Raw genomic sequence first — 110,247 nt, 5'->3', positions numbered from 1 at the left:
TATCTGGTCCCCGAGCCCGCCCCCTTTGCCATCGGCACGGAAAACGTGGACCCCGAGCTGGCGCAGCTGGCCGGGCCGCAGCTGGTGGTGCCGGTCGGCAATGCCCGTTTCGCGCTGAACGCGGCCAATGCGCGCTGGGGCTCGCTCTATGATGCGCTTTACGGCACCGATGCGCTGCCGGGTCAGGCGGCGCCGGGCGGCTATGACCCCGCGCGAGGCGCGCAGGTGATTGCCTGGGCGCGGGCGCATCTGGACCGGGTGGCGCCGCTGGCGGGGGCGTCCTGGGGTGAGATCACCGGGATTTCGGCACGGGACGGGCGGCTGGTCGCCTCAACCCCCGGGAGCGAGGTCGGGCTGGCCGATTCCGCGCAATTCGCCGGGACCGCGGGCGAGGATGTGTTCCTGCGGGTCAACGGTCTGCTGATCCGGCTGGTGATCGACCGCGCGACCGCCATCGGCCGCGACGATGCCGCCGGGATTTCCGATATCCTGCTGGAATCCGCCCTGACCGCGATCCAGGATTTCGAGGATTCCGTCGCCGCCGTCGATGCCGAGGACAAGGTTGCCAATTACCGCAACTGGCTGGGGTTGATGCGCGGCGATCTGGTGGAGAGCTTCACCAAGAACGGGCGCGAGATGACCCGGCGGCTGGCCGGCGACGTGACCTATACCGACCCGCAGGGTAATCAGGTCACCCACCCCGGCCGCGCCGTGCTGCTGGTGCGCAACGTGGGCCATCTGATGACCACCGATGCGGTGCTGCTGGACGGGCAGGAAACCCCCGAAGGGATCATGGATGCGCTGGTGACCGTCGCCGCGGCCATGCATGACCTGGGCGAAGGCGGCGGGCGCAACTCTCGCACCGGCTCGGTCTATGTGGTCAAGCCCAAGATGCACGGCCCCGAAGAGATCGGGTTTGCCGAGCGGCTTTACGGCATGGTCGAACGGATCCTCGGCCTGCCCGCCAACACGGTGAAACTGGGGGTGATGGACGAGGAACGCCGCACCTCGGCCAACCTCGCCGCCTGTCTGGAACAGGTCAAGGACCGGGTGGTGTTCATCAATACCGGCTTTCTGGACCGCACCGGGGACGAGATCCATACCTCGATGGAGGCCGGGCCGATGGCGCCCAAGGCAAGGATGAAGGACCAGCAATGGCTGGCCGCCTATGAGGCCGGGAACGTCGATGTGGGGCTGGCGCTGGGGCTGGCCGGGCGCGGGCAGATCGGCAAGGGCATGTGGGCCAAGCCCGACGACATGGGTGAGATGCTGGAAGCCAAGATCGGCCACCCGCAGGCCGGGGCGAATACGGCATGGGTGCCGTCGCCCACCGCCGCGACGCTGCACGCGACGCATTACCATCAGGTGGCGGTGGCGGCGGTGCAGGAGAGCCTGCGCAGCCGCGCCCGCGCCAGCCTGGACGCGCTGCTGACGCCGCCGCTGCTGGCCGGCGAGAACCTGTCCGAGGCCGAGATCGCGCATGAGATCGACAATTCCTGCCAGTCGATTCTGGGCTATGTGGTGCGCTGGGTCGATCAGGGCATCGGCTGTTCCAAGGTGCCCGACATCAACGACGTGGCGCTGATGGAGGATCGGGCGACGCTGCGAATCTCGGCCCAGCATCTGGCCAACTGGCTGAAGCACGGGATCATCACCCGGGCGCAGGTCGAGGAATCGCTGGCCCGCATGGCTGCCAAGGTCGATGCGCAGAACGCCGGCGACGCCGCCTATCGGCCGATGGCGCCGGGGCTGGACGGGGCGGCCTTCCGCGCCGCGCGCGACCTGATCCTGACCGGGGCCGAACAGCCCTCGGGCTATACCGAGCCGCTGCTGCACGCGGCGCGGCGGGCGGTGAAGGCGGGCGCGCGATAGGGTTTGGCGTCGGACCGGGGGCTTCGCGCCCCCGAGCCACGGGATATTTGTGCCACGATGAAAGCCGCAGAGCGTGATCGTTGCGGCGGCAACGTGGCGGGCCGCTACAGCAGCCACTCGATCGGCAGGCGGCCCATCAGCCACAGCGTGGCGCGGCTGCGGGCGCGGGCGCCGGGTTCGCGGGCGCGCTCGATCGCGGGGCCGTCGGTGGTCTGTTCGCGCCAGACGATGCGGCCGCTCGCGTCGCGGGCGGGGGCATAGCTGAACGCGGGCAGGGTGTCGTCCAGCATCCGGGTCATTGTCCGTGCTACCTGCGGGCTGTCGATCACTACCCCCATTTCCGTGTTCAGGAACACCGAGCGGGGGTCGAAGTTGAACGAGCCGATAAACAGTTTCTGGTCATCGACCGAGATGGTCTTGGAGTGCAGGCTTTCATGCGAGGCGCTGCTGCCGGTGGTGCGCGGCTCGGGCGGGCGGTCGGGCGAGGCGCGCATCTCGTAAAGCTGGACGCCGCCGTCGATCAGCGCGGGGCGGTATTTCACATAAGCGGAATGGACCACCAGCTGGTTCGTCGCCTCTTGCGAGTTGGTGAACACCCGCACCCGGCAGCCCTCGGCCGCCAGCTGCACCAGCCGCCGGGTGAAGCGGTGGCCCGGCACGAAATAGGGCGAGACGATATCGACCGAGCGGGCGGGGTTGGCCAGCATCTCGGCCAGCCGCGCAATCATCAGGTCCTGTGCGGGCAGCCGGCCCCGCCCCTTGGCGGGATCGTCGCTGATCAGCGTCACCGGCGCCCAGACAAAGCCCGCCCGGCCAGAGGCGATGTCGTGGGTCAGCGGCCGTTCCGCCACCGCCCTGGCATAGGAGACCGCGTCGGGCTGCGCGCAGGCGGCCGTCAGCTCGGCGTCGATCACGCCTTCGGGCGGCGGCGGGGGCAGGATCAGCCGGGCCGGATAGGCCGAGAGTGAGGCCCAGTAGCGGTCGAAATCGGCCCCGGCCTCGTCCGCGACCTGGCCGATGGCCAGCACGTCGGTATCGAGGTTGTGCCGCCCCGGCCCATAAGCGAAATAGACGTCCCCCACGTTGCGCCCGCCCAGGATCGCCGCGGCGCCGTCGGCCACCATCAGCTTGTTGTGCATCCGCCGGTTCAGCCGCACGAAATCGAACAGGAACCCCAGCACCTTGGGCCGGCGCAGGATGAAGGGGTTGAACAGCCGCACCTCGATCCCGGGGAGGGCGTCGAGTTCCGCCAGATGCGGGTCCAGCCCGGGGATGCCGTTGTCGTCCAGCAGCAGCCGGATGCGCACCCCGCGCGCGGCCGCCTGGCGCAGCTCGTTCATCAGCAAGAGCCCGGTCAGGTCGCGCTGCCAGATGTAATATTGGATATCCAGCGCGTGGTCGGCCTCGCGGATCAGGGCGACGCGGGCGGCGAATGCGTCGCGCCCGTCGTCCAGCGCGACCACGCCGCTGTCGTGGGGGTGATGGGGCGCGGCCGACAGCACCAGCCGCCCCAGCCGCGTCTCCGCCGATAGCCGCAGCGCGGAGGAAACCGAGCGCCCGGCCAGCGGCGGCGGGCGATAGACGATGTGCAGCACCAGCACCGCCATCGCCAGCATGACGGAAATCGCCAGCAGTTCCATTCGTCCCCGCGCTGCGTTGCGGCCCGGCGCGCCGGCCGGTCAGGCAAGGGCGCGGGCGATTTCCTCGGCGCTGGCAGAGGTCAGGGTCTTGGGCAGTTCCTTGACCAGCTTCTGTTCCAGCATCTTGTGATAATTCTTGCGCATCACCCCCAGAGTCGAGGGGTCTGCGATCACCGCGAGCTCATCGACCTTGTTTTGCAGCACCATGCGGTTCAGCCGCTCGGTCAGCTGCTTGGCAAAGGTCGCCTCGTCCTCGTCGCGGGGGGTGGTCTCTTCGGGCTGCCTGCCCTGGCTTTCGTCCTGCAGATGCGCGGGGCCGATGCGTTCCTGTTCCTGAAGTTCGATCCCGTATTTGGCGATGTTGCGCAGCAGCACCGCCTGGTGCCCATCGGCGACGACGACAAGCGCATTGTGAGACAGCATGTTTCGATCCTTTCGGCCAGCCTGGGAGAGTCATCCCAAGGAACGCAAGCTGCCCGCCGCGGTTCCTAGCGCAGGCTGCCGCAAAAGCCTCGGATGCGGGCGACGGCATCGGAAAGCTGCGCGTCCGAGGCAGCATAGCTGATGCGGAAATGCGGCGACAGGCCGAAGGCCTCGCCGAACACCACCGCGACGCCGGTGGCGTTCAGCAGCTCCATGGCAAAGGTCCGGTCGTCGGTGATCCGGGTGCCTTCGGGGGTTGCCCGGCCGATCAGCCGCGCGATCGAGGGGTAGACGTAGAACGCCCCCTGCGGCACCGGGCAGTCGATGCCTTCGCACTGGTTCAGCCCGGCCACCACCAGGTCGCGGCGGCGCTGGAACACCGCGCGGCTTTCCGCGATGTAATCCTGCGGCCCGGTCAGCGCGGCCAGCGCCGCATACTGGCTGATCGAGCAGGGGTTCGAGGTCGATTGCGACTGCACGTTCGCCATCGCGCGGATCAGCTCCACCGGACCCGCGCCATAGCCGATGCGCCAGCCGGTCATCGCATAGGCCTTGCTGACCCCGTTCATGGTCAGCGTGCGCTCGATCAGCTGCGGTTCCACCTGCGCCGGGGTGACGAAGCGGACATCGTCGTAGACGAGATGTTCATAGATGTCGTCGGCCAGCACCCAGACATGCGGGTGGCGCAGCAGCACATCGGTCAGCCCGCGCATCTCGGCCTCTCCGTACCCCGCCCCGGTCGGGTTCGAGGGCGAGTTCAGGATCACCCATTTCGTGCGCGGGGTGATCGCGGATTCCAGCTGTTCCGGCGTGATCCGATAGCCGCTTTCGATGCTGCCCGCGATGATCACCGGGGTGCCGCCGCCCAGCGTCACCATGTCGGGATAGCTGACCCAGTAGGGGGCGGGGATGATCACCTCGTCCCCCGGGTTCAGCGTCGCCATCAGCGCGTTATACAGGATCTGCTTGCCGCCGGTGCCGACGGTGACCTGCTGCGGCGCATAGTCCAGCCCGTTTTCGCGGCGGAACTTGTCCGCGACCGCCCGCTTCAGTTCCGGGATGCCGTCCACTGCCGTATAGCGGGTGTGGCCGGCGTCGATCGCGGCCTTGGCGGCCTCGCGGATATGCAGGGGGGTGTCGAAATCCGGCTCTCCGGCCGACAGGCTGACGATGTCGCGGCCTTCTGCCGCAAGCTCGCGCGCCAGATTGGTCATCGCAATGGTGGACGAGGGTTTGACGCGGGCAAGGGTCTGGGACAGAAAGCTCATCGGCGGCCTCGCGGGTTGAAGGGGGCGCGCCGGTGATATGCAGTGCGCCGACAAGTCGCAAGCCGCACGGAGTTTTCGGATGGAGAACCACGACACCCGCCTCAAGCGGCTGACCATGCGCAGCTGGCGCCGCGGCACCCGCGAGATGGACCTGATCCTGGGTCCGTTCGCCGATGCCGAGCTGGCCGGGCTGGGGCCCGAGGCGCTGGACGAATACGAGCGCCTGCTGGATGAAAACGACCAGGAGCTTTACCCCTGGATCACCGCGCGGCTGGCCGGGCGCGCCGCCGGGCCGCAGGCGCTGGGGCCGATCATGGACCGCATCGCGGCCCATGCCCGCGACCGGCTGAAAGAGATTCGCGGCGCTTAACCGAATCTTGGGGTCTTCGTGACAGCTTGGGTCGGGACGACGCCAAGCGGATGACAAGATGACCCGATTCGCCGTGCTGAAAACTGCTGCGCCCGTGCAGTCCGCGCCCGCGCCGCCCGCGGATTACGGGCTGCCGGACGTGCTGGAACCCTATCTGGAAAGCCTGCAGATCCTCGACCGGCTGCACCGGCTGATGCTGGACCTGATCAAGGACGATTTCGAGCGGCTGGGGCTGACCGACCTGACCCCGGTGCAGGCGCTGCTGCTGTACAACCTGGGCACGGCCGAGGTTTCGGCGGGCGAGCTACGCTCGCGCGGCATGTATCAGGGCTCGAACGTCAGCTACAATCTCAAGAAGCTGGTGCAGATGGGCTATGTCCACCACCAGCGCTGCGACCTCGACCGCCGCTCGGTCCGCGTCCGCCTGACCCCGCAGGGCGAAGAGATCCGCGATACCGTCGGCCGGATGTTCGCCCGCCATGCCGAGGGGTTGCAGGCCTCGGGCGTGCTGGACGACCCGCCGATCCGGCTGGTGAACCTGCAATGGCGGCGGGTCGAGCGGTTCTGGGCGGACCAGATCCGCTATATCTACTGACGCCTACCAGTGGCCGGTGTTGCCCATGCTGGTCCAGGGTTCCTGCGGCGGCAGGCTGCCGCCCTTTTGCAGCAGCTCGATCGAGATGTTGTCGGGGCTGCGCACGAACGCCATGCGCCCGTCGCGCGGCGGCCGGATGATGGTGACGCCGTTCGCCTGCAGATGCGCGCAGGTCGCATAGATGTCGTCGACCTCATAGGCCAGATGCCCGAAATGCCGGCTGTCCGAGGGCAGGCCCTCGTCCCCGTCCCAGTTCCAGGTCAACTCGACCGGGGTTTCCGGCTGCCCGGGCGGCGCCATGAACACCAGCGTGAAGCGGCCCTGTTCGTTGTCGATCCGCCGCGTCTCTTCCAGCCCCAGCAGCCGATAGAACGCCATGCTGGCGTCCAGGTCCTTCACCCGGACCATGGTGTGCAGATAACGCATTCTGGGACTCCTTCTGGCAGCAGCAGCAGCTGATGGTGGCACGATGCGCGCCGGGACGCTAGAGACAGGGGGCAGACGAGCAACGAGGACGCCATGCCCCTGACCCCGGAACAACAGGCCGAAATCGACGACGCCCGCGCCAACCCGCGCCCGACCCTGCGCGCGGTGGCCGAGGGGATGGAGCGTCACCTCTACGTCGCCCATCCGGTGCTGGACCACGGGCTGATCCGGGTCATCGACTATATGGGCGACGACAGCGCCATCGTGCAGGCGGCGCGCGTCAGCTACGGGCGCGGCACCAAGGCGGTGTCGAACGACGAGGGGCTGATCCGCTATCTGATGCGGCACTGGCATTCCACGCCGTTCGAGATGTGCGAGGTGAAGTTTCATGTGAAATTGCCGGTCTTCGTCGCCCGCCAGTGGATCCGCCACCGCACCGCCAATGTGAACGAATATTCCGCCCGCTATTCGATCCTCGACCGCGAGTTCTACATTCCCGCGCCCGAGCATTTGGCCGCGCAATCGACGGTGAACAACCAGGGCCGCGGCGAGGTGCTTGCCGGCGCCGAGGCGCAGCGCGTGCTGGACATCCTGCGCGAGGATTCCATGCGCAGCTACGACCATTACGAAGGAATGCTGTCACAGGACGGCCAGCAGGGCCTGGCCCGCGAACTGGCCCGCATGAACCTGCCGGCGAATATCTATACGCAATGGTACTGGAAAACCGACCTGCACAACCTGTTCCACTTCCTGCGCCTGCGCGCTGACGCCCACGCGCAATACGAAATCCGCGCCTATGCGGAAACGATGTGCCGCATCGTGGCGGACTGGGTGCCGCTGGCCTACGCCGCCTTCGAGGACTACCGGCTGGGCGGGGTGCAGCTGTCCGGGAAAGGCGTGGAGGTGCTGAAGCGGCGGCTGGTCGGTGAGACGGTCACGCAGGAAAACAGCGGGATGAACAAGGGAGAATGGCGGGAGTTTGAGGGGGTGTGGGGGTGATAGTGGACCCTGCATCTTAACGTGACCTTAACGTTCCTCCCCTATATGTTGGGACGGACAGCAAGCGAGGCCGCAGGATGTTTGACAAGCTCGCCGGACAACGATTCGGCACGATCATGGCTGATCCGCCGTGGCAGTTCTCCAACAAGACCGGCAAGGTTGCACCGGAGCACAAGCGGCTGAACCGGTATCCCACCATGGCGTTGGCCGATATCTGCGCCATGCCGGTGGTACAACTGGCGGACGACCCGGCGCACCTCTACCTCTGGGTGCCCAATGCCTTGCTGCCCGAGGGGCTGCAGGTGATGAAAGCTTGGGGTTTCGATTACAAATCCAATATCGTATGGGAAAAAATCCGCAAGGATGGTGGCCCGGACGGCCGCGGCGTTGGCTTCTACTTTCGGAACGTCACCGAAATTCTGCTGTTCGGCGTGCGGGGCAAGGCGGCGCGCACGCTGGCGCCGGGGCGCTCGCAGGTCAATTTTATATCAGCCGAAGAGCCCAATGGCGACCTTATCAAGACACGCAAGCGGGAACATTCGCGGAAACCGGACGAGCAGTATCGCATAATTGAATCCTGCTCTCGCGGCCCCTACCTGGAGTTGTTCGCGCGCGGTGAGCGGACGGGCTGGACGGTGTGGGGCAATCAGGCTGACGACAGCTATCAGCCGACCTGGAAGACCTATGCGTTCAACTCATCAGTCACCGCCGCAGAATGAGCGAGGATGACGAACAGGCGATTGAGCGCCTTGATGACGTTTCCTTTGGGCGCAACGCGGATCCTGTCGATCTGGCGAGAGGCTTCCTCCCAGAAACGGTTCTGGACCGGTTCGAGGTCTATTCCTACCGGAACGCGGCGAATATACTCGCTACCGGCTTTCCTTCACAGTTCATGGCAATCATCTCTGCGCTGGACCGGTTCAGCATCACGACCGGGCAGATCCGCACTCCGGGCGGCAGCAAATCGGTGATCGCCAAATATGTGGACACGCTGTTCGACGAAACATGGCGAGAGATGCGGATTTCGGCAGATTTGCATGTGAAGCTGCAACCGCCAAAGGGGAATACGATCTACAGCAGCTACGTCCGCGAAGGGTTTCTGGACGGCCACCGCATCGACTTTGTCAATGGACGAGTTGCGCTGGATCTGGAATGGAACAGCAAGGACCAGACCTACGATCGCGATCTTTATGCTTTTTCAGCCTTTTATGAGGCAGGCGCCATCGACGTCGGGGTGATCATCACCCGCGGAACATCGCTGGACAACAGCTTCTTTCGTAGCCTGGGAAAGGTGCTGAACAAGGACGGCACCGCCGGGGCCGGCGACGTCTACAAGAAATACGGCGCCTCGACGACATGGATGGGCAAACTGCTTTACCGGCTCGATGCCGGAAGGAACGGGGGGTGCCCGGTTCTCGCGTTCGGCATCACTCCGAAATGCGTGTCCGACTATCCCGCACCGCCCCAACCCACGCCCTGATCACCGCCACACTCTCCCCCTCGTCCAGCCACGGGATATGCCCGCGCCCCGGGACCTTGCCGTAGATCATGTCCGGCCGGCGCCGCTGCATCTCGGCCACCGTGTCCTCGCCCAGCAGGTCCGATCCCGCGCCGTGGATCAGCGCCACCGGCAGACCGGCCAGCGCGTCGAACAGCGGCCAGGCGGTGGCGTCGGGGTTCTTGAAGGCGGCGAGGAAGGCTTCGCGCAGCGCCGGGTCGTAGGTCAGCTCCACCCCCTCCGGGCCCTGGCGGTAAAGCCGGGCGGCCTCTTCCTCCCAGCGGCCCTCGGGGACCTCGCCGAAGCCGCGCAGCGTCCGGGGCAGGGCCTGCGCCACCTCGGCCAGGGTCTTGGCGGCGGGGCGGCGGCCGACGTAATCCACGATCGCCTCCAGTCCCTCGCGCTGCAGCGCCGGGCCGACGTCGTTCAGGCAGACGCCCAGCACCCGGTCCTTGGCCACGGCGGCCAGATACATCGCGACCAGCCCCCCGCGCGAGGTGCCGATCATCGCCGCCCGCGCGATTCCCAGATGGTCCAGCAGCGCCAATGCATCCGCGCCCTCTTGCGGCACGGTATAGGTGGCGGCGCCGGTCCGGTCCGACTGGCCGCGGCCGCGGTAATCCATGCGGATCATCCGGCAATCCGCCAGCGTCGGCGCCAGATAGTCGAAATCGTCCATGCTGCGGGTCAGCCCGGCCAGGCACAGGACCGGCAGCCCCTCGCCCTCGTCCTGATAGGCCAGCCGCGCACCATCCGCCGCCGTGAAGAACTGCGTCGCCATTTCACCCTCCATCTTCTGTCCTGAAATATCCCGGGGTCCGGGGCAGCGCCCCGGTTCTGCCTGGATCCCCGGCGTCAGATATTCTCGGGCTGCGGCATCCCCAGCACGTGATAGCCACCGTCGACCATCACCACCTCACCGGTGGTGCAGGCGCCCCAGTCGGAACACAGCCACACCGCCGTGCCGCCGATCGCCTCCAGCGTCGCATTGGCGCGCAGGGGCGCGTTGGCCTCGGTATGGCGATAGGTCTTGCGCGCGCCCCCGATCGCGGCGCCGGCCAAGGTCTTCATCGGGCCGGGGCTGATCGCGTTGACCCGGATCCCCTCGGGGCCCAGGTCGTTGGCCAGATAACGCACCGCCGATTCCAACGCCGCCTTGGCCACGCCCATCACGTTGTAGAACGGCGTCACCCGGTTCGAGCCGCCATAGGTCATGGTCAGCACCGTGCCGCCCGCCTGCATCAACGGCCGCGATCGCCGCGCCACCTCGATCAGCGAATAGCAGGAAATATCCAGCGAGTTCTTGAAGTTCGCGCGGCTCGTATCGACGAAACGCCCGCTCAGCTCCTCCTTGCTGGAAAAGGCGATGGCGTGGACCAGGATGTCCAGCCGCCCCCAGCGTTCCGCCAGCTTGGCGAAGGCTGCGTCCAGCGAGGCGTCGTCGGTCACGTCCACGTCCAGCAGCAGGTCCGAGCCGACCGAGGCCGCCAGCGGCTCGACCCGCTTGCCGAAGGCCTCGCCCTGATAGGTGAATGCCAGTTCCGCCCCCTGCGCGGCCAGCGCGCTGGCGATGCCCCAGGCGATGGACCGATCATTGGCGACACCCATCACCAGCGCGCGCTTGCCCTGCAAAAGCCCCATGCTCATCCCCGGTATTTCGACATCACAAGCGTGGCGTTGGTACCGCCAAAGCCGAAGCTGTTGGACAGGACCGAATCGAAATCCACCCCGTCGATGCGGCTGGTGGCGATTTCGCTGGCCGCGATCTCGGGGTCCAGCTGGGTGACGTTGGCCGAGGCGGCGATGAAGCCGTGCTGCATCATCAGCAGCGAATAGATCGCCTCGTGCACGCCGGTCGCGCCCAGGGAATGCCCGGTCAGCGACTTGGTGGAGCTGATCGGGGGCGTCGCGCCCTCGCCGAAGATGCGGCGGATCGCCTTGACCTCGCCGATGTCGCCCACCGGGGTCGAGGTGCCGTGCGAGTTGATGTAGCTGATCCGGCGTCCCTCGGGCAGGGTGCCCAGCGCCAGCCGCATCGCCCGCTCGCCGCCCTCGCCCGAGGGCGCGACCATGTCGTAGCCGTCCGAGGTGGCGCCGTAGCCGGTGACTTCGGCATAGATTTTCGCCCCCCGCGCCAGCGCGTGGGACAGTTCTTCCAGCACCACCACGCCGCCGCCGCCGGCGATGACGAAGCCGTCGCGGGTGGCGTCATAGGGGCGCGAGGCTGTGGCGGGCGTGTCGTTGTACTTCGACGACATCGCGCCCATGGCGTCGAACAGGCAGGACAGGGTCCAGTCCAGTTCCTCGCCGCCGCCGGCGAACACGATGTCCTGCTTGCCCATCTGGATCAACTCGGTGCCGTTGCCGATGCAATGGGCGCTGGTCGCGCAGGCCGAGGTGATCGAATAGTTCACCCCCTTGATCGCAAACGGCGTGGCCAGGCAGGCCGAGTTGGTCGAGGACATGCAGCGGGTGACCATGAACGGCCCCATCCGCTTGGGCGCGCCCTTTTCGATGACGATCTGGTGGGCGTTGAAGAAGTTCGAGGTCGACGGCCCGCCCGAGCCCATCACCAGTCCGGTGCGCGGGTTCGAGACATCGCCCGGCTCCAGCCCGGAATCGGCCACCGCCTGCTGCATGGCGATGAAGTTCCAGGCCGCGCCCTCGCCCATGAAGCGCAGGTCGCGCTTGTCGACATGGGCGGCGATATCGATGGTCGGGCGCCCCTCGACCTGGCTGCGGAAGCCTTTTTCCGCATATTCGGGCGAGAATACGATGCCCGAGCGGCCCGTGCGCAGGCTCTCGGTGACTTCTTCGGCGTTGTTGCCGATGGGCGAGACGATCCCCAGCCCGGTAATGATGACGCGGCGCATGATGCGGCCCTCCTGGGTTCAGCTCTCGGAAAGAGCGACCTTCATGTCCTTGACCTGATAGATAAGCTCGCCATCGGCCTCGACCGTGCCGTCGGCGACGCCCATGGTCAGCCGGCGGGTCTGCACGGCCTTGGTGAAATCGACGCGATAGGTCAGCAGCTTGCGGTCGGGGCGGACCATCCCGGTCAGCTTGACCTCGCCCACCCCCAGCGCGTAGCCGCGCCCCTGCCAGCCGCGCCAGCCCAGGTTGAAGCCGGTCAGCTGCCACAGCCCGTCCAGGCCAAGGCAGCCCGGCATGATCGGGTTGCCGGGGAAATGGCAGGCAAAGAACCACAGCTCGGGATGGATGTCGAACTCGGCCACCACATGGCCCTTGCCATGGGGGCCGCCGTCGGCCGAGATTTCGGTGATGCGGTCCATCATCAGCATCGGCGGCTCGGGCAGCTGGGCGTTGCCGGGGCCGAACAGCTCGCCCCGCGCACAGGCCAGCAGGTCGTCGCGGTCGAAGCTTGTCTGTTCCATCGCCATCCGGTCGCATCCTTGCCAGTTGTTCCGGCCGTCCCGCCGGGTTCCTGTCGCGTCTATCATCCGGGCCGCAAACCCTGCAAGCAGCGCCCGCCCGCCAGACCTGCCCGGTGCTTGCAATATTGCGCCTTTCGCCCCGGCGCGGGCAGCATCAGGCAAGTTTTTCTGCGATTCACGGCCGAGTCTTGCGCAATTCAGTTGTACCGCGGGGCGGTTTGGGGTTGTTTGCGCGCCGCAACGCCCCATTGGCGAGGAATGACATGACGCGTATCGACGAAAAACTGGAACCCATCCTGACGACGGTGAAAGAGCGCAACGCCGGCGAACCCGAGTTCCATCAGGCCGTTATCGAGGTGATGGAAAGTCTTGGCCGCGTGGTCGCCAAGCATCCGCAGTTCCTCGAGGAAGGCCTGATCGAGCGGATCTGCGAGCCGGAACGGCAGATCATCTTCCGCGTGCCCTGGATCGACGACAACAACCAGGTGCGGATCAACCGCGGCTTCCGGGTGCAATTCAACTCGGCGCTGGGCCCCTACAAGGGGGGGCTGCGCTTTCACCCCTCGGTCAACGTGGGGATCATCAAGTTCCTGGGCTTCGAGCAGACGTTCAAGAACGCGCTGACCACCATGCCGATCGGCGGCGGCAAGGGCGGGTCCGACTTCGATCCCAAGGGCCGCTCGGACCGCGAGATCATGCGGTTCTGCCAGTCCTTCATCACCGAGCTGCACCGCCACCTGGGCGAATACACCGACGTGCCCGCCGGCGATATCGGGGTCGGCGGCCGCGAGATCGGCTACATGTTCGGGCAGTACAAGCGCCTGACCAACCGCTACGAGGCCGGGGTGCTGACCGGCAAGGGCCTGTCCTACGGCGGCTCGCGCGCCCGCCCCGAGGCCACGGGCTTCGGGCTGGTGTTCTTCGTACGCTCGATGCTCGAGGCGCAGGGCGATTCGATCGACGGCAAGACCGCGGTGGTGTCCGGCTCGGGCAACGTCGCCTGCTTTGCCATCAAGAAGCTGCAGGAATACGGCGCCAAGGTCATCGCCTGTTCGGATTCCGGCGGCTATGTGGTCGATGAAAACGGGCTGGACCTGGAGCTGGTGCGCGAGATCAAGGAAAAGCGCCGCGGCCGGATTTCGGAATACCACCGGATCAAGGGCACCGGCACCTATTTCGTCGAGGCCGGCAAGGGCCCGATCTGGGACCTGCCCTGCGAGATCGCGCTGCCCTGCGCCACCCAGAACGAGCTGAACGGCAAGCACGCCGCCACGCTGATCCGCAACGGCGTCCGCGTCGTGGCCGAGGGCGCGAACATGCCCTGCACCCCCGATGCGGTCGACGCGCTGCGCCAGTCGAACGTGCTCTATGCGCCGGGCAAGGCCGCGAATGCGGGCGGCGTCGCCACCTCGGCGCTGGAAATGCAGCAGAACGCCTCGCGCGACAGCTGGACCTTTGACCAGACGGTCGAGCGGCTGGACGAGATCATGACCAACATCCATGACGTCTGCGCCGAAACCGCCGAGGAATACGGCGCCCCCGGCGACTATGTGCTGGGCGCCAACATCGCCGGTTTCGTCCGCGTGGCCGAAGCGATGCGCGCCCTCGGCGTGGTCTGACCCGGACGTACTGCCTGGGCCATAAGGCTTCGGGCGGTCCCAAATATCCTCGGGGGTGAATGGCTGCCCGAAGGGCGGCCAGAGGGGGCAGACAGCCCCCTTTTTCCTGCGACCGTCAGAACCGGTTCAGAACCACTGCCCCGGCTCCATCAGCCCCAGCTCCATCAGCTGCTGCGATTCCCAGCGGAACCGGACCGAGTTCCGCCAGGTGAAGTCGCGGATATGCTCGCGCGAGCCGGGGTTGCGGGCCAGCGCCTTGGCCACCCTGAACGACGCCACCGCCGCGGTCAGGTTGTTGTGCCAGGGGCAGGCATAGGTGTTGTATTCCTCGACCGACAGCCGGTGATCGGGCAGCAGTTGCAGGGTCTTTTCGGTGCGAAACAGCGCGATGCGGTCGATGCGGCGGCGGTCGGGGGGCAGGTGCTCCTCGAACCGCCAGCGCAGCCCGCCATAGAAATCCAGCTGCCGCTCGCGGAACCCGCCCTGCCGGTCGGGCCGCCCCAGCGCGTAATAGCCGGTGCGGTCGAACATCGCCTGCTCCATGCTGACCGCATCGGGATCGCGCGCGAGGTCCGGGGCGTAAAGATCGACCACATAGGTCAGCATCGCGCGGCGGCGTTCCTCGGCGTGAAAACCCAGCATCTCGCCGATGCTGCGGGTCTCGGAAAACGGATAGAACAGGAACTCGGCGTTATAGCCGTAATACAGCCAGCTGTCGGCGGGCGCGGCGGCGATCACCGCATTGACCGCGCGGGGCAGGGCGTCGCGGGCGCGGGTGTCGTGGATCAGGTTCAGCACCCGCCCCTTGGGATCGTCCAGCGGCGCCACCGGGGCCAGCGGCTCGGGCGAGAGCGCAAGGATCTTGCGGAACCCCAGCTTCAGGTGATGGGTAAGGGTCGCGGCGACCTCGGTCTGGTCCTCGACCAGGATCACCGCGATCGGGCCGCGCTTCAGATGCTCGCCCGGGGCGGCCAGGAACCGCTGCAGCGGCGCGGGCGCCGCGACGGCGGCGGGCGTGGGGACCGCAGGCGCCTGCCCCCCGGGAGGAAGGGCGCGCGCCGCGTCCATCACCGCAGCACGGCCCGGACCTGTTCCAGCGCCGCGCGCAGCATCTGCGGGCTGCTGGCGGATGCGGCCACTGCCGCCTTCAGCGAATCGCGCTGCGCGGGGTCCAGGCTGCTTGAATCGATCAGCGCCTCGACCTCGGCGGCGTTGAAGCCCTCGGGGGTCAGCAGCCGGTCGATCTCGACCGCGGTGCGGCTGGCCGAGGCGGCCTCGGCCGCCGCATCCGCGGCCTCGCGCGCGGCGTCGCTGGCGGCTTCGGTGGCAGCGGCGGCGGTGTCGGGGGTGCCGGTCTCGGCCCCGGCTTCCGCCTGGGCGGCCGCGTCAGCGGCGGCGGCGGCGGCCTCGATGGCCGCCTCGGCCGCGGCCTGCGCCTCGCGTGCGGCGTCGTCCAGCACGGGGGCGGGGGCGCTGTCGTCCCCGGTGGTCGCGGTCGCCTCGGCGGCGGCGTCGGCGGCGGTCTCGGCGGCATCGGCGGCGGCATCGGCTGCGCTGCCGGCGGCGTCAGCGGCCTCATCCGCGGCCTGCTGGTCCGCGACCCCGGCATCCGGTTGCGGCTGGCCTTGCTGCGACTGCCAGTAGAACACCCCCGCCAGCAGGATCACGAGCACGAGAATCAGACCGGCCAGACGCGACATGTAACGAACCCTTTTCCGTCAGGAACCCTGCCTGGCAGCGCGGCGCTGCGGGCGCCGACTGTATCGCACAGCTTTCCCGTGGGGAAAAGCCGTCCCCGGCGGCCGCCGCGGGGGTGCAACCACCCCGGGGGCCAGCGATATCCGGTTGAAACACAGGCCGGGGTTGATTATCTGACAAGCGTCATTTTCAGCGATAAAAGGACCACGCCCATAGCTCGCCGCCCGCACAACGCTCCGCCCACCCGTGATACCGGCCCCCGCACCAACGACCGCATCCGGGTCCCCGAAATCCGCCTGATCGGGGCGGATGGTGAAAACATCGGGGTGGTGACCCCGGCCCGCGGCATAGCGCTCGCCGAAGAAGCCGGGCTGGATCTGGTCGAGATTTCGCCCAATGCCGTGCCGCCGGTCTGCAAGATCATGGACCTCGGCAAGTTCAAGTACGAACAGCAGAAGCGCGAGGCCGAGGCCCGCAAGAAGCAGAAGACCGTCGACGTCAAGGAGGTCAAGTTCCGCCCCGGGACCGACGACCACGACTATGACGTCAAGATGCGGTCGGTGAAGCGGTTCCTGGACGACGGCGACAAGGTCAAGGTCACCCTGCGCTTCCGCGGCCGCGAGATGGCGCACCAGAGCCTGGGGATGGAACTGCTGAACCGGGTCCGCGACGATGTGGGCGACGCCGGCAAGGTCGAATCCATGCCCAAGCTGGAAGGCCGGCAGATGGTGATGATGATCGCGCCGCGCTAAGGCGCCGGTCCTTGTGGTTTCAGCGGCCCGCCCCCTTGGCGGGCCGTTTTCGTATCGGGAAGGGCATATGGAGCGGGTCGGCTGCATCGTGATCGGCGCGGGCGTCGTCGGGCTGGCGATCGCCCGGTCGCTGGCCCTGCGCGGGGTCGAGGTGGTGGTGGTCGAGCGTGAGGGCGCCATCGGCACCCACACCAGTTCGCGCAATTCCGAGGTAATCCACGCAGGGATCTATTATCCGCAGGGCAGTCTCAAGGCGCGGCTCTGCACGCGCGGGCGGGCGCTGCTTTACGATTATGCCGCTGCCCGCGGGCTGCCACATCGCCGCTGCGGCAAGCTGATCGTGGCGACCGCGGCCGCGCAGCTGGCCGATCTGGAACGTATTTCCGCGCAGGCCGCGGCCAGCGGCGTGGCGCTGCAACCGCTGAGCGCCGCGCAGGCGCAGGCGCTGGAGCCGGCGCTGGCCTGCCATGGGGCGCTGCTGTCGCCCGACACCGGCATCGTCGACAGCCACGCGCTGATGGCGGCGCTGCTGGCTGATGCGGAAGCGGCGGGGGCGCTGCTGGCACTGGGCACAGCGGTGACCGCGGTCGAGCCGGGCGCCACGGGTTTTGTCGTCCACACCGAATCCGCGGGCGAGCCATTCGTGCTGGCCGCCGACCATGTGGTGAACGCGGCCGGGCTGTGGGCCAGCGATATCGCCCGCGCCACGCAGGGGCTGGACCCCGCGCATATCCCCGCCACGCGCTATGCCCGCGGCAGCTATTTCGCCGCCCCCGGCCGTGCGGCGTTTTCGCGGCTGGTCTATCCGGTCCCCAAACCCGGCGGGCTGGGGGTGCATCTGACGCTGGACCTGGGCGGCGCCATGCGCTTTGGCCCGGATGTGGAATGGATCGACACGGTGGATTACCGGGTGAACCCCGCCCGGCTTGCGCATTTCGAGACCGAGATCCGCCGCTATTGGCCCGGCCTGCCCACGGGCGCGCTGGCGCCCATCTATTGCGGCATCCGCCCCAAGCTTTCCGGCCCGGATCAGCCGGCCGCGGATTTCCGCATCGACGGGCCCGGGGTCCACGGCCTGCCCGGGCTGGTCAACCTGTTCGGGATCGAAAGCCCCGGGCTGACGGCCTCATTGGCGATCGCCGAGACGGTGGCGACGCTGCTGGACTAGATCCCGGCCTCGGCCGCGATCTGCGCGGCGGATTTGCGGCCGCGTTCGGTTGCGGATTTCAGCTGCCCGCAGGCGGCCATGATGTCCTCGCCCCGCGGGGTGCGGATCGGGCTGGCGTAGCCGGCCTTGTAGATGATGTCGGCGAAGGACTCGATCCGCTCCCAGCTCGAGCGCCGATAGGGCGCGCCGGGCCATTCGTTGAAGGGGATCAGGTTGATCTTGGCCGGGATGCCGCGGATCAGCCGCACCAGCCGACGCGCATCCTCGTCGCTGTCGTTCACCCCGTCCAGCATCACGTATTCGAAGGTGATGCGCTCGCTGTTCGACAGCCGCGGATAGTCGCGCAGCGCCTCCAGCAGCGCCTGGATGTTCCAGCGCCTGTTGATCGGCACCAGCACGTCGCGCACCGCGTCGGTGGTGGCGTGGAAGCTGACGGCCAGCAGGCAGCCGATTTCCTCGGCGGTGCGGGCGATTTCCGGCACCACGCCGCTGGTGGACAGGGTGATGCGGCGGCGCGACAGGCTCAGCCCCTCGCCGTCCATCACCACCCGCATGGCGTCGCGCACGCTGTCGAAGTTGTACAGCGGCTCGCCCATGCCCATCAGCACCAGGTTGGACACCAGCCGGGTTTCGTCCTTGGGCGCGCCGGGTTCGGGCCATTCGCCCAGATCGTCGCGGGCCACCATCAGCTGGCCGACGATCTCGGCCGCGGTCAGGTTGCGCACCAGTTTCTGCGTGCCGGTGTGGCAGAAGGAACAGGTCAGCGTGCAGCCGACCTGAGACGACACGCATAGCGTGCCGCGCCCGTCCTCGGGGATGTAGACGGTCTCGACCTCGTGCCCGCCGTTGATGCGCAGCAGGTATTTGCGGGTGCCGTCCTCGGAGACCTGCCGCGTCACCACCTCGGGCAGGGCGATCTCGAACCGCTCGGCCAGCAGGACGCGGTAATCCTTGGCGAGATTGGTCATCTGCGCGAAATCGCGCACGCCCCAGTGATAGACCCACTGCCAGATCTGGCCGACGCGCATCCTGGCCTGCCGGTCCGGGGTGCCGGCGGCGATCAGCGCCTCGCGCAGGGCCTCGCGGGTCAGCCCGACGATGTTCTGCCGCCCGCCCTCGGGCGCCTTGCGGGGCAGCGTCAGCAGATCCTGCACCACCGGCGCGGCCGGGGTCGGGGTCAGGGGGGCGGCGGCGGGCGAGGTCATCGGGCTATCCATGGGCGGCTTTGGGTCGGGCGGGAAAACGGGACGGGGCCGCCCACAGATGGGGCGGCCCCGAGGTCGAAACAACCCATAGCACGGGCGGGGCTGCGGCGCAGCCCGGGAATCACTTGCAGTTGTCGCGGGCCATGTTGCTCATCGCGGTCAGGCCCATCAGCGAAAACGTGTCGGTGGTGCGGGTGCCGCGGGTCGAGCGGCCCTTGACCACCGCCTCGCTGCCGCCGCGCAGCGCCGCGATCAGCTTGGCATCCTCGTCGGGCGAGCCGGTCCAGGCGTTCTCGCCCTCGGTGAACAGCTTGAAGGTCTGCCCGCCGACGGTGACATCCACGGTCGAATCGGGGGCGAAGGGATAGCCGCCCTGGAACGAGACCTCGCCCCCCTGGCCGGGGCGATAGGCGATATACAGGCGGATGTCGCTGCGCGTCACCTCGCGCGGGTTGCCCTCGGCGTCGGTGTTGCGGGTCGATTTCGGCGGCGAGACGGTCCAGCATTCCTTGGGGCTGTCGCCGATGAAGGCGGTCCAGTCGTTCTGGCTGCCCAACACCCGGGGCTCGGCCGCGAACGCCGGCGAGGCAAGCGCCGTCAGCGTGGCGGCCACAAGGCCGAGGTTGAAGATGGAATTCGTCATGCTCGAGCCCTCTTGCTGGCCCCGGTTAAGGCCGGGTTGTCACAAAGGTGGCCTTGCCACCGTCCGGGTCATAGATAACCGTAAACCCCGGGCGGGCAAAAGCCCCGCAGGCAGGAAATCGCGCATTTGTCAAAGGTCTGACCCCATGGCAGCCGTCGAAATGGTGGAATTGTGGCGGGGCGGGCTGAAGGAAAGCGTCCATCGCGGCCACGCGGTGGCCTGGGACCGCGGCGGCATGGTCGCGGCTTGGGGCGATCCGGCGGCGGTGATCTTTCCGCGCTCGTCCTGCAAGATGATCCAGGCGCTGCCGCTGGTGGAAAGCGGCGCGGCCGATGCGGCGGGGCTGGGGCCGCGGCAGCTGGCCCTGGCCTGCGCCTCGCACAACGGGGCGGCGCTGCATGTGGGCGCGGTGGGCGACTGGCTGCACGGGCTGGGGCTGGCAGAGCCCGACCTGCGCTGCGGCGCGCATATGCCGCAGGACCCGGCCGAGCATCGGCGGCTGCTGTGTTCGGACCAGCCGCCCTGCCAGCTGCACAACAACTGCTCGGGCAAGCACGCGGGGTTCCTGACCTGGAACCGCCACCACCGGGGCGAACCCGACTACCACCTGCCCGAGCACCCGCTGCAACAGGCCATCGCCGCCGCCACCGCCGAGGTCTGCGACGAGACCCCGGCCGGTTTCGGCATCGACGGCTGTTCGGCCCCGAACTTTGCAGTCTCGATCGCCGGGCTGGCGCGGGCGATGGCGGGGTTCGCCGCGGCGAGTGAGGGCGTGGGGCAGGGCGCGCGGGGGCAGGCGCAGCGGCGGCTGGTGCAGGCGATGCTGGCGCACCCGGAACTGGTCGCGGGCGAGGGCCGCGCCTGCACGGAACTGATGCGCGCCATGGGCGGTCGCGTCGCGGTCAAGACCGGGGCCGAGGCGGTGTTCGTCGCCATCGCGCCCGAGCGCGGGCTGGGCATCGCGCTGAAGATCGAGGACGGCGCCACCCGCGGCTCCGAGGCCGCGATCACCGCGCTGCTGGTCCATTACGGGCTGCTGGACCCGGCGCATCCGGTGGTGGGGAAATACCTGCGCCGGCCGCTGCGCAACTGGCGCGGGGTGGATGTGGCCGAGCGCCGGCTGGCCGCGTCATTCCCGGGACGGGGTTAAAGCATCTGCCACAGCAGCCGCGCCGCCAGCGCGGTCGAGGTGACCACCAGCAGCGGCTTGATGATCCGCGCGCCGATCCGCAGCGCCAGCCGCGCCCCCAGCGCGGCGCCGAGGATCTGCCCGGCGCCCATCAGCAGCCCGACCAGCCAGAGCGGATGCCCGCTCAGCGCGAACACCGCCAGCCCGCCCAGGTTCGAGGAAAAGTTCAGCAGCTTGGTATGCGCGGTCGCGCGCAGCACCCCGTGCCCGGCCAGCATCACGAAACCCAGCATGTAGAACGCCCCGGCGCCCGGCCCGATCAGCCCGTCATAGAAGCCGATCACCGGCACCAGCGTCAGCCCGAAGATCGCGGGCGACAGCCGCGCCGCGCGGTCGAGATCGTTCAGCCCCGGCTTCAGCGCAAAGAACAGTGCGATCCCGATCAGCACCACCGGCAGCGCCAGCCGCAGCACCTCGGTCGGCAGCGCCGTCACCAGCGCCGCGCCCGCACCGCCCGCGGCAAAGGCCAGCGCCGCGGTGGGCAGCTGCCGGCGCAGGTCGACCAGCCCGCTGCGGGCATAGCTGACCGCCGCGGTCGCAGCGCCGAAACTGCCCTGCAGCTTGTTGGTCGCCAGCGCCTGCTCGGGCGTCATACCCGCCAGCATCAGCACCGGCACGGTGATCAGCCCGCCGCCGCCGGCGATCGAATCGACGAATCCCGCCGCGGTGGCGGCCGCCACCAGCCCGGCGATCAGCGACAGATCCATGAAGCGCCTAGTTCAGCCCGTATTGCAGCGGATAGCGCCCGTCCTCGAATTCTCCGAAACGGGCGGTCAGCTCGGGGTGTTCCAGCGGCTCGCCCGAGGCGTCGGGGACGAGGTTCTGTTCGGACACATAGGCGACGTAATAGGTGGCCTCGGTCTCGGCATACAGGTGGTAATAGGGCTGGTTCTTGGACGGGCGGCAGTCCTCGGGGATGGACTGATACCATTCCTCGGTGTTGGCAAAGACCGGGTCCACGTCGAAGATCACCCCGCGAAACGGGTGGTCCCGGTGGCGCACCACTTGTCCGATATTGTATTTCGCCGTGCGCATTCCCGGCCGTCCCGCAGTCGATTCCAAAGGAACTATTAACCCGCAAGTGCCTGCGAGTAAATCGCTCGGCGGGCACGAAGCTGACAGAATGACGACAATTTGGCCGATTCAGCCCGGCTCGGCGGGGTGCAGAGGCTGCGGTCCGTCCCCGGTCAGCAGCCAGGCGCCGCCTCCGTCCAGCCGTATCGCCGACAGCGGCCCGCCGCGCCCGGCGCCGCTGTCGATGTTGATACGGTTGCCGTAGTGGGTGGCGCGCCGGATCGGGGTATGGCCGTGCACCACCAGCACCCCGTGGTCGCGAGGATCGTCCAGGAACGGGCGGCGGATCCACATCAGCTCGCCCGGGTCCTGCGCCGCAAGCGCGACGCCGGGGCGGATGCCGGCATGGACGAACAGCGCGCCCGCCTGCCGGTGCCACAGCGGCAGCGCCCCCAGCCAGCGCGCATGGGCGGCGGGAACCGCGGCCAGCGCCTCGGCATGAACCTCGGCGAGGGGACGGTGCGCCGCATCCGCCACCCCGTAAGAGGCCAGCGTGGTGTCCGCGCCCACGTCGCGGGCGATCCAGTTGGCGGGCATCGCGGCGCGCGGGTCCACCCAATGCGGGTCGCGCAGGAACTCGGGCAGGGCGGGGTCGTGGTTGCCGCGCAGCACGATCCAGTCGCGCCCCGCAGCCTGGCCCTGCATCAGATGCGCGACCACCCCGCGCGAATCGGGGCCGCGGTCGATCAGGTCGCCCAGATGCACGATCCGCGCATCCGTGCCGCCGTCGCGGGCGATCCGCTCATGCGCCTGCAGCAGCAGGTCCAGATGGCCGTGGATGTCGCCGATGGCATAGATGGGCATGGCCGCCCCCCAAAGCGGCCCCGGCCGGCGGACCGGCCGGGGAATGGGTTCAGACCTCGAAGCGCAGCGCGCGGACCTGCTCGAACTTGCCGGTGGCCAGCAGCGCCTCGCGCACGTCCTCGCGCAGCGGCGCGTCCAGATAGGTGATGGCGATGGCATCGCCCCCGTCCACCGCCCGGCCCAGCGAGAAATTGGCCATGTTCACGCCCAGCCCGCCCAGCGTCATCCCCAGCGTGCCGATCACGCCCGGAACGTCGCGGTTGCGGGTGTACATCATGTGCTCGCCGATCTCGGCATCGACGTTGATGCCGCGGATCTGGATGAAGCGGGGCTTGCCGTCGCTGAACACGGTCCCGGCGATCGAACGCTCGCGGTCGGCCGTCACCATGGTGACCTTGATATAGCCGTCATAGACGCCCGACTTGTCCTGGGTGGTGGTGGCGATATGGGTGCCGCGTTCCTTGGCGACGACCGGGGCCGAGACCATGTTCACATCCGGGTTCGACGCCTTCATCACCCCCGCGATCACCGCCGCGTTCAGCGCGTTCAGGTTCATCTCGGCTGCAACCCCGTCATAGAGGATGTTGACCGCCAGCACCGGCTCGTCGGTCATCTGCCCGACGAACGTGCCCAGATGCCCGGCCAGCTTGATCCACGGGCCCATGACCGCGGCTTCCTCGGCGGTGACGCTGGGCATGTTCAGCGCGTTCTGCACGGCGCCGGTCAGCAGATAGTCCGACATCTGCTCGGCCACCTGCAGCGCCACGTTTTCCTGCGCCTCGGTGGTCGAGGCGCCCAGATGCGGGGTCACCACCACGTTCGGCAGGCCGAACAGCGGGCTGTCGGTGGCGGGCTCGGTCGCGAACACGTCCAGCGCGGCGCCGGCGACATGGCCGGATTTCAGCAGCTCGGCCAGCGCGGCCTCGTCCACCAGACCGCCGCGGGCGGCGTTGATGATGCGCACGCCCTTTTTCGTCTTGGCCAGATTCTCGGCCGACAGGATGTTGCGGGTCTTGTCGGTCAGCGGCACGTGCATGGTGATGAAGTCGGCCTTGGCCAGCAGCTCGTCCAGCTCGACCTTGGTCGCGCCCAGCTCCTTGGCGCGCTCGTCCGACAGGAAGGGGTCATAGGCCAGCACCTTCATGTGCAGCCCGCGGGCGCGGTCGATCACGATGCCGCCGATATTGCCGGCACCGATCACCCCCAGGGTCTTGTTGAACAGCTCGACGCCCATGAAGCGGTTCTTTTCCCACTTGCCGGCATGGGTCGACACGCTGGCCTCGGGCAGCTGCCGCGCCACTGCGAACATCAGCGCGATGGCGTGTTCGGCGGTGGTGACGCTGTTGCCGAAGGGCGTGTTCATCACGATCACGCCCTTTTTCGACGCGGCCGGAATATCGACGTTGTCGACCCCGATGCCGGCGCGGCCGATCACCTTCAGCTTCGTGGCCTTTTCCAACAGCTTGTCGGTGACCTTGGTGGCCGAGCGGATCGCCAGCCCATCATAGTCGCCGATGATCTCGGCCAGCTTTTCCTTGTCCTTGCCAAGGGCGGGCAGATAGTCGACCTCGATCCCGCGGTCGCGGAAGATCTGGACGGCGGTTTCGCTCAGCGCGTCGGAAACCAGAACCTTGGGTGCCATGTGGATTCGTCCCATGTGAGATGTGGGGAAATGGTGCGTGCCGAGCACACACCCTACGGGAAGGGGTAGGGTGCGTGGTTCCCACGCACCGTCTGGCGTCAGCCCTGCGCGGACAGTTCCGTGCGATACGCCCATTCGATCCAGGGCGTCAGCGCCGCGACATCCGCGGCCTCGACGGTCGAGCCGCACCAGATCCGCAGCCCGGCAGGCGCGTCGCGATAGGCGCCGGCGTCCAGCGCCACGCCCTCGGCCTCCAGCCGCTTGGCGACGGCCTTGGCGAATGCGGCGCCGTCCCTGATCGCCGGGTCGGTGAACTTGAGGCACACCGAGGTGGTCGATTCCGTCGCCGGATCCTCGGCCAGATTGGCGATCCAGTCGTTGGCGGCGCAGAACTCGCGCAGGACCGCGGCATTGGCCTCGGCCCGCGCGGCCAGCGCCTTTTGCCCACCAAGCGCCTTGGCCCATTTCAGCGCGACGATGTAATCCTCGACGCACAGCATCGACGGCGTGTTGATGGTCTCGCCCTTGAAGATGCCTTCGATCAGCTTGCCGCCCTTGGTCATGCGGAAGATCTTGGGCAGCGGCCAGGCGGGGGTGTAGGTCTCCAGCCGCTCGACGGCGCGCGGGGACAGGATCAGCACGCCATGCGCGCCCTCGCCGCCCAGAACCTTCTGCCAGCTGAAGGTGACCACATCGAGTTTGCTCCAGTCCATCTCCATCGCGAATGCAGACGAGGTCGCGTCGCAGATGGTCAGCCCGGCGCGGTCGGCAGGGATCACGTCGGCCGAGGGCAGCCGCACGCCCGAGGTGGTGCCGTTCCAGGTGAACACCACGTCATTGTCGAAATCGACCTGCGCGAAATCGACGATCTGGCCATAGGGCGCCTTGCGCACCTCGGCCTCGATCTTCAGCTGCTTGACGACATCGGTCACCCAGCCTTCGCCAAAGCTTTCCCAGGCCAGCATCTCGACCTTGCGCGGGCCCAGCAGCGACCACAGCGCCATTTCCATCGCGCCGGTGTCCGAGGCGGGAACGATGCCGATCCGGTAGTCGGCGGGAATCTCAAGAACCTCGCGGGTCAGCGCGATCGCCTCGGCCAGCTTGGCCTTGCCCACCGCCGAGCGGTGCGAGCGCCCCAGCGGCGCGTCGGCAAGCATGTCCAGGGAAAAGCCGGGGAGCTTGGCGCAGGGCCCCGAGGAAAAGCGCGGATTGGCCGGCCGCGCGGACGGTTTCGTCATGTCAAGCATGGTTAGCCTTCCAGCTAAAAAGCCCTTCGTTGGGGAAGGGTGTCCCGCTGCCGGACCTACGCCTCGCATCCCTTTTGCGCAAGAGCGAAATTGCCCCGGCGCCGCCGCTGGCGCGGGGGCGGGAAACTTCGTAAGCGAGGGGTCGCAAGCCGCCGAAGGGGTCCCACATGTATACCGTCAGCATCCTCGCCTCGCCCGTGCGCGCCGATCTGGACGACGACACCATCATCGCCCTGCAGCGGCGCTGGGGCGGCGGGCGCGCGCTGTGGCTGGACCACGGCACCGCGGCCGAGTTTCCGGTGGAGACCCCGCCCGAGGATTTCGACGCCGCCTGGGCGGAACTCGACGCGCGCGGCTTCGACCTGGCCGTGCAGACGACCGCCGGGCGACGCAAGGCGGTGCTGCTGGCCGACATGGATTCGACGATGATCGGGCAGGAATGCATCGACGAGCTGGCCGACATGGCCGGCGTCGGCCCCCGCGTCGCCGCCATCACCGCGCGGGCGATGAACGGCGAGCTCGACTTCCACGAATCGCTGATCGCGCGGGTGGCGCTGCTGGAAGGTCTGCCCGATTCGGTGATCGCTCAGGTGCTGGACAGCCGCATCACCCTGGCCGCCGGGGGGCCGACGCTGGTCGCGACCATGCGCGCCAACGGGGCGTGGACCGCGCTGGTGTCGGGCGGGTTCACCGATTTCACCGGCCCGGTCGCCCGGAGGATCGGCTTTGACGAGCAGCGCGCCAACGTGCTGCTGTCCGACGATTCGGGGCAGCTGAGCGGGCGCGTCGCCCTGCCGATCCTCGGCCGCGAGGCCAAGGTCGAGGCCCTGCGCGACATCACCGCCGCCCGCGGCCTGACCCCCGCCGACGCCATCGCGGTGGGCGACGGCGCCAACGATCTCGGCATGCTGCAACTCGCCGGAACCGGCGTCGCCCTGCACGCCAAGCCGGTGGTGGCCGCCCAGGCCCCGATCCGCATCAACCACGGCGACCTGACCGCGCTGCTCTACCTGCAAGGCTACGGCCGCGACGAGTTCGTGACGGGGGCGGCGGGGTGATGGGGGTTGGCGGGGAGGGCCTGGCCGGTTGAGGTCCTTTGGCCGGAGCCGGTGTTGCGTTGCGCGCCAAGCCGGTGGGCGCCGCTCAGGCTCTGATTTGCATCACTATGGCGGTCTGACCGCGCTGCTTTACTGCAAGGCTACGGCCGCGATGTGTTCGTGACGGTGCGGTAGAGTGATGGAGATTTCGGCGGAGGCGGTGCATTAGGGGCCGGCCCAACTGTTGTCAATTGGCCGGAAGCGGTGTTGCGTTGCATGCCAAGCTGATGGTCGTCGCCCAACCCTTGTCCGCATCAACAACCGCAATCTGACCGCGCTGCTATACCTGCAAGGCTACGGCCGCGGCGAGTTTGTGGCGGAGCGTAGAGTGATGGAGGTTTTGGCGGAGGTGGTGGGTTATGAGTCCTGGCAGACTACTGTCCCTTGGCCGGAGCTGGTGTCGCGTTGCATGCCAAGCCGATGGTCGTCGCTCAACCCATATCCGCATCAACTACTGCGACCTGACCGCGCTGCTCTACCTGTAATGCGACGGCCGCGACGAGTTCGTGACAGAGCCGACGAGGTGAAGGAGGGTGGGTGGCGGCGAGAGTTATTGATCTGGGCAACTGCTGTCCTTTTTCGGAACCGGTGTCGGGGGGGCCTTCGCGCAAGCCGTAGGCCGCTCGCGGGGCGGCTGGACCTGCAAGCTGCACGGGCTGGCCGATGCTCTCGGCCGGCCAAGGGTTCTGCTGCTTTCCCCGAGCAATACCAATGACATCGCCCTCGCGCGGGCTCTGGTGGAGGCCGCCGGACCAGCGCATCGCCTCATCGCCGACCGGGGCTATGACGCCAACCATCTGCGCCGCCTGCTCGCCGAGCGCGGAACCGAGGCCGTGATCCCCTCCACCACCTCCCGCAAGACGCCGATACCCTACGACGCCCAGGCCTACAGGGCCCGAAACCTGGTCGAGCGCATGTGGTGCAGGCTCAAGGACTGGCGCAGGGTCGCGACCCGCTATGACAAACTCGCCCGCAACTTCCTCGCCTCAGCACAGATCGCCGCCCTCTTCACATGGGGGCTCAATTGAGTCTGGAGCCTAGCCGACTGCTGTCCTTACAGCGCCACGGGCGCGAAGGATTCGCTACCAGTTAGACTGGCTTGAAACATCGCGTGCTCGGTCGAGGCCGCATTTCCCTGGCCTCCCCGCCCTCCTGTGCCGGCAACCTGCGGCAGGACATTTTTGCGATCAGTGGAGTCCTGAGCGCGGTTCTCGTGCCGGCCTTGGTATCAACCAAAATAGACCTCACATTGCTCTATCCGAAGCACGGGCTAGGACGACGTTGTGGCGAGCCGGCAAGCTGCGCGTATCTCCTGAGTCCGAGTCTTGCCGCAGAAAGGGGGACGCCCTCAGCGGGCCGCTGTATCTGCAAGGCCGGCGTGTCGAACCGCCACCGCGCCGCCGCCTTCGGCCTCTTTCCGGATCAGCCCCAAGCCCCTTCGGGCGGTCGCAAATATCCTCCGGGGGTGCGGGGGTGGAAAACCCCCGCTCCGGCGGCGCGGGCAGGCGGGGCGGTGACAGTCGCGCAGCCGCGCCGTCGCCGCAGCGGCGGTTAAGGTGCCAGTGCCGCCACGGTCTCCGCCGCCGGGCGGGCCACGGCGCGGGCGCAGCCGGTGCCCGCCCATTGCGCGCCATAGCTGGTGACGCCCCTGGCCAGGGCTGCCGCATTGAGTGCCTTGCCCGCGGCGTAGGTGACCGGATAGCCGGGGCTCTCCCGGTCCGGGATGGCGGTGAAGTCGTTGGTGCAGGACCGGGCCGGGCGGCCCGAGATTGCGCGTGTCATGGCGGTGTCGCCCCGCGCCAGCGCGGCGCGATGGGCCGGCGTGGTGGCAGCCTCGGGCGCCAGCAGGAACGCGGTGCCGCATTGCACCGCCGCCGCCCCTGCCTCAAGTGCGCGGCGGCTGTCGTCCGCGTCCATGATCGCGCCCGCCGCGACCACCGGCAGGCCCAGCGGCAGCAGTTGCTGCAGCAGCCCCAGCGTGTCCAGCCGCTCGTCCGGGCCGTCGGGGTCGAAGATGCCGCGGTGGCCGCCGGCCTGCCAGCCCTGGGCCACGATCAGATCGAGCCCGGCGTCGCGGATGCGATCGCCCTCGGCGAGGCTGGTGGCGGTGGCGCCCAGCAGGCAGCCGCGGGCGCGCAGCGCGGCGATCTGGTCGGGGCGCGGCAGGCCGAAGTGGAAGGTCACCAGCGCCGGCGCTGCCGCCAGCACCTGGTCCAGCAGCGCGTCGCTTTCCAGGGTGCTCGGATAGGCATCCGCCAGCGCCGCGGGCGGTGTCGCGCCAAAGCGGGCGAAATGTGGGGCGAGCCGGTCCAGCCAGCGCGCCTCGGCGGCCGGGTCGCGACGCAGCGGCTGGTGGCAGAACAGGTTCACCCCGTAGCTGCGCGCGGTCAGCCGCCGCGTCTCGGCCATGGCCGCGGCGGCCTGTTCGGGGGTCATCGCCGCAAGCCCGAGGCTGCCCAGCCCGCCCGCATTGCTGACCGCCGCCGCCAGCGCCGGCGTCGACACCCCCGCCATCGGCGCCTGGATCACCGGCACCTGCATCCCCAGCCGCGCGATGATGTCCATGGGTCCCTCCGGTCCTGGCTGCGCTGCCATCTTGCGCCCCGATGCGGCGCTGTCCAGCCTCGCCCCGGAAATTCCGGCTATAGAAGCCCGGCGCCGCGGAAGCTCAGCTCGCGGCTCTTGCCGATGATGATGTGGTCGTGGACGGTGATGCCCATGGTCCCGGTCGCGGCCACGATCTGCCGGGTCATGTCGATATCGGCCTGGCTGGGGGTCGGGTCGCCCGAGGGATGATTGTGGACGAGGATCATCGCGCTGGCGTTCAGTTCCAGCGCGCGGCGGACGATCTCGCGCGGATAGACCGGGACGTGATCCACGGTGCCGCGCGCCTGCTGGTCGTCGGCGATCAGCACGTTCTTGCGGTCCAGATACAGCACCCGGAACTGTTCCACCGCGCCATGTGCCATAGCGGTGTGGCAATAATCCAGCAGCGCGTCCCAGCTGGTCAGCACCGGCCGGTTCATCACCCGCGAGCGCGCCAGCCGCTGCGCCGAGGCCTCGACGATCTTCAGCTCGGCGACGATGGCCTGGCCGACGCCCTCGACCTGCAGCAGCTGCCCGGGATCAGCCGAGAGCACGCGGTTGAAGTCGCCGAAACGGTCGAGCAGCCGCCGCGCCAAGGGCTTCATGTCCTGCCGCGGCACGGCGCGGAACAGGATCAACTCCAGCAGCTCGTAATCCGGCATCGCGGCGGCCCCGCCCTGCATGAAGCGGTCGCGCAGCCGGGCGCGGTGATCGGCGATGTAGCTGGGCGGCCGGTCCCGCGCCCCCCGCGGGCGGACGGCGATGCAGTCATCCTCGGCCGCGGTAAGACCGAAGAGCGGGATCGGGGCTTCCTGAAAGGCATGATTCGCTGTCATGCCCCCATCCTGCCGCAGGGCAGGTTAAGGTCCGGTTAACGCGGCCCTGCCATGGCGTCCTCGCGCCGGATGGCGGCGTTGCAGGGGTATTTGGACCAGAAAGAAGTCCCCGGAGCTGCTTCTTTCTGGCTCAAATACCCATACCGCAGCGACGCCGGAACAGGGCTGCCGGTCAGGCGCCCAAGCCGTCCCAGAAGGTCTTGATCTTCGAGAAGAAACTGGCCGTTTGCGGGTGGTTGTCGGCGGCGATGCCGTCGAACTCGCGCAGCAGTTCCTTTTGGCGCGCGGTCAGGTTCACCGGGGTCTCGACCACCAGCTCGATCACCATGTCGCCGAAATCGCCGGTCAGCCCGGCGCCGTGGCGCAGCGGCGGCATCCCCTTGCCGCGCAGGCGCATCTGCCGCCCGGTCTGGCTGCCCGCGGGCACCTTGACCCGCGAGCGGCCGCCCTCGATCGTCGGCACCTCGACCTCGCCGCCAAGCGCGGCCGTGGTCATCCCCACCGGCACCTGGCAGGCCAGGGTGCGGCCGTCGCGCATGAAGATCGGGTGCTCGCGGACCTCGACGAAGATATAGAGATCGCCGGCCGGGCCGCCGCGCATTCCGGCCTCGCCCTCGCCGGCGAGCCGGATGCGGGTGCCGGATTCCACGCCCGCGGGGATCACCACCGACAGGCTGCGGTCCTGGGCCACGCGGCCGGCGCCGGCGCAGGATTTGCAGGGGTTCTTGACGATATGGCCATTGCCGCCGCAGGTCGGGCAGCTGCGTTCGACGGTGAAGAAGCCCTGGCTGGCGCGGACCTTGCCCATGCCCGCGCAGGTGGGGCAGGTGGTGGGTTCCACCGCGCCCTCGGCGCCGGTGCCGTTGCAGGCCGAACAGGCGGTGGCGCCCGGCACGGTGATGGTCTTTTCGACCCCGCGCCAGGCTTCTTCCAGCGTGACGCGCAGGTCGTAGCGCAGGTCCTGGCCGCGGGTGGCGCGGCTGCGCCCGCCGGCGCGGGCGCCGGTGAACTCGCCGAACAGATCCTCGAACACATCGGCGAAGGCGGCGCCGAAATCGCCGTGGCCGCCGCGACCGCCAAAGCCGTTGAACCCGGCCCCGCCGCCCTCGAACGCCGCATGGCCGAAGCGGTCATAGGCGGCCTTGCGCTGCGGGTCCTTGAGGCATTCATATGCCTCGTTCACTTCCTTGAACTCGGTTTCCGAGACCTTGCAGTCGGGGTTCAGGTCGGGGTGCAGGGACTTGGCCTTGCCACGGTAGGCCCGCTTGATCTCGTCGCTTGACGCGCCGCGAGCAACACCCAGAACGTCGTAATAGTCACGTTTTGCCATGGTCGTCCGTGTCGGTCCTTAGACGCCGCGAGGGCCTTGACGCCGCGGGTTTCGCAGCTTCGGCGCCGCCTGAGCGGTGGCGAAAGGCCCGGCCCGCGGGAGGGCGCGGGCCGGGCCGGGATCGGGGCGCGCTTACTTGCGCTTGTCTTCGCCGAGATCCTCGAAATCGGCGTCCACGATGTCGTCGTCCACGTCGCGCGGCGCGTCGGCGTCGCGCTCGGCGCCGTCGCCCTCGGACTGGCCGGCCTTGTAGATGGCCTCGCCCAGCTTCATCGAGGCGTCCATCAGGTTCTGGATACCGCCCTTGATCTTGCCGGCGTCCTCGGACTTGATCGCCTCTTCCAGCGCGCCCGCGGCCAGCTCGATCGCCTCGACGGTCGAGCTGTCGACCTTGTCGCCGTGCTCTTCCAGCGACTTGCGGGTCGAATGCAGCAGGCTTTCGGCCTGGTTGCGGGTCTCGACCAGCTCGCGGCGGGCCTTGTCGGCCTCGGCATTGGCCTCGGCGTCGCGAACCATCTTGTCGATATCCTCATCCGACAGCCCGCCCGAGGCCTGGATGGTGATGTTCTGCGACTTGCCGGTGCCCTTGTCCTTGGCCGAAACCGACACGATGCCGTTGGCGTCGATGTCGAAGGTCACCTCGATCTGCGGCATCCCGCGCGGGGCTGGGGGAATGTCCTCGAGGTTGAACTGGCCCAGCAGCTTGTTGTCCGCGGCCATTTCGCGTTCGCCCTGGAAGACCCGGATGGTCACCGCGTTCTGGTTGTCCTCGGCGGTCGAGAAGGTCTGCGACTTCTTGGTCGGGATGGTAGTGTTGCGGTCGATCAGCCGGGTGAACACGCCGCCCAGCGTCTCGATCCCCAGCGACAGGGGGGTCACGTCCAGCAGCACCACGTCCTTGACGTCGCCCTGCAGCACCCCGGCCTGGATCGCCGCACCCAGCGCCACCACCTCGTCGGGGTTGACGCCCTTGTGGGGTTCCTTGCCAAAGAAGCCCTGCACCTCTTCGATGACCTTGGGCATCCGGGTCATGCCGCCGACCAGCACCACCTCGTCGATGTCGCCCTTGGCCAGCCCGGCGTCCTTGAGCGCGGCCTGGCAGGGTTTCAGCGTCGCCTTGATCAGGTCGCCGACCAGCGATTCCAGCTTGGCGCGGGTCAGCTTGACGACCATGTGCAGCGGCGTGCCGCTGTTCTTGTCCATCGAGATGAAGGGCTGGTTGATCTCGGTCTGGGACGAGGACGACAGCTCGATCTTGGCCTTTTCGGCGGCTTCCTTCAGCCGCTGCAGCGCCATCTTGTCCTTGGTCAGGTCGACGCCGTGCTCTTTCTTGAACTCGTCCGCCAGGTAGTTGACGATCCGCATGTCGAAATCCTCGCCGCCGAGGAACGTGTCCCCGTTGGTCGATTTCACCTCGAACAGCCCGTCGTCGATTTCCAGGATGGTGATGTCGAAGGTGCCGCCGCCAAGGTCATAGACCGCGATGGTCCGGCTTTCCTTCTTGTCCAGACCGTAGGCCAGCGCGGCCGCGGTCGGTTCGTTGATGATGCGCAGCACCTCGAGCCCGGCGATCTTGCCGGCGTCCTTGGTGGCCTGGCGCTGGGCATCGTTGAAATAGGCCGGGACGGTGATCACCGCCTGCTCGACCTTTTCGCCCAGATAGGATTCTGCAGTTTCCTTCATCTTCTGAAGGATCATCGCGCTGATCTGCGCGGGGGAATATTTCTCGCCCCGGACCTCGACCCAGGCGTCGCCGTTGCCGCCGTCCACGATCTTGTAGGGGACGAGGTTCCTGTCCTTTTCAACCTCGGCATCGCCCACGCGGCGGCCGATCAGGCGCTTGACGGCAAAGACGGTGTTTTCAGGGTTGGTCACGGCCTGGCGCTTGGCCGGCTGCCCGACAAGGCGTTCGCTTTCGGTGAAGGCGACGATCGAGGGGGTGGTGCGCGCACCCTCGGCGTTCTCGATCACCCGCGGCTGGCTGCCGTCCATGATCGCAACGCAGCTGTTGGTGGTCCCGAGGTCGATCCCGATGACTTTGGCCATGGAAATACCTTTCTTGCGGCGATGGTCAGGCCGCGGGTCCGTTCGCGGCCCCCGCGCCAAAATCCCGATTGGTTGACTAGGTCCGAAGCGCTGCTTCGGGGGTTCGATGGCTATATAAGAAGGCGTTTGCGGCGTGCAAGCGCCGCTGCTCGCGGAATCCTGCATTGAATGCGCGGCGTTAGACAGGCCCCCGCCGGCAGCGCCCGCCATGGAGGGAGCCGGGCGGGGGATTCAGGCAGGAACCCCCGGCAAATCCCCGTGCGGAATCGCGGCCGCCGCCCGTCATCGCCCGGCCATGTAGCTCAGCGACATCATGTTGCGGGTCACGAACTCGGCCATCAGCCCGATCATCAGCAGGGTCAGCGTCAGGTAGAACGGATAGGTCAGGTTCGAGTTGTGCGGCGTGTAGTTGATGAACACGAAGCCGCGGTTCTGGTCGATCAGGTGCAACAGCGGGTTCCAGTCGAACGCCCGCAGCAGGAACCCGGGCAGCATGTTGGCCACGAACATCTTGCCCGAGGCGATCATGTTCACCCGCCGCACGATCCTGGTCAGCATCGGCCCGATTTCCGGCAGCCACGAGGTGATGGACAGCAGGATCAGCCCCACCGTGCAGCCGGAAAACCAGGAAAACAGCATCATCGCCAGCGCGCCGCGCCAGTTTTCCAGGTCCAGCGGCATCCACAGCGCATGATACATCCCCAGCAGCACCAGCGCGGACAGCATGTTGTTGTAAAGCGCCCCCAGCGCGGCCGCGCACATCGAGATCGCGGTGTTCAGCGGCCCGTGCTTGAGCATGGCGCTGGTGGATTTCCCCGCCCCGGCCACCGCGCCGACCGACATGTTGAAGATCATGAACAGCAGGATCCCGCTCATGATGAACAGCAGGAAATCGCCGCGGATCGGGGAATGGCGCACGCCAAAGACCCAGTACATCACCACGAAGGCCAGGATCATCACCGAGGATTGCGCGATGGTCAGCAGCAGCCCGATCACCGCGTTGCGGTGCTTGCCGCGCAGGCTGTGGACGGTCTGGTGATAGATCAGCGCCAGCGTGGTGAAGGCGGCGCCGACCATGGTCCGGGGTCTGCTCTGGACGAACATGCTGCGCGCTACACCCTTTTCGGACCGGCAGCGCCTGCGCGCTTGCCCATTGCCTGCGGGGCGATCATAAATCCGCAAACTGCCGCGTTCAACCGCCCCGCAGCAGGCAATATCCCGGAACCCCGTCGGATCAAAAGGAAAATCCATGCAATTCGACAGATTGATCTTCGAGATGCGGCGTCTGGCGCTTGAGGCCGGGGAGGTGATCCTCGACATCTACCGGCGCCCCGACTTCGAGGTGCGGGCCAAGGACGACGCCTCGCCGGTGACCCAGGCCGACGAGGCCGCCGATGCGCTGATCTCCTCCGGGCTGCGCGCGGCGTTCCCCGACATCCCGCTGGTGACCGAGGAACAGCAGGCCACCCACGGGCAGCGCCTGTCCAGCTTCCTGATCGTCGATCCGCTGGACGGCACCAAGGAGTTCGTCCAGCGCCGCGGCGATTTCACCGTCAACATCGCCTATGTGCAGGACGGGGTGCCGCTGCACGGGGTGGTCTATGCCCCGGCCCGCGGACGGCTGTTCTATACGCTGGCCGTAGGTGGCGCGGTCGAGGAAACCGGCCCCTTCCGCCCCACGCCCGGCACCGTCCATCCCATCGGGGTCAACCCCACCCCCGACAACCGGGCGCTGATGGTGGTGGCGTCGAAATCCCACCGCGACCAGGCGACCGACGACTATATCGCCCGCTATGCGGTGCGCGACATGACCAGCGCCGGCTCGTCGCTGAAGTTCTGCCTGGTGGCGACCGGAGAGGCGGATCTCTACCCGCGGCTGGGCCGTACCATGGAATGGGACACCGCCGCGGGCGATGCGGTGCTGCGCGGCGCCGGGGGCGAAATGGTGCGCTTTGACGACCACAGCCCGCTGACCTATGGCAAGCCGGGGTTCGAGAACCCGTTCTTCATCGCACACGCGCCGGGCGTGCTGCTGCAACCGGGGGTCTAGGAATGTCCGTCGTCATCGTCATCCCGGCGCGCTTTGCGTCCAGCCGCTATCCCGGCAAGCCGCTGGTCGAGCTGCGCGGCGCCGATGGCACCAAGCGCAGCCTGATCCGGCGCAGCTGGGACGCGGCGCGGCAGGTCGCGGGCGTGGACAGGGTGATCGTCGCCACCGACGATTCGCGCATCGCTGACCATGCCGCGGGCTTCGGGGCCGAGGTGGCGATGACGTCGACCACCTGCCGCAACGGCACCGAGCGCTGCGCCGAGGTGCTGGCCAACCTGCCCGAGACCCCCGAAATCCTGGTCAACCTGCAGGGCGACGCGCCGCTGACGCCCTCGTGGTTCGTCGAGGATCTGGTCGCCGGGCTGCGCGCTGCCCCGGGGGCCGAGGTGGCGACGCCGGTGCTGAACTGCTCGGGCGCGATGCGCGCCGATTTGCTGGCCGACCGTGCCGCCGGGCGGGTGGGCGGCACCACCGCGGTGTTTGGCACCGACGGGCGGGCGCTGTATTTTTCCAAGGAAGTGATTCCCTTCGTCCCCCATGATGTGGCGCCCGACGCCGCCAGCCCGGTGTTCCACCATGTCGGCGTCTATGCCTATCGCCCGCAGGCGCTGGCCGCCTATGCCGGCTGGCCCGAGGGGCGGCTGGAAAAGCTCGAGGGGCTCGAGCAGCTGCGCTTTCTGGAACACGGCCGCCCGGTGCTCTGCGTCGAGGTCGAGGCCCGCGGCCGCGAGTTCTGGGAGCTGAACAACCCCTCGGACGTCGAGCGGATCGAATCGATGATGCGGCGCATGGGCATGGGCTGAGCCGTCCCGGCCGCCCGCGCCACCCGCCTCCGGGCGGCAGGAATGCGCGAAAACCCGCTAGGCGGGCGGTCGGGATGTGGGAAAGTGGCCGGAATGCGTCCAATCCCTTGCCGTCCCTTCGCGACAGGGACATAGGATGGATCTGTCGGCACGCAGACATACGATGTAATTGTAACAGGTAAGAAGCTGGGGTTCAGATGACGCGCAAGGTTACGAAGGCCATCTTTCCTGTGGCCGGTCTGGGAACGCGTTTCCTGCCGGCGACGAAGTCGATCCCGAAAGAGATCATGACGCTCGTCGACCGGCCGCTGATCCAATACGCCATCGACGAGGCGCGGGCGGCGGGAATCACCGAGTTCATCTTTGTCACCTCGCGCGGCAAGGGCGCGCTCGAGGATTACTTCGATCACTCGCACGAGCTGGAAAACCACCTGCGCAAGACCGGCAAGAAGGACCTGCTCGAGGTCCTGCGCCAGACCAACATGGAATCGGGCGCCATCGCCTATATCCGCCAGCACAAGGCGATGGGGCTGGGCCATGCGGTCTGGTGCGCCCGCCGCCTGATCCACGACGAACCCTTTGCCGTGGTGCTGACCGACGACGTGGTGATGGGCGAGCCGCCCTGCCTGCAGCAGATGATCGAGGCCCATGCCGAGACCGGCGGCAGCATGGTCGCCACCATGGAAGTGCCGCTTGAAAAGACCAAATCCTACGGGATTCTCGACGTGGCCGAGGACATGGGCGCCATCGTCCGCGCCCGTGGCATGGTGGAAAAGCCCAAGGAAAACCCGCCGTCGAACCTGGCGGTGATCGGGCGCTACGTGCTGGCGCCGACGGTGCTGCAGAACCTCAACAAGCTGAAAGAGGGCGCGGGCGGGGAAATCCAGCTGACCGACGCCATCGCCGACGAGATCGCTGAGGGGCGCGACGTGTTCGGCCTGCGCTTCCGCGGCCAGCGCTACGACTGCGGCTCCAAGGCCGGGTTCCTGCAGGCGACGGTGGCGTTCGGGCTGGCGCGCGACGATCTCAAGGACGAGTTCGCGGAATATCTTCACGACATCATGGCGATGCGCAAGGCGGCGGAATAGCCCATGCCGCCGAAGATCCTGGTCACGGGCGGGGCGGGCTATATCGGCTCGCACGCCTGCAAGGTGCTGGCCGCGGCGGGCTATGTCCCCGTCACCTATGACAATCTCTGCTCCGGCTGGCGCGATGCGGTCCGGTTTGGCCCGTTTGAGCGTGGCGATCTGTCCGACCGCGCCCGGCTGGACCAGGTGTTCGCCGACCACCAGCCGGTCGCGGTGATGCATTTCGCTGCGCTCAGCCAGGTGGGTGAGGCGATGCAGGACCCCGGCAGATACTGGCGCGGCAATGTCTGCGCCTCGCTGACGCTGATCGAGGCGATGCTGGCCGCCGGCGTGCGCGACATGGTATTCAGCTCGACCTGCGCCACCTATGGCGACCAGGACGGGGTGGTGCTGGACGAAACCACCGCGCAGGCGCCGCTGAACGCCTATGGCGGCTCGAAACGCGCGATCGAGGACATGCTGCGCGACTTTGGCGCCTCGCACGGGCTGCGCTCGGTGATCTTTCGCTATTTCAACGTGGCCGGCGCCGACCCCGAGGCCGAGGTCGGAGAGTTCCACCAGCCCGAGACCCATCTGATCCCGCTGATCCTGGACGCGCTTGACGGGCGGCGCCCGGCGCTGACCATCCACGGCACCGACTATCCCACCCCCGACGGCACCTGCATCCGCGACTATGTGCATGTCATGGATCTGGTCGAGGCGCATCTGCTGGGGCTGAACTGGCTGCGCGCGCCCGGCCACCAGCCGCAGGGCGGCACCGAGCTGTTCTGCCTGGGCACCGGCCGCGGCTTTTCCGTGCGCGAGGTGCTGGACCAGGCCGGCCAGATCACCAACCGCCCCGTCCCGGTGACCGAAGGGCCGCGCCGCCCCGGCGATGCGGTCAAGCTGGTGTCGGGCAGCGAAAAGGCCGGGCGGGTGCTGGGCTGGCAGCCGCAGCGCTCAACGTTGTCCTGCATGATCTCGGACGCCTGGCGCTGGCACCAGACCGGCCATTACGCCGGCTGATCCCGGTGGCCGCCTTGCCGGACCGGCCGACCCTGCGACAGCGGCTGCGGGTGCAATGGCTGCGCGCCCGGCTGCTGGCGCGGGCGTTGCGCAGCCGCCGCGACCTGCGGCTGGTCTCGGCCCGGGGCGGCCGTGCCGGGCGCGGCGACATCCTCGCGTTTGCCGTGGTGCGCAACGAATCCGAGCGGCTGGCGCATTGGCTGGACCACCACCGCCGCCTGGGGGTGGCGCGGTTCCATGTCGTGGACAACGGCAGCGACGACGGCAGCGCCGAGTTCCTGGCAGCGCAGCCCGATGTCTGGCTGTGGACGACGCAGGCCAGCTATCGCGAATCCCGCTTCGGGCGCGACTGGACCAACTGGCTGCTGACCCGCTACGGCGCCGGGCGCTGGTGCCTGACGCTGGATGCCGACGAGCTGCTGAGCTTTCCCCACGACGACCGCGCCGGCCTGCATGATCTGGTGGCCGAGTTGGACCGGCGGCGGGTGCCGGCGCTGGGGGCGCTGATGCTGGATCTTTACCCGCGCGGCCCGCTGTGTCCCGACCCGCGCCCCAGGGGCGAACAGGCGCTGCGGCGGCTGGAATGGTTCGACGCCGGCAACTATCGCTGCCGCATCATGGCCCCGATGCGCAACCGCTGGGTGCAGGGCGGTGTCCGCGACCGGGTGTTCTTCGCCGACCGCCCCCGGCGCGCGCCCACGCTGAACAAGCTGCCGCTGGTGCGCTGGCGCCGCGGCTTCGCCTATGTCAACTCGACCCACTCGGCGCTGCCCTCGCGGCTGAACGACGCCTGGGACGGGCCCGGCGATACGCGGCTGTCCGGGGCGCTGCTGCACACCAAGTTCCTGCCCACAATCATCGAGAAATCCCGCAGCGAGCGCCGCCGCGAACAGCATTTCAGCGACCCCGCCGCCTATCGGCATTATTACGACGCGGTGATCGCCAACCCCGATCTGTGGCACGAGGGCGCGCGGCGGCTGGCGGGCTGGGAAAGCCTTGTCGCGGCGGGGATCATGTCGGCGGGCGACTGGCGGGGGCCAGGCTGAGGCCGGGCTGACCGCTGCGCGCCCGGGGGTGCGACGCCCTGTCGCATCTGAGGGCTGGATGCAGCGGATTTTCGCTATCCTGTTGATTAACGTTTGGTAATAAAATAATCCCGCCTTAAAATAATTTAGTCAAAATTCGACAGCCGCTGAAGCCGGCAAGAGAAGCGTCGTGCGAAGAACCCGTTTGGCAATGCTGGTCCGGCTGCGGGCGCTGAGGCAGTATTTCCTGCTGCGGGCGCTGGCGCGGAGCTTCCGGCTGGCCTCGGTCAGCGACCGCACGGGCCGCATCGGGCGGCGCGATATCCTCGTCTTTGTCACCTTGCGCAACGAACACGTCCGGCTGCCGTGGTTTCTCGACTATTACCGGCGCCTGGGGGCCGGGCATTTCCTGGTGGTGGACAACGCCAGCACCGACGGCAGCCGCGAGTTCCTGGAAGCGCAGCCGGATGTCTCGCTGTGGACCACCGCTGACAGCTATCGCGAATCGCGCTTCGGCATGGACTGGATCAACCATCTGCTGCGGCTTTACGGCAGCGGCCACTGGTGCCTGACCGTCGACCCCGACGAGTTCCTGGTCTACCCGCATTGCGACAGCCGCCCGCTGCCGGCGCTGACCGACTGGCTGGACGCCTCGGGGCGCCGGTCATTTCCCGCGATGCTGCTGGACATGTATCCCCGCGGCCCCGTCGGCGCCCAGCCCTATCGCGAGGGGCAGGACCCGTTCGAGATCGCCGCATGGTTCGACCCGGCGAACTACGCGATCCGCAAGAATCGTTTCTATCGCAACCTCTGGATCCAGGGCGGCCCGCGGGCGCGCATGTTCTTTGCCGATGATCCGCAAAGCGCGCCGGCGCTGAACAAGGTGCCGCTGGTCCGCTGGCAGCCGCAATACGCCTATGTCAGCTCGACCCACATGGCGCTGCCGCGCGCGCTGAACGTGGTCTACGACGAAAACGGCGGCGAGATGGCCTCGGGGGTGCTGCTGCACGCCAAGTTCCTGCCCGGGCTGGCCGAGAAATCCGCCGAGGAGCTGTCGCGCCGCCAGCATTACGCCGACAGTCAGGAATACCGCGCCTATCACCAGGGGCTGCAGGATCGCGTTGATTTCTGGTGCGAGCAGTCGCGCCGCTTCAACGGCTGGCAACAGCTCGAGCGGCTGGGGCTGATCTCGCGGGGGAATTGGGCATGAACCTTCCGGCTGCGGGGGCATTTGCGCTGTCGCCCGGCACCGGGACCAGCCTGCTGCCGCTGCCCGAGGTGCGGCTGGGCATCGTCATGCTGTGCCACGACAACCTGGACCTGGCCGCGCGGATGGTGCGGATCTGGACCGATGGCGGCGCGGTCGTCTCGATCCACGTCGACCGCAGCGCACCCGCCGACGAGCTGGCGCGGATGCAGGCGGCGCTGGCCGATTGCCCGGCGGTGTTCGCGCCCCGCCGGACGTGCGAGTGGGGCACGTTCAGCCTGGTGGCGGCCACGCAGGCGGCGGCGGAGCGGCTGCTGGCAAGCTGGCCCGAGGTCTCGCATGTGATGCTGGTCTCGGGCGCCTGCCTGCCGCTGCGGCCGGTGGCCGAGCTGCGGCAGTATCTTGCGCACCACCCCGACACCGATTTCATCGAAAGCGTCAGCGTGCGCGAGGTCGGCTGGACCATCGGCGGCCTGAACGAGGAACGCTTTACCCTGCGCTTTCCCTTTGCCTATCGGCGGAATCGCAAGCTGTTCGACCGCTGCGTGCGGCTGCAGCGGCGGCTGGGGCTGACCCGCCTGCCGCCCGAGGGGGTGTCGCCGCATATCGGCTCGCAATGGTGGTGCCTGACGCGGCGGACCTTGCAGGCGATTCTGGACGACCCCCGGCGGCGCGAGTTCGACCGCTATTTCCGGCAGGTGTGGATTCCCGACGAAAGCTATTTCCAGACGCTGGTGCGCCGCCATTCGGTGCGGATCGAAAGCCGCTCGCTGACGCTGGCCAAGTTCGACGGGCAGGGGCGGCCGCATATCTTCTACGACGACCACCTGGGGCTGCTCGGCCGCTCGCGGGTGTTCGTGGCGCGCAAGATCTGGCCGGGGGCTCGGGCGCTTTACGATGCGTTTCCCCGGCCCTCGCCCCCCGGGCTGCAGCTGGCCGAACCCGATGCCGAACGGGTCGAGGCGGTGCTGGACCGCGCCGCTGCCCGCCACCGGCAAGGGCGGCCGGGGCTGTACATGCAAAGCCGCTTTCCGCGCAAGGATGCCGAGGGCAGCAAGACCTCGCAGCCCTATGTCGTGCTTTACGGGGTCGCGGACCTGTTCCGGGACCTGCCCCTGGTCGCCGCGCAGGCCACGGGGCGGGTGGTGCATGGCCATGTGCTGGCCCGGGACGAGGTCGAGTTCGCCGGCGGCGCCCGCATCGGCCCCGGGGCGCTGTCCAGCAACGCCGGGCTGCGTGATCTCGACCCGCGCGGGTTTCTGGCGGCGCTGATCCGCTCGTCCGACTCGATGCCCGTTTTTCTGCATTCGCCGCGCGACCGGCAGCATCTGGACTGGTTCATCGCCACCGACCCCAATGCGCGGCTGCTGGTGGTGACCGGGGCATGGATGGTGCCGCTGCTGGGCTGCGACATGCCCTTTGACGACATCCGCCGCATCGCCGCCCGGCTGCATCGGTCCGAGCGGCGGTTTCTGGACGTGCTCGGCTCGGTCTGGGTCAAGGCGCAGGTCCGCCGCTGGACCCTGGACGAGGCGCTGTCGCAGCCCGAGACCGTGTGGCAGGCGCTGTGCTCGGCCTGCGGCCGGACGAGGGCATCACCGGCGTGCCGCCCCCGCCGCCGCTGCGCGACACCAGCGGGCTGCGGCCGCTGACCCGGCGCCTGCGCAACGCCGGGCTGAAACCGGGCTGAGCCTGCGCCCACCCATATCCACACCGACCGGGCCGCGCGACGGCCGCGCCCAAGGGGACCTGCCGATGACCGTGTTTCGCAGCTTCGTGATCTTCGCCGGGATGCGCACCGGCTCGAACCTGCTCGAGGCGACGCTGAACGCCCATGACATCGCCTGTTTCGGCGAGGCGTATAACCCCTATTTCATCGGCTGGCCCGATCAGGACACCCTGTACGACATGACGCTGGCCGATCGCGACGCGGACCCGGTGGCGCTGTGGCAGCACATGGTGAATGCGCGCAAGGTCAAGGGCTTCCGCTATTTCCACGACCACGACCCGCGCATGTTCCAGCCGCTGATGGACGACCCGACCTGTGCCAAGATCGTGCTGACCCGTAACCCGCTCGACAGCTGGGTCTCGACCCAGCTCGCCTATGCGACCAACCAGTGGAAGCTGAACGAGACCGAGACCCCGATCCCCGCGCAGGTCCGGTTCGACGCCGCCGGTTTTCGCGACAGCCTGGCGGCAACGCAAGCGTTCCTGGACCGCATCCAGCACGCGCTGCAGATCCGCGGGCAGACCGCGTTCTGGCTGAACTACGACGATCTGCGCGACGCGCAGGTGATGACCGGGCTGCTGCACTGGCTGGGCTGCACCGATCTGGAACGGGTGGAGCCCGCGCAGGACCAGGTGCCGCAGAACCCGCGCGAGATGTCCGAAAAGATCAGCAATTTCGACGCGATGCAGCAAGAGCTGGTCGCTACCGACCCGTTCCAGCTGCACCGCATCCCGGGGTTCGAGCCGCGGCGGGGCCCGGCGGTGCCGTCCTTCCTGACGGCCGAGGCGGGGCAGGGGCTGCTGTTCATGCCGGTGCGCGGCGGCCCGACCGGGACGGTCCGGCGCTGGCTGGAAGATCTGGGCCGGGTCGAGGGCGAGCTGACCCGCAACGCCCTGCGCCAGTGGAAACGCGCCCACCCCGGCCACCGCAGCCTGACGGTGCTGCGCCACCCGCTGCCGCGCGCCTGGGACGCATTCAACGCCATGCTGTTCGCCCGCGCGCCGGAACTGCGCGACCTGCTGCGCCGGGTCCACCGGGTCGACCTGCCGGCGGACGAGGTGCTGCCCGCCCTGACCGAGGCCGGGAAACTGCCGCTGTTCGCGGCGTTCCTCGATTTCTTGCGCCGCAACCTGAACGGGCAGACCGGGCTGCCCACCCATCCCGGCTGGGCCACGCAGGCGCAGGTGCTGGCGGGGTTTTCCGAGTTCGGCGCCCCCGACCTGATCGCGCGCGAGGATCGGATGGCGGCCGAGCTGGGATTTCTGGCGCGCGCGACAGGAATCGACCGCGACGGCCCTGCGCCCGAACCGCTGCCGGACTGCCTGGACGACCCGGCGCTGCGCCGCGCCGCCAAGGCCGCCTATCTGCGCGACTACGTTGCCTTCGGCTTTCCTGACCGGCCGTGACGGGCCCTAACGCGGCGTCTCGGCCCGGCGGGCGCGGTTGATGCCCAGCTGCCGCTCGCGCAGGATGATCGCCACACCCGCGGCGATGATGACCGCCGCCCCGGCCAGCATCCGTCCCGAGGTCGGCTCGGCGAACACGAACCAGCCGATCGCCATCGCCAGCAGCATCGAGGCGTAATCGAACGGCGCCACCAGCGAGGCATCGGCAAAGCGATAGGACGAGGTCAGCATGATCTGCGCCGCCCCGCCCATCACGCCGGCCGCGATCAGCAGCGCCGCGGTCCCCGCATCCGGTACCCGCCAGCCAAAGGGCAGCGTGACCAGCGACAGCACCGTCGAGGTGGCCAGGAACCAGAACACCACCGCCGAGGGTTTTTCGGTCAGCACCATCCGGCTGATGAAGATCTGCGCCAGCGCGCCGAAGCTCGCCCCGGTCAGCGCCAGCACCGCGCCGAGGCTTTGCGAGGCCGAGACGTCCCCCACCCCCACCGACAGCCGCGGCGACAGCACGATCAGCACCCCCGCCAGCCCCAGCGCCACCATGCTCAGCCGAAACACGCCCACGCGCTCGTTCAGGAACATCGCGGCGAAGATCACGATCATCAGCGGCATGGCATAGCCAAGGGCGGTGGCCTCGGGGAAGGGCAGCAGCCCCAGCCCGGCAAAGGTGCAGCCCATCGAGATCGAGCCGACGATGCCGCGATAGGCGTGGCTCATCGGATTGGCGGTGTGCAGCCCGGTGGCCAGCTCGCCCCGCAACGCCAGCCAGACCAGGATCACCGGAAGCCCGAACAGCGAGCGAAAGAACATCTGCTCGCCCGCGGGCACCGCCGCCGCCGTGCCCTTGAGGATCGCGGCCATCGCGGTGAACAGCGCCACGCTGCCCAGCTTCAGCAGGATCCCCGTGGTGGGGTTTCTCATGGCAGCCGCCCCAGCGCCCAGGCAGCGGCATCGGCGACCGCAGGGTCGGGGTCGCCCAAGCGCGCCGCGGCCAGCGGGCGCAGCGCCGGGTCGCCGCTGTTGCCGATCGCATAAAGCACGTTGCGCACCATGCGGTCGCGCCCGATGCGCTTGATCGGGCTGCCGGAAAACCGGGCGCGGAATGCGGCATCGTCCAGCACCGCCAGCTCGGCCAAGGGCGGCGCGCGATGGGGGCCGTGATAGCGCATCTCGCGCGCCTCGGCCGCGAACTTGTTCCAGGGGCAGGCGGCCAGGCAGTCGTCGCAGCCATAGATGCGGTTGCCCAGCAGGGGGCGCAATTCCTCGTCCACCGGTCCCTTGTGCTCGATGGTCAGATAGGAAATGCAGCGCCGCGCATCCAGTTGGAACGGCGCCGGAAAGGCGTTGGTCGGACAGGCGTCCAGACAGGCGCGGCAGGACCCGCAGCGGTCGGGTTCCGGCGGATCGGGGGGCAGCGGCAGGGTGGTGAAGATGGCGCCCAGAAAGAACCAGCTGCCCAGCTCGCGGCTGACCAGATTGGTGTGCTTGCCCTGCCAGCCCAGCCCCGCGGCCTGCGCCAACGGCTTTTCCATCACCGGGGCGGTGTCCACGAACACCTTGATCTCGCCGCCCGCCTGCTCGATCAGCCAGCGGCCCACGCGCTTCAGCCGCGCTTTCACGATGTCGTGGTAATCCTTGCCCTGCGCATAGACGCTGACCGCGCCACGATCGCGGCGGGCCAGATCCTCGCGCGGGTCATGCGGGGGCGTATAGGTCTCGGCCAGCATCACCACCGCGCGGGCCTCGGGCCACAGCGCGTCCGGCGCGCCGCGCCAGTGCATCCGCTCTTCCATCCAGCCCATCTGCCCGTGGCGGCCCTGCGCCACATATTCCGCCAGCCTTGCCGCCGCCTGCGGGATCGCGTCGGGGGTGGTCACGCGCACCGCCGAAAACCCCTCGTCCAGCGCGCGCGCGACCAGCGCCTTCTTCATCACCCAAATATCCCGGGGGGAGGCCGAAGGCCGGGGGGCAGCGCCCCCCTTCTCAGAAATCAAGCTCGGCATAATGCGGCGCCGGCGCCAGCCCCGACACCTGATCGGCCAGCACGCTACGGAAGGCCGGGCGCGATTTCACCGTCGCATACCAGTCCTTGAGCGAGGTCGAGCGGTCCCAGTCCACGTCCGAGATGTAGTCGAGACAGGACAGATGCGCCGCCGCGGTGAAATCGGCCAGCGTCAGCATGTTGCCGGCCAGCCATTTCCGCTCGTCCAGCAGCGAGCCGAGATAGTCGATATGTTCCTTGACCGCCCGCAGCCCGGACTTGACCAGCCGCGAATCCGGGTAGCCGGCCTTCATCACCTTTTTCCACACCCGCTCCGACAGGATCGGCCGCGTCACCTCGGCGTTGAACTTGTCGTCGAACCAGGCGCAGAGCCGGCGCACCTCGTGCCGCCCGGCGGGGGTGTCGGGCATCAGGGGCGGGTTCGGGTGGGTCTCGTCCAGATATTCGACGATCGCCTGACTTTCCGCCCACAGCCGCCCGTCCATCCGCAGCACCGGGATCTTGCCGGCGGGGTTGCGGCGCAGGATCTCGGACCCCGGTTCCCACCAGCGCTCCTCGACCAGCTCGACGTCGATGCGCTTTTCGCCCAGCACCAGCCGCACCTTGCGGCAATAGGGCGACAGGGGAATATGGTAGAGGCGAGGGGTCGAGGGCGTGTTCATCGGCCGGAATGACTGCTTCTTGGGGATGAGAGGTTCATACGCGCGCCGGTTGCGTGTTTCAACTGCGCGCGGCGACCAGGGTCCCCCGCCGGTCAGTCCCGCTCGAAACAGGCGGCGCGCCCGTCGCGCCGGATGGTCGCGGCCCCGTCGGCGATGGCGCGGGTCCGCCGGCTGCCAGTCTGCGCGGCGCGGGTCTTTGGCCCCGGCAGCACCGAGGCCAGCGCCGCCGCCTGCCGCGCGCTCAGCGCGTCGGGGGTGGTTCCGAAATGATGCGCCGCGGCGGCGTGGATGCCGAACACCCCGGGCCCGAACTCGGCCACGTTCAGATAGACCTCGAGGATGCGGCGCTTGCTCCACACCGCTTCGATCATCGGGGTGTAGAGCGTTTCCAGCGCCTTGCGCGCCCAGCTGCGCCCCTGCCACAGATAGACGTTCTTGGCGGTCTGCTGGGTCAGGGTCGAGGCGCCGCGCCGTTCCCCCCGCGCGATCACGCGGCGGATCTCGGTCATATCGAAACCCCAGTGCAGGCAGAAATTGGCGTCCTCGGCCGCCACCACTGACCGCAGCATGACCGGGGCGATGTCGTCGGCGCGGGTCCATTGCCGCTTCACGCTGGTGCCCTCGGCCAGGATCGTCCAGGTGGTCGGCGGGTTCAGGACCCAGCCGAACAGCACCACCAGTGCCAGCATCAGCGCCAGGAACCGCAGCCCCAGCCAGCGCAATGTGCGCCAGACCGGGGCCAGCGCCGCCCGCCGCAGCGACCGCCAGCCCCGGCTGACCGCCGCCGCCCAGCCGCCGCGCCGCCGGCGCCGTCTGGCGGGCGGCGACGGCATGGGCAGCGCGTCGGGGGGCGGCGCGCCGGAAAAGGGGTCCGGTGACGTCATGACGCGTGGTGTCACGCCACCGCGGCCCCCGTCAAGGAAACCCTGTCACGGCATTCTCGAGGAAATCCGCCGTTATCCTTGGACAGCTACAGAGTCTCGGGCGGCACGGGATGACGGCCCGCCACCGGCGCGCCCTCGGTCGGGGACGCCGCCCCGACCGCCACCGTCGCCGCGCCCCCCGCTGCCGCACCCTGCACCGCGCCCGGGGCAGGCTGCCCGCCGGTCCCGGCCAGCGCCGCGCGCAGCCGCGCCTCGTCGGTATCCGACAGCGAGGTGCGGATCACCCGCGCCCCCGCATAGCGTTCCAGCCGCGGCAGCAGCTTGTCCAGGTTGACGTTCGAGGCGAGGATGAACACCGCCGCCGCGCCCTCGGGGACGGTCCTGCCGATCTCGCGGATGAAATCGTCGTTGATCCCGTAATCCGTGGCGCTGCCCGCGAGCGCCCCCGAGGCCGCGCCGATCGCCGCCCCCGCCAGCGGCGCCAGGAACAGCAGCCCGATCAGCCCGCCCCAGAAGGTGCCGGTCAGCGCCCCGGTGGCGGTCAGGTTCATGGCCTGGTGCAGCTGGTATTCCCCCGCCGAGGGGCGGGTGACCACCACCGCATCCTCGAGCCGCAGCAGATATTCCTTTTGCGCGGCGGCAAGATCCTTGCGCAGCGCGAACGCATCCTCCTCGGCATCGAAGCCGACGACGATCAACTGGGACATGGGAACCTCCGAAACATGATGATGCCGCCCAACGCCGCAGGAGTCGCCCCGGTTCGCCGCCTGCGACCTCGCGCCACTTCGGGTTTTCCCTAGCTGGACGGTCCGCCCCCGGCTTGGGACCATAAGCCGTGCCGACAAAGAGGGTTCGGCCAAAGCAAGCGAGTATCCCGATGAGACATTTCCACGCCCCCCTGACCGCCATTCCGCTTGTGCTTGCATTTTCCGCCACCGCGCTGGGGCAGGCCGCCCCCGCGGAAATCGACCTGCGCGCCTGGCCCATCCCGGATATCGAGACGCTGGGCGACGACGATTTCGGCCGCGCCGTGCGCTATGGCCACCGGCTTGCGACCGAAACCCATGCCGTGATCGGCCCCGAGGTCGCCGACGAATCCATGCGTTACGCCGGCAACAACCTGGCCTGCACCAGCTGCCACCAGGAGGAGGCGACCAAGCCCTTTGCGATGCCCTGGACCGGCGTGACGGCGGTGTTCCCGCAATACCGCGCCCGCGAAAACGACCTGCAGACGGTCGAGGACCGGATCAACGGCTGCATGGAACGCTCGATGGCGGGCCGGCCGCTGCCGCTCGACAGCGCCGAGATGCGCGGCATTTCGGCCTATATCGCCTTTCTGTCCGCCGGAATCCCGGTCGGCGCCAAGCTGATCGGCGGCGGCACCATCCCAGAGCCAGCGCCCGACCGCGCCGCCGACCCGGCCGCCGGCAAGCTGGTGTATGAGGAACATTGCGCAGTCTGCCACGGCGACGACGGCGAAGGGATGCGCAATGGCGAGGTGGGGGACCTGGCCGGCTATCTCTATCCGCCGGTCCATGGCGACGACAGCTACAACGACGGAGCGGGCATGTACCGGGTGGTGATGGCCTATCGCTTCATCCTTGCAAACATGCCCGAAGGCGCGGACCACGAAAACCGCGTCCTGACCCCGGACGAAGCCTATGACGTCGCCGCCTATATCAACACCCAGTCGCGCCAGCAGAAACCGGGCATGGAAAACGATTTCCCGGACCGGCTGCGCAAGGCGGTGGACATGCCCTTCGCCCCCTGGGCCGGCGACTTCCCGGCCGAGCAGCACAAGTTCGGCCCCTTCAAGCCCATCGCCGAGTGGCAGGCGGCCGAGCTGAAAAAACGGCAAGAGGCCGAGCGCGCCGCGCAATGACCATCAAAAGGGGCGCCACCGCGCGCCCCTTTCGCCACCTCGGGATTTCTTTCTGGCCCAAATACCCTGGGGGAAGCCGGCCCCGGCCGGCGAGGGGGCAAAGCCCCCATTTCCCTCAGCCCCGCGCCGCGCCATCCCGGTGCGACGCGACCAGCAACGCCAGCTCGGCCACCGAACCGGCCTGCATCTTGTCCATCAGCGCGGCGCGATAGACCTCGATGGTCTTGATCGACAGGTCCAGCTCGTGGGCGATGATCTTGTTGGCCTTGCCCTCCAGCACCCGTTCCAGCACCTCGCGTTCGCGGCGGTTCAGCCGGGCCAGCCGCTCGGCCACGCCGCGGCGCCTTGCGTCGCGTTCCAGCCAGTCGCGCGACACCGCGGCCGCCGCCTCGACCGTATCCAGCAGATGCTGTTCGCGGAACGGTTTCTCGATGAAGTCATAGGCCCCGGTCTTGAGCGCCTCGACCGCCATGCGGACATCGCCGTGGCCGGTGATGATGACAACGGGCAGCGGATAGCCGCGTTCGCCCAGCAGGCGCAGCAGCGCCAGCACGCCCATGCCGGGCATCCGGCAGTCCAGCACCAGCGCGCCGGGCCGGACCGGGCCCCCCGCCGGCAGGTCGGCCAGGAATGCCTCGGCGCTGTCCCAGCTTTGCGATTCCAGCCCCGCCGAGGCGAACAGGAACTGCAGGGACCGGCGCAGCCCCTCGTCGTCGTCCACGATCAGGATCAGCGGTTCCGCGGTCATTCTGCCTCCTCTGGTCCGGTGGCCGCGGGCAGCGAGAAATGCATCGCCAGCCCGTCCGGCCGCGGCTCGGCCCATAGTTCCCCGCCGTGGCTTTCGGCGATGGTCCGGCAGATCGGCAACCCCAGCCCCAGCCCGCGGTCCTTGGTTGTATAGAATGCGTCGAAGATATGCTGCGCGTCCCCGAGCGAGAGGCCGCTGCCGTGGTCGCGCACCGTCATCGTCACCATGCCGCCGCCGCAAGAGGTGCTCAGCCGGATCTCGCCCCGAGGCGCGTCCTCGGAGGCATCCAGCGCGTTCTGCAGCAGGTTCAGCAGCACCTGCTCGATCTCGACCCTGTCCCCCATCACCGGCGGCAGCGCGGGCGCGGGATCGAAGCGCAGCGCGATCCCGCGCCGTCCGGCCGCGGCGCCGAACAGCGACAGCGGCCCGCGCGCCACCTCGTTGAGGTCCAGCGCCTCGCGTTGCGGCTCGCGCCGGTGCAGGAAGCTGCGGATGCGGCGGATGATGGTCCCGGCACGGTCGGCCTGCCCGGCGATGCCGCGCACCCCGTCGCGCAGGAAGACCGGGTCCGGCTGCCCGCGGTCGATGGCGCGGGTCAGCCCCTCGGCGTAGTTGGTGATCGCGCCCAGCGGCTGGTTCAGCTCATGCGCGATGGACGAGGCCATCTCGCCCAGGATTCCCAGCCGCGCATACTGGTCGCGTTCCTCGCGGTGCTGGCGGGCCTCGGCTTCGGCGCGGTTGCGCTCGGCCATCTCGCGGGTCAGCTCGGCGGTGCGGCGGCGCACCAGCACCTCGACGCGGGCGGAATGGATCGCCCACCACAGCACCGCCAGCGCGAAGCCCGCGAACCAGTGCCAATGGGCGCGCAGATAGTCCAGCAGGCTGCGGTGGGGCATGTCCTCGAAAGCACCCAGCCGCAGCTCGCGGAACAGCTCTTGCACGGCGCCATAGTCGTGGGGCACGGCCCAGCGGCGCCCCTGGGCCGCGGGCATGGTCAGCAGCGCCACCGCCACCTGCCGTGCCAGTCCGCGGTCCACGCCCGGCAGCCGCGCAAAGGGCCAGTCCGGGTACAGGCGCGAGGACAGGCGGCAGGGCAGGCCGCCCGCGTCGCGTTCCGCGACCACGGCGAATTCGCCTTCGGCCACCAGCCCGCGGTCGATCAGCGATTCCAGCAGGCAGGCGCGCAGCACCCCAGCGTCGGCGCGACCCGCGCGCAGCGCCTCGACCACGTTCATCATGGGAAAGCCGGTCTCGACCAGCGGCCCGCGCGGGCGCGCATCCGCGTCCAGCATCTCGCGCAGGGCGACCTGCCAGCCGCCAAAGGCGTCGCGGGTGGTGATGGCGATGCGCAGGTCCACCAGGTCCTGCCAGTTCCGCGGGTGCCCGGGCCGCAGCGGCGTGATCACGGTCGAGCCGACCCGCCCGCTGGCGTCGCCGCCGTCCAGCCGCTCGATCGTGGCGATGCGCGTGACGCCCAGCCGCGACCCCAGCGCGACGTAATGCCCGGGGTTGGTGATCAGGAAATCCACCGCCCCGGTCGCCGCGGCCTGCGACAGCGCGTCCAGCGGCAGCGGCACCAGCACGAAATCCCGCCCCGGCAGCGCCTGGTTCAGATGGGCGATGGTCGGGGCGAATTCGCGCGTCGCATCGGATTCGTCCTGCACGACCAGCACGCCCACGCGGACCTGCGCCAGCGCCGGCGGGGCGGACAGCGCCATGCAGGAAAGCACAAGCACAAGACAGATGACGGCGAATCGCGGGAAAATCGACATGGGTGCAGGAAGCAATCGCCGCCCCGAAAGGCAACAGCGACGTCCCCGCCCCCGAAACGCAGAACGCCGGGAAGCAATGCTTCCCGGCGTTCTAGACGATGGTGCCCAGGAGAAGACTCGAACTTCCACGCCTTGCGGCACACGGACCTGAACCGTGCGCGTCTACCAATTCCGCCACCTGGGCCGGTGTCGTGAGCGGGGGATGTAGAGCCAGCCGCGGGGAGTGTCAACGCCCCTTCTGCGGGTGGCGGTGAAATTTTTCGCGGCCCCTTTTCCTGCGCCCTCCTCGGTGCGCTTTCGGCGGCGGAATGGCGCGGGGACCCGGCTGCGCTTGATGCCCCGGCGGTGGTTCGCTATCACGCTTGCGGGCGCGAAGTTGACGCGCCGGCACCCCGGAGGGCGAGGCATGGCACGGCTGGTCACCATCTATGGCGGTTCTGGCTTTCTGGGCCGGCAGATCGCGCGGATCATGGCGGCCGACGGCTGGCGGGTCCGCGTCGCGGTGCGCCGGCCCAACCAGGCGGGCATCGTGCGCACCTATGGCCATGTCGGCCAGGTCGAGCCGGTGTTCTGCAATGTCCGCGACGACCTGTCGGTGGCGGCGGCGATGGCCGATGCCGATGCGGTGATCAACTGCGTGGGCATCATGCGCCGCCAGGGCCGCAACAGCTTCGACGCCGTGCATGACGAGGCTGCCGGCCGCATCGCCCGCATCTCGGCCGAGCGCGGGGTCGAGCGATTCGTCCATGTCTCGGCGCTGGGGGCGGATCTGAAATCGCCCAGCCACTACGCCGCCTCCAAGGCGGTGGGCGAGCATCGGGTGCTGGAACACCGCCCCGACGCGGTGATCCTGCGCCCCTCGGCTATGTTCGGGCCGGATGACACGCTGTTCAACAAGCTGGGCGGGATGATGCGGCTGGGGCCGATCCTGCCGCTGCCCGCGCCGCGCGCGGTGCTGCAGCCGGTCTATGTCGAGGACGTGGCCCGCGCCGCCGCCAAGGGCGCCACCGGCGAGGCCGCCCCCGGCATCTACGAGCTGGGCGGCCCCGACGTGATGACCATGCGCGAGATCGCGCGGTTGGTGGCCCGCACCACCGGGCGCCGCCGCGCCTTTCTGGGGCTGCCCGGGTTCGTGACCGGGATCCTGTGCTTTTCCCTTGACGCGGTGTCGGCGCTGACCGGCGGGCTGGTGTCGAACCCGGTGATGACCCGCGACCAGGCCCGGTTCCTGCGCAGCCCCAACCGCGTGCGCGAGGGTGCGCCCGGGCTGGCCGAGCTGGGCATCACCCCCACTGCCGTCGCAGCGGTGGTGCACGAATATCTGTGGCGCTTCCGGCCCTCGGGGCAATATGACGCCATCAAGGCATCGGCGAAGAACCTGCGCCAAGAGTGATGCAGGATGGCACGATCGTTGCGGCCTTCCTTGGTCTGCTGGAGGGGCTGACCGAGTTCATCCCGGTGTCCTCGACCGGGCATCTGCTGCTGGCGGGGCATTTCCTGGGCTTCGACAGCCCCGGCCGCGCCTTCGAGGTGCTGATCCAGCTGGGCGCGATCCTGGCGATCCTTGGCGTCTATGCCGGGCGGCTGTGGGCGATCTTTTCCGCCGCCCCGCACGACCCGCGCGCGCGCCGCTTCATCTTGGCGGTGCTGGTCGCGTTCCTGCCGGCGGTGGTGGTGGGGGTGCTGGCGCACGGGCTGATCAAGCAGGTGCTGTTCGAGACCCCGGCGCTGATCGCGGTCATGCTGATCCTGGGCGGTTTCGTGCTGCTGTTCGTCGACCGCATCGCCACCAATCCCAGCTTTGACGAGGCCGAGGACCTGCCGCTGCGCGCCGCCGTCGCCATCGGGTTCGCGCAATGCCTGGCGATGGTGCCGGGGGTGTCGCGTTCCGGCGCCACCATCGTGGGCGCGCTGCTGATGGGGGCCAGCAAGCGCGCGGCGGCCGAGTTCAGCTTTTTCCTGTCGATGCCGACCATGGCGGGCGCGTTCGCCTATGACCTCTACAAGACCCGCGCGGCGCTGGATGCGGCGGCGCTGACCAATGTCGCGGTGGGGTTCGTCTGCGCCTTTGTCGCCGGGATCTTCGTGGTGCGCTGGCTGCTGAACTACGTCTCGGCCCATGGCTACGGGCTGTTCGCCTGGTGGCGCATCGCCGTCGGCACACTGGCGCTGGCCGGGCTGTGGCTGGTCGGCTGAACCGAACGTCAACCCGGTAGCTGGCCGCGTGGGCCACCCGCGCGATTGCCTGCCGCCCCCGCGCGGGTTTAAGCTGCCGCGACAGGGGGAACCATGCGCGATTCACACTGGATCAGGGCCGGGATGCTGGCGGCCGCCACCGCGGGCCTGCTGCCGGCGCAAGTCGGCGCGGCCGAGTTCCGCCCGCCGTCGGGCTGCACGCTGGAACTGACCGTCCAGCAGCGTTCATGCACCGTCGCCCAGCATTACCGCTGCGACTCGGACGCGCCGGGCGACCAGCATGTGGTCTATTTCACCCGCGAGGGTGCGGTCTATCATTCCCGCATCGACGCCGAGACCCGCTGGATGGAAAGCACCGATCTGGTCAGCGGCATCAGCGACCGGCTGGAGCCGCAATCCCGCGACCACGCCAGCCTGTCGGGGCTGCTGCGCACCGGGCAGGACGATTTCGACTTCTGGACCGTCTCGGACAGCGGCGAGCGGCTGCGCCATATCGGCCGCGACGAGCTGACCGGCCAGGTCGAGATCGACGGCGAGCAGCTGGACACCACCCGCTTCCAGCTGCGCAGCTTTGCCGAAACGGGCGAGCTGCTGATCGAGCGCAGCGGCACGCAGTTCGTCAGCCGCGAGTTCGGCCGCTTCTTCGGCGGCGTCGAGCATTCGGCCGACTGGCAGGGGCAGGAAGTTGACAGCGACGACAGCCCCGTGCGCTTCATCCGGCGCGGAGAGCCGGGGTTCGGCTCGACCCGGCCCGACTATGACTGCGACGTGCAGATGGTCAGCCTGGGCGCAGGTGGCTCTCATTAGGGGTGCCGCTGCCCTCCCGGCCGCCCCCGGGCCGGCCCGGCGCGTCGCGTTGCGAAAACCGGCGCGGTCGCCGATAGTCCGGGCCGATATCGGGGGGCAGATGCAATGCTGGTAATGGTTCGGCCGCGGACGATCTGGGCGCTGGCCGCGGTCGCGCTGGTCGTGGCGCTGGTCTACCGGCTGGGCCATGTGCTGGCCCCCTTCGTGCTGGGCACGGCGCTGGCCTATTTCCTGAATCCGCTGGCCAACCGGCTGCAACGGATCGGGTTGTCACGGGCCTGGGCGGTGGCGGTGATCGCGCTGGTCGGGCTGTCGGCGCTGGTCGCCTCGGCGCTGTGGCTGCTGCCGGCGCTGCTGGGGCAGGTGCGCGAGGCGGTCGAGGCGCTGCCGCGCACGGTGCGCGCCGGCTTCGACCTGCTGACCCTGCGCTTTCCCGAGGTGATGGAGGACGACGGCTCGTTCCTGCGCCAGATCATGACCGACTTTACCGAGCGGCTGCGGCTGATGGCGCTGGCGCTAGTGGGGGGCACGGTCAACACGGTGCTCAGCGCGGTCGGCACGGTGGTGTTCATCATCGCGACGCTGACGATCTCGATCTACCTGCTTTACGACTGGAACCGCATCGTGGCCGGGGCCGACCGCAGGCTGCCGCCGGAGCAGGCGCCGCTGATCCGGCGGCTGGCGCGCGACATCGACGGGGTGATGACCGGCTTCGTGCGCGGGCAGGTGATCGTGGGGGCGCTGCTGGCCACGTTCTATTCCACGGTGCTGATGACGCTGGGGCTGAACTATGCGCTGCTGATCGGGCTGCTGTCGGGGGCGCTGAACTTCATCCCCTATCTGGGGTCGTTTTCCGGCTTCATCCTCGCCACCGGGGTGGCGCTGGTGCAGTACTGGGGCGACTGGGGGCAGGTGGCGCTGATCGCCTTTGTCTTCGTCGCCGGGCAGGTGGTCGAGGGCAATTTCATCACCCCCCGCATCGTCGGCGATTCGGTCAAGCTGCACCCGGTGCTGCTGCTGCTGGCGCTGGCGGTGGGCGGCACGCTGTTCGGCTTTGCCGGGCTGCTGCTGGGGGTGCCGCTGGCCGCCGCCGCCGGGGTGGTGGTGCGCTATTTCGACGCCGAATACCGCGCCCGCATCCGCCGCCGCCGCTCGCCCCAGACCGAACAGCCGCGCCCGGACTGAGGCTGCGCCCCGCCCGGTTCGCCCGCGGCGCGATCCTGCCACTGGCAGCGGGTGCGGGAACATCCGCCCCGGTCCCGCGTTTTTCGCACTGATTCCCCCAGTTTGCGAAAGGCCCGCCCATGCCCGGAAAGGAAAAGGACAAGACCGAACCCGTCATCCCCCCGTATCGCTCTGGCGCGATCGAGGATCCGCGCCTGCCGCTGAACCCTTATTCCGACGACCAGCAGCCCTGGCCGGGGCTGGTGGAAAAGATGGAGCCGGCGCCCGACCACGGCGAGGAAAGCTACAAGGGCCGCGACCGGCTGAACGGCAAGCGCGCGCTGATCACCGGCGGCGACAGCGGCATCGGCCGCGCCGCCGCCATCGCCTTTGCCCGCGAGGGCGCCGATGTCGCGATCTGCTATCATCCCGACGAGCAGTCCGACGCCGACAGCGTCATCGCGCTGATCGAGGCCGAGGGCCGCACCGCCGTCGCCCTGCCCGCCGACATCCGCGACGAACATGCCGCCCGCAAGGTGGTGGACGACGCGCTGCGCCAGCTGGGCGGGCTCGAGGTGCTGGTGCTGAATGCCGGGCGCCAGCAGGCGCAGGATTCGATCGCCGACATCACCTCGGAAGCCTTCGATGCCACGATGAAGACCAATATCTATGCGCCGTTCTGGATGGCGCAGCAGGCGCTGCCGCATCTGCAGAAAGGCGCCTCGATCATCGTCACCGCCTCGGTCAACTCTTTCGCGCCGTCCAAGGACCTGCTGGATTACGCGATGACCAAGGCGGCGGACAAGGCGTTCGCGCAGGCGCTGGCCAAGCAGCTGGCGCCCAAGGGCATCCGCGTGAACGCGGTGGCGCCGGGGCCGTTCTGGACCGCCCTGCAGGTCAGCGGCGGCCAGCCGAAAGAGGCGCTGAAGGATTTCGGCGCCGACACGCCGCTGGGTCGCGCCGGGCAGCCGGTGGAGCTTGCCCCGATCTACGTGCTGCTGGCCAGCGACGAGGCAAGCTATATCACCGGCGAGGTCTATGCCGCGACCGGCGGCAGCGGCACCGGCTGATGCCGCGCCCCGCCGCCGCTGCGGTTGACGCTGGCGGCGGCGGCGGGCATTCCCCGTGGCGATAGCCTTGGGGACCAGCGCATATGACCATCCATCTTCACCGCCACGACCTGCCCGACGGGCTGGAGCTGGGGCCGGTCGTGGCCATCGACACCGAAACCATGGGGCTGGACCCGCGCCGCGACCGGCTGTGCCTGGTGCAGATAAGCAGCGGCGACGGCAATGCGCATCTGGTGCAGATCGCGCCGGGCCAGCGGCAGGCCCCGAACCTGGTGCGGATGCTGGCGGACCCCGCGACGCTGAAGCTGTTCCATTTCGGGCGCTTCGACATCGCGGCGCTGGAAAACGCGTTCGGAGTCGTCACCGCCCCGGTCTGGTGCACCAAGATCGCCTCCAAGATGGTGCGCACCTTCACCGACCGGCACGGGCTGAAATATCTGCTGTCGGATCTGGTCGGCGTCGATATCTCCAAGCAGCAGCAGACCAGCGACTGGGGCGCGGCCGAGCTGTCGCCGGCGCAGCTGGAATACGCGGCCTCGGATGTGCTGCATCTGCACGCGCTCAAGGCCGAGCTGGAACAGCGGTTGGCGCGCGAGGGGCGGACGGAACTCGCGCAGGCGTGTTTCGATTTCCTGCCGACCCGCGCGCATCTGGACCTGCTGGGCTGGGGCGATGACAATGACATCTTTCATCACTAGGTCGGGCGCATGAGCGAATATGTCGATACCGCCCGCCGGGTGATAAGCACCGAAGCGCAGGGGCTCGCCGCGCTGGAAACCGCGCTGGACAACGGGCTGGCGCAGCCGTTCCAGGACGCGGTGCGGCTGATCCTGCAGGCCAGCGGCCGGGTGGTGGTGTCGGGCATGGGCAAGTCCGGCCATGTCGGGCGCAAGATCGCGGCGACGCTGGCCTCGACCGGCACGCCCGCGCAATTCGTGCACCCGGCCGAGGCCAGTCACGGCGACCTGGGCATGGTGACGAAAGGCGACGTGGCGCTGGTGCTGTCCAACAGCGGCGAGACGCCGGAGATCGCTGATATCGTCGCCCATACCCGCCGCTTTGCCATCCCGCTGATCGGCATCGCCGGGCGCGAGGGCTCGACGCTCTTGCGCCAGTCCGACGTGACGCTGCTGCTGCCGCAGGCGGCAGAGGCCTGCGGGACCGGGATCGTGCCCACCACCTCGACCACCATGACGCTGGCCCTGGGCGATGCGCTGGCGGTGGCGTTGATGGAACATCGCCGCTTTACCCCCGAACATTTCCGCACCTTCCACCCCGGCGGCAAGCTGGGGGCGCGGCTGGCGCGGGTGCAGGACCTGATGCACGACGACATGCCGCTGGTGGGTATGGACGCGCCGATGACCGACACGCTGCTGGAGATCACCCGCAAGGGCTTCGGCGTGACCGGGGTCACCGATGATGGCGGCCGGCTGGTCGGGATCATCACCGACGGCGACCTGCGCCGTCACATGCAGGGGCTGCTCGACCGCCGCGCGGGCGAGGTGATGACCCGCAACCCCCGTTCGATCGCGCCCGAGGCGCTGGCCGAGGCCGCGCTGGCCGAGATGCAGGGCAGCAAGATCACCAGCCTGTTCGCGGTGCGCGACGGCCTGCCGCAGGGGATCCTGCATATCCACGACTGCCTGCGGGCGGGCATGGTCTAGGGCGGGGCTGGGATGTTCCGCACCCGCCTGGTCAGGCTGCTGCGCGTGCTGCTGCCACTGGCGGCCCTGGCGCTGCTGTCGGTGCTGTTCCTGCTGGGCCGCAAGTCCGAGACCGTCGAGCCCGCGATCCCCTATGCCGAGGGCAGCGCCGAGGATCTGGGCCGCAGCCCCGGCATCGGCGCCCCCGAATATACCACCGTGACGCCGGAAGGCGCCAGCGTCACCCTGCGCGCGGCGCGGGCGGCGCTGGGCAACGGCGGCGGCGACAGCGGCACCGCCAGCGCGCTGGTGCTGGACTGGCGCGCCCGCGACGGGCTGATGATCGAGCTGACCGCGCCCCGCGCCGAGACGCAGGACACCAGCATCCGGCTGGACGGAGGGGTGCGGATGGCGCTGTCCTCGGGGTGGGAGATGCGCGGCCCCAGTTTCGAGGCCGACACCGCCGCCGACACGCTGCGCGCAGATGAAACCGTGCAGGTCACCGCCCCGTTCGGTCAGCTCGAGGCCGGGCGGATGCTGATCCGCCCCTCGGACGCCGGGGCCGGGCAGGTTCTGGAATTGAACGAAGGCGTGCGCCTGCTATACCGCCCGTGATGCCTCTGCCCCCGCTTCACGAAACCGGCCCGCAAACCGGCCGCGACACAAGGAGCCGACGATGCTGCGAGTCCTGACCCTTGCCGGCCTGCTGGCGCTGGGTGGCGCCGCGCCCGGACTGGCGCAGACCGTCACCTTCGGGGGGATGCGGGCCGACACCGCGGCCCCGGTCGAGGTCACGGCCGATTCGCTGCGCGTCGACCAGGCCACCGGCCAGGCGGTGTTCACCGGCAACGTGCTGATCGGGCAGGGCGAGATGCGGCTTTCGGCCGCAACCGTCACCGTGATCTATGGCGAGGGCGGGCAACAGCGGATCAAGGCGCTGGATGCCTCGGGCGGGGTGACGCTGGTCAGCGGCGAGGATGCGGCCGAAGCCGCGCAGGCGGTCTATGACGTCGATTCGGGGCAGGTGGTGCTGACCGGTGACGCAATCGTGACCCGCGGTGAAAGCGTGCTGGCCGGTGACCGCATCGAGGTGAACCTGAAGGACGGCACCGCCACCGTGTCGGGTCGGGTGCGCAGCGTCCTGCAACCGGGGCAGGAATGATGCCGGGCACCGATCAAGCCGCCGCCCCCGACCCGTCGCGCGGCCTGTGGGTCGAGGGGCTGCGCAAATCCTACAGCAACCGGCTGGTCCTGCGCGACGTGTCGCTGCGGCTGGACCGGGGCGAGGTGGTGGCGCTGCTGGGGCCGAACGGCTCGGGCAAGACCACCTGTTTCTATTGCGTGGCCGGGCTGGTGATGCCCGACGCCGGCCGGATCAGCATCGACGGCCGCGATGTCAGCGCCCTGCCGATGTTTCGCCGCGCGCAGCTGGGCATCGGCTATCTGCCGCAGGAAATGTCGATCTTCCGCGGGCTCGATGTCGAACAGAACATCATGGCGGTGCTGGAAATCACCGACAAGCGCCGCCACAAGCAGCGCGACCGGCTGGAAGAGCTGCTGGGCGATTTCTCGATCGGCCATCTGCGCCACGCGCCCGCCATGGCGCTGTCGGGGGGCGAGCGGCGCCGGGTGGAAATCGCGCGCTGCCTGGCGGCGAATCCGTCGTTCCTGCTGCTGGACGAACCCTTTGCCGGCGTCGATCCCATCGCGCTGGCCGATATCCGCATGCTGGTGCAGGATCTCAAGTCGCGCGGCATCGGGGTGCTGATCACCGACCACAACGTCCGCGCCACGCTGGGCATCGTCGACCGCGCCTATATCCTGCACGACGGCACCGTGCTGATGTCGGGCACCACCGACGAGATCATCGCCGACGAGCGCGTGCGCGAGGTCTATCTGGGCGATACTTTCACCGCCGCCTGACCGGCGGCGGGTCCTGCCGCAGCGGCGGGTTCGCGTCCGCGTGATGCCGCGATGCGGCAATTTTCCGCCGAGATTGACAGCGCCGGGAAGCTGTCACCAAATGACTCTCAGGGGTCCGCAACGGGCTCTGGTCCCGGCCCCCCCGCCCGCAGCGGCCCTGCGGCAGGGCCGGGTTTTCGGAAAGGTAAAGAACCATGCGTTATCAGATCAGTGGAAAGCAGATCGACGTCGGCGAAGCGCTTCAGACGCACGTCCGCAACGAACTGGGCGAAACCTTCGAGAAATATGCCCAGCGGCCGACCGACTCCACGGTGATCTTTTCGCGCGATGCCCATTATTTCATCTGCGACGCGGTGGTGCATCTGGCGACCGGCCTGACCGTGCAGGCCAAGGGGCAGGATGCCGACAACATCTATGCCGCCTTCGAGAAATGCCGCGAGAAGATGGACAAGCAGCTGCGCCGCTACAAGCGCCGGCTCAAGGACCATTACAAGGACCGGACCTCGCCGGTTGAATACGCTGCCGCGTCCAGCTATGTGCTGGCGGCCGACGAGGATGAATGGGAATCGCAGGACGATGCCGGCCTGCAGCCCATCATCGTGGCCGAGATGGAAACCCGCGTACCGACGCTTTCGGTCGGTGACGCAGTCATGCAGATGGAGCTTGCGGGAGTGCCGATGCTGGTCTTCCGCAATGAGAAACATGGGGGCGTCAATGTGGTCCACCGCCGCGACGACGGCAATGTGGGCTGGATCGACCCTCGAAACCTGAGCTGACGCCGCGGGCGTCGAATACCCCGGGCCGGAGGTGGGGCGCCATCTCCGGCCTTTGGCTGCGGCAAGGACGGGCTAGGACAGCAGGAAATGCGGATCAGCGAGATTCTTTCCCCGGCGGCCGTGCGCTCGCAGGCGCAGGTCAGTTCCAAGAAGCGGCTTTTTCACGACCTGGCCGAAATGGCGGCGCAGGCTTACGGGCTGGATGCGGCGGCGACGCTGGACGCGTTGCAGGAACGCGAAAGCCTGGGCGCGACCGGGGTCGGCCATGGCGTGGCGCTGCCCCATGCGCGGATTCCGGGGCTGGAAAAGGTCGCCGGGCTGTTCCTGCGGCTGGACAAGCCGATGGATTTCGACGCCGTGGACCGCCAGCCGGTCGATCTGGTGTTCGCGCTGCTGGCCCCCGACAGCCCCGGGGTGGAACATCTCAAGGCGCTGGCGCTGGTCAGCCGCACCCTGCGCGACGCCGACATGCGGGCCAAGCTGCGCGCCAACGACGACCCGGTGGCGCTGCACGCGGTGCTGGCGGCGGCGCAGGAAACCTCGGCCGCCTGAGGTCTCCCGCCTGAGTTTTTGGGGCGGCTAGCGCGCCCCCGCCACGTCGATGATGGCGCCGCTGGTATAGCTCGCCTCGTCCGACAGCAGCCAGACCACGGCCGCCGCGACCTCTTCGGCCCGGCCGGCGCGGCCCAGCGGCAGGCCGGGACCCAGCAGCGCGACCCGGTCCGGCTCGCCGCCGTCGGCGTGGATCTCGGTATCGATGATGCCGGGGCGCACCCCGTTCACCCGGATCCGGCGCGGCGCCAGTTCCAGAGACAGCCCGGTGGTCAGCGTGTCGACCCCGCCCTTGGCCGCGGCATAATCGACGTATTTCCCCGGGGAGCCCAGCCGCGCCGCGGCCGAGGACATCAGCACCATCGCGCCCCCGTCCGGCAGCCGCCGCGCCGCCTCGCGCGCGCAGTAGAGCGCCCCGGTCAGGTTGACCCGGACCACGCGCTCGATCCGCTCGGGCGTCATCTCGGCCAGCGGCATCACCGGCGCGACGATCCCGGCATTGACCACCACCGCGTCCAGCCCGCCCATCGCCGCGGCCGCCGCATCGAACAGCGCCGCCACCTGTCCGGGGTCGGCGATATCCGCGGCATGGATGCTGGACTTGCCCCCCGCCGCTTGGATTGCGGCCAGCGTTTCCTCGGCCGCTTCCGCGTCGCCGCGATAGCCGAGCGCCGTGGTCCAGCCCCGCGCCGCGCAGGACAATGCGGTGGCGCGGCCGATGCCGCGGGTGCCGCCGGTGATCAGGATGCGCATGGTCGATACCCCTCGAAGGTGATGTTGCGGGCGATGCGGCGCGCGGCAGCCTCGGCCGCGGCCGAGCGGATGGTCCAGCACAGCACGGGAAACCCGCGCCGCGCCAGCCCCAGCACCGCCGGATTGTCCAGATCGGTGCAGTCGTGCGAGATGAAACAGGCGCCGGCTGCGTCGAAGTCTTCAAGCCGCGCCAGCGCCGCCCGCCGCGCCGCGTCGATCAGCGGCCAGTCCGCGGCGGCAAAACCGCAACTGGTCAGCCCCGTGGCCAGTGCCGGCCGCGCCATCGCCGCCACCATATGCGGGTTGAAGCTCATCACCGCGACCGGATGCCCCTTTGCCGCGTGGACGGCGGTGATCCGCGCCACAAGGTCCGGCAGTTCGCCGATCTCGGGCCCCAGCGCCCCGTCCGGGTCCTTGACCTCGATCAGCACCGGCACCCGGCCGGCGACCAGGGCCAGCACCTCCTCCAGCGTCGGGATGCCGTGCGCGGTGCCCAGCAGGCGGCAAGCGGCGGCCTCGGCTACGCTGAGGCTGCTGACCGGCGCGTCGATCCCCGCCAGCCGCCGCAGCCCGGAATCGTGGAACACCAGCGGCGTGCCGTCGCGGGCGGGCTGCACGTCCAGCTCGATCCCGTAGCCCGCGGCGATCGCGGCCCGGAACGCAGGCAGCGCGTTTTCCGGCACTCCCGGCCCGTGCAGGCCGCGATGCGCCAGCGGGCGGGTCAGGAAAACTGGGTGCAGCATGGAATTGCGCCGGGGACAGGAGCGGGGGCCAGCCCCCGGGCCACTGCCGTGGCCTTCGTCGTTGAAAACGGTCCACCGGACCATCCGGCGGGAAAACAGCCTTGGGGGCTGTTTTCTGATCCGCCTCCTATTCCGGGCGCTCGGAAGCCCGGGATATTTTTACAAGGAAGAATCAGCCTCACGCGATTTCGAAGATCGCTTCGACCTCGACCGCGACGCCGCGGGGCAGGGCGGCGGCGCTGACCGCGGCGCGGGCGTGGCGGCCGGATTCGCCGAACACCTCGACCATCAGGTCGGAACAGCCGTTCACCACCTCGGGCTGATCGGTGAAATCGGGGGTCGAGTTCACGAAGCCGGTCAGCTTCACCACCCGCGCGATCCGGTCCAGCGACCCCAGCGCCGCCCGCGCCTGCGCGATCAGCGCCAGCCCGCAGGCCCGCGCCGCCGCAGCGCCCGCGTCCGCGTCCATGTCGTCGCCCAGCCGGCCGCGAATCAGCCCGTCGGGGCCGGCCGAGATCTGGCCCGACACGAACAGCAGATTGCCGCTTTGCACATAGGGCACATAGTTGGCCGCCGGGGCGGGGGCGTCGGGCAGGGTGATGCCAAGCTGGGCGATGCGGGCGTCGAACGACATGGGCTCCTCCGGGGATTTCATCGCGGGCAGGCTAGCGGGCGCCGCGGCGCTTGACCATGCCCCCTTCGGGCGGTTCCCAAATATCCCGGGGGGAGGCGCTCGCGCCGTGGGGGGCAGCGCCCCCCTTACGCCACCAGCGCCTCGGCGCGTTTCAGGTCTACGCTGACCAGCTGGCTGACCCCTTGTTCCACCATCGTCACCCCGAACAGCCGGTCCATGCGCGACATGGTGACGGCGTGGTGGGTGATGATCAGGAACCGCGTGTCGGTGCGCCGGGTCATCTCGTCCAGCAGGTCGCAGAACCGGGCCACGTTGGCGTCGTCCAGCGGCGCGTCGACCTCGTCCAGCACGCAGATCGGGGCGGGGGTGGCCAGGAACACCGCAAAGATCAGCGCCAGCGCGGTCAGCGTCTGTTCACCCCCCGACAGCAGGCTGAGCGTGGACAGTTTCTTGCCCGGCGGCTGGGCGAGGATTTCCAGCCCCGCCTCGAGCGGGTCGTCGGATTCGACCAGCACCAGCCGCGCCTCGCCGCCGCCGAACAGATGGGTGAACAGGGTGGTGAAATTCCCGTTCACCGTGTCGAAGGCCGCCAGCAGCCGCTCTCGCCCCTCGCGGTTGAGACTGCCGATGCCGCCGCGCAGCTTGCGGATCGCCTCGGTCAGGTCCTGCTTTTCCGCCGACAGCCGGTCGCGCTCGGTCTCCAGTTCGCTCTTGTCGGCGTCGGCGCGCAGGTTGACCGGACCCAGCGCATCGCGCTGGCTGCGCAGCCGGGCGATGTCGGTTTCCAGCTGCGCGGGGTCGGGCAGGGCGGTGGGGTCCAGCGTCTCGGCCAGCGCCGCGGGGGTGGTGTCGAGCTCTTCGGCGATGCGGGCGCCGGCCTGCGCCTCGGCCTCAAGCGCGGCGTCGCGGCGCGCCTCGCTGCGGGCGCGGGTTTCGCGGGCATCGGCGGCGGCGCGCTCGGCGTCGCGTTCGGCCGCGGTGGCCGCCAGCAGCGCGGCATCGGCGGCCGCCAGCGCGGTGCGGGCGCGGGTCACGCGGGCGTCGGCATCAGCCATGCGCTGCGCCAGCGCCTGCCGCTGGGCGGTCAGGGTTTCCGGCAGCGCCTCGGCGTCGGCCAGCTCGGCGGCGGTGGTGCTGCGCCGCGCCGCCAGCTCGGCGGCGCGGGTGCCGGCCTGTTCCAGCCGCAGCCGCCAGCCGGAATCCTCGCGCGCGACCTCTTGCAGCCGCTTGACCCGCGCGCTGCCCTCGCGGCGCAATTCGTCCAGCGCGCCGCGGCGGGTCAGTGTGGCGATGCGGGCGGCCTCGACCGCGGTCCTGGCCTGCTCGACGGCGGCTGCGGCCTCGGCGCGGTCGGGCAGGGCGGCCAGCGCCGCCTCGGCCTCGGCCAGGCGGTGGGCGGCGTCGGCCTGGTCGCCCTCGTAGCGGGCGCGCTCGGCGCGGGCGGATTCGGTGCGGCCCTGCGCCAGCGACAGCTCCGATTCGGCGCGGGTGGCGGCGCGCGAGACATCCGACAGCGCCCGTTCGGCGGCGCGGCTGGCATCGCGGGCGGCGGTCTCGGCCGCGGTCGCGTCCTTCAGCGCAGCCCGGGCGGCTTCATGCGCGGCGACGGCGGTCGCGGCGCGGGCGCGGGCGGCCTCGGCCTGCGCGGTGGCGTCCTTGAGCCGGTTGACCTGTTGCAGATGCAACGCTGCCGCGGAACCCGCCTCGCCCGCCGGCAGCACTAGCCCATCCCAGCGAAACAGGTCGCCCGCGGCGGTCACCAGCCGCTGGCCGGGACGCAGCCGCGGCTGCATCTGCGCGGCGGTGGCGGCGTCGGGGGCAAGGCCGATCTGCGCCAGCCGCCGGGCCAGCGCCGCCGGGGCCTGCACCTGCGCGGCCAAGGGGGCGGCACCTTCGGGCAGCGCGGGGTCGCCCGCGGCCGCGGGCAGGCTGCGCCAGCCGGGGCCCGAGTTGGCCGCGGGCAGACGCAGCTCGTCGCCGAGCGCAGCGCCCAGGGCGGCCTCGAACCCCGGCGCGACAGCTATCTCGTCCAGCACTGCCCCGCCCTCGGCCCGGCCGCGCGCGACCAGCCGCGACAGCGCCGCACATTCGGCCTGCAGCGCGGCGGATTCGCCCTCGGCGGTGGCGCGGGCGGTGCGGGCGGCGGTTTCGGCATCGGCTGCGGCGGCGCGGGCGGCCTCGGTCGCGGCCAGCCGCGCCTCGGCCGTGGCTGCGGTGTCGGCGGCGCCCTGCTGCGCCGCCTGCGCCTGTTGCAGCGCCGCCGCTGCCTGTTGCCCGGCGGCATCGGCGCGCTGCACTGCCTCGGCCGCTTCGACCTGCGCGCGGGCAGCGCGGTCGCGCATGGCGCGCAGATCAACCACCAGCCGCTCGGCCGATTGGTGGCGGGCGGCGGCGCGGGCGGATTCGTCGGTCAGCTCGCCCAGCCGCGATTCGAGCTGGCGCAGCGCTTGCGCGGCCTCGGTCGCCGTGGCCTCGGCCGCAGCCAGCCGGTCGTCGTGGCCGGTATGGGCTTTCTCAAGCTCGGTCCGTTCCCAGCTTAGCCGGGCCAGAACCTCGCCCGCGTCGCGGTTCAGCGCCGCCTCGCGCTCGATGTCGCGGTCGAGCTGGGCCAGCCGCGCCGACAGCGTGGCGATGGCGTCGCGGGCGCGGGCGTCGGCGTCGTCCAGCGATTCGGTTTCCGCCATCGCGCGGGTGCGGATGGCGGCGGCGATGGCGTCTTCCTCGCGCAGCGGCGGCAGCGCCGATTCGGCGGCGGTGCGGGCGGCGGTGGCGTCCCGTGCCCCGGCCTCGGCCGCCTGCGCGGCGCGGGCGTCGGCGGCCAGCGTGGCCTGCGCCTGTTCCAGCGCGGCCCGCGCATCCGCCCAGCGGCGATAGAGCAGCGCGCTCTCCGCCGCCCGCAGCGCCGTCCCGATCTCGCGGTAGCGCGCGGCGGTGCGGGCCTGCCGGGCCAGCGCCGCGGCCTGCGTGGACAGCTGGTCCAGCGTGTCGTCGACGCGAGCCAGGTTCTGTTCGGCCCCGTTCAGCTTCAGCTCGGCCTCGTGCCGGCGCTGGTAGAGCCCCCCGATGCCCGCGGCCTCTTCCAGCACCCGGCGGCGGGATTTCGGCTTGGCGTTGATCAGCTCGGAAATCTGGCCCTGCCGCACCAGCGCCGGCGATTGCGAGCCGGTCGAGGCATCCGCGAACAGCATCTGCACGTCGCGCGCCCGCACCTCGCGCCCGTTGATGCGATAGGCGGAACCGGCGTCGCGGGTGATGCGACGGGTGATTTCCAGCGAATCGCTGTCGTTGAACCCCACCGGCGCCAGCCGCGCGCTGTTGTCGATGGCCAGCCCGACCTCGGCATGGGCGCGGGCGGGGCGGCGGGTGGTGCCGGCGAAGATCACATCCTCCATCCCCTCGCCGCGCATGGCGGTGGGGCGGTTTTCGCCCATCACCCAGCGCAGCGCCTCGAGCAGGTTGGACTTGCCGCAGCCATTCGGGCCGACCACGCCGGTCAGGCCCCGGCGGATGACCAGCTCGGTCGGATCCACGAAGCTCTTGAAGCCGTTGAGGCGAAGGCGGTCGAACTGCACGGTCGGATCCCGGGGGCGGTTTTATCCGTTTTGGCGCGGGCAGCGGCCCCGAGTCAAGGAAACGCCGCAACATCTGGTAGCGGATCGGCGATTATCCACAAGTTATCGCCGGTTTCCGGCCAGCGCAAAACCTCGGCGACAGGGGTTCCGCCGCGCCCGCCGGCGCGGCAGGATGCGGCCATGGTTCCGGTGCTGTTCACGATCCTGGCGTTCCAGCTGGCGGGCGAGGCGATGTCCCGCACGCTCGACCTGCCCTTGCCGGGGCCGGTGGTGGGGCTGGTGCTGCTGCTGGCGGCGATGCGGCTGCGGCCGGGGCTGGCCGAGTGGCTGCGCACCGCCGCGCAGGGGGTACTGGCGCATCTGTCGCTGTTCTTCGTGCCCGCCGGGGTGGGGGTGATCGCGCATCTGTCGCTGCTGCGCGACGATGGCGTGGCGCTGCTGCTGGCGATCTTCGGCTCGACGGTGCTGGCGCTGGTGGCGGGGGCGCTGGCCTTCACGCTGGTCGCGCGCTGGACCGGACAGGAGGGCGGCGAATGACCGCCGATCCGGCGCTGATCTGGGCCTACCTCACACAAGGGCCGCTGTTGTGGCTGACCGCGACGCTGGGCGCCTATGCGCTGGGGGACGCGGCGTTCCGCGCGATGGGGCGGCAAAGCTGGGCCAACCCGGTGCTGATCGCGGTGCTGGTGCTGGGGCTGCTGCTGACCGTGACCGGCACCGATTACGCCACCTATTTCGAGGGCGCGCAGTTCGTGCATTTCCTGCTGGGTCCGGCGACGGTGTGCCTGGCGCTGCCGATGCACGACAATATGGCGCGGATGCGGGCGGCGGCGCTGCCGATCGTCGCGGGGCTGCTGGCGGGGTCGCTGGTGGCGGTGGGATCGGCGCTGGCGATCGCGCATCTGTTCGGGCTGGGGCCGCAGGTGCTGGCCTCTCTGGCGCCGAAATCCACCACTGCCCCGGTCGCCATCGGCATCGCCGAGCGGCTGGGCGGGCTGCCCACCCTGACCGCGGCGCTGGTGCTGATCACCGGGATTTTCGGGGCCATGGTGGTGACGCCGCTGTTCGACGCGCTGGGGCTGCGCGACTGGCGGGCGCGCGGGCTGGCGGTCGGCACCGCCGCGCATGGCATCGGCACGGCGCGGGCGTTGCAGGTCAACCCGACTGCGGGGGCATTCGCCGGGATCGGCATGGGGCTGAATGCGGTGCTGACGGCGATTCTGGCGCCGCTGGTGTTGCGGTTGTTCGTGTGAGGGCTGCCGGACCGGGGCGCTGCCCCGGGCCACTGCCGTGGCCTTCCTCGCTGAAAACGGTCCACAGGACCGTTTTCCGGACGCTCGGAAGCCCCGGGATATTTTTAACCGTCCGAAGACCTGGAGGAGGGGACAGAAGCCGCATGAAAAAAGCCGCCCTGCGGACGGCTTTTCTGCGTGAGGATGGGCGGGGTGCGATCAGGCGGCCTCGGCGTTCTCGGCGGCCATGCGGCGTTCGCTTTCCTCGCGCGACAGCGCCACCGAGGTGCGCACGCCCTTGGCCACGAACTCGACCAGCCCCTTGACCACCCGCTCGTTCGGGTCGATCCCGGCGCAGCTCAGCACCTCGCGCCCGTCGCGCGAGCGCGCCCAGCGGGCGATCTGCTCGGCACCGTTGCCGTATTTCTTGTCGTCGGCGATGGCATCGTCCAGCGCCGCCAGCACCACCGCCGCGAACAGCTTGCGGGCGCGCTGGCCCTGTTCGAAGTTGAATGCCGAGCCGTCAACGAAATCACGCATCGAAGTCTTCCTGTTTCCATATCCCCCGCCGTGCGAGGGAACCGGGGTCGCCCAACCCCGTCATCTTCTGCCCTATGAGGGTGTCGCGAAGCCTTAGCCGTTCCGGCAGGTGATTCGTTATCCCTCTGGCCGCAAGGCGGCCATGCGCCTGACGCAATCCGAACGGAGCGCGGTATTTCCCCCGATTTTCAATGCAGTCCCATGCCACATAATCCCCCGCGGCCGCTTGACAACCCCTGCAATGGTTAAAACCCGTCGCAGAACGCGGGCGGGTCAGCCGATCCGCGGCCGGGGTGCCCGGCTGGCGAGGATCACGCCCCCGATAACCAGCAGCCCGGCGGCAAGTTCCAGCGGGTGGGGAATTTCGCCGAGCGCCACCCAGGACGAGGCGATGCCGACGATGGGGACAAGCATCGACCACGGCGCGACCTCGCTGGCGGGATAGCGGGCCATCAGCCCGTTCCAGATCCCATAGCCGATCACGGTCGAGAAGACGACGATATAAGCCAGCCCCAGATTGGCGGGGATCGCTTGCGGCTGCAGGGCGCCGGCCAGCGCCGGGCCGATCAGCGGCCGCTCGATCAGCAGCGACAGCGCCAGCAGCGGCACCGGCGGCACCACCGCCATCCACATGGTCAGCTGCAGCGGATCGGGGGCGCGGGCCAGCCGGGCCGAGACATTGCCGATCGCCCAGCCAAAGGCGGCCAGCAGCGTCAGCGCCATCGGCAGCCACGCCGCGGCCAGTGCCCGGCTGGCGCCGATGATCGCCAGCCCCAGCACCGCGATGCCGATGCCGGTCAGGCGCCGCGGGGTCATCCGCTCGCCCAGGAACAGCACCGCCAGCAGGATGGTGAACGGGGCCGACGCCTGCAGCACCAGCGAGGACAGCCCCACCGGCATCCCCGCCGCGATCCCCGCGTAGAGGAACGAGAACTGCAGCACCCCCAGCCCCAGCCCGGTGCCGATCAGCCAGCGCAGCCTGACCTTGGGGAACGGCACGAACAGCAGCGCCGGCAGCATCAGCAGAAAGCGCAGCGCCGCCGCCAGCACCGGCGGGTAATGCTGCAACGCCAGTGCCGTGGCGGGAAAGTTCAGCCCCCAGAGGATTGGCACCAGCAGGACCAGTCCGCGATCGCGTCCCTGCATCGGCCGCCCTTTCGTGATAACGGCGCGAGATGACCCGATTGCCGCGCCGGGCGCAAGCTCAGCCGAACAGGTCCAGCTGTTCGGGCGCGGGCTCATCCGGCAGCGGGCACAGCGCCGACAGGGTGATCCCCAGCAGCCGCACCCCGCGCGGGTCGGGCAGCACCTGCGGCAGCATCGCGACTGCCCGGCCCAGCAGCTCGGGCGCCGAACCCACCGGGCGCTCGGCGCTGTGGGCGCGGGTGACGATGCGGAAATCGGCGTATTTCGCCTTGAGCGTTACCGTCCGCCCCGAAAGCGCGCGCGCCTCAGCATAGCGCCAGACCTTGGCGGCCAGCGGCGCCAGCTCGGCCCGTGCTGCGGGCAGGTCGTGGATGTCGTGCTCGAACGTGGTTTCGGCGCCGATCGACTTGCGCTCGCGATCGGGACGGACCTCGCGGTGGTCGATGCCGCGGGCGATGTGCCAGTAATGCCGCCCGGCCTTGCCGAATTGCGCGGTCAGGAACTCGAGGCTCTGGCGGTGCAGATCGGCGCCGGTGCGGATGCCGTGGCGTTCCATCCGCGCGGCGGTGGCGGGGCCGACGCCGTGGAACCGCCCCACCGGCAAGGACAGCACATAGCCGGGGCCGGCTTCGGGCGGGATCACGAACAGCCCGTCGGGCTTGCGCTGGTCGGATGCCAGCTTGGCCAGGAACTTGTTGTAGCTGACCCCGGCCGAGGCGGTCAGCCCGGTTTCCGCCCGGATCAGCGCGCGGATGTCCTGCGCGATGGCGGTGGCGCTGCGGCCCTGCAGGTGGTCGGTCAGGTCCAGATAGGCCTCGTCCAGCGACAGCGGCTCGATCAGCGGGGTGAAGCGGGCGAAGATGCCGCGGATCTGGGCGCTGACCGCCTTGTAGACCTCGAACCGCGGCTTGACGAAGATGAGGTCCGGGCACAGCCGCGCCGCCCGCACCGAGGGCATGGCCGAGCGCACCCCATAGGGCCGCGCCTCGTAGCTGGCGGCGGCCACCACGCCCCGCGCCGACGATCCGCCCACCGCCACCGGCCGCCCGCGCAGTTCGGGGTTGTCGCGTTGCTCGACGCTGGCGAAGAACGCGTCCATGTCGATATGGACGATGCGGCGGATACGCTCGGGCGGCTCAGGGTCCATGGTTCACACCCCCGGCCATGGCGCCCGTAGGGTGCGTGGTTTCCACGCACCGCAAGCGGCGGTCGGTGCGTGCAGAGCACACACCCTACGGAGCGGCGGATGCCGGCTTGTCGGTCGCGACGATCGCCGCGTCCCCGGCGGTCAGCGGCCCTTCCATCCGATCGAAGCGCAGATGCGCGATGCCGCGGCCGCCGGACTGGGTGTAAAGCACCCCGGCCTCGCGCCCGTTTTCGGTCAGGATCGGCGTGCCCACCGGAGCCTCGCCCTCGACCGCCACCCCGACCAGACCCTTGCGCAGCTCGGTCTTGTGGCGCATCCGGGCGGTGACCTCTTGCCCGACATAGCAGCCCTTGCGGAAATCGACGCCGTGCAGGCGCTCGAACCCGGCCTCGAGGATATAGGTCTCGTTCGGGATCAGCTCGACCAGCGTTTCCGGGATGGTGTGGGTCACGCGGATCGCGTCCCAGTCGGTGCCGTCGTCGCCGCCCTCGTCGCCGTAAAGCCGCCAGCCGAGCGCCGGATGCCGCGGGTCGGGGATGGCGCCCGCGGGCGCAGGGCCGTTGCCGCGCGCGACCTGCAGCGGGGTTTCCGACAGCTCGACCGCGGCGCGCAGCCGGTACATCGACAGCCGCCGCATCAGCTCGTCGGCCAGCTGCGCATCCACGTCCAGCAGCAGCGAGTCGCCGTCGGGCACGATCAGGAAATCGGCCAGATACTTGCCCTGCGGCGTCAGCAGCGCCGCCCAGCAGGGCGCGCGGGTGACGTCGTTGCTGACCAGCCCTTGCAGGAATTCGACCCGGTCCTTACCGCCGACCCGCAGGATCTTTCGCATCATTCCCCCCCGAATTGCAGCCGGACAAGCGCGGCATAGGTGCCGTTCAGTTCCATTAGCTGGTCATGGCTGCCCTGTTCCACAACCCGGCCGGACTCGATCACCACGATGCGGTCGGCGTTGCGGATGGTGGACAGGCGGTGCGCGATCACCAGCGTGGTGCGGCCGATGCTGAGCTCGTCCAGCGCCTGCTGGACCAGCCGTTCCGAGGCCACGTCCAGCGCGCTGGTGGCCTCGTCCAAGAGCAGCACCGGGGCGTTGCGCAGCAGCGCGCGGGCGATGGCGATGCGCTGGCGCTGCCCGCCCGACAGCGACGAGCCGCGCGGGCCGGCCGGGGTGTTCAGCCCCAGCGGCAGCCCGTCTGCGAACTCGGTCACATGCGCCGCCAGCACTGCCGCCTGCAGCTGCGCGTCGGTCACGTTGGTGCCCAGCACCATGTTTTCGCGCAGGGTCTCGTCGAACAGCGCCGAATCCTGGCTGACGGTCGAGAACTGGTCGCGCAGCGTGGCCAGGTCGAATTCCTGCACCGGCACACCGCCGATGCTGATCGTGCCCGAATCGGCGTCGACCATCCGGGTCAGCAGGTTGAAGATGGTGGATTTTCCCGCCCCCGAGGGCCCGACCACCGCCGTGGTTTCCCCGGCAAGCGCGGTGAAGCTGAGCCCGCGCAGCACCGGGTGGCCGTCATAGGACAGATGCACGTCCTCGAGCCGGATGGTGGTGTCGGGGGGCGGCTCGCGCCGTTCCCCCGAGGCGATGGTGGGCCGCATGTCGAAGATCGCATAAAGCCGTTCCAGTGAGGCCGCCGCCGTCTGCCAGCTGCCGGCGAGCCCGCCCAGCCGGCGCAGCGGCTGGAACGCCAGCGACAGCGCCGCAAAGAACGACATGAAATCGCCCACGCTGCGTTCGCCGCTGGTGACCTGTGCGCCCCCCAGCGCCAGCACACCGACAAAGCCCAGCCCGGTGACGATATCGACCAGTGCCGGGACCACCGCGTTCACCGCGCTCATCCTTGTCTCGGCGCGGCGGATGTCGCCGACCACCCGGGCAAAACGCGCGGTCTGATAGTCCTCCATCTGATAGAGCCGCACCGCGCGGATGCCGTGCAGCACCTCGTCCAGCCTCGTGGCGCGGACCGAGGCGGCGGCGCGGGTCTGCCGGGTCTTGCGCCGGATGTAGCGCTGCACCAGCGCCGTGGGCAGGATCAGCAGCGGCGCGCCCACCAGCGCGGCGGCGGTCCACCACGGGTCGGTTGCGATCGCCACCCCGAACAGCGCCACCAGCGAGATCGCATCCCGTGCCGCCCCGGTGATGAAGGTGGTCCAGATCCCCTGCACGGCCTGGGTGTCGCCCTGGACCCGCTCGATCAGCGCGCCGGGCGGGTTGGTCTGGAAGAACGCCCCGTCCAGCGTCAGCAGGTGGCGCAGCAGGTCGGTCTGCATCCGCGTCGCCACGCCCTGCTGGACCGAGGTCAGGATCGCGCGTGTGATCACATAGGTGGTGGCGCGGACCAGGAACAGTGACAGGATCACGCCCCCGACCCACCACATCGCGCTTTCGTCGCGGCCGACGAATACCCGGTCGAACAGCGGCTTCAGCATCCAGCTGAGCAGCGCCAGCGTCGAGCCCTCGATCACCATCAGCACCGCGGCAAAGCCCATGCGGGGCCAGTAGCGGCGCAGGTAATCCTGCCAGAGCCTTCCGAAGAGGCCGCGTTGTCGGTCGGCGCGTGACGGCATCCGGGCACTCCTGCGGTTCATGCGGGGATAGCCGGGGACACAAGGCGCGACAAGTCCGCGGCACGCGGCGCGGAAGGGAGGGGCGCTGCCCCTCGGCCTGTTGCGGGCCTCACCCCGGGATATTTGGGGCAAGGCGAAAGGGCCGGCGTGGCGTGGCGGCGGCTGCCCGGCAGTAGTGACAGCGACCGAGGCGCGCCGGTGACGGCGAACCGGCGCGGGGACGCTGGGGCGGCGGGGATGGACCGTGCCTAGGGCGGGCGCTATCCCTGCGGGCGCTTGTCCTTGCGAAGGTGTTCCATGAGCTTTACTGCCGGTCGTCCCATGCTTGCCATTCCCGGCCCCTCGCCGGTGCCGGACCGGGTGCTGCGCGCCATGCACCGGCCCTCGCCCGACATCTATCCCGGCGAGCTGGTCGAGCTGAACCTGCGCCTGATGCAGGACCTGCGGCGGCTCGCGGGGACGCGGCAGCACCTGGCCGCCTATATCGGCAACGGCCATGCGGCGTGGGAGGCGGCGGCCGTCAACCTGCTGGCGCCGGGTGACCGGGCACTGGTGCTGTCCTCGGGTCATTTCGGGCAGGGCTGGGCCGAGGCGGTGGCGGGGCTGGGCGTGCAGGTCGAGGTGCTCGAATCCGCGCCCTTTGCTGCCCCCGACCCGCAGCGCCTGCGCGAGCGGCTGGCGGCGGACCGGGCGGGCGAGATTCGCGCGGTGCTGGTCTGTCAGGTGGACACCGCCAGCTCCGTGCGCGCCGACATCCCGGCGCTGCGCGCGGCGATGGCGGACCACCCGGCGGCGCTGGTGGTGGATGCGATCGCGTCGCTGGGCTGCGACGAGATGCGAATGGACGACTGGGGCGTCGACGTGCTGATCTCGGCCAGCCAGAAGGGGCTGATGGTGCCGCCCGGCATGGCTTTCGTCTGGTATTCCGAGCGGGTGGCGGCGGGGCGGGGTGCGGCCTCGCCCTATTGGGACTGGCGGCCGCGGACCGCGGCCGCCGAGCTGTGGCGCCATTGGGGCGGCACGCCCCCGGTCCAGCATCTTTACGGCATGGCCGAGGCGCTGGCGATGCTGCTGGAGGAAGAGGGGCTGGAGGCCGCTTGGGCGCGCCACGAGGCGCTGGCCGCTGCGACCTGGGCGGCGCTGGAGGCTTGGGGCGCGGGCGGCGCCGGGCCGCGGGCGCTGGTGGCCGAGCGGACGGCGCGGGCGCATTCGGTGACCGCAGTGGCGCTGTCCGGGGCCGCGCGGCTACGAGAGTGGACCGAGCGGGTCGCAGGGCTGACGCTGGGCGTGGGGCTGGGCGCGGCCGAGCCGGGCGCCGCGCTGCGCATCGCCCATATGGGGCATCTGAACGCGCAGGCGCATCTGGGCACGCTGGCCACCATCGAAGCCGGGATGGTGGCCCTCGGCCTGCCGCATTCGCCGGGCGGCGCTGCCGCCGCGGCCGCAGAGATCGCCCGCCGCGCCGGGGGCTGAGCGCGCCCCCGTGCGAGGGGCGCCTGCGCCTATTCCTGCTCGGGCGGGGCGCCGGTGGCCGGGTTGGCGGTCAGCGATTCCATCTTGGCGGCGTCGGCATTGGCGGCGTCGGGGGCGTTCGCTTCCAGCCATTGCTGCATCCGGGCGATCTCGTCCTCTTGCGCGGCGATGATTTCCTCGGACATGGCGCGCAGCTCGGGGTCCTGGCCGAACTCGAGCTGGATGCGGGCCATGTCGATGGCACCCTGGTGGTGCGGGATCATGCCGCGGACGAAATCGACATCCGCATCGCCGGTGGGGGCGACCGTCATCGCGGCGTGCATCTTGGCCATCGCCTGCGCATAGGCCTGGTCGGCGGTGGCGGGCGGGGTCGCGGGGGCGGCCGCGGCGGCGTGATCCCCGCCGTGGTCGCTGCCCTCTTGCGGGGCGGTCTGGGCGGCGGCGGGCAGGGCCAGCAGCAGCGCGGCGGCGCTGGTCAGCAGTGTGGTGCGGATCGGGGGCATGGGGTCCTCGTGGCTTGGTTGCTCATCCCCCAACGTCGCAACCGGCGCTGCTGGTCTTGCACAAGACCGTGATCGCCTATCCGCGGCGCAGCACCCTGAACGCCGCCGAGGCCAGCGCCCCCGCCGCGATGGCAATGCCCAGCGACATCAGCCCGTACCAGAAGGAATGCCTGATCGAGAGCCGGTAGAGCCAGCGCTCGATCCCCACCTTTTCCACCCGGATCGGCACGGTGTTGCGGTCGACCACCTTGCCGCCGCGCACCAGGAAGATGCGGGCGCGGTAATCGCCCTCGATCAGGTTCGAGGGCAGCACCACATCGGCGCGGAACAGGGTCTCGTCCACCAGCTGCACGCTGCCCTCGTCCACCCGGTAGCGGCCCGATTCGGTGCGGATGCGCAGCATCGCCTCGGTAAAGGCGGTGGCGTCCTCGACATCGACGGTCCCCAGTGCCCGGATCGCCAGTGCGGGGGAAATGCGGTGGCGCACATCCTCGTCGGGGTCGAGCAGCTGGTCCAGCGGGGCCGAGCTGGACACCGCATAGAAATCGGGCGCGGCCCCGACCCGCAGCGTGGCGGTGTTCATCCAGATCGGCCCGACCCGGCCCATGCGCCGCACGGTGACGCTTTGCGACGGCCCCTCGAGCGTGACGATGATGCCCGGAGAGGTCGGGTCCTCGACCGGCGCATTGCGGCGGATCGCGCCGTAGATGAGGATGTCCGAACCGGTGAAGCTGGCGGTGATGTCCACCTCGTCCTGCGACAGGCCGGTGACGATCTGCTCGGGCGGCGGGGTGTCGCTGTCGCTGCGGGGCTGCGGGATGGCCGGGCCGCGTTCCATCGGCACGGGCGGGCCGATCATCCCGGTCGGCTGCGTGGGATGGGCCGGCGCGGGCTCCTGCGCGGCGGCCGGGACCGCCAGCGCCACGGCCAGCGCCACGGCCAGGGCTGCGGCCAGAGCGGCCGGAAAGCGGCGCGCCCCCGTCATCGTGCGGCGATCGAATAGATGTCCGCGGGCGGCACCACCAGGTCAAAGGCGATGCGCGCGCAGACCGCCAGCACCAGCAGCGCCAGCAGCACCCGCAGCTGTTCGCCCTTGAGCCGCGCGCCCAGCTGCGTGCCCAGCTGCGCCCCCACCACGCCGCCGATGATCAGCAGCACCGCCAGCATGATGTCCACGGTGTTGGAGCTGACCGCGTGCATCAGCGTGGTGTAGCCGCTGACCGCCGCGATCTGGAACAGCGAGGTGCCGATCACCACCTTGGTCGGCATCCCCAGCAGATAGATCATCGCCGGCACCATGATGAAGCCGCCGCCGACCCCCATGATCGCCGCCAGCACCCCCACCGCGACGCCGACCAGCAGCGGCGGCAGCACGCTGATATACAGGCCCGAGGCGCGGAACTTCATCTTCCACGGCAGGCGGTGGACCCAGCTGTGTTCGTGCAGCCGCCGCCGCGGCGGGGTGGACGAGCGTGCGGCGATCATCGCCGACAGGCTTTCGCGCAGCATGGTCAGCCCGATGAAGCCCAGGAACACCACGTAACTGAGCTGCACGACCAGATCGACCTGCCCTACCCGCTGCAGCAGCGTGAACACCCCGACGCCCAGGGTCGAGCCGACGATCCCCCCGATCAGCAGCACCACCCCCATGCGGATGTCGACCGACTTGCGCCGCAGATGCGCCAGCACCCCGGTCACCGACGAGGCCACCACCTGGTTCGCCCCGGTCGCCACCGCGATCGCGGGCGGGATGCCGATGAAGAACAGCAGCGGCGTGATCAGGAACCCGCCGCCTACGCCGAACAGGCCGCTCATCAGCCCGACGATGCCGCCGAGCCCGATGAGGGTCAGCGCGTTCACCGACACCTCGGCAATGGGAAGATAGATCTGCATGGCTGCCCGGGTTTTCCCCATCCTGCTATCCCGCGCCGGGGGCGTCAAACCCCGATTCGGCGCTTTTCTCTGCGTCTTGCACGCGGGGCGCTGGCAGGGCAAATCAGGACAGGCAAAGGGAACGGTCGGATCGGGCAGGGCGGGGGCATCGCGCAAGGGCCGCGCCGCAGGCAGGAAGACAGGATGCGGATACTGATCACCAACGACGACGGCATCAACGCGCCGGGGCTGGACGCGCTGGCCGAGATCGCGGCCGAGGTCGCCGGCCCGATGGGCGAGGTCTGGACCGTCGCCCCGGCGTTCGAGCAATCGGGCGTCGGCCATTGCATCAGCTATGCCCACCCGACGCTGATCGCCCAGCTGGGCCCGCGCCGCTGGGCGGCCGAGGGCAGCCCCGCCGATTGCGTGCTGGCGGGCCTGGGCGACATCATGCTGGACCGGCGCCCGGACCTGGTGCTGTCGGGGGTGAACCGCGGCAACAACGCCGGCGAGAATGCGATGTATTCCGGCACCGTCGGCGGCGCGATGGAGGGCGCGCTGCAGGGCGTGCGCGCCGTCGCGCTGTCGCAGTATCTGGGGCCGGGCACCGCGCGGCTGGACGACCCGTTCGAATGCGCCCGCCGCCACGGGGCGCGGGTGATCCGGGCGCTGCTCGACCACGCCGACTGGGGCGAATCCGACGAATACCCGCTGTTCTACAACGTGAATTTCCCGCCCTGCGCGGCCTCCGAGGTGCAGGGCATCCGCGCCGCGCCGCAGGGACGGCGGGTAGATGTGCGCTTCGGGGTGCAGGCGCAGGTGGCGCCGAACGGCCGCCGCTTCCTGTGGATCGCGGGCGGCGGGCAGACCGCCGCCGCCGCACCGGGCAGCGATGTCGAGGCGCTGCTGGCCAACCACGTCGCGGTGACCCCGATGCGGCCGGACCTGACCTGCATGGCCACCACCGGCCGGTTGGCCGCGGTGCTGGGCGAGGTCTGAGCCATGGTCCCCGGTCCAGACGACGATCACGGCGGGGCATTCGACGACGACGCCGGGGACCAGGCCGAGCGGCAGATGCGGTTCCTGTTCGCGCTGCGCTCGCGCGGGGTGACCGACCCGCGGGTTCTGGCCGCGATGGAGCGGATCGACCGTGGCGCCTTTGTCCGCGGCCATTTCGAGGATCGCGCCTACGAGGACACCCCCCTGCCCATCGCCTGCGGGCAGACGATCAGCCAGCCTTCGGTCGTGGGGCTGATGACGCAGGCGCTGAGCCCGGGGCCGCGGGACACGGTGCTGGAAATCGGCACGGGGTCCGGCTATCAGGCGGCGGTGCTGTCGGTGCTGTGCCGCCGCGTGCTGACCGTGGACCGCCATCGCCGGCTGGTGACCGAGGCCGAGGCGGTTTTCCGCGCCCAGGGGCTGACCAACATCACCGCGCGGGTGGCCGACGGCTCGTTCGGGCTGCCGGAACAGGCGCCCTTTGATCGCATCATGGTGACCGCGGCGGCCGAAGACCCGCCGGGGCCGCTGTTGTCGCAACTGAAGGTCGGCGGTATCATGGTGGTGCCGGTCGGACAGTCGGACGCGGTGCAGACGCTGATCCGCGTGACGCGGACCGAGACGGGCTTCGCCTATGACGAGATGCGGCAGGTGCGGTTCGTGCCGCTGGTCGAGGGGTTGGGACAGACATGACCCCCGGCGCAATGACGGATGAGGACGGGCAGATGAGCAATTCGGTTGCGGCGCTTATGCGGGATCGCGCGGGGCTTGCGGCAGGGGCGGCGCCTGGCTGCAGGCCGGTGCCGGGCGCGGTCCGGGGCCTGGGCTGTGCGCTGGTGCTGGCGCTGGCGGGCTGCGCCGCGCCGGGGACGATGCCCGGCACCGCCGCCCCGGCGCAGCCGGGCGCCGCGGCCGGGACCCAGGCGGTGATCCCGGGGCTCGGCAGCTTTCAGATGCCGGTGCTGCGCTGGCCCTCGGGCGGGATCTTCGGGGGCGCGGCCGGCGGCGCGGCGACCCAGCAGGTCACCGACCCGTTTGCGGGGCAGGGGGTGAAGGCGCCCGGGGCCGCCGCAGGGCAGCAGGCCGCCGCCGTCCACACCGTGGTCGCGGGCGAAACCCCCTGGTCGATCGCGCGGCGCTACGGGATCACCGTGCAGGACCTTGCCCGCGCCAATGGCCTGCCCGAGACGATGACCGTCCGCGCCGGCCAGCGATTGGCGATCCCGGCGACGGGCGCGGCCGGGCGCGCGGTGGTGGCGGCCCCCGGCGTCGGCTCGGCCACGCCGCAGCCGCCCTCCTCGACCCAGCCGCTGCCGAACGAACAAACCCGCCCGGCCACCGCCGCGCCGGCGACGGCCGCTCCCGACCTGGGCCAAACCCGCACCGCGGCCTCGGGCAGCGGCAGGTTCGCGATGCCGGCCAGCGGCTCGATCATCCGCACCTACAAGAAGGGCACGAACGAGGGCATCGACATCGCCGCCGCCCCCGGCTCCCCCGTCAAGGCGGCGAGCGGCGGCACCGTCGCGGCGGTGACCCGCGACACCGACGGCGTGCCGATCGTGGTGGTGCGCCACGACGACGGGCTGATGACCGTCTACGCCGGCGTCGACAAGCTGTCGGTCAACAAGGGCGACAGCGTGTCCCGCGGCCAAAGCATCGGCGCCGCCCGCAGCAGCGGCGTGCTGCATTTCGAGGTCCGCAAGGGCTTCGACAGCGTGGACCCGGAGGGGTATCTGTAATCTGCAGCCATCCGGTGCCGGGGCTTGCGCGCGGTGTGAGAAGGGCGGGAGGCTCTGGTGTTCTCGCCCTGCGGCGCCCTTTTCCTCGCAGACAACACATTTGGCTTGCCGAATGCGTGCCCCCAATAAGGAACCCTGACGGCACAGTGCCGCGCCTTCCGCTCAGGCGGCTGCGGGGCGGATCAGGGCCTCGGTCAGGGCGGCGGAAAGCTCGGTGCGGATCAGTTGCCGCAGGTCGGTTTCCAGCCGGTGGCGCATCTCGCGTTCCAGTTCGTCGCGCACCGCCCCGCGCAGGAGCGCGCGCAGGGGGTTGTCGGCGGGCGCGGAGCTGGGGGTGGTGCTGGCCGGCGCGGGGATGTGCAACTGCGGGGTGGCCTCGGCCGCTGCCGGCTCGGCGGTTGCGTCGAGGTAGAAATGCGGGGCAGCGGCGGAGTGCAGGGCGTGCATGTCGGTTCCTTCGTCATCGGATTGGAGTTCGGACCGGGCGGCCGGGATCGGGGCGGCAGCAGTCGGGACCATCGGTGGAGGGGAGATGCGCGGCGCTTGGGCGTCCTCGGCCAGGTTCCGGGGCAGCGGCGCCGAATCAGCACGGTTGGGGGACGGCAGAGCCTGATCGGCAAGGCTGCGGGGCGGCGCAGGGTTGGCAGGGGGCTCGGGCGGCTCGCCCATAACGCCAGCTGCCTCCAGCGCCTCCGGCTGCTCGGCGCGTCCGGGGGACCGCGGCGCTGAATCGGCTTGGCCGGGGGGCAGCAGGGCCGGATCGGCAAGGCAGCCGGGCGGCGCAGGGTGGGCAAGGGGTTCGGATTGCGCGCCCATGTCACTGGTTGCCACCAGCGCATCCGGCCGCAGCCGCAACGGCATGTTGGGTGAGGTGCTGCCAACGGCCGCGCCCTGCGGCGCGAGGGGCGGCGCGGCCGCATCGGTGCTGGAAATCAGCCGCCGGATCGAGGCGAGCACGTCGCCGTTGTCAGCCCCCTGGGGGCTTTCTATGTGCAGGGGCGCGCTCATCGCACGCCCCCGGCAACGGGGCGATCAGTTCCGCGGCTGCTTGCCGATCGCACGCAGCACGCGGTCGAGGTTCTCGCCCTGGGTGCTGGTATAGGGCGCGTTGCGCACCGCGTTGTAATAGGCCGATGGGTCATAGGTCGGAATCCCCAGCTTCAGGTGTTCTACCGTCAGCAAACCCATAGAGGCCAAGAGTTGATAATGTGCTAACTGCAGGTTGGCTTCTGCAGTAATTTTATCGGCCCGTGCCTGGAGCAGGTTCTGTTCCGCGTCCAGCACGTCCAGCGTGGTGCGCGCGCCCAGCATCGCTTCCTCGCGCACGCCCTCATACGCCTGTTGCGCGGCCGAGATCTGTTCGTCGATGGCGCCGATCTGGGCGCGGGCCACGTCGATGTTGGCCCAGGCCACCGCCACCGATTCGTCGACCTGGCGCGAGATGTTCAGCAGCGCCGAGCGCGCCGAATCGCGCTGCGCCATGGCGCGGCGATGGACCGCGGGCAGGCGGCCGCCGGAATACAGCGTCTGGTTGGCCTGGATGCCGGCACTGAGGGTCGAGGGGTCCCGTGTAATCCGACTTGCGCCGGTAATAGCGGTGCTATCGCTCGAACTGCGGGTGGTGCCCAGCGAAACGCTGCCGGTGATGGTCGGGCTGCGCTCGGCCGCGGCGGCGGCGACGCCCAGCTCGGCGGCGGCGACGGTGCGCTTGGACTGGCGGATCGCCGGGTGGCTGCCGCGCGCGGTGCCCTGCGCCGCTTCGAGCGAGGCGGGGCGTTTCGGCAGCGGCGGCGGCGGGTCAAGCCGCCCGGGCGCCCGTCCCACCGCGGCGCGATAGCTTTCGCGGGCGATCTCCAGCTGCCCCTGCGCCGCGGCGCGGGCGGCACGGCTTGCGGCCAGCTGCGCCTCGGCCAGCGCCACGTCGGTCGAGGTGATCTCGCCCACGTCGAAACGGTCCTGCGCGGCCTGGCGTTCACGGGTCAGCACGGTGACCGAGTTTTCCTGCAGCGCCACCTGCTGTTCGGCGCTGCGCACGTCCAGGAACGCCCGCACTGCGCCCAGCAGCACGTCCTGTTCCACGGCGACCAGCGATTCGCGGGTGGCCAGCACCTGTTCCTTGGCGATGTCGATGGCCAGCTGGTTGCGGCCCCAGTCGAACAGCGTCATCTGCGCCGCGATCTCGAGCGAGGAGGACACGCCCTCGGCCCCGTCGACCTGCTGGAAATTATGCGCCGCCGCCCATTGCACCACCGGCCGCAGCGAGGCCATGGCGGCCGCCACATCCTCGTCCGCGGCGCGCAGCACGGCGCGGTTCTGCTCGATCAGCGCCGAGTGGCGATAGGCGCCGACCAGCGTGTCCGCCAGCGATTCGGCCCAGGCCGCGGGCGAGGACAGCAGCGTCCCCAGAACCAGCGCGGCTGCGGCAAGGCGACGGCGGATCATAGGGTGAACCCCGGGCGGCGCGCGAAGCCGGGCAGCACCGGGGCGACCGCGTTGAAGGCGAAGCGCCAGTTGATTACCCCGTCGAGCTTGATCCCCAGCCGCGCCACCCCTAGCGCGCCGTCGCGGAACAGGGCGATGATGCGGCCGCCCTCGGCCAGCTGCTCGGTGAAGGCGTCGGGAAACACCTCGATGCCGCCGCCGATCAGGATCGCGTCATAGGGCGCCTGCGCGGCGTGGCCCTGGGCCAGCGGCCCCTGCACCACCGCCACGTTGTCGGCGCCGGCGGCGGCCAGGCTGCGGGTGGCGGCGGCGGCGAGATCGACGTTTTCCTCGACCGCGACGACGGCCTGCGCCAGCCGCCCCAGCACCGCGGCGGAATAGCCCAGGCCGGTGCCGACATCGAGCACCAGCTCGTCGGGCTGCACGTCCAGCGTGTCGATCATCTTTGCCAGGGTGCGCGGCTCAAGCAGCACGCGGCCGTGGCCCAGTTCGATATTCTCGCCGACATAGGCGACGTCGCGGCGGGATTCGGGGACGAAATCCTCGCGCGGGATCTCGAGCATGGCGGCGATGACGTTGTATTTCGTCACGTCGTTGGGGCGGACCTGCGTGTCCACCATCATCGTGCGGCGATCCTGGAAATCGGTCATAGGGGCAAAATCCGGCTGTCGGTTCAGGCGCATCAATGCCACGATCGGCCGCCCGGGGCAACGCCGCAACGCCGGGCGGCTTGCGGCATGGCCGCGCGGGGTGTGGGCGAAGGGGCTGCGGCCGTTCCCATCCGGCGCCATTGCAGGCAGTATACGGCTGCAATCGTTTCAGGAGTCCGCCATGACCCAGCGCCAGACCGCCCGCATCGCCGTCGTCACCGTATCCGACCGCGCCAGCCGCGGCGAATACGAGGACCGCAGCGGCCCTGCCGCCGAGGCCTGGCTGCGCGAGGTGGTGATCTCGGACATGCAGGTCACCCGCCATGTCATCCCCGACGGGCGCGAGGGCGTGGCCGCGACCCTGCGCAAGCTTGCCGATGGCGAAGGCGCGGACCTGATCCTGATCTCGGGCGGCACCGGCCCCGCGCCGCGCGACGAGACCCCCGAGGCGCTGGCCGATGTGATCGAGAAGGAGCTGGCCGGCTTCGGCGAGGAGATGCGCCGCGCCAGCCTGGCCGAGGGCGTGCCGACCGCGATCCTGTCGCGCCAGGCCGCCGGCATCCGCGACGCCTGCCTGATGATCCTGCTGCCCGGCAAGCCCGCCGCCATCGCCACCTGCCTGAACGCGGTATTCGCGGCGGTGCCCTATTGCCTGGACCTGATCGGCGCGGCGCGGATCGAGACGGACCCGGCGAAGATCGTGGCGTTCCGCCCGAAAGTCTGAGACCGGCTCGACCGGGGCTCTGCCCCGGACCCCAGGATATTTGGGTGATGAAGAAGAGGGGCGCCCGGATCAGGGCGCGCGCAGCAGCGTGACCAGCGTGTCGCCGTAGCGGCGCTGGTCGATCTGGGTCAGGCCGGGCGGGGGCAGGGGGGCGGTGTCTTCCTCCCACACCACCAGCGCCCCGGGGGCAAGCCAGTTGCCGGCGAGCGCCGAGGCCAGCGCGGCCTCGCCCAGCCGCTGGCCATAGGGGGGGTCGAGGAAGATCAGGACGTAGCCCGCGCCGCGGTTCGGGCCCAGCTTCGTCGCGTCGCGGCGCCAGATGTCGGTGGCGCCCATGGCGCGGGCTTTTTCGACATTCTCGCGCAGCAGGGCGCGGGCGGCGGCGCCCTCGTCCACGAAGGCCACGCGGGCGGCGCCGCGCGACAGCGCCTCGAGCCCCAGCGCCCCGGTTCCGGCGAACAGGTCGAGCACGCGCACGCCCTCGAACCCGAAGCCGTGGCTGTTCTGGATCAGGTTGAACATGGATTCGCGCACCCGGTCCGAGGTCGGGCGCAGATGCGCCCCCGGGTCGCCCGCGCCCACATCCGCCAGCTTGAGCCCGCGCAGGCGGCCAGAGACGATTCGCATGGCGGCGGTCCTTTTCTGCATCAGCGCGCGCATGGCTTTCACTTTGGCGCGAGAAATGGCAAGTCGCCGTGGAGAGCAGAGGTGCGAGATGCGTATCGAGGAAAGCGGTCTGCCGGGGGTGCTGGTGCTGACGCCGGCGCGGTTCGGGGATCACCGCGGATTTTTTTCGGAAAGCTGGAACCGGCGGACGCTGGAACAGGCGGGGGTGCATCTGCCCGAGTTCGTGCAGGACAACCATTCGCTGTCGGCACGGGCGGGCACGTTGCGGGGGCTGCATTACCAGGCGCCGCCGCATGCGCAGGGCAAGCTGGTGCGCTGCGGGCGCGGGCGGCTTTACGACGTGGCGGTGGATGCGCGGCGCGGCTCGGCCCATTACGGGCGCTGGGTCGGGGTCGAGCTGAGCTTCGAGAACGGGCGGCAGCTATGGATCCCGCCGGGGTTCCTGCACGGGTTCGTCACCCGCGAGGACGACACCGAGATCGTCTATAAATGCACCGCCCATTATGACGCGGGCTTGGACGGGGCGGTGCGCTGGGATTCGCTGGGGATCGACTGGGGCGTCGAGGCGCCGGTGCTGTCCGACAAGGACGCGGCGGCGCCGGCGTTTGTGGGTTGGCAGTCGCCGTTCGAGGGGACGCCATGAAGATTCTGGTGACCGGGGGCGCGGGGTTCATCGGCTCGGCGGTGGTGCGGCTGGCGGTGGCCCGCGGGCATCAGGTGGTGAACCTGGACGCGCTGACCTATGCGGCCAACCTGGAGAACGTGGCCAGCGTGGCGGAGAGTCCGCTTTACGCCTTCGAGCACGCCGATATCCGCGACCGCGCGGCGCTGGACCGCATCCTGGCCACCCATCGCCCCGATGCGGTGATGCATCTGGCGGCGGAAAGCCATGTGGACCGTTCCATCGACGGGCCCGGCGCCTTCATCGAGACCAACATCACCGGCACCTACAACCTGCTGGAGGCGGCGCGGGGATACTGGCTGCGCGAGGGCCGGCCCGAGGGGTTCCGCTTCCACCATATCTCGACCGACGAGGTGTTCGGCAGCCTTGGCCCGACCGGGCAGTTCACCGAAACCACGCCCTATGACCCGCGCAGCCCCTATTCGGCCAGCAAGGCCGCCAGCGACCATCTGGTGCGGGCGTGGTTTGAGACCTACGGGCTGCCGGTGGTGCTGACCAATTGCTCGAACAACTACGGACCCTATCATTTCCCGGAAAAGCTGGTGCCGGTGGTGATCCTGAATGCGCTGCACGGGCGCGAGATCCCGGTCTATGGCGACGGCGGCAATGTGCGCGACTGGCTTTATGTCGAGGATCACGCCGATGCGCTGCTGCTGTGCCTGGAACGGGGCGCGGTCGGGCGCAGCTACAATATCGGCGGCGAGAACGAGGCCACCAACATCGATCTGGTGCGGATGATTTGCGCGCATCTGGACGCGCGGCGCCCGCAAGCGGCGCCTCATGAGCGGCTGATCCGCTTTGTCGCCGACCGCCCCGGCCACGACCGCCGCTATGCCATCGACCCGACCCGCATCCGCGGCGAGCTGGGCTGGCGCCCCTCGGTCACGGTCGAGGAAGGGCTGCGCCGCACCGTGGCCTGGTATCTGGAAAATGTTTCCTGGTGGCAGCCGCTGCTGGACCGCGAGGGCGTCGGCCAGCGGCTGGGGACGGGCTGAGATGCGGGGCCGCATGGGTATTTGGGCCAGAAAGAAGCCCCTTGGCGCCCCGGGGGCGGCGTGATGGCGGGGCGGCGTTCGCTGTTTTTGCATGTGGGGCTGCCGCATTGCGGATCCTCGGCGCTGCAGGACTGGGCCGCGACCAACCGCAAGCTGATGGCGGCGCAGGGGCTGGTCTGGCCCGAGGTGGACGACTGCGGGCTGATGGCCGGGCGGCACCGCTGGCTGGTCGAGGCGTTGCTGGGCGGCCCGGACCAACGCCTGCCCGAGGTGCTGGCGGGCGCGGGCGGCGACGTGCTGATCTCGGCCGAGGGGCTGACCCTGCATTTCCACGATTTCCCGCAAGAGCGGCTGGAGTGGTTCCGGCAGGCGACCGCGGGCTGGGACGTGCGCCTGATCCTGATGACCCGCGACCTGTCGGGCTGGCAGCGTTCCATGTGGAAGCAATGCATGATCAACCGCCCCGAGCCGGGGATGGATTTCGCGCTGAGCATCGACATGGCCGATTTCGCCGCCCGGCCGCGGGTGCAGAAGCTGACCGATCTCAAGGCGCTGCGGCGCGATCTGGTTGCAGGCTTCGGGGCGCGCGACCTGATCGAGCTGTCCTCGCTGGACGACTGGATGCCGAAGCTGGCCCGCGCGCTCGAGGTCGATCCGGCCCGCGCCACCATCCCGGCGCGCCGCCACGAATCCATCGCCGATTCGGTGGTGCCGGTGGTGCTGGCGATCAACGCCCTGGGCGAGGCGGGCGGGCCGCGCGACGCGCTGCTGGCCCTGATGCAGCAGACGCTGGACACCAGCAACGACACGCTGCGCGAGCTGGCGCGCCAGCAGGGCGGCGCCATCCCGGGCGCGGCTGACAGGCTGGCCACGGCGCTGGCGCAGCTGCAGGCGGGTTGCGCGGGGCAGCCGACCTCGGGCTGGCTGCTGCAGGCGATGGCCGAAGAACTGGACCGCAGGACGGCGGGGGCGGCATGAATGGGCTGCTGATCTTTGGCCGCACCGGGCAGGTGGCGACGGAGCTGGCGCGGCTGGTCCCCACCGCCCGGCTGGCCGGCCGCGACGAGGCCGACCTGACCCGCCCCGACGCCTGCGCGGCGCTGATCCGCGACGCAGCCCCTGCCGCCGTCGTCAACGCCGCCGCCTATACCGCCGTCGACCGCGCCGAAAGCGACGCCGTCACCGCGCGTCTGGTCAATGCCGAGGCCCCCGGCGCCATGGCCGCAGCCTGCGCCGGGCTGGGGATCCCGTTCCTGCATGTCTCGACCGATTACGTCTTCGACGGCGCGGGCGAGGCCCCGCGCGCCGAGGATGCCCCGACCGGCCCGCTGGGGGTCTACGGGCAGACCAAGCTGGAGGGTGAGCGCGCCATTGCCGCCGCCGGCGGACAATGGGCGGTGCTGCGCACCAGCTGGGTGTTTTCCGCGCATGGCAATAATTTCGTGCGCACCATGCGGCGGCTGGGAGCCGAGCGCGACCGGCTGACCATCGTCGCCGACCAGATCGGCGGCCCCACCCCGGCCGCGGACATCGCCGCCGCGCTGCTGACCATGGCGCAGGCGATGCGCGCCGACCCGTCGCTGGGCGGCATCTACCATTTCGCCGGCGCCCCCGACGTCAGCTGGGCGGGCTTCGCGCGCGAGATCTTCGCCCGCTCGGGGCTGGCCCCCGAGGTTCAGGACATCCCGACCAGCGCATACCCGACGCCGGCGCGGCGGCCGCTGAACTCGCGGCTGGACTGCACGGCGATCGCGCGCGACTTCGGCATCGCGCGCCCCGACTGGCGCAAGGGCCTCGACCGCGTGATCACGGAGCTGAACGCATGACCACCACCACATCCGGGCGCAAGGGCATCATCCTGGCGGGCGGCTCGGGGACGCGGCTTTATCCGATCACCATGGGGGTGTCGAAACAGCTGCTGCCGATCTACGACAAGCCGATGATCTACTACCCGCTGTCGGTGCTGATGCTGACCGGCATCCGCGAGATCGCGATCATCACCACGCCGGACGACCAGACCCAGTTCCAGCGCTTGCTGGGCGACGGCAGCCAATGGGGGCTGCGGCTGGAGTATCTGGTCCAGCCCCGCCCCGAGGGGCTGGCGCAGGCCTATATCCTGGCCGAGGAGTTCCTGGCCGGCGCGCCCTCGGCCATGGTGCTGGGCGACAACATCTTCTACGGCCACGGGTTGACGCAACTGCTGGCGGCGGCCGATGCGCGGGCGGATGCGACGGTGTTCGGCTATCACGTCGCCGACCCCGAACGCTACGGCGTGGTCGCCTTCGACGCGCGAGACCGGGCGGTGCAGATCATCGAGAAACCCGCGCAGCCGCCCTCGAACTACGCGGTGACCGGGCTCTATTTCCTCGACGCCGACGCGCCGCGCCGCGCGCGCCAGGTGCAGCCCTCGGCCCGCGGCGAGCTGGAAATCACCACCCTGCTGGAAACCTATCTGCACGAGGGCCGGCTGACCGTGGAAAGGATGGGCCGCGGCTATGCCTGGCTCGACACCGGCACCCACGCCAGCCTGCTGGATGCGGGCAATTTCGTGCGCACGCTGGAACAGCGTCAGGGCATGCAGTCCGGCTGCCCCGACGAGATCGCCCATCTGCAAGGCTGGATCAGCGACGACGACCTGCGCGCCCGCGCCAGGATGTTCGGCAAGAATGAATATGGAAGGTATCTGGCCGGGCTGCTGGACTAGGGGCCGCGTCTCCGGTAGGCGATGGCGTCTCCGTCTGAGTGCCCACATCGGCTTGCCAGCACGCTCCTCTCTTCCTCGCCGGCTTCATGTTACTTTTATCTCATCAGTGCGGCCAGCCGTTCAGCCAGGTCGCGCCCTTTCTCCGTCGGGGTTAACAGGTATGCCCTCTGGTCGAGGGCATCCGGTATTTGCGTGATCAGGTCGAGTCCCTCGCGACGGTTGCCCTCTTCATCCATCAGGTAGGAGAGATTGGAGAGGGCTTTCACGTTCCGAGAGAGAGCCGACTTCTTAAGCTTGACCTTTCCGGTGAGGTCCCTGGCCCACATTCCGGGCTCGGCAAGGACGCTAAGTAAGATCGCCAGTTGCCCCAATTCCATGCGGGGATATTGTCGACGAACTTCCTCCACCACCCAGAAAAGACGGTGCATCGCCTCTTTCACTTTGTCACTGTCGTCAGCGCTCATTGGCGGGTCTTTCTATGTCTTGTGCTCTGCCCTTATTGGGATCCATTATGTACCTATATGGGGACTTTGTGTCCAGTCGCATGAGCTTGCGAGTCGCCTGTCTGGGGGGCTCTTGTGCAGGTTTGTTGGTAATTTCTTCCTTATGAAATAACCTCCGGGGCTGCGGCGGGTAGAAAACCCCCGCCCCGGCGGCGACGGATCGCCCCGGCTCAGTCGGGAACCAACATGTATCCCGCGCCCCGCACCGTCTGCAGGTAACGCGGCTCGCGCGGGTCCGGCTCGATCTTGCGGCGCAGGCGGGTGATCTGCACGTCGATGGCGCGTTCCGAGTTCTCGCCCACCTCGTCGGGGTCGCGGCCCAGCTCCTCGATCAGGGTGGGGCGGTCCACGGCCTCGCGCGGGGTCTGGGCCAGCCGGCGCATCAGCGCCTGTTCGGTGCCGGTCAGACGCACCGGGGCGTCGCCCTGCCACAATTCCCCCTTGGCGCTGTCGTAGCGTAGCGGGCCCAGCGACAGGAACTTGGGCCCCTGGCTGGTAACCGAGGGCATCCGCCGCAGGATCGCGGCGATCCGCAGCAGCAGCTCGCGCGGCTCGAAGGGCTTGGCCAGATAGTCGTCGGCCCCCGATTCCAGCCCGGTGATGCGGTCGTCGGTGTCGCCGCGCGCGGTCAGCAGCAGGATCGGGGTGTCGCCCTGCCGGCGCAGGGCGCGGGTCAGCTCCAGCCCGTCCTCGCCCGGCATCATCACGTCCAGCACGATCAGGTCGAATTCGAGCCCCGCCAGCAGCCGGCGGGCCTGTGCGGCGTCGCGGGCGGCGGTGACGAAATAGCCGTGGCGCACCAGAAACCGGCGCAGAAGCGAGCGGATGCGCTCGTCGTCGTCCACGATCAGCAGATGGGCCTCGGGGTGGGCGGGGGCGGCCCCGGCCGCCGCGTCGGAGGGCTGGTTCATTCGGCGGCCTCGGTGCGGCGTTCCGACGCGGGCACGGGGTCGGTTTCGGCCGTGCGATGCTGGTCGGGGGCGGGTTCGGACAGGGCGTGGAACCGCGCCAGCATCTCGGCGTCCATCATCGCCTCGAGCACCAGCCGGAACCCCTCGACCGCCTGCGGCCCGGCGGCATGATAGGCGGCGCGGACCCGGGCGCGCTGCGCCTGCGACAGGCGGCGTTCCAGCGCCGCGCCCTTGTCGGTCAGGCACAGCTGGCGCTCGCGCCGGTCGCGGCTGCCGACGCGGCTGTCGACCAGCCCGTCCTCGATCAGCGCCCGCAGCACCCGGTTCAGCGACTGCTTGGTCACCCCCAGCACCGCCAGCAGCGCCGTCACCGTCAGCCCCGGCTCCCGGTTGATGAAATGCAGGGTGCGGTGGTGGGCGCGGCCGTAGCCGATCTGGTCCAGGATCAGGTCGGGGTCCGAGGTGAAGGCGCGATAGGCGAAATACATCGCCTCGATCCCGCGCCGGACCTGCTCGTCGCTGGGGGCGGCAACGGGATGGGCGTCCGGGTCCGCGGTGGCGGCCGGGGCGTGGTCGTCAGGCGAACCCTGGTGGTGCATGGATTTTCCCTCTGCTGTCGCGCCAAGGATAGGACAGTGATGTTGACTTTCCAAGAAACAATCTCTAGCGCTGTCCAAGGCGCAACTTTTTGCCTGTGGGCCGGGGTTGTGCGAAACAATCGGAAAAACGGGGGTCCGAAAACCATCATGGCAGGCAGCTACGAAGACCGCGACGGCCGGATCTGGATGGATGGCGAGCTGATCGAGTGGCGTGACGCGCGCGTCCATATCCTTACCCACGCCCTGCATTATGCCAGCGCCGTGTTCGAGGGCGAACGCTGCTACGGCGGCAAGATCTTCAAGTCGCGCGAGCATTCCGAGCGGCTGCGCAAGTCCGGCGAGCTGCTGGACATGGAGATCCCCTATGGCGTCGACCAGATCGAGGCCGCCAAGCAGGAGTTCCTCGAGGCGAATGGTTTCACCGGCAAGGATGCCTATGTGCGGGTTCTGGCCTTCCGCGGCGCCGGGACGGACATGGGGGTTTCCGCGCGCAACAACCCGGTGCGGATGGCGGTGTCGGGCTGGGAATGGGGCAGCTATTACGGCGACGCGAAATGGCAGGGCGCCAAGATTGACATCGCCAAGTGGAAGCGTCCCAGCCCGGAAACCATCCCCGTGGCGGCCAAGGCGGCCGGGCTGTACATGATCTGCACCATGTCCAAGCACGCGGCCGAGGCCAAGGGCTGCTCGGATGCGCTGTTCATGGACTATCGCGGTTATGTGGCCGAGGCGACCGGGGCTAACGTCTTCTTCATCAAGGACGGCGAGGTCCACACCCCGCTGGCCGACGTGTTCCTGAACGGGCTGACCCGGCAGACGGTGATCCAGCGCTGCCGCGACCGCGGGCTGGTCGTCCACGAGCGCCACATCCTGCCCGAAGAGGTCGAGAGCTTCCAGGAATGTTTCCTGACCGGCTCGGCCGCCGAGGTGACCCCGGTCGCCCAAATCGGCAGCGACTGGCATTTCCAGGTCGGCCAGACCACCCGCGACATCGCCAGGGATTACGAAGAGCTGGTGCGGTCGTAAGCGCTGCCGGAGCGGGGGCCAGCCCCCGCACCCCCGGGATATTTCCGGACAGAAGATGAGGCCACGCCGTGCCACGGGCGGCATTGCGGGGACGGGGCGGGCGCGTTAAAGCCCGCCCATGCTGGACAATCGCCCCCCCCTGCCGCCCGAAATCGCCCGCCGCCGGACCTTCGCGATCATCGCGCACCCCGACGCCGGCAAGACCACGCTGACCGAAAAGTTCCTGCTGTTCGGCGGCGCCATCCAGATGGCCGGGCAGGTGCGCGCCAAGGGCGAGGCGCGGCGCACGCGGTCCGACTTCATGAAGATGGAGCAGGACCGCGGGATTTCGGTGTCCGCCTCGGCCATGTCCTTCGATTTCGGGCCCTATCGGTTCAATCTGGTCGACACCCCCGGCCACAGCGATTTTTCCGAGGATACCTATCGCACCCTGACCGCCGTGGACGCCGCGATCATGGTGATCGACGGCGCCAAGGGGGTGGAAAGCCAGACCCGCAAGCTGTTCGAGGTCTGCCGGATGCGCGACCTGCCGATCCTGACCTTCTGCAACAAGATGGACCGCGACTCGCGCGACACCTTCGAGATCATCGACGAGATCCAGGAGAATCTGGCCATCGACGTGGCGCCGGCCAGCTGGCCGATCGGGTCGGGGCGCGATTTCATCGGCTGCTACGACCTGCTGCACGACCGGCTGGAGCTGATGGACCGCGCCGACCGCAACCGGGTGGCGGAATCGGTGCGGCTGAGCGGGCTGGACGACCCCAAGCTGGCCGAGCACATCCCCCCCGCGCAGCTGGAAAAACTGCGCGAGGATATCGAGATGGCGCGCGAGCTGCTGCCCCGTTTCGACCGCAAGTCGTTCCTGGAAGGGCACATGACCCCGATCTGGTTCGGCAGCGCCATCAACAGCTTCGGCGTGCGCGAGCTGATGGAGGGGATCGGCGAGTTCGGCCCGCAGCCGCAGCCGCAGACCGCCGCCGAGCGCCAGGTTTCCCCCGAGGAGGACAAGGTCGCCGGCTTCGTCTTCAAGGTTCAGGCCAACATGGACCCCAAGCACCGCGACCGGGTGGCGTTCGTGCGGATGGCCTCGGGCCATTTCCAGCGCGGGATGAAGCTTTTGCACGTGCGTTCGAAAAAGCCGATGGCGGTGACGAACCCGGTTCTGTTCCTGGCCGCCGACCGCGAATTGGCCGAAGAGGCCTGGGCCGGCGACATCATCGGTATTCCCAACCACGGGCAATTGCGCATCGGCGATGCGCTGACCGAGGGCGAGGCGCTGCGTTTCACCGGCATCCCGTCATTTGCGCCGGAATTGCTGCAGAACGTCCGCGCGGGCGACCCGATGAAGGCCAAGCATCTGGAAAAGGCGCTGATGCAATTCGCCGAGGAAGGCGCGGCCAAGGTATTCCGCCCGATGATCGGTTCCGGCTTCATCGTCGGCGTGGTGGGCGCGCTGCAATTCGACGTGCTCGCCAGCCGGATCGAGCAGGAATACGGCCTGCCTGTGCGCTTCGAGCCCTCGCAGTTCACCAGCGCCCGCTGGTTGTCGGGGCCCAGGGAGAAGGTCGAAGGCTTTGCGCAGACCAACAAGCAGCACATGGCCACCGACAACGACGGCGACCTGGTCTATCTGACCCGGCTGCAATGGGATATCGACCGCGTGGTGCGCGATCATCCCGAGCTGAAGCTGACGGCGACGAAAGAGATGATGGTGTGAAGGTTCCCCAATATGTGGGCGTATGTCGCCTTTGACGGGGCCTGAGTGTTGGTCTGCTGTCCGACGGTCGAGGGCGCGCGAAGCCTTGGCCCGTCATTCGCTTACTGCGTCACATCGACCCATTTTGCCCGGGTGACTTCGGCAAGTCGCTCGGTGCCGATCCGAACGGCGGCGTTCGGTGCACCGGCTGCAGGGAACACCTCCTCGAAGGCTCGGAGAGAGACGTCGCAATACACCTCCAGCGGCTGCGCCAGACCAAAGGGGCAGACGCCCCCCACCGGATGCCCCGTAATCTCCAGGACCTCCGAAGCAGGCAGCATCTTTGCCTTGGTTCCGAACTGATCCTTGTATTTGCGATTGTCGAGCCGCGCATCACCGCGTGTGACGAGCAGGACGACGCGGTCACCCACCCGCAGCGACAACGTCTTGGCGATCTGCCCATCGGTCACGCCAAGCGCATCCGCAGCCTCGCGCACTGTAGCGGTGCTGGCATTGTTCTCCAGCACTTCAAGATCGGAGGCGTGTTCGGCAAAGAATGCCCGGACGGATGTGATGCTCATGGACCGACTGCCCGTTCCTGTTGTTTTGCGGCCACCCTTAACCAAGCCGGGGCTCAAAGTTAAGGTATGCCTCTCTGGGCAATGCGATGACGAATGTCGGCGCTGTCCCGCAACGCGGTCAATGTTGCAGCGCGGCCCTCAAGCCGCGCCGCGTGCAATTCATCCCACCGTCAGATCCATCGTCACCTCGGCGTTCAGCAGCTTGCTGACCGGGCAGCCGGTCTTGGCGGTCTCGGCGGCCTGGCGGATCGCTGCCTCGTCGCCATCGCCCGAGATGCGGGTGGTCAGGTGCGCCTTGGTGATGGTGAAGCCGTCGCCCTCCTTTTCGATGGTCACGGCGGACGAGCTTTCGATGCTTGCGTTGCGCACCCCGGCTTTTTCAAGCTGCCCGGACAGGGCCATGCTGAAACAGGCGGCGTGGGCGGCGCCGATCAGTTCCTCGGGGTTGGTGCCCTTGTCGCCCTCGAAGCGCATGGAAAAGCCGTAGGGCTGCGCCGACAGCGCGCCCGATTCGGTCGAGACCTCGCCCTTGCCGTCCTTGATCCCGCCCTGCCATTTCGCCGAGCCTGTCCTGGTGATCGCCATGGTTGCCTCCTGATGTTGCGCTGGTGCCGAACGCCCGATCCGTGGCGGGGGTTCAATGCGGGACAGGAGAGCGGTCGGGCGCGGAGATTGCAAGGGCAGGCCGGGGCGCTGCCCCGGACCCCGGGGTATTTGCACCAGAAAGAAGCAGCCGAGGGCTCAGCCCGCCGCGCCGCCCAGCCGTTGCCATTCGGCGATGGCGAAACGGTCGGTCATGCCGGCGACGTAGTCCAGCACCACGCGGGCGCGGGCGGTGCGGTCGGGGGCGGAGAGCGCCTCGAGCCGCCAGTCCTCGGGCATCAGCGTGGGGTCGTCCAGCATGGCGGGGAAGATCACGTTCAGCATTGCGGTGACCTGGGCGCGCTCCTCCATCACCGGGGGGGCGCGGTACATGCGGGTGAACAGGAACTGCCGGATTTCCTTCAATTCGGCGAACAGCGGCTCGGAAAAGCGGATCACCGGGCGGTCCAATGCCCGGATGTCCTCGGCCGAGCGGGGCGCGGTGTCCGCAAGCCGGGCGCGGGCGACGGCGATCACATCCTCGACCATGGTGCCGAAAATGCGCCGCAGCGCCTCGTGTTCGCGGCGCGAGGGGTCGAGCCCGGGGTGCAGCCGGTCCACCCGCGCAAACGCCGGGCCGATCAGCGGCAGCTCCATCAGGTCGGCGGCGGTGAACAGGCCGGATCGCAGCCCGTCGTGCAGGTCGTGGTGATTATAGGCCACGTCGTCGGCGACGGCGGCCACCTGCGCCTCGGCGCTGGCGTGGGTGGACAGGCGCAGGTCCCAGTCGGCATTCACCTGTGCCAGCGCCCAGGGCCATGGCGGCGCCACCGGGCCGTTGTGCTTGGCGATGCCCTCCAGCGTTTCCCAGGTCAGGTTCAGCCCGTCGAAGCCGGCATAGTGGCGTTCCAGTTTCGTGACGATCCGCAGCGCCTGCGCGTTGTGGTCGAAGCCGCCATAAGGGGCCATCAGCGCCGCCAGCGCGTCCTCGCCGGTATGGCCGAAGGGCGGGTGGCCCAGATCGTGGGCCAGCGCCACCGCCTCGGCCAGGTCGGTGTTCAGCCCCAGCGCGCCGGCGATGGTACGGGCGACCTGCGCCACCTCGATCGTGTGGGTCAGGCGGGTGCGGAAATAATCGCCGCGATAGGCGTCGCCCTCTTGCTCCACGAACACCTGCGTCTTGTGCTTGAGCCGGCGGAACGCGGAGGAGTGGATGATGCGGTCGCGGTCGCGCTGCCACGGGCTGCGAAAGGTGGACAGTTCCTCGGCATGCAGCCGGCCGAGGCTTTCGGCGGGCTGGCAGGCATAGGGGGCGGGCGCTTGCGTCATGCGGCGGTTTCCTTGCGGCAGGGCGCCTGCGACCCTATAGTCTGGGCAATGTCCACGAAACGGGAACGCCCCATGAACCTGCCCCCCACGGTCACGCCCCGCGCCTTCGCGCGCCTGGCCGAGATCAATGCAGGCGGGCCGGGACCGGCGTTGCGCGTCGCGGTGCTGGGCGGCGGCTGTTCCGGTTTCCAGTACGACATCCGCATGGACGAACCCGCCGCCGACGATCTGGTGCTCGAGGCCGAGGGCCAGCGCGTTGTCGTCGACCCGGTGTCGCTGCCGTTCCTGGCCGGCGCCACCATCGACTGGGCGGACGAGCTGATCGGGTCCCGCTTCACCATCGAAAACCCGAACGCCAGCTCGTCCTGCGGCTGCGGCACCTCGTTCTCGATGTGATGCTCTGATGTTTCTGGAAATCCTGCTGATCGTTGCCCTGACCATCGTGAACGGGCTGTTGGCGATGTCGGAACTGGCGGTGGTCTCGGCCCGGCCGGCGCGGCTGGCCAGCATGGCCGAAAAGGGCGATCGCGGCGCACAGGCGGCGCTGGCGCTGCTGGAACAGCCGGGCAAGTTCCTGTCGGCGGTACAGATCGGGATCACGCTGGTGGGCGTGCTGCTGGGCGCGGTGTCCGGGGCGACGCTGGGCCTGCGGGCGGGCGCGGCGCTGGCGGCGGCGGGGGTGCCCTACGGTCTGGCGCAGACGCTGGGGGTGTTCCTGGTCGTGGCCGCGATCACCGCGCTGTCGGTGATCATCGGCGAGCTGGTGCCCAAGCAGATCGCCATGTCCAACCCCGAACGGATCGCCGCGCGGGTGGCGCCCTCGATGACGCTGCTGGGGCGGATCGGGACGCCGCTGGTCTGGCTGCTGGACAATGCCGCCCGGCTGGTGCTGCGGCTGGCCGGCGTCGGCGACAGCTCGGACCGCGCCATCACCGACGAAGAGGTGCGCATGACCATCGCCGAGGCCGCGCAGGCCGGCGTGCTGATGGAGGGCGAGCGCGGCATGATCGCCGGGGTGATGCGGGTGGCCGACCGCTCGGCCGCGGCGATGATGACGCCCCGCCGCGATGTCGAGATGATCGACATTTCCGACCCGCCCGAGGTGGTGATGGCCAAGATCCGCGCCGCGCGGTTTTCGCGGCTGCCGGTGACGGACGGCTCGGACGACGACATCCTGGGGGTGGTGGCGCTGCGCGACCTGATCGGGGTGGACGAACCCGACCTGCGCAGCCTGATCCGCGAGGCGCCGACCGTCCTGGACGCCGCCGACGCGCTGTCGGTGATCGAGGTGATGCGGGCCACGCCCTCGCGCATGGTGCTGGTCTATGACGAATACGGGCATTTCCAGGGCATCATCACCGCCATGGACCTGCTGGAGGCGATCACCGGCGATTTCGCCGACGCCGAGGGGGACGAGCCCGACATGGTGCGCCGCCCCGACGGGTCCTGGCTGGTCGCCGGCAGCGAAAGCGCCGACGAATTCGCCGGCGAGACCGGGTTCCCGCTGCCCGAGGGCGATTTCAACACCGTGGCCGGGATGGTGCTGGCGATCCTGAACCGGATCCCGCGCACCGGCGATATCTTTTCCCATCAGGGCTGGACGATCGAGGTTGCGGACATGGACGCGATGCGCATCGACCGGCTGATCGTGACCGCACCGCCGGCTGAATAGGCGCGTGCAGGACCGGGGCTCTGCCCCGGACCCCGGGATATTTGGGGCGAGATGAAAGAGCCGGGGGGCTCATGCTCTGGGGCTGCCCTCGTCCCCGCCGCCCTGGTCCGTTTCCTCGTCCGCGCGGATGACGCTCAGCCGCCCGTCGCTTTCGACATAGGCGCTTTTCACCTGGGCGATGTCGTCGATGCCGTTCAGCCGCAGGTGGCTGCGCAGCTCTTCCGCGGTCAGCAGCTCGCGGCGCAGGTTGCGCGGGATCGCCTGCCCGTCGCGGATGATCTGGATCGGCGCGTGCTCGACCAGCCGCATGAAGCCGGGCGAGGCGAAGCTGAGCCGGTTGGTCAGGTAGTTCAGCGCCATCAGCGTGACGATCTGCACCGCCCCGTCCGGCAGGGAATCGAAATCCCCCAGCGAATGCGAGGCGGATTCGGTGACCAGCAGCAGGAACACCAGATCCATCGGCGCCAGCTCGCCCCCGGTGCGGCGCGGCAGGATGCGAAACAGCGCCATGAACAGCACGAACAGCAGCGCGCCGCGCAGGATCAGCTCAAGGATCGGGGTCTGAAGCTCGAACATCTTTTGCTCCGCATGGCCTGCGGATCAATCCGCCGTAGGGGCGGCGGTTCCCAGCCGCTTGCCCCGGCGCCGCCCCCGCCCTAGGGTCGCCGGCATGAAAATCGCCAGTTTCAACGTCAACGGCATCAAGGCGCGGCTGCATCAGCTGACCGCCTGGCTGGCCGAGGCGCAGCCCGATGTCGCGGTGCTGCAAGAGATCAAGACCGTCGACGAGGGGTTCCCGACCGAGATCGTCGAGGATCTGGGCTGGCGGGTCTGGGCCCACGGCCAGAAAAGCTGGAACGGCGTCGCAGTGCTGTCGCGCCTGCCGGTCGAGGAGATCCGCCGCGGCCTGCCCGGCGACGACGGCGACGAACAGGCCCGCTGGATCGAGGCGGTGGTGGTGGGCCAGCGCCACGCCGTCACCGTGGCCGGGCTGTATCTGCCCAACGGCAACCCGGCGCCGGGGCCGAAATACGACTACAAGCTGGCCTGGATGGAGCGGATGCGCCTGCGTGCCGCCGAACTGCTGGCGATCGAGGTGCCGGTGGTGATGCTGGGCGACTACAACGTGATCCCCGAGCCGCGCGATGCCGCGCGCCCGGAGAGTTGGGTGGATGACGCGCTGTTCCTGCCGCAGTCGCGGGCCGCGTTCCGGCGCATCCTGCATCAGGGCTGGACCGACGCGCTCCGCCTCTCTGATCCTCATGGCAGCCGCGGCCCCTTCACCTTCTGGGACTATCAGCGCCAGTCCTGGGAACGCGACAACGGCATCCGCATCGACCACGCGCTGCTGTCGCCGCAGGCCGCCGATCTGATGCGCGGCGCGGGCGTGGACCGCGACCAGCGCAGCCGGGAAAAGCCCAGCGATCACGTGCCGGTCTGGATCGAGCTTGACGCCTGACTGCGCTGCCCCGAGCGGGGGTTTTCCACCCCCGCACCCCCGGAGGGTATTTGTGCCAGAAAGAAACCTCGGGCCCTCTGCCATCTTCCTTGCACAAATATCCTCGGGGCTGGCTCACTGGAAACGGTCCGCTGGACCGTTTCCAGTGAGCCAGGGGCAAAGCCCGAACGCGCCGCAGGCGGCGGGGCGGATAGCCCCCTGCGGCACGAGTGAAGCTTCGCTCTTGCGAGGATAAGCGGCGCGGGCTTAGGGTGCCGGCCCATGGATCAGCCCGCCGAACTGTCGATCGTCGAAATCACCCCCTCGGCCCCCGTCGCGGCCTTGGTGCACGGCTGGCGGGCGAAATGCCTGCAACGGCTGGTCCGCATGGATCTGCCGGTGCCGCGCAGCTTTGCGATTCCCGCCTCGGCCGTGCGCGCCATCGCCGCCGGCCGCCCCCTGCCCGCGGCCGAGCTGGAACGGCTGATCGCCGGGACGCGGGGGCTGGTGGGGGTGCGACCCTCGGCGATGGACCCGGAATGGGGCGGGCCGGGAACGGTGCTGAACGTCGGCATGAACGCCGCCCGCCACGCCGAGCTGGCGCAGTCGCTGGGGGTCGAGGCCGCCGATGCGCTCTATCGCGGCTTTGTGCAGGCCTATGCGATCCATGTGGCGCGGCTGGACCCCGACATGTTCAGCGACCCCGATGCGACGCTGGCCGACACGCTGGACAGTTTCCAACACGAGACCGACGAGGATTTCCCCCAGGACCCCGCCCGCCAGCTGGTCGAGGTGCTGCGGTCCATGGCCCGCGCGTGGGAGGGGCCGACCGCGCGGCTCTTGCGTCAGGCCAAGGGCGCGCCGGCGGATGCGCCGCTGGGGCTGGTGGTGCAGGAAATGGCGCTGGCGCTGGGGCCGGGGGTCACCGGCTCGGGCTCGATCCAGTTCATCGACAGCCTGACCGGCGCGCCGCGCATCACCGGGCGCTTTCGCGGCCAGACCCAGGGCAGCGCTAGGCGCAGCGATGCCGAGACGATCTATCTGACCCGCGACCCCCGCGGCCTGTCGCTTGAGGAGGCGGCCCCGGCGGTGTTCGCCGATCTGGTCCGCTTCGGCGTCGCCGCGCGCGAGCGGCTCAAGGAAGAGATGCAGATCGAGTTCGTGGTCGCCGACGGGCATCTGTCGATCATCGACGCGATCAGGGTGCAGCGGTCGTCGCGGGCGGCGGTGCGCATCGCGGTCGGACTGGCGCGCGACGGGATCATCCCGCCCGAACAGGCGCTGATGCGGGTGCAGCCACGGGCGCTGACCGATCTGCTGCACCACCAGGTCGACCCGCGCGCGCCGCGCGACATCGTCACCCGCGGGATGCCCGCCAGCCCCGGCGCCGCCACCGGCCGCATCGCCTTTTCCGCCGCCGCCGCGCAGGCCGCCGCCGCGCGGGGCGAGGCCTGCGTGCTGGTCCGGCGCGAGACCCTGCCCGAGGATATCCGGGGGATGCACGCCTCGGTCGCGGTGCTGACCGAACGCGGCGGCATGTCCAGCCACGCCGCGGTGATCGCGCGCGGGCTGGGGCTGCCCTGCATCGTCGGCGCCTCGGGGATCGCCATCGACCCGCGGGCGCGGGTGATGCGCGCCGGCGACCGGCTGTTCCGCGAGGGCGAGGAGATCACCGTCGACGGCACCTCGGGCGAGGTTCTGGCTGGCGCCGCCGCGATGCTGGAACCGGCGCTGGACGAAAGCTTCAACCAGCTGCTCGACTGGGCGGATGCGGCGCGCAGCATGAAGGTGCGCGGCAATGCCGACACCCCCGAGGATGCCCGCACCGCCCGCATGTTCGGCGCGCAGGGCATCGGGCTGGTGCGCACCGAGCACATGTTCTTCGACGACGAGCGCCTGCCGGCCATGCGCGAGATGATCTTTGCCGACCGGGCCGAGGATCGCCGCCTGTCGCTGGACCGCCTGCTGCCGATGCAGCGCGCCGATTTCACCGCGCTGTTCCGCATCATGGACGGCTATCCGGTCACCATCCGCCTGTTCGATCCGCCGCTGCACGAGTTCCTGCCCCACGACCGCGAGGGGATGCGCGAGCTGGCCGAATCGCTGGACCTGCCGCTGTCGGACGTGGTGCGCCGGGTCGAGGCGCTGGCCGAATACAACCCGATGCTGGGGATGCGCGGGGTGCGGCTGGGCATCACCGTCCCGGAAATCTACGAGATGCAGGCCCGCGCCATCTTCGAGGCCGCCGTCGAGGTCGGCCGCAGCGGCCAGGGCGTGGTCCCCGAGATCATGATCCCGCTGGTCAGCGCCATGCGCGAGGTCGAGCTGGTCCGCCACCGGGTCGAGGGCATCGCCGCCGCCGTCCGCGCCGAGACCCGGACCGAGTTCGACTATCGGCTGGGGGTCATGGTGGAAACCCCGCGCGCCGCGCTGCGGGCGGGCGACATCGCCGAGCATTGCGCGTTTCTGTCCTTTGGCACCAACGACCTGACCCAGATGACCTATGGACTGTCGCGCGACGACGCCGCGCGCTTCATGGGCAGCTATGTGGGGCAGGGGGTCTATGCCGAGGACCCGTTCCACATCCTCGACCGCGAGGGGGTGGGCGAACTGGTGCTGATCGGCACCGGGCGGGCGCGCGCGCACCGGCCCGGGATCACCGTCGCCATGTGCGGCGAACACGCGGGCAACCCCGAATCCATCGCCTTTTGCCAGCGCGCCGGGCTGGATTACGTCAGCTGCTCGCCCTTCCGGGTGCCGGTGGCGCGTCTGGCCGCCGCGCAAGAGGCGATCCGGCAGCGGCTGGCCGAATCGGTGGGGCCGGAATCGGGGCTCGAATCGGGGGCGGGGCCGGACGACTGGTTCGGACCGGGTATGAAGATCCGCTGAACGGGGCCGAAACCTGCCGAAGCGCGGTTTTCCGGTCGGCGGAAATCTGCCCGGAACGCGCGATTCCGGCCCGGTTCCGGCGCTCACGGTTTCTTTGACTGGTGCCGGGCGGGTCTGCGAGCGCATCTCCTGCCTCGCGGATCGGTGCCTGGGCATCCGGGCCGCGAGCAACGGAAAAACGAGACCCTCATGAGCAAGCTGCTGAAAAGGCTGGCGCACGTCGGTGTGTGTGTCGCGCTGGCCCTTCCGGTCCTTCCTGCCGGAGCCATGGCGCAAAAGACCCGCACTGTCACCGGCGGGCCCGAGCGGCTGATCCAGGCAAGGGCCGATGCAGCCATTCCCGGCGCCACCCTGCAATGCCTGACCGAGGCGCTGTATTTCGAGGCGCGGGGCGAACCCGTGTCCGGCCAGCGCGCCGTGGCCGAGGTGATCCTGAACCGCGTCGATCATCCGGCCTTCCCCAATTCGGTCTGCGGCGTGGTCAACCAGCGCGGCCAGTTCAGCTACAAGGGCGGCAGCCTGCGGATGCGCGAACGCGCCGCCGCGATGCGGGCGGAAAAGATCGCGCTCGAGGCGCTGTCGGGCGCGCCGCGCAGCCTGACCGGGGGCGCCACCTATTTCCACACCACCTATGTCAAGCCGTCCTGGGCCAAGCGCTTTACCCGCACCACCCGGATCGGCAGCCATATCTTTTACCGCCGCGGCGGCGGGCAGCGGGTGGCCTCGAACTAAGGTTTCCCGCAGCGCGGAAGCGACGTCACGGCCCTGCCCTTGCGGCGGGGCCGCGTTCGTTCCAAGGAAGCGGCATGGACCAGCCCGACCGCATCCACCTGCGCGACTACATCGTCTCGGCCGAGATCGGCGCGTTCCAGAGCGAGCGCGGCCAGCAGCAGCGGCTGCGCTTTGCCATCGAGGTGGCGCTGGCGCGGCCGGTGGCGGGCGTCGACGACCATGTGGACCGTATCCTGTCCTATGATGTGCTGACCGGGGCGGTGGCCGACGGGCTGGCCGACCGGCGCTATGACCTGCTGGAGACGCTGGCCGAACGCATCGCCGCGCAGGTGCTGGCGCAGCCCCTGGCGGCCGAGGTGACGGTCAGCATCGAAAAGCTTGACCGGGTGCCGGGGGCGCTGGGGGTGACGCTGACCCGCCGCGCCGGGCGGGTGCAGGCCACGGCCAGCGCCGCGCGCCCGGCGCTGCTGGTCATGGGGCGGCGGGTCGAAAGCCTGCCCGCGGGGGCGCTGGTGGTGATCCCCGCCGCGCCGCTGCTGCCGCTGCCGCAGGGCGCCAATGCGCGGCGCATCGCGCTGCTGGCGCTGGATCAGGCCGCCTGGGCATTGGCGGGCGATCTCGGACTGACCGTCGCCGACAGCCGCACGGAACTCGACTGGGCGGCCGCGAACGGGATTGCGGTGGTCTGGGCGCCGGCGCGGATGGTGGCGGACAGCGACCTGCCGGCCGAGCCGGCGGCGCTGGCGCTGTGGCTGGCCGAGCGGCTGGACGCGACCCTCATCGACTGGGCGCTGCCTGCGGGCGAGTCCCTGCCTGCCGCGGCGGCGGGTTTCCGCATTCCCTCGGCGCTTCTGCCCGGGTGATGCTTGCAGCGCGGGCGGCGGGGCGGCAATAGGACCGCAACCCGGCCGCCCTGGCCCCTTTCGCCGACGAAGCTCCATCCATGCCCAGCCCCGGACCCGCCCGCGACTATTTCCGCCCCTTGCCCGATCCGCAGGGCCGCTGGCGGCTGGCGGGCGGCTGGGTGCGGTTTTCGGCCTTCGAACAGCTGTCGCGCGGCGCGCCCCCCCGCATCGTCCCCAAGGCCCCGCCCGAGGTGATCGCCGCGCTGACCGCCCCGCGCCCGCCGGTGGCCGGGCTGGCGGTGGACCGCCCGCAGCTGATGGGCATCGTCAACGTGACCCCGGACAGTTTTTCGGACGGCGGGCGCTGGAACGCCGATGGCGGTCTCGCCCATGCGCAGGCGCTGCTGGAGGCGGGCGCGGACTTGCTGGACATCGGCGGGGAATCGACGCGCCCCGGCGCACGCGCGGTTGAGGTCGCCGACGAGATCGCCCGCACCACCCCCGCGATCGCCGGTTTTGCGGGGCGGGTTCCGGTTTCCGTCGACACCCGCAAGGCCGCCGTGGCCCGCGCCGGGGTGGCGGCCGGGGCGGTGATGGTGAACGATGTCTCGGGCTTTGACTTCGACCCTGCGATGGCCTCGGCGGTGGCCGACACCGGCGTGGCGGTCTGCCTGATGCACGCGCAGGGCGTGCCCGAGACGATGCAGGACGATCCGCGCTATGACGACGTGCTGCTGGATGTCTATGACGCGCTTGCGGCCCGCGTCGCGCGGGCCGAGGCCGCGGGCATCCCTCGCCACCGCATCGTGGTCGACCCCGGCATCGGCTTCGGCAAGACCTTGCAGCATAATCTTGAAATCCTGCGCCGGATCTCGCTTTATCATGGGCTTGGCGTGCCGCTGCTGCTGGGCGCCTCGCGCAAGAGCTTCATCGGGACGCTGGGCGGCGGGGTAGGGGCCTCGGGGCGCGATCCCGGCAGCCTGGCGGTGACGCTGGCGGCGGTGGCGCAGGGGGTGCAGATCCATCGGGTCCACGATGTGGCCGGGACCAGGCAGGGGCTGGCGCTGTGGCAGGCGGTAACGGGAACAGGGGAACCATGAGCAGAAAGCTTTTCGGCACCGACGGGGTGCGCGGCCGGGCCAACACCCATCCGATGACCGCCGAGATGGCGCTGCGGCTGGGCGCCGCCGCCGGGCGCTGGTTCCGCCGCGATGGCCGCAACCGCCACCGGGTGGTGATCGGCAAGGACACCCGGCTGTCGGGCTACATGCTGGAAAATGCGCTGACGGCGGGGCTGACCTCGACCGGGATGAACGTGCTGCTGCTGGGGCCGGTGCCGACCCCGGCGGTGGGGTTCCTGACCCGCTCGATGCGGGCGGATCTGGGGATCATGATCTCTGCCAGCCACAACCCGGCCGAGGACAACGGCATCAAGTTCTTTGGCCCCGACGGCTTCAAGCTGTCCGACGAGGCCGAGGCCGAGATCGAGGCGATCCTGGCCGGCGATATCGCCCTGGCGCAGCCCGCCCATATCGGCCGTGCCCGGCGGATCGAGGACGGCCGCGGCCGCTATGTCGAATACGCCAAGACCACATTCCCGGCCGGGCAGCGGCTGGACGGGCTCAAGGTGGTGATCGACTGCGCCAATGGCGCCGCCTATCGCGCCGCCCCCGACGTGCTGTGGGAGCTGGGCGCCGAGGTGATCCCGCTGGGTGTCGAGCCGGACGGGTTCAATATCAACGCCGGCGTGGGCTCGACCCACCCCGAGGCCGCGGCGGCGGCCGTGCGCGAACATGGCGCGCATCTGGGCATCAGCCTGGACGGCGACGCTGACCGGGTGATGATCGTCGACGAACAGGGGCAGGTGGCGGACGGCGACCAGCTGATGGCGCTGCTGGCCTCGCGCTGGGCCGATGCCGGGCGGCTGCGCGGCGGCGCGCTGGTCGCGACGGTAATGTCGAACCTGGGGCTGGAGCGGTTCCTGACCGGTCGCGGTCTGCGGCTGGAACGCACCGCCGTGGGCGACCGCTATGTGGTCGAGCGGATGCGCGGCGCGGGCTACAACCTTGGTGGCGAGCAGTCGGGCCATATCGTGATGACCGATTACGCCACCACCGGCGACGGGCTGATCGCGGGGCTGCAGGTGCTGGCGGCGCTGGCCGACAGCGGTGCTGCGGCCAGCGAGTTGCTGCGCCAGTTCATCCCGGTGCCGCAGATGCTGAAGAACGTGCGCTATGCCGCCGGCGCCGACCCGCTGTCGGCCGAGGCGGTGCGCGCCGAGATCGCAGCCGCCGAGGCGCGTCTGGCGCAATCGGGCCGGGTGCTGATCCGCAAATCCGGCACCGAGCCGCTGATCCGGGTCATGGCCGAGGCCGAGGACGAGGCGGTTCTGCGCGAGGTGGTGGACGGCATCGTCGCCGCGGTGGAAAAGGCGGCGGCGTAAGGGGGGCGCTGCCCCCGTCGCTGCGCGCCTCCCCCGGGATATTTGTGACCGCCCGAACCCTGCGAGGTCAGGCTGTCGGGTCGTGGTCGTAGACCCAGGCGAAACGCTCGAACGCCGTGCGGGGGGCTAGGCGGTTCGCCAGCCGCAGGGCCGCGTGAGCCGCGACGCGCTTGGGGCCCGAGAGGTGGTAGTTGCGGGCGTTCGCGGTGGCGGCGGCGACGATGCGGGTGCAACGGGGCTGGCGCAGCTGCTGATAGCGGGACAGCGCGCGCGGTTGGTCGGGATCGGCGTCGAGGCAGGCGGCGAGGGTCCAGGCATCCTCGATCGCCATGCAGGCCCCTTGCGCAAGGAACGGCAGGGTGGGGTGGGCGGCGTCGCCCAGGATCGCCATGCGCCCGTCCTGCCAGCGCGCCGCGACTTGGTGGCGGAACAGGCCCCAGAGGCCGGTTTCGGTCACGCGGTCCAGCCAGCCTTGGACCGGGCCGCCAAACCCCGCAAAGGCGCGGCGCAGGTTGGCGGGGTCGTCGGTCTGCGACCAGCGTTCCTCGGTCCAGTTGTCGCGTTCCAGCACCGCCACCAGATTGCGTTGTCCGAAGCCCAGCGGATAGCTGACCAGATGCCGGCCGCTGCCCATGAAGACGCGGGTCAGCGGCTGCTGGTCGTCGTCCTGGATGATCGCGCGCCAGGCGGTCTGGCCGGTGAAGAACGGGGTCTCGGTCCCGTTCAGCGCCCGCCGCACCCGGCTGTGCAGCCCGTCGGCGCCGATCAGCAGCGCCGCTTCCGGCAGCGAGTCGACATGGGTGTTCAGGCGGATCTCGACGCCATGGTCGCGGGCGGCGGTGTCCAGCAGCTCGACCAGCCGGGCGCGGTGGATGGTGCGGAAAGACGCCTGCGGGCGCCAGCGGGCAAAGTCGAGATGCAGCACCAGCGCGCCGCGCTGGTCGCGCAGTTCGACCCCGTGCGAGGCCTGTGAGGCCGCCTGAAACGGCGCGGCCAGCCCCAGCGCCTCCAGCACCCGCCCGGCATTGGGGCTGACCTGGATGCCCGCGCCGACCTCGCGCCGCGCGCCCGCGCGTTCCAGCACCGTGACCCGCGCCCCGCGGCGGGCCAGCGCCAGCGCCGCGGTCAGCCCGCCGATGCCACCGCCGATGATGGTCGCCTGTTGCCCCTGCAGCGCCCCGGTCATCGGTGTTCGGCACCGGCCATGGCGCGGAACTGCGCCAGCTGCTGCCCGTCGACCCCCGCCGCAGCCAGCACCGCGGCGGCAAAGCTGACCGGGGCGGTGCCGGCGGCGGTGATGATGCCGGCGTCCGCCACGGCCTGCGGCTGGTCGCGGTAATCCGCGGCCCCGGCGTAATCCGGCAGGGACTGGCGCAGGAAGTCGAGGCTGTTCGAGGTATGCGCCCGCCCCGCCAGCAGCCCGGCCCGACCCAGCGCCAGCGTCCCGGCGCAGATCCCGGCGACGGTCTGGCCGCGCCCATGCGCCGCCTGCAGCATCGCGGACAGGTCGGGGGCATCGGGGCGGGTCCAGCCGTTGCTGCCGCACAGCACGATCACCTCGTCCCCCTGCACCGCGATATCCGGCAGGCCGGTGACCCGCAGCCCGCCCATCGAGGTCACCTCGCCGCCGCCCGGCGTGGCATGGCGCACCGAAATCCCGTAGAAATCACTGCCCACCGCCGAGATCATCGGGGTTTCCCAGTCGGCAAACCCGTCGAGCAGCACGATCAGCACCGGCTGTGTCGTCGCTTCGTCCATAGCGTCCTCCCTTTCCCCAGATGGGCCGGAGGCGTGCGTCAGTCGTCGCGGTGCACGCGCTCGCGGCGTTCGTGTTTTTCCTGCGCTTCCAGCGTCATCGTTGCGATCGGGCGGGCATCCAGCCGCTTGAGGCTGATCGGCTCGCCGGTCATCTCGCAATAGCCGAACTCGCCGGTGTCGATCCGGCGCAGCGCCGCGTCGATCTTGCTGACCAGCTTGCGCTGGCGGTCGCGGGTGCGCAGCTCGATGGCGCGGTCGGTTTCCTCGGATGCGCGGTCGGCGATGTCGGGGACGTTGCGGGCGCTGTCCTGCAGCCCCTCCAGCGTCTCGGCCGACTGGGCCAGCAGTTCCTGTTTCCAGGCCAGCAGCTTGCGACGGAAATACTCCAGCTGGCGATCGTTCATGAAGGGCTCGTCCTCGGCGGGACGGTATTCATCGGGAAGGAAAGTCTGGCGCTTCATGGGTCCTCCGGCGAGGCCCGGGACAGGTCGCTGCCCGGTCCTTTCGGCGTCCACTTAAAGGATGAGCCGGGGGAAGGAAATAGCCGCCGTCCCCGCGCAAGGGGCAACTTGCCGTGCGCCCGCGCCCGGCCTAGTGTCCGCCGGCGCCAGACCCGCCCCCGCGCCCGCCGCAGAAGGATCCGCCGATGCAGTTCAGTTCGACCGAAACCTATGTCGCCTCGCCCGATCTGGCGCTGGCGGTGAATGCCGCGGTGACGCTGGAACGGCCGCTGCTGGTCAAGGGCGAGCCCGGCACCGGCAAGACCGAGCTTGCCCGGCAGGTCGCCGCCAGCCTGGGGCTGCCGATCATCGAGTGGAACGTGAAATCCACCACCCGCGCACAGCAGGGGCTTTACGAATACGATGCCGTCAGCCGCCTGCGCGACAGCCAGCTGGGCGAGGCGCGGGTCCACGACATCGCCAACTATATCCGCAAGGGCAAGCTGTGGCAGGCCTTCGAGGCCGACGGCAAGGTGGTGCTGCTGATCGACGAGATCGACAAGGCCGACATCGAGTTCCCGAACGACCTGCTGCAGGAACTCGACCGGATGGAGTTCCACGTCTACGAAACCGGCGAGACCATCATGGCACGCCACCGCCCGGTGGTCATCATCACCTCGAACAACGAAAAAGAGCTGCCGGACGCCTTCCTGCGCCGCTGCTTCTTCCACTACATCCGCTTCCCCGACGCCGAGACGCTGAAGCGGATCGTGGCGGTGCATCACCCGGGACTCAAGCCGCGGCTGCTGGACGAGGCGCTGACCCAGTTCCTCGAGCTGCGCGAGGCGCCGGGGCTGAAGAAGAAACCCTCGACCAGCGAGTTCCTCGACTGGCTCAAGCTGATCCTGGCCGAGGATCTGTCGCCCGAGGATCTCAAGCGCCCGGCCGGAGAGATGCTGCCCAGGCTGCACGGGGCGCTGCTGAAGAACGAACAGGACGTGGCGCTGTTCGAGCGGCTGGCCTTCATGGCGCGGCGGCAGCGCTAGGCTGCGGACTCATAATTCCGCATCCAGAGCCTTGAGCATGCCATGAGGGCGGCGGCGAGGTAGTTTTGCGCTGTCTTTTCATATCTGGTGGCGATCTATCGGAACTGCTTGAGCTTGGAGAAGAACCTCTCCACGAGGTTGCGCTGGCGGTAGAGGACCGGATCGACCTGCCGCTGCACCTTGCGGTCGCGTT

Annotated in this window: 111 protein-coding genes, 1 tRNA gene and 1 pseudogene (1 of these 113 only partly in view); 56 read left to right on the top strand and 57 right to left on the bottom strand. The window is 69.6% G+C overall.

Going from position 1 to position 110,247, the window contains the following annotated elements:
* Positions 1–1,872, top strand: the 3' portion of a protein-coding gene (locus tag BUB57_RS13895) for a malate synthase G (protein WP_073068083.1). Its footprint begins 264 nt before the window's first position; only the last 1,872 of its 2,136 coding nucleotides appear in the window; its start codon lies off the left edge, out of view; the stop codon is at positions 1,870–1,872.
* A gap of 104 nt (positions 1,873–1,976) precedes the next feature.
* Here BUB57_RS13895 and BUB57_RS13890 read toward each other — a convergent pair whose 3' ends face one another.
* The 3 genes from BUB57_RS13890 to BUB57_RS13880 all read right to left on the bottom strand — a co-directional run bounded on the left by BUB57_RS13890 (position 1,977) and on the right by BUB57_RS13880 (position 5,203).
* On the bottom strand, positions 1,977–3,512 hold the full coding sequence (locus tag BUB57_RS13890) for a phospholipase D-like domain-containing protein (RefSeq protein WP_073068055.1): 1,536 nt from the start codon (positions 3,510–3,512) through the stop codon (positions 1,977–1,979).
* A gap of 39 nt (positions 3,513–3,551) precedes the next feature.
* Positions 3,552–3,935, bottom strand: coding sequence for a host attachment family protein (locus tag BUB57_RS13885; protein ID WP_073068053.1), 384 nt, complete (start codon positions 3,933–3,935; stop codon positions 3,552–3,554).
* Between the two features lie 65 nt (positions 3,936–4,000).
* A complete protein-coding gene (locus BUB57_RS13880) occupies positions 4,001–5,203 on the bottom strand; it encodes a pyridoxal phosphate-dependent aminotransferase (protein WP_073068051.1) in 1,203 nt (400 codons plus the stop codon).
* Between the two features lie 79 nt (positions 5,204–5,282).
* On the opposite strand from BUB57_RS13880, the gene BUB57_RS13875 reads away from it, so the two are divergent.
* A complete protein-coding gene (locus BUB57_RS13875) occupies positions 5,283–5,573 on the top strand; it encodes an FAD assembly factor SdhE (RefSeq protein ID WP_073068049.1) in 291 nt (96 codons plus the stop codon).
* 58 nt (positions 5,574–5,631) lie between these two features.
* Positions 5,632–6,168 carry a MarR family winged helix-turn-helix transcriptional regulator gene (locus BUB57_RS13870; RefSeq protein WP_084732161.1) on the top strand — a complete coding sequence of 179 codons (537 nt, stop codon included), beginning with the start codon at positions 5,632–5,634 and terminating at the stop codon, positions 6,166–6,168.
* 3 nt (positions 6,169–6,171) lie between these two features.
* On the opposite strand, the gene BUB57_RS13865 is transcribed toward BUB57_RS13870, so the two are convergent.
* Positions 6,172–6,594 (bottom strand): VOC family protein, encoded by a 423-nt coding sequence (locus BUB57_RS13865; RefSeq protein ID WP_073068047.1) that lies wholly within the window; start codon positions 6,592–6,594, stop codon positions 6,172–6,174.
* Between the two features lie 93 nt (positions 6,595–6,687).
* Between BUB57_RS13865 and thyX the strand changes: the two genes are divergently transcribed.
* The 3 genes from thyX to BUB57_RS13850 all read left to right on the top strand — a co-directional run bounded on the left by thyX (position 6,688) and on the right by BUB57_RS13850 (position 9,073).
* Complete coding sequence (thyX, locus tag BUB57_RS13860) at positions 6,688–7,593, top strand: FAD-dependent thymidylate synthase (protein WP_073068045.1); 906 nt, start codon at positions 6,688–6,690, stop codon at positions 7,591–7,593.
* Positions 7,594–7,670: 77 nt separating this feature from the next.
* Complete coding sequence (locus BUB57_RS13855) at positions 7,671–8,312, top strand: MT-A70 family methyltransferase (RefSeq protein ID WP_073068043.1); 642 nt, start codon at positions 7,671–7,673, stop codon at positions 8,310–8,312.
* A complete protein-coding gene (locus tag BUB57_RS13850; protein WP_073068041.1) occupies positions 8,309–9,073 on the top strand; it encodes a BglII/BstYI family type II restriction endonuclease in 765 nt (254 codons plus the stop codon). The genes BUB57_RS13855 and BUB57_RS13850 overlap by 4 nt, the downstream gene beginning before the upstream one ends.
* Here BUB57_RS13850 and BUB57_RS13845 read toward each other — a convergent pair.
* The 4 genes from BUB57_RS13845 to fabA all read right to left on the bottom strand — a co-directional run bounded on the left by BUB57_RS13845 (position 9,021) and on the right by fabA (position 12,492).
* The gene (locus BUB57_RS13845; protein ID WP_073068039.1) at positions 9,021–9,872 is read right to left on the bottom strand and encodes an alpha/beta fold hydrolase; all 852 of its coding nucleotides are present in this window, start codon (positions 9,870–9,872) and stop codon (positions 9,021–9,023) included. The two genes, BUB57_RS13850 and BUB57_RS13845, sit on opposite strands and share 53 nt — an antisense overlap.
* A 74-nt stretch (positions 9,873–9,946) precedes the next feature.
* Positions 9,947–10,732: an enoyl-ACP reductase FabI gene (locus tag BUB57_RS13840; protein ID WP_073068037.1), complete on the bottom strand. Its 786-nt coding sequence runs from the start codon at positions 10,730–10,732 to the stop codon at positions 9,947–9,949.
* A gap of 2 nt (positions 10,733–10,734) precedes the next feature.
* On the bottom strand, positions 10,735–11,964 hold the full coding sequence (fabB, locus tag BUB57_RS13835) for a beta-ketoacyl-ACP synthase I (RefSeq protein ID WP_073068035.1): 1,230 nt from the start codon (positions 11,962–11,964) through the stop codon (positions 10,735–10,737).
* A gap of 18 nt (positions 11,965–11,982) precedes the next feature.
* Entirely contained in the window at positions 11,983–12,492 is a 510-nt protein-coding gene (gene fabA, locus BUB57_RS13830; protein ID WP_073068033.1) for a bifunctional 3-hydroxydecanoyl-ACP dehydratase/trans-2-decenoyl-ACP isomerase, read from the bottom strand.
* Between the two features lie 257 nt (positions 12,493–12,749).
* On the opposite strand from fabA, the gene gdhA reads away from it, so the two are divergent.
* A complete protein-coding gene (gene gdhA, locus BUB57_RS13825) occupies positions 12,750–14,105 on the top strand; it encodes an NADP-specific glutamate dehydrogenase (RefSeq protein ID WP_073068032.1) in 1,356 nt (451 codons plus the stop codon).
* A 126-nt stretch (positions 14,106–14,231) separates the two neighbouring features.
* Here the strand turns inward: gdhA and BUB57_RS13820 are convergent, their stop codons facing one another.
* Complete coding sequence (locus BUB57_RS13820; RefSeq protein ID WP_234952087.1) at positions 14,232–15,173, bottom strand: glycosyltransferase family 2 protein; 942 nt, start codon at positions 15,171–15,173, stop codon at positions 14,232–14,234.
* Entirely contained in the window at positions 15,173–15,805 is a 633-nt protein-coding gene (locus BUB57_RS13815; protein ID WP_073068030.1) for a hypothetical protein, read from the bottom strand. Before BUB57_RS13815 ends, BUB57_RS13820 begins: the two co-directional genes overlap by 1 nt.
* 78 nt (positions 15,806–15,883) lie before the next feature.
* Between BUB57_RS13815 and infC the strand changes: the two genes are divergently transcribed.
* Positions 15,884–16,555, top strand: coding sequence for a translation initiation factor IF-3 (gene infC / locus BUB57_RS13810; RefSeq protein ID WP_456319943.1), 672 nt, complete (start codon positions 15,884–15,886; stop codon positions 16,553–16,555).
* A 67-nt stretch (positions 16,556–16,622) separates the two neighbouring features.
* On the top strand, positions 16,623–17,723 hold the full coding sequence (locus tag BUB57_RS13805; RefSeq protein ID WP_073068028.1) for an NAD(P)/FAD-dependent oxidoreductase: 1,101 nt from the start codon (positions 16,623–16,625) through the stop codon (positions 17,721–17,723).
* Here BUB57_RS13805 and rlmN read toward each other — a convergent pair.
* Positions 17,720–18,928, bottom strand: a complete 1,209-nt coding sequence (gene rlmN, locus BUB57_RS13800) for a dual-specificity RNA methyltransferase RlmN (RefSeq protein ID WP_073068026.1) — start codon at positions 18,926–18,928, stop codon at positions 17,720–17,722. The two genes, BUB57_RS13805 and rlmN, sit on opposite strands and share 4 nt — an antisense overlap.
* 121 nt (positions 18,929–19,049) lie before the next feature.
* Complete coding sequence (locus tag BUB57_RS13795) at positions 19,050–19,571, bottom strand: invasion associated locus B family protein (RefSeq protein WP_073068025.1); 522 nt, start codon at positions 19,569–19,571, stop codon at positions 19,050–19,052.
* A gap of 145 nt (positions 19,572–19,716) precedes the next feature.
* Here BUB57_RS13795 and BUB57_RS13790 point away from each other — a divergent pair, with 145 nt between their 5' ends.
* The gene (locus tag BUB57_RS13790) at positions 19,717–20,721 is read left to right on the top strand and encodes an asparaginase (RefSeq protein WP_073068023.1); all 1,005 of its coding nucleotides are present in this window, start codon (positions 19,717–19,719) and stop codon (positions 20,719–20,721) included.
* Here BUB57_RS13790 and BUB57_RS13785 read toward each other — a convergent pair.
* The 5 genes from BUB57_RS13785 to BUB57_RS13765 all read right to left on the bottom strand — a co-directional run bounded on the left by BUB57_RS13785 (position 20,718) and on the right by BUB57_RS13765 (position 25,527).
* Complete coding sequence (locus BUB57_RS13785; protein ID WP_073068021.1) at positions 20,718–21,467, bottom strand: TSUP family transporter; 750 nt, start codon at positions 21,465–21,467, stop codon at positions 20,718–20,720. The two genes, BUB57_RS13790 and BUB57_RS13785, sit on opposite strands and share 4 nt — an antisense overlap.
* A gap of 7 nt (positions 21,468–21,474) precedes the next feature.
* Positions 21,475–21,795: a heat shock protein HspQ gene (hspQ, locus tag BUB57_RS13780; RefSeq protein ID WP_073068019.1), complete on the bottom strand. Its 321-nt coding sequence runs from the start codon at positions 21,793–21,795 to the stop codon at positions 21,475–21,477.
* A gap of 108 nt (positions 21,796–21,903) precedes the next feature.
* Positions 21,904–22,638, bottom strand: coding sequence for a metallophosphoesterase (locus BUB57_RS13775; RefSeq protein ID WP_073068017.1), 735 nt, complete (start codon positions 22,636–22,638; stop codon positions 21,904–21,906).
* 49 nt (positions 22,639–22,687) lie between these two features.
* Positions 22,688–24,280 carry a phosphoglycerate dehydrogenase gene (gene serA / locus BUB57_RS13770; protein WP_073068015.1) on the bottom strand — a complete coding sequence of 531 codons (1,593 nt, stop codon included), beginning with the start codon at positions 24,278–24,280 and terminating at the stop codon, positions 22,688–22,690.
* Between the two features lie 98 nt (positions 24,281–24,378).
* On the bottom strand, positions 24,379–25,527 hold the full coding sequence (locus BUB57_RS13765) for a phosphoserine transaminase (RefSeq protein ID WP_073068013.1): 1,149 nt from the start codon (positions 25,525–25,527) through the stop codon (positions 24,379–24,381).
* A gap of 167 nt (positions 25,528–25,694) precedes the next feature.
* Between BUB57_RS13765 and serB the strand changes: the two genes are divergently transcribed.
* Together serB and BUB57_RS13755 are read left to right on the top strand one after the other, a co-directional pair.
* Positions 25,695–26,585: a phosphoserine phosphatase SerB gene (serB, locus tag BUB57_RS13760; RefSeq protein ID WP_073068011.1), complete on the top strand. Its 891-nt coding sequence runs from the start codon at positions 25,695–25,697 to the stop codon at positions 26,583–26,585.
* Between the two features lie 605 nt (positions 26,586–27,190).
* Positions 27,191–27,652: an IS5 family transposase gene (locus BUB57_RS13755; protein ID WP_143159734.1), complete on the top strand. Its 462-nt coding sequence runs from the start codon at positions 27,191–27,193 to the stop codon at positions 27,650–27,652.
* Positions 27,653–28,175: 523 nt separating this feature from the next.
* Here the strand turns inward: BUB57_RS13755 and BUB57_RS13750 are convergent.
* From BUB57_RS13750 to BUB57_RS13730, 5 genes are all read right to left on the bottom strand, one after another.
* The gene (locus BUB57_RS13750; RefSeq protein WP_073068007.1) at positions 28,176–29,189 is read right to left on the bottom strand and encodes an NAD(P)H-dependent flavin oxidoreductase; all 1,014 of its coding nucleotides are present in this window, start codon (positions 29,187–29,189) and stop codon (positions 28,176–28,178) included.
* Positions 29,190–29,266: 77 nt separating this feature from the next.
* Positions 29,267–30,046 carry a RadC family protein gene (gene radC / locus BUB57_RS13745; RefSeq protein WP_073068006.1) on the bottom strand — a complete coding sequence of 260 codons (780 nt, stop codon included), beginning with the start codon at positions 30,044–30,046 and terminating at the stop codon, positions 29,267–29,269.
* 172 nt (positions 30,047–30,218) lie between these two features.
* Positions 30,219–31,376 (bottom strand): molecular chaperone DnaJ, encoded by a 1,158-nt coding sequence (gene dnaJ, locus BUB57_RS13740; RefSeq protein WP_073068004.1) that lies wholly within the window; start codon positions 31,374–31,376, stop codon positions 30,219–30,221.
* 132 nt (positions 31,377–31,508) lie between these two features.
* Complete coding sequence (dnaK, locus tag BUB57_RS13735) at positions 31,509–33,422, bottom strand: molecular chaperone DnaK (protein WP_073068002.1); 1,914 nt, start codon at positions 33,420–33,422, stop codon at positions 31,509–31,511.
* A gap of 282 nt (positions 33,423–33,704) precedes the next feature.
* On the bottom strand, positions 33,705–34,526 hold the full coding sequence (locus BUB57_RS13730; RefSeq protein WP_073068000.1) for an ABC transporter permease: 822 nt from the start codon (positions 34,524–34,526) through the stop codon (positions 33,705–33,707).
* A gap of 145 nt (positions 34,527–34,671) precedes the next feature.
* On the opposite strand from BUB57_RS13730, the gene cysQ reads away from it, so the two are divergent.
* The 8 genes from cysQ to BUB57_RS13690 all read left to right on the top strand — a co-directional run bounded on the left by cysQ (position 34,672) and on the right by BUB57_RS13690 (position 43,735).
* Positions 34,672–35,472, top strand: a complete 801-nt coding sequence (gene cysQ, locus BUB57_RS13725; protein WP_073067998.1) for a 3'(2'),5'-bisphosphate nucleotidase CysQ — start codon at positions 34,672–34,674, stop codon at positions 35,470–35,472.
* Between the two features lie 2 nt (positions 35,473–35,474).
* On the top strand, positions 35,475–36,275 hold the full coding sequence (locus tag BUB57_RS13720) for a 3-deoxy-manno-octulosonate cytidylyltransferase (RefSeq protein ID WP_073067996.1): 801 nt from the start codon (positions 35,475–35,477) through the stop codon (positions 36,273–36,275).
* A 197-nt stretch (positions 36,276–36,472) separates the two neighbouring features.
* Positions 36,473–37,363, top strand: a complete 891-nt coding sequence (locus tag BUB57_RS13715; RefSeq protein WP_073067994.1) for a UTP--glucose-1-phosphate uridylyltransferase — start codon at positions 36,473–36,475, stop codon at positions 37,361–37,363.
* A gap of 3 nt (positions 37,364–37,366) precedes the next feature.
* Entirely contained in the window at positions 37,367–38,368 is a 1,002-nt protein-coding gene (gene galE, locus BUB57_RS13710; protein ID WP_073067992.1) for a UDP-glucose 4-epimerase GalE, read from the top strand.
* 5 nt (positions 38,369–38,373) lie between these two features.
* Complete coding sequence (locus BUB57_RS13705) at positions 38,374–39,414, top strand: glycosyltransferase family 2 protein (protein WP_234952086.1); 1,041 nt, start codon at positions 38,374–38,376, stop codon at positions 39,412–39,414.
* A 190-nt stretch (positions 39,415–39,604) separates the two neighbouring features.
* On the top strand, positions 39,605–40,603 hold the full coding sequence (locus tag BUB57_RS13700; protein WP_073067989.1) for a glycosyltransferase family 2 protein: 999 nt from the start codon (positions 39,605–39,607) through the stop codon (positions 40,601–40,603).
* Positions 40,600–42,252, top strand: coding sequence for a DUF5927 domain-containing protein (locus BUB57_RS13695; RefSeq protein WP_073067987.1), 1,653 nt, complete (start codon positions 40,600–40,602; stop codon positions 42,250–42,252). The genes BUB57_RS13700 and BUB57_RS13695 overlap by 4 nt, the downstream gene beginning before the upstream one ends.
* Positions 42,253–42,355: 103 nt before the next feature.
* Positions 42,356–43,735, top strand: a complete 1,380-nt coding sequence (locus BUB57_RS13690) for a hypothetical protein (RefSeq protein WP_073067985.1) — start codon at positions 42,356–42,358, stop codon at positions 43,733–43,735.
* Between the two features lie 6 nt (positions 43,736–43,741).
* Here BUB57_RS13690 and BUB57_RS13685 read toward each other — a convergent pair whose 3' ends face one another.
* The 5 genes from BUB57_RS13685 to BUB57_RS13665 form a co-directional block, all read right to left on the bottom strand.
* Positions 43,742–44,656, bottom strand: coding sequence for a DMT family transporter (locus BUB57_RS13685; RefSeq protein WP_073067984.1), 915 nt, complete (start codon positions 44,654–44,656; stop codon positions 43,742–43,744).
* Positions 44,653–45,666, bottom strand: a complete 1,014-nt coding sequence (gene queG / locus BUB57_RS13680) for a tRNA epoxyqueuosine(34) reductase QueG (protein ID WP_073067982.1) — start codon at positions 45,664–45,666, stop codon at positions 44,653–44,655. The genes BUB57_RS13685 and queG overlap by 4 nt, the downstream gene beginning before the upstream one ends.
* Positions 45,667–45,718: 52 nt before the next feature.
* Positions 45,719–46,399 (bottom strand): FtsZ-binding protein FzlA, encoded by a 681-nt coding sequence (gene fzlA, locus BUB57_RS13675; RefSeq protein ID WP_073067980.1) that lies wholly within the window; start codon positions 46,397–46,399, stop codon positions 45,719–45,721.
* Between the two features lie 92 nt (positions 46,400–46,491).
* On the bottom strand, positions 46,492–47,283 hold the full coding sequence (gene mtgA / locus BUB57_RS13670; protein ID WP_407670370.1) for a monofunctional biosynthetic peptidoglycan transglycosylase: 792 nt from the start codon (positions 47,281–47,283) through the stop codon (positions 46,492–46,494).
* An 86-nt stretch (positions 47,284–47,369) separates the two neighbouring features.
* On the bottom strand, positions 47,370–47,990 hold the full coding sequence (locus BUB57_RS13665) for a DUF1269 domain-containing protein (protein ID WP_073067976.1): 621 nt from the start codon (positions 47,988–47,990) through the stop codon (positions 47,370–47,372).
* Positions 47,991–48,160: 170 nt separating this feature from the next.
* Between BUB57_RS13665 and BUB57_RS13660 the strand changes: the two genes are divergently transcribed.
* Complete coding sequence (locus BUB57_RS13660; protein WP_073067975.1) at positions 48,161–49,165, top strand: c-type cytochrome; 1,005 nt, start codon at positions 48,161–48,163, stop codon at positions 49,163–49,165.
* Positions 49,166–49,280: 115 nt separating this feature from the next.
* Here BUB57_RS13660 and BUB57_RS17320 read toward each other — a convergent pair whose 3' ends face one another.
* From BUB57_RS17320 to BUB57_RS13645, 3 genes are all read right to left on the bottom strand, one after another.
* Positions 49,281–49,913, bottom strand: a complete 633-nt coding sequence (locus tag BUB57_RS17320) for a response regulator transcription factor (protein ID WP_073067973.1) — start codon at positions 49,911–49,913, stop codon at positions 49,281–49,283.
* Positions 49,910–51,631 (bottom strand): sensor histidine kinase, encoded by a 1,722-nt coding sequence (locus BUB57_RS13650; RefSeq protein WP_159435577.1) that lies wholly within the window; start codon positions 51,629–51,631, stop codon positions 49,910–49,912. Before BUB57_RS13650 ends, BUB57_RS17320 begins: the two co-directional genes overlap by 4 nt.
* Before the next feature lie 153 nt (positions 51,632–51,784).
* Positions 51,785–51,869: transfer RNA gene (locus BUB57_RS13645), tRNA-Leu, on the bottom strand.
* Between the two features lie 222 nt (positions 51,870–52,091).
* Here BUB57_RS13645 and BUB57_RS13640 point away from each other — a divergent pair.
* The 12 genes from BUB57_RS13640 to BUB57_RS13585 all read left to right on the top strand — a co-directional run bounded on the left by BUB57_RS13640 (position 52,092) and on the right by BUB57_RS13585 (position 61,816).
* Complete coding sequence (locus BUB57_RS13640; RefSeq protein ID WP_073067971.1) at positions 52,092–53,078, top strand: complex I NDUFA9 subunit family protein; 987 nt, start codon at positions 52,092–52,094, stop codon at positions 53,076–53,078.
* Positions 53,078–53,881 carry an undecaprenyl-diphosphate phosphatase gene (locus BUB57_RS13635; RefSeq protein WP_073067970.1) on the top strand — a complete coding sequence of 268 codons (804 nt, stop codon included), beginning with the start codon at positions 53,078–53,080 and terminating at the stop codon, positions 53,879–53,881. Before BUB57_RS13640 ends, BUB57_RS13635 begins: the two co-directional genes overlap by 1 nt.
* A 93-nt stretch (positions 53,882–53,974) precedes the next feature.
* The gene (locus BUB57_RS13630) at positions 53,975–54,688 is read left to right on the top strand and encodes a hypothetical protein (protein WP_073067968.1); all 714 of its coding nucleotides are present in this window, start codon (positions 53,975–53,977) and stop codon (positions 54,686–54,688) included.
* A 105-nt stretch (positions 54,689–54,793) separates the two neighbouring features.
* The gene (locus BUB57_RS13625; protein WP_073067966.1) at positions 54,794–55,873 is read left to right on the top strand and encodes an AI-2E family transporter; all 1,080 of its coding nucleotides are present in this window, start codon (positions 54,794–54,796) and stop codon (positions 55,871–55,873) included.
* Between the two features lie 119 nt (positions 55,874–55,992).
* Entirely contained in the window at positions 55,993–56,922 is a 930-nt protein-coding gene (locus tag BUB57_RS13620) for an SDR family oxidoreductase (RefSeq protein ID WP_084732158.1), read from the top strand.
* 83 nt (positions 56,923–57,005) lie between these two features.
* The gene (locus BUB57_RS13615) at positions 57,006–57,620 is read left to right on the top strand and encodes a ribonuclease D (protein WP_073067964.1); all 615 of its coding nucleotides are present in this window, start codon (positions 57,006–57,008) and stop codon (positions 57,618–57,620) included.
* Positions 57,621–57,629: 9 nt separating this feature from the next.
* Complete coding sequence (locus tag BUB57_RS13610) at positions 57,630–58,586, top strand: KpsF/GutQ family sugar-phosphate isomerase (RefSeq protein WP_073067962.1); 957 nt, start codon at positions 57,630–57,632, stop codon at positions 58,584–58,586.
* Positions 58,587–58,598: 12 nt separating this feature from the next.
* Positions 58,599–59,180 (top strand): hypothetical protein, encoded by a 582-nt coding sequence (locus BUB57_RS13605; RefSeq protein WP_073067960.1) that lies wholly within the window; start codon positions 58,599–58,601, stop codon positions 59,178–59,180.
* 61 nt (positions 59,181–59,241) lie between these two features.
* The gene (lptA, locus tag BUB57_RS13600; RefSeq protein WP_073067958.1) at positions 59,242–59,727 is read left to right on the top strand and encodes a lipopolysaccharide transport periplasmic protein LptA; all 486 of its coding nucleotides are present in this window, start codon (positions 59,242–59,244) and stop codon (positions 59,725–59,727) included.
* Positions 59,727–60,488 (top strand): LPS export ABC transporter ATP-binding protein, encoded by a 762-nt coding sequence (gene lptB, locus BUB57_RS13595; RefSeq protein ID WP_073067956.1) that lies wholly within the window; start codon positions 59,727–59,729, stop codon positions 60,486–60,488. The genes lptA and lptB overlap by 1 nt, the downstream gene beginning before the upstream one ends.
* A gap of 194 nt (positions 60,489–60,682) precedes the next feature.
* Positions 60,683–61,264 (top strand): ribosome hibernation-promoting factor, HPF/YfiA family, encoded by a 582-nt coding sequence (gene hpf, locus BUB57_RS13590; RefSeq protein ID WP_073067954.1) that lies wholly within the window; start codon positions 60,683–60,685, stop codon positions 61,262–61,264.
* 87 nt (positions 61,265–61,351) lie between these two features.
* Positions 61,352–61,816: a PTS sugar transporter subunit IIA gene (locus BUB57_RS13585; protein WP_073067951.1), complete on the top strand. Its 465-nt coding sequence runs from the start codon at positions 61,352–61,354 to the stop codon at positions 61,814–61,816.
* Positions 61,817–61,843: 27 nt separating this feature from the next.
* On the opposite strand, the gene BUB57_RS13580 is transcribed toward BUB57_RS13585, so the two are convergent.
* From BUB57_RS13580 to BUB57_RS13565, 4 genes are all read right to left on the bottom strand, one after another.
* Complete coding sequence (locus tag BUB57_RS13580) at positions 61,844–62,569, bottom strand: SDR family oxidoreductase (RefSeq protein ID WP_073067950.1); 726 nt, start codon at positions 62,567–62,569, stop codon at positions 61,844–61,846.
* Entirely contained in the window at positions 62,557–63,312 is a 756-nt protein-coding gene (locus BUB57_RS13575; RefSeq protein ID WP_073067948.1) for a glycerophosphodiester phosphodiesterase family protein, read from the bottom strand. The genes BUB57_RS13580 and BUB57_RS13575 overlap by 13 nt, the downstream gene beginning before the upstream one ends.
* Positions 63,313–63,490: 178 nt before the next feature.
* Complete coding sequence (locus BUB57_RS13570; protein WP_073068073.1) at positions 63,491–63,946, bottom strand: RidA family protein; 456 nt, start codon at positions 63,944–63,946, stop codon at positions 63,491–63,493.
* 125 nt (positions 63,947–64,071) lie between these two features.
* A complete protein-coding gene (locus BUB57_RS13565; protein ID WP_073067946.1) occupies positions 64,072–67,518 on the bottom strand; it encodes a chromosome segregation SMC family protein in 3,447 nt (1,148 codons plus the stop codon).
* A gap of 180 nt (positions 67,519–67,698) precedes the next feature.
* Between BUB57_RS13565 and BUB57_RS13560 the strand changes: the two genes are divergently transcribed.
* Both BUB57_RS13560 and BUB57_RS13555 read left to right on the top strand, forming a co-directional pair.
* Entirely contained in the window at positions 67,699–68,055 is a 357-nt protein-coding gene (locus tag BUB57_RS13560; protein WP_073067944.1) for a CidA/LrgA family protein, read from the top strand.
* Positions 68,052–68,771: an LrgB family protein gene (locus BUB57_RS13555; RefSeq protein ID WP_073067942.1), complete on the top strand. Its 720-nt coding sequence runs from the start codon at positions 68,052–68,054 to the stop codon at positions 68,769–68,771. Before BUB57_RS13560 ends, BUB57_RS13555 begins: the two co-directional genes overlap by 4 nt.
* Before the next feature lie 198 nt (positions 68,772–68,969).
* Here the strand turns inward: BUB57_RS13555 and BUB57_RS13550 are convergent, their stop codons facing one another.
* The 5 genes from BUB57_RS13550 to BUB57_RS13530 form a co-directional block, all read right to left on the bottom strand.
* Positions 68,970–69,290, bottom strand: a complete 321-nt coding sequence (locus BUB57_RS13550; protein WP_073067941.1) for a DUF6280 family protein — start codon at positions 69,288–69,290, stop codon at positions 68,970–68,972.
* Positions 69,291–69,563: 273 nt separating this feature from the next.
* Positions 69,564–70,436 (bottom strand): EamA family transporter, encoded by an 873-nt coding sequence (locus BUB57_RS13545; RefSeq protein ID WP_073067939.1) that lies wholly within the window; start codon positions 70,434–70,436, stop codon positions 69,564–69,566.
* Positions 70,437–70,494: 58 nt separating this feature from the next.
* Complete coding sequence (gene dinB / locus BUB57_RS13540) at positions 70,495–71,583, bottom strand: DNA polymerase IV (protein WP_073067936.1); 1,089 nt, start codon at positions 71,581–71,583, stop codon at positions 70,495–70,497.
* Between the two features lie 85 nt (positions 71,584–71,668).
* Positions 71,669–72,415: a CAF17-like 4Fe-4S cluster assembly/insertion protein YgfZ gene (gene ygfZ / locus BUB57_RS13535; protein WP_073067934.1), complete on the bottom strand. Its 747-nt coding sequence runs from the start codon at positions 72,413–72,415 to the stop codon at positions 71,669–71,671.
* The gene (locus tag BUB57_RS13530; protein ID WP_073067932.1) at positions 72,415–74,154 is read right to left on the bottom strand and encodes an ABC transporter ATP-binding protein; all 1,740 of its coding nucleotides are present in this window, start codon (positions 74,152–74,154) and stop codon (positions 72,415–72,417) included. Before BUB57_RS13530 ends, ygfZ begins: the two co-directional genes overlap by 1 nt.
* A 297-nt stretch (positions 74,155–74,451) precedes the next feature.
* On the opposite strand from BUB57_RS13530, the gene BUB57_RS13525 reads away from it, so the two are divergent.
* Positions 74,452–75,627, top strand: a complete 1,176-nt coding sequence (locus BUB57_RS13525; protein ID WP_073067930.1) for a pyridoxal-phosphate-dependent aminotransferase family protein — start codon at positions 74,452–74,454, stop codon at positions 75,625–75,627.
* 29 nt (positions 75,628–75,656) lie between these two features.
* Here the strand turns inward: BUB57_RS13525 and copM are convergent, their stop codons facing one another.
* The 3 genes from copM to BUB57_RS13510 all read right to left on the bottom strand — a co-directional run bounded on the left by copM (position 75,657) and on the right by BUB57_RS13510 (position 78,023).
* Positions 75,657–76,130, bottom strand: a complete 474-nt coding sequence (gene copM / locus BUB57_RS13520) for a CopM family metallochaperone (RefSeq protein ID WP_073067928.1) — start codon at positions 76,128–76,130, stop codon at positions 75,657–75,659.
* A 76-nt stretch (positions 76,131–76,206) separates the two neighbouring features.
* Entirely contained in the window at positions 76,207–77,115 is a 909-nt protein-coding gene (locus BUB57_RS13515) for a TIGR02186 family protein (RefSeq protein WP_234952085.1), read from the bottom strand.
* On the bottom strand, positions 77,112–78,023 hold the full coding sequence (locus tag BUB57_RS13510; RefSeq protein ID WP_073067926.1) for a sulfite exporter TauE/SafE family protein: 912 nt from the start codon (positions 78,021–78,023) through the stop codon (positions 77,112–77,114). The genes BUB57_RS13515 and BUB57_RS13510 overlap by 4 nt, the downstream gene beginning before the upstream one ends.
* Positions 78,024–78,206: 183 nt before the next feature.
* On the opposite strand from BUB57_RS13510, the gene surE reads away from it, so the two are divergent.
* From surE to BUB57_RS13495, 3 genes are read left to right on the top strand one after another with little or no spacing between them, the layout of a single operon-like run.
* Positions 78,207–79,001: a 5'/3'-nucleotidase SurE gene (gene surE / locus BUB57_RS13505; RefSeq protein WP_073067925.1), complete on the top strand. Its 795-nt coding sequence runs from the start codon at positions 78,207–78,209 to the stop codon at positions 78,999–79,001.
* Positions 79,002–79,004: 3 nt separating this feature from the next.
* On the top strand, positions 79,005–79,694 hold the full coding sequence (locus BUB57_RS13500; RefSeq protein ID WP_073067923.1) for a protein-L-isoaspartate(D-aspartate) O-methyltransferase: 690 nt from the start codon (positions 79,005–79,007) through the stop codon (positions 79,692–79,694).
* 32 nt (positions 79,695–79,726) lie between these two features.
* Positions 79,727–80,740 carry a M23 family metallopeptidase gene (locus BUB57_RS13495; RefSeq protein WP_234952084.1) on the top strand — a complete coding sequence of 338 codons (1,014 nt, stop codon included), beginning with the start codon at positions 79,727–79,729 and terminating at the stop codon, positions 80,738–80,740.
* A gap of 162 nt (positions 80,741–80,902) precedes the next feature.
* Here BUB57_RS13495 and BUB57_RS16630 read toward each other — a convergent pair whose 3' ends face one another.
* From BUB57_RS16630 to BUB57_RS13480, 3 genes are read right to left on the bottom strand one after another with little or no spacing between them, the layout of a single operon-like run.
* Positions 80,903–81,748 (bottom strand): hypothetical protein, encoded by an 846-nt coding sequence (locus tag BUB57_RS16630; RefSeq protein WP_073067919.1) that lies wholly within the window; start codon positions 81,746–81,748, stop codon positions 80,903–80,905.
* A 24-nt stretch (positions 81,749–81,772) separates the two neighbouring features.
* Complete coding sequence (locus BUB57_RS13485; RefSeq protein WP_073067917.1) at positions 81,773–83,182, bottom strand: TolC family outer membrane protein; 1,410 nt, start codon at positions 83,180–83,182, stop codon at positions 81,773–81,775.
* Positions 83,179–83,832 carry a protein-L-isoaspartate O-methyltransferase family protein gene (locus tag BUB57_RS13480; RefSeq protein ID WP_073067915.1) on the bottom strand — a complete coding sequence of 218 codons (654 nt, stop codon included), beginning with the start codon at positions 83,830–83,832 and terminating at the stop codon, positions 83,179–83,181. Before BUB57_RS13480 ends, BUB57_RS13485 begins: the two co-directional genes overlap by 4 nt.
* Positions 83,833–84,013: 181 nt before the next feature.
* Between BUB57_RS13480 and mog the strand changes: the two genes are divergently transcribed.
* Positions 84,014–84,556: a molybdopterin adenylyltransferase gene (gene mog / locus BUB57_RS13475; RefSeq protein WP_073067913.1), complete on the top strand. Its 543-nt coding sequence runs from the start codon at positions 84,014–84,016 to the stop codon at positions 84,554–84,556.
* 69 nt (positions 84,557–84,625) lie between these two features.
* On the opposite strand, the gene rsmD is transcribed toward mog, so the two are convergent.
* A complete protein-coding gene (rsmD, locus tag BUB57_RS13470; protein ID WP_073068069.1) occupies positions 84,626–85,204 on the bottom strand; it encodes a 16S rRNA (guanine(966)-N(2))-methyltransferase RsmD in 579 nt (192 codons plus the stop codon).
* Between the two features lie 67 nt (positions 85,205–85,271).
* On the opposite strand from rsmD, the gene rfbC reads away from it, so the two are divergent.
* The 5 genes from rfbC (at position 85,272) to rfbA (ending at position 89,564) form a co-directional block, all read left to right on the top strand.
* On the top strand, positions 85,272–85,826 hold the full coding sequence (gene rfbC / locus BUB57_RS13465) for a dTDP-4-dehydrorhamnose 3,5-epimerase (RefSeq protein WP_073067911.1): 555 nt from the start codon (positions 85,272–85,274) through the stop codon (positions 85,824–85,826).
* A complete protein-coding gene (gene rfbB, locus BUB57_RS13460) occupies positions 85,823–86,860 on the top strand; it encodes a dTDP-glucose 4,6-dehydratase (RefSeq protein WP_073067910.1) in 1,038 nt (345 codons plus the stop codon). The genes rfbC and rfbB overlap by 4 nt, the downstream gene beginning before the upstream one ends.
* Before the next feature lie 63 nt (positions 86,861–86,923).
* Entirely contained in the window at positions 86,924–87,838 is a 915-nt protein-coding gene (locus BUB57_RS13455) for a hypothetical protein (RefSeq protein ID WP_073067908.1), read from the top strand.
* Positions 87,835–88,686, top strand: coding sequence for a dTDP-4-dehydrorhamnose reductase (rfbD, locus tag BUB57_RS13450; protein WP_073067906.1), 852 nt, complete (start codon positions 87,835–87,837; stop codon positions 88,684–88,686). The genes BUB57_RS13455 and rfbD overlap by 4 nt, the downstream gene beginning before the upstream one ends.
* Complete coding sequence (gene rfbA / locus BUB57_RS13445; RefSeq protein WP_073067904.1) at positions 88,683–89,564, top strand: glucose-1-phosphate thymidylyltransferase RfbA; 882 nt, start codon at positions 88,683–88,685, stop codon at positions 89,562–89,564. Before rfbD ends, rfbA begins: the two co-directional genes overlap by 4 nt.
* 95 nt (positions 89,565–89,659) lie before the next feature.
* Here rfbA and BUB57_RS13440 read toward each other — a convergent pair whose 3' ends face one another.
* The 3 genes from BUB57_RS13440 to BUB57_RS13430 all read right to left on the bottom strand — a co-directional run bounded on the left by BUB57_RS13440 (position 89,660) and on the right by BUB57_RS13430 (position 91,577).
* A complete protein-coding gene (locus BUB57_RS13440; RefSeq protein ID WP_073067902.1) occupies positions 89,660–90,028 on the bottom strand; it encodes a MarR family winged helix-turn-helix transcriptional regulator in 369 nt (122 codons plus the stop codon).
* A 209-nt stretch (positions 90,029–90,237) separates the two neighbouring features.
* Positions 90,238–90,978 (bottom strand): response regulator, encoded by a 741-nt coding sequence (locus BUB57_RS13435; protein ID WP_073067900.1) that lies wholly within the window; start codon positions 90,976–90,978, stop codon positions 90,238–90,240.
* Complete coding sequence (locus BUB57_RS13430) at positions 90,975–91,577, bottom strand: MarR family winged helix-turn-helix transcriptional regulator (protein WP_084732155.1); 603 nt, start codon at positions 91,575–91,577, stop codon at positions 90,975–90,977. Before BUB57_RS13430 ends, BUB57_RS13435 begins: the two co-directional genes overlap by 4 nt.
* A gap of 147 nt (positions 91,578–91,724) precedes the next feature.
* Between BUB57_RS13430 and BUB57_RS13425 the strand changes: the two genes are divergently transcribed.
* Entirely contained in the window at positions 91,725–92,603 is an 879-nt protein-coding gene (locus tag BUB57_RS13425; protein ID WP_073067898.1) for a branched-chain amino acid aminotransferase, read from the top strand.
* Between the two features lie 118 nt (positions 92,604–92,721).
* Positions 92,722–94,320, top strand: coding sequence for a peptide chain release factor 3 (locus BUB57_RS13420; protein ID WP_073067896.1), 1,599 nt, complete (start codon positions 92,722–92,724; stop codon positions 94,318–94,320).
* Between the two features lie 101 nt (positions 94,321–94,421).
* Here BUB57_RS13420 and BUB57_RS13415 read toward each other — a convergent pair whose 3' ends face one another.
* From BUB57_RS13415 to BUB57_RS13405, 3 genes are all read right to left on the bottom strand, one after another.
* Entirely contained in the window at positions 94,422–94,880 is a 459-nt protein-coding gene (locus BUB57_RS13415) for a YbaK/EbsC family protein (protein WP_073067895.1), read from the bottom strand.
* A 159-nt stretch (positions 94,881–95,039) separates the two neighbouring features.
* Positions 95,040–95,465, bottom strand: a complete 426-nt coding sequence (locus BUB57_RS13410; protein ID WP_073067893.1) for an OsmC family protein — start codon at positions 95,463–95,465, stop codon at positions 95,040–95,042.
* Positions 95,466–95,621: 156 nt separating this feature from the next.
* A complete protein-coding gene (locus tag BUB57_RS13405; RefSeq protein WP_073067891.1) occupies positions 95,622–96,791 on the bottom strand; it encodes a deoxyguanosinetriphosphate triphosphohydrolase in 1,170 nt (389 codons plus the stop codon).
* 72 nt (positions 96,792–96,863) lie between these two features.
* Between BUB57_RS13405 and BUB57_RS13400 the strand changes: the two genes are divergently transcribed.
* Both BUB57_RS13400 and BUB57_RS13395 read left to right on the top strand, forming a co-directional pair.
* Complete coding sequence (locus BUB57_RS13400; RefSeq protein ID WP_073067889.1) at positions 96,864–97,187, top strand: HesB/IscA family protein; 324 nt, start codon at positions 96,864–96,866, stop codon at positions 97,185–97,187.
* A gap of 7 nt (positions 97,188–97,194) precedes the next feature.
* Positions 97,195–98,463, top strand: coding sequence for a hemolysin family protein (locus BUB57_RS13395; protein WP_073067887.1), 1,269 nt, complete (start codon positions 97,195–97,197; stop codon positions 98,461–98,463).
* Positions 98,464–98,532: 69 nt separating this feature from the next.
* Here the strand turns inward: BUB57_RS13395 and BUB57_RS13390 are convergent, their stop codons facing one another.
* Positions 98,533–99,039, bottom strand: coding sequence for a DUF421 domain-containing protein (locus BUB57_RS13390; protein ID WP_073067885.1), 507 nt, complete (start codon positions 99,037–99,039; stop codon positions 98,533–98,535).
* Between the two features lie 94 nt (positions 99,040–99,133).
* On the opposite strand from BUB57_RS13390, the gene xth reads away from it, so the two are divergent.
* From xth to glmM, 6 genes are all read left to right on the top strand, one after another.
* On the top strand, positions 99,134–99,922 hold the full coding sequence (gene xth / locus BUB57_RS13385) for an exodeoxyribonuclease III (protein ID WP_073067883.1): 789 nt from the start codon (positions 99,134–99,136) through the stop codon (positions 99,920–99,922).
* A 261-nt stretch (positions 99,923–100,183) separates the two neighbouring features.
* Positions 100,184–102,790, top strand: a complete 2,607-nt coding sequence (locus BUB57_RS13380; RefSeq protein ID WP_073067881.1) for a putative PEP-binding protein — start codon at positions 100,184–100,186, stop codon at positions 102,788–102,790.
* A gap of 267 nt (positions 102,791–103,057) precedes the next feature.
* A complete protein-coding gene (locus tag BUB57_RS13375) occupies positions 103,058–103,522 on the top strand; it encodes a cell wall hydrolase (protein ID WP_327082968.1) in 465 nt (154 codons plus the stop codon).
* 74 nt (positions 103,523–103,596) lie between these two features.
* The gene (locus tag BUB57_RS13370) at positions 103,597–104,385 is read left to right on the top strand and encodes a dihydroneopterin aldolase (protein ID WP_073067876.1); all 789 of its coding nucleotides are present in this window, start codon (positions 103,597–103,599) and stop codon (positions 104,383–104,385) included.
* Positions 104,386–104,465: 80 nt separating this feature from the next.
* A complete protein-coding gene (gene folP, locus BUB57_RS13365; protein WP_073067874.1) occupies positions 104,466–105,467 on the top strand; it encodes a dihydropteroate synthase in 1,002 nt (333 codons plus the stop codon).
* Positions 105,464–106,810, top strand: a complete 1,347-nt coding sequence (gene glmM, locus BUB57_RS13360; protein ID WP_073067871.1) for a phosphoglucosamine mutase — start codon at positions 105,464–105,466, stop codon at positions 106,808–106,810. Before folP ends, glmM begins: the two co-directional genes overlap by 4 nt.
* A gap of 67 nt (positions 106,811–106,877) precedes the next feature.
* Here the strand turns inward: glmM and BUB57_RS13355 are convergent, their stop codons facing one another.
* The 3 genes from BUB57_RS13355 to dksA are packed head-to-tail and all read right to left on the bottom strand — an operon-like array spanning position 106,878 to position 109,029.
* Positions 106,878–107,996 (bottom strand): FAD-dependent monooxygenase, encoded by a 1,119-nt coding sequence (locus BUB57_RS13355; protein WP_073067869.1) that lies wholly within the window; start codon positions 107,994–107,996, stop codon positions 106,878–106,880.
* Positions 107,993–108,568, bottom strand: a complete 576-nt coding sequence (locus tag BUB57_RS13350) for a DJ-1/PfpI family protein (RefSeq protein ID WP_073067867.1) — start codon at positions 108,566–108,568, stop codon at positions 107,993–107,995. Before BUB57_RS13350 ends, BUB57_RS13355 begins: the two co-directional genes overlap by 4 nt.
* 38 nt (positions 108,569–108,606) lie before the next feature.
* Complete coding sequence (gene dksA, locus BUB57_RS13345) at positions 108,607–109,029, bottom strand: RNA polymerase-binding protein DksA (RefSeq protein ID WP_073067865.1); 423 nt, start codon at positions 109,027–109,029, stop codon at positions 108,607–108,609.
* A 185-nt stretch (positions 109,030–109,214) separates the two neighbouring features.
* Between dksA and BUB57_RS13340 the strand changes: the two genes are divergently transcribed.
* Entirely contained in the window at positions 109,215–110,054 is an 840-nt protein-coding gene (locus BUB57_RS13340; RefSeq protein ID WP_073067857.1) for an AAA family ATPase, read from the top strand.
* Here BUB57_RS13340 and BUB57_RS17155 read toward each other — a convergent pair.
* Positions 110,051–110,247 (bottom strand): annotated as a pseudogene (locus BUB57_RS17155) (transposase); the annotation flags it as partial. The gene BUB57_RS13340 and the pseudogene BUB57_RS17155 sit on opposite strands and share 4 nt — an antisense overlap.

Source organism: Paracoccus solventivorans, assembly GCF_900142875.1.
Lineage (GTDB): Bacteria > Pseudomonadota > Alphaproteobacteria > Rhodobacterales > Rhodobacteraceae > Paracoccus > Paracoccus solventivorans.
The sequence above is the reverse complement of the archived record's forward strand: the minus strand, read 5'-3'. Positions and strand labels throughout refer to the sequence as shown.

Coding starts and splice junctions, on each gene's coding strand:
- BUB57_RS13890 (WP_073068055.1), bottom strand. CDS start 3,512: ATGGAACTGCTGGCGATTTCCGTCATGCTGGCGATGGCGGTGCTGGTG.
- BUB57_RS13885 (WP_073068053.1), bottom strand. CDS start 3,935: ATGCTGTCTCACAATGCGCTTGTCGTCGTCGCCGATGGGCACCAGGCG.
- BUB57_RS13880 (WP_073068051.1), bottom strand. CDS start 5,203: ATGAGCTTTCTGTCCCAGACCCTTGCCCGCGTCAAACCCTCGTCCACC.
- BUB57_RS13875 (WP_073068049.1), top strand. CDS start 5,283: ATGGAGAACCACGACACCCGCCTCAAGCGGCTGACCATGCGCAGCTGG.
- BUB57_RS13870 (WP_084732161.1), top strand. CDS start 5,632: ATGACCCGATTCGCCGTGCTGAAAACTGCTGCGCCCGTGCAGTCCGCG.
- BUB57_RS13865 (WP_073068047.1), bottom strand. CDS start 6,594: ATGCGTTATCTGCACACCATGGTCCGGGTGAAGGACCTGGACGCCAGC.
- thyX (WP_073068045.1), top strand. CDS start 6,688: ATGCCCCTGACCCCGGAACAACAGGCCGAAATCGACGACGCCCGCGCC.
- BUB57_RS13855 (WP_073068043.1), top strand. CDS start 7,671: ATGTTTGACAAGCTCGCCGGACAACGATTCGGCACGATCATGGCTGAT.
- BUB57_RS13850 (WP_073068041.1), top strand. CDS start 8,309: ATGAGCGAGGATGACGAACAGGCGATTGAGCGCCTTGATGACGTTTCC.
- BUB57_RS13845 (WP_073068039.1), bottom strand. CDS start 9,872: ATGGCGACGCAGTTCTTCACGGCGGCGGATGGTGCGCGGCTGGCCTAT.
- BUB57_RS13840 (WP_073068037.1), bottom strand. CDS start 10,732: ATGGGGCTTTTGCAGGGCAAGCGCGCGCTGGTGATGGGTGTCGCCAAT.
- fabB (WP_073068035.1), bottom strand. CDS start 11,964: ATGCGCCGCGTCATCATTACCGGGCTGGGGATCGTCTCGCCCATCGGC.
- fabA (WP_073068033.1), bottom strand. CDS start 12,492: ATGGCGATGGAACAGACAAGCTTCGACCGCGACGACCTGCTGGCCTGT.
- gdhA (WP_073068032.1), top strand. CDS start 12,750: ATGACGCGTATCGACGAAAAACTGGAACCCATCCTGACGACGGTGAAA.
- BUB57_RS13820 (WP_234952087.1), bottom strand. CDS start 15,173: ATGGACGCGGCGCGCGCCCTTCCTCCCGGGGGGCAGGCGCCTGCGGTC.
- BUB57_RS13815 (WP_073068030.1), bottom strand. CDS start 15,805: ATGTCGCGTCTGGCCGGTCTGATTCTCGTGCTCGTGATCCTGCTGGCG.
- BUB57_RS13805 (WP_073068028.1), top strand. CDS start 16,623: ATGGAGCGGGTCGGCTGCATCGTGATCGGCGCGGGCGTCGTCGGGCTG.
- rlmN (WP_073068026.1), bottom strand. CDS start 18,928: ATGACCTCGCCCGCCGCCGCCCCCCTGACCCCGACCCCGGCCGCGCCG.
- BUB57_RS13795 (WP_073068025.1), bottom strand. CDS start 19,571: ATGACGAATTCCATCTTCAACCTCGGCCTTGTGGCCGCCACGCTGACG.
- BUB57_RS13790 (WP_073068023.1), top strand. CDS start 19,717: ATGGCAGCCGTCGAAATGGTGGAATTGTGGCGGGGCGGGCTGAAGGAA.
- BUB57_RS13785 (WP_073068021.1), bottom strand. CDS start 21,467: ATGGATCTGTCGCTGATCGCCGGGCTGGTGGCGGCCGCCACCGCGGCG.
- hspQ (WP_073068019.1), bottom strand. CDS start 21,795: ATGCGCACGGCGAAATACAATATCGGACAAGTGGTGCGCCACCGGGAC.
- BUB57_RS13775 (WP_073068017.1), bottom strand. CDS start 22,638: ATGCCCATCTATGCCATCGGCGACATCCACGGCCATCTGGACCTGCTG.
- serA (WP_073068015.1), bottom strand. CDS start 24,280: ATGGCACCCAAGGTTCTGGTTTCCGACGCGCTGAGCGAAACCGCCGTC.
- BUB57_RS13765 (WP_073068013.1), bottom strand. CDS start 25,527: ATGCTTGACATGACGAAACCGTCCGCGCGGCCGGCCAATCCGCGCTTT.
- serB (WP_073068011.1), top strand. CDS start 25,695: ATGTATACCGTCAGCATCCTCGCCTCGCCCGTGCGCGCCGATCTGGAC.
- BUB57_RS13750 (WP_073068007.1), bottom strand. CDS start 29,189: ATGGACATCATCGCGCGGCTGGGGATGCAGGTGCCGGTGATCCAGGCG.
- radC (WP_073068006.1), bottom strand. CDS start 30,046: ATGACAGCGAATCATGCCTTTCAGGAAGCCCCGATCCCGCTCTTCGGT.
- dnaJ (WP_073068004.1), bottom strand. CDS start 31,376: ATGGCAAAACGTGACTATTACGACGTTCTGGGTGTTGCTCGCGGCGCG.
- dnaK (WP_073068002.1), bottom strand. CDS start 33,422: ATGGCCAAAGTCATCGGGATCGACCTCGGGACCACCAACAGCTGCGTT.
- BUB57_RS13730 (WP_073068000.1), bottom strand. CDS start 34,526: ATGTTCGTCCAGAGCAGACCCCGGACCATGGTCGGCGCCGCCTTCACC.
- cysQ (WP_073067998.1), top strand. CDS start 34,672: ATGCAATTCGACAGATTGATCTTCGAGATGCGGCGTCTGGCGCTTGAG.
- BUB57_RS13720 (WP_073067996.1), top strand. CDS start 35,475: ATGTCCGTCGTCATCGTCATCCCGGCGCGCTTTGCGTCCAGCCGCTAT.
- BUB57_RS13715 (WP_073067994.1), top strand. CDS start 36,473: ATGACGCGCAAGGTTACGAAGGCCATCTTTCCTGTGGCCGGTCTGGGA.
- galE (WP_073067992.1), top strand. CDS start 37,367: ATGCCGCCGAAGATCCTGGTCACGGGCGGGGCGGGCTATATCGGCTCG.
- BUB57_RS13700 (WP_073067989.1), top strand. CDS start 39,605: ATGCTGGTCCGGCTGCGGGCGCTGAGGCAGTATTTCCTGCTGCGGGCG.
- BUB57_RS13695 (WP_073067987.1), top strand. CDS start 40,600: ATGAACCTTCCGGCTGCGGGGGCATTTGCGCTGTCGCCCGGCACCGGG.
- BUB57_RS13690 (WP_073067985.1), top strand. CDS start 42,356: ATGACCGTGTTTCGCAGCTTCGTGATCTTCGCCGGGATGCGCACCGGC.
- BUB57_RS13685 (WP_073067984.1), bottom strand. CDS start 44,656: ATGAGAAACCCCACCACGGGGATCCTGCTGAAGCTGGGCAGCGTGGCG.
- queG (WP_073067982.1), bottom strand. CDS start 45,666: ATGAAGAAGGCGCTGGTCGCGCGCGCGCTGGACGAGGGGTTTTCGGCG.
- fzlA (WP_073067980.1), bottom strand. CDS start 46,399: ATGAACACGCCCTCGACCCCTCGCCTCTACCATATTCCCCTGTCGCCC.
- mtgA (WP_407670370.1), bottom strand. CDS start 47,283: ATGACGTCACCGGACCCCTTTTCCGGCGCGCCGCCCCCCGACGCGCTG.
- BUB57_RS13665 (WP_073067976.1), bottom strand. CDS start 47,990: ATGTCCCAGTTGATCGTCGTCGGCTTCGATGCCGAGGAGGATGCGTTC.
- BUB57_RS13660 (WP_073067975.1), top strand. CDS start 48,161: ATGAGACATTTCCACGCCCCCCTGACCGCCATTCCGCTTGTGCTTGCA.
- BUB57_RS17320 (WP_073067973.1), bottom strand. CDS start 49,913: ATGACCGCGGAACCGCTGATCCTGATCGTGGACGACGACGAGGGGCTG.
- BUB57_RS13650 (WP_159435577.1), bottom strand. CDS start 51,631: ATGGCGCTGTCCGCCCCGCCGGCGCTGGCGCAGGTCCGCGTGGGCGTG.
- BUB57_RS13640 (WP_073067971.1), top strand. CDS start 52,092: ATGGCACGGCTGGTCACCATCTATGGCGGTTCTGGCTTTCTGGGCCGG.
- BUB57_RS13635 (WP_073067970.1), top strand. CDS start 53,078: ATGCAGGATGGCACGATCGTTGCGGCCTTCCTTGGTCTGCTGGAGGGG.
- BUB57_RS13630 (WP_073067968.1), top strand. CDS start 53,975: ATGCGCGATTCACACTGGATCAGGGCCGGGATGCTGGCGGCCGCCACC.
- BUB57_RS13625 (WP_073067966.1), top strand. CDS start 54,794: ATGCTGGTAATGGTTCGGCCGCGGACGATCTGGGCGCTGGCCGCGGTC.
- BUB57_RS13620 (WP_084732158.1), top strand. CDS start 55,993: ATGCCCGGAAAGGAAAAGGACAAGACCGAACCCGTCATCCCCCCGTAT.
- BUB57_RS13615 (WP_073067964.1), top strand. CDS start 57,006: ATGACCATCCATCTTCACCGCCACGACCTGCCCGACGGGCTGGAGCTG.
- BUB57_RS13610 (WP_073067962.1), top strand. CDS start 57,630: ATGAGCGAATATGTCGATACCGCCCGCCGGGTGATAAGCACCGAAGCG.
- BUB57_RS13605 (WP_073067960.1), top strand. CDS start 58,599: ATGTTCCGCACCCGCCTGGTCAGGCTGCTGCGCGTGCTGCTGCCACTG.
- lptA (WP_073067958.1), top strand. CDS start 59,242: ATGCTGCGAGTCCTGACCCTTGCCGGCCTGCTGGCGCTGGGTGGCGCC.
- lptB (WP_073067956.1), top strand. CDS start 59,727: ATGCCGGGCACCGATCAAGCCGCCGCCCCCGACCCGTCGCGCGGCCTG.
- hpf (WP_073067954.1), top strand. CDS start 60,683: ATGCGTTATCAGATCAGTGGAAAGCAGATCGACGTCGGCGAAGCGCTT.
- BUB57_RS13585 (WP_073067951.1), top strand. CDS start 61,352: ATGCGGATCAGCGAGATTCTTTCCCCGGCGGCCGTGCGCTCGCAGGCG.
- BUB57_RS13580 (WP_073067950.1), bottom strand. CDS start 62,569: ATGCGCATCCTGATCACCGGCGGCACCCGCGGCATCGGCCGCGCCACC.
- BUB57_RS13575 (WP_073067948.1), bottom strand. CDS start 63,312: ATGCTGCACCCAGTTTTCCTGACCCGCCCGCTGGCGCATCGCGGCCTG.
- BUB57_RS13570 (WP_073068073.1), bottom strand. CDS start 63,946: ATGTCGTTCGACGCCCGCATCGCCCAGCTTGGCATCACCCTGCCCGAC.
- BUB57_RS13560 (WP_073067944.1), top strand. CDS start 67,699: ATGGTTCCGGTGCTGTTCACGATCCTGGCGTTCCAGCTGGCGGGCGAG.
- BUB57_RS13555 (WP_073067942.1), top strand. CDS start 68,052: ATGACCGCCGATCCGGCGCTGATCTGGGCCTACCTCACACAAGGGCCG.
- BUB57_RS13550 (WP_073067941.1), bottom strand. CDS start 69,290: ATGCGTGATTTCGTTGACGGCTCGGCATTCAACTTCGAACAGGGCCAG.
- BUB57_RS13545 (WP_073067939.1), bottom strand. CDS start 70,436: ATGCAGGGACGCGATCGCGGACTGGTCCTGCTGGTGCCAATCCTCTGG.
- dinB (WP_073067936.1), bottom strand. CDS start 71,583: ATGGACCCTGAGCCGCCCGAGCGTATCCGCCGCATCGTCCATATCGAC.
- ygfZ (WP_073067934.1), bottom strand. CDS start 72,415: ATGCGAAAGATCCTGCGGGTCGGCGGTAAGGACCGGGTCGAATTCCTG.
- BUB57_RS13530 (WP_073067932.1), bottom strand. CDS start 74,154: ATGCCGTCACGCGCCGACCGACAACGCGGCCTCTTCGGAAGGCTCTGG.
- BUB57_RS13525 (WP_073067930.1), top strand. CDS start 74,452: ATGAGCTTTACTGCCGGTCGTCCCATGCTTGCCATTCCCGGCCCCTCG.
- copM (WP_073067928.1), bottom strand. CDS start 76,130: ATGCCCCCGATCCGCACCACACTGCTGACCAGCGCCGCCGCGCTGCTG.
- BUB57_RS13515 (WP_234952085.1), bottom strand. CDS start 77,115: ATGACGGGGGCGCGCCGCTTTCCGGCCGCTCTGGCCGCAGCCCTGGCC.
- BUB57_RS13510 (WP_073067926.1), bottom strand. CDS start 78,023: ATGCAGATCTATCTTCCCATTGCCGAGGTGTCGGTGAACGCGCTGACC.
- surE (WP_073067925.1), top strand. CDS start 78,207: ATGCGGATACTGATCACCAACGACGACGGCATCAACGCGCCGGGGCTG.
- BUB57_RS13500 (WP_073067923.1), top strand. CDS start 79,005: ATGGTCCCCGGTCCAGACGACGATCACGGCGGGGCATTCGACGACGAC.
- BUB57_RS13495 (WP_234952084.1), top strand. CDS start 79,727: ATGAGCAATTCGGTTGCGGCGCTTATGCGGGATCGCGCGGGGCTTGCG.
- BUB57_RS16630 (WP_073067919.1), bottom strand. CDS start 81,748: ATGAGCGCGCCCCTGCACATAGAAAGCCCCCAGGGGGCTGACAACGGC.
- BUB57_RS13485 (WP_073067917.1), bottom strand. CDS start 83,182: ATGATCCGCCGTCGCCTTGCCGCAGCCGCGCTGGTTCTGGGGACGCTG.
- BUB57_RS13480 (WP_073067915.1), bottom strand. CDS start 83,832: ATGACCGATTTCCAGGATCGCCGCACGATGATGGTGGACACGCAGGTC.
- mog (WP_073067913.1), top strand. CDS start 84,014: ATGACCCAGCGCCAGACCGCCCGCATCGCCGTCGTCACCGTATCCGAC.
- rsmD (WP_073068069.1), bottom strand. CDS start 85,204: ATGCAGAAAAGGACCGCCGCCATGCGAATCGTCTCTGGCCGCCTGCGC.
- rfbC (WP_073067911.1), top strand. CDS start 85,272: ATGCGTATCGAGGAAAGCGGTCTGCCGGGGGTGCTGGTGCTGACGCCG.
- rfbB (WP_073067910.1), top strand. CDS start 85,823: ATGAAGATTCTGGTGACCGGGGGCGCGGGGTTCATCGGCTCGGCGGTG.
- BUB57_RS13455 (WP_073067908.1), top strand. CDS start 86,924: ATGGCGGGGCGGCGTTCGCTGTTTTTGCATGTGGGGCTGCCGCATTGC.
- rfbD (WP_073067906.1), top strand. CDS start 87,835: ATGAATGGGCTGCTGATCTTTGGCCGCACCGGGCAGGTGGCGACGGAG.
- rfbA (WP_073067904.1), top strand. CDS start 88,683: ATGACCACCACCACATCCGGGCGCAAGGGCATCATCCTGGCGGGCGGC.
- BUB57_RS13440 (WP_073067902.1), bottom strand. CDS start 90,028: ATGAGCGCTGACGACAGTGACAAAGTGAAAGAGGCGATGCACCGTCTT.
- BUB57_RS13435 (WP_073067900.1), bottom strand. CDS start 90,978: ATGAACCAGCCCTCCGACGCGGCGGCCGGGGCCGCCCCCGCCCACCCC.
- BUB57_RS13430 (WP_084732155.1), bottom strand. CDS start 91,577: ATGCACCACCAGGGTTCGCCTGACGACCACGCCCCGGCCGCCACCGCG.
- BUB57_RS13425 (WP_073067898.1), top strand. CDS start 91,725: ATGGCAGGCAGCTACGAAGACCGCGACGGCCGGATCTGGATGGATGGC.
- BUB57_RS13420 (WP_073067896.1), top strand. CDS start 92,722: ATGCTGGACAATCGCCCCCCCCTGCCGCCCGAAATCGCCCGCCGCCGG.
- BUB57_RS13415 (WP_073067895.1), bottom strand. CDS start 94,880: ATGAGCATCACATCCGTCCGGGCATTCTTTGCCGAACACGCCTCCGAT.
- BUB57_RS13410 (WP_073067893.1), bottom strand. CDS start 95,465: ATGGCGATCACCAGGACAGGCTCGGCGAAATGGCAGGGCGGGATCAAG.
- BUB57_RS13405 (WP_073067891.1), bottom strand. CDS start 96,791: ATGACGCAAGCGCCCGCCCCCTATGCCTGCCAGCCCGCCGAAAGCCTC.
- BUB57_RS13400 (WP_073067889.1), top strand. CDS start 96,864: ATGAACCTGCCCCCCACGGTCACGCCCCGCGCCTTCGCGCGCCTGGCC.
- BUB57_RS13395 (WP_073067887.1), top strand. CDS start 97,195: ATGTTTCTGGAAATCCTGCTGATCGTTGCCCTGACCATCGTGAACGGG.
- BUB57_RS13390 (WP_073067885.1), bottom strand. CDS start 99,039: ATGTTCGAGCTTCAGACCCCGATCCTTGAGCTGATCCTGCGCGGCGCG.
- xth (WP_073067883.1), top strand. CDS start 99,134: ATGAAAATCGCCAGTTTCAACGTCAACGGCATCAAGGCGCGGCTGCAT.
- BUB57_RS13380 (WP_073067881.1), top strand. CDS start 100,184: ATGGATCAGCCCGCCGAACTGTCGATCGTCGAAATCACCCCCTCGGCC.
- BUB57_RS13375 (WP_327082968.1), top strand. CDS start 103,058: ATGGCGCAAAAGACCCGCACTGTCACCGGCGGGCCCGAGCGGCTGATC.
- BUB57_RS13370 (WP_073067876.1), top strand. CDS start 103,597: ATGGACCAGCCCGACCGCATCCACCTGCGCGACTACATCGTCTCGGCC.
- folP (WP_073067874.1), top strand. CDS start 104,466: ATGCCCAGCCCCGGACCCGCCCGCGACTATTTCCGCCCCTTGCCCGAT.
- glmM (WP_073067871.1), top strand. CDS start 105,464: ATGAGCAGAAAGCTTTTCGGCACCGACGGGGTGCGCGGCCGGGCCAAC.
- BUB57_RS13355 (WP_073067869.1), bottom strand. CDS start 107,996: ATGACCGGGGCGCTGCAGGGGCAACAGGCGACCATCATCGGCGGTGGC.
- BUB57_RS13350 (WP_073067867.1), bottom strand. CDS start 108,568: ATGGACGAAGCGACGACACAGCCGGTGCTGATCGTGCTGCTCGACGGG.
- dksA (WP_073067865.1), bottom strand. CDS start 109,029: ATGAAGCGCCAGACTTTCCTTCCCGATGAATACCGTCCCGCCGAGGAC.
- BUB57_RS13340 (WP_073067857.1), top strand. CDS start 109,215: ATGCAGTTCAGTTCGACCGAAACCTATGTCGCCTCGCCCGATCTGGCG.